Annotated in this window: 106 protein-coding genes, 2 tRNA genes and 2 pseudogenes (1 of these 110 only partly in view); 60 read left to right on the top strand and 50 right to left on the bottom strand. The window is 60.0% G+C overall.

What is annotated here, in order from left to right:
- The 5 genes from fkpB to murJ form a co-directional block, all read right to left on the bottom strand.
- Positions 1–112 carry the start of an FKBP-type peptidyl-prolyl cis-trans isomerase gene (fkpB, locus tag ACP7EW_RS08980; RefSeq protein WP_173390393.1) on the bottom strand. The gene continues 326 nt to the left of window position 1, outside the view, so the window shows 112 of its 438 coding nt (coding positions 1–112); its start codon is at positions 110–112; the stop codon falls past the left edge of the window.
- Between the two features lie 7 nt (positions 113–119).
- The gene (lspA, locus tag ACP7EW_RS08975; RefSeq protein ID WP_016976310.1) at positions 120–629 is read right to left on the bottom strand and encodes a signal peptidase II; all 510 of its coding nucleotides are present in this window, start codon (positions 627–629) and stop codon (positions 120–122) included.
- Positions 622–3453 carry an isoleucine--tRNA ligase gene (gene ileS, locus ACP7EW_RS08970; RefSeq protein ID WP_426216574.1) on the bottom strand — a complete coding sequence of 944 codons (2832 nt, stop codon included), beginning with the start codon at positions 3451–3453 and terminating at the stop codon, positions 622–624. The genes lspA and ileS overlap by 8 nt, the downstream gene beginning before the upstream one ends.
- A gap of 14 nt (positions 3454–3467) precedes the next feature.
- Positions 3468–4406, bottom strand: a complete 939-nt coding sequence (gene ribF / locus ACP7EW_RS08965) for a bifunctional riboflavin kinase/FAD synthetase (protein WP_010213269.1) — start codon at positions 4404–4406, stop codon at positions 3468–3470.
- A gap of 119 nt (positions 4407–4525) precedes the next feature.
- The gene (gene murJ, locus ACP7EW_RS08960; RefSeq protein WP_033896988.1) at positions 4526–6064 is read right to left on the bottom strand and encodes a murein biosynthesis integral membrane protein MurJ; all 1539 of its coding nucleotides are present in this window, start codon (positions 6062–6064) and stop codon (positions 4526–4528) included.
- 253 nt (positions 6065–6317) lie between these two features.
- Between murJ and rpsT the strand changes: the two genes are divergently transcribed.
- Positions 6318–6596, top strand: a complete 279-nt coding sequence (rpsT, locus tag ACP7EW_RS08955) for a 30S ribosomal protein S20 (protein ID WP_003188401.1) — start codon at positions 6318–6320, stop codon at positions 6594–6596.
- Positions 6597–6782: 186 nt separating this feature from the next.
- Here the strand turns inward: rpsT and ACP7EW_RS08950 are convergent, their stop codons facing one another.
- Entirely contained in the window at positions 6783–7268 is a 486-nt protein-coding gene (locus ACP7EW_RS08950) for an FKBP-type peptidyl-prolyl cis-trans isomerase (RefSeq protein WP_016976314.1), read from the bottom strand.
- Between ACP7EW_RS08950 and ACP7EW_RS08945 the strand changes: the two genes are divergently transcribed.
- The 3 genes from ACP7EW_RS08945 (at position 7267) to ACP7EW_RS08935 (ending at position 10630) form a co-directional block, all read left to right on the top strand.
- Complete coding sequence (locus ACP7EW_RS08945) at positions 7267–7557, top strand: DUF3565 domain-containing protein (protein ID WP_033896987.1); 291 nt, start codon at positions 7267–7269, stop codon at positions 7555–7557. The two genes, ACP7EW_RS08950 and ACP7EW_RS08945, sit on opposite strands and share 2 nt — an antisense overlap.
- A gap of 79 nt (positions 7558–7636) precedes the next feature.
- The gene (gene pta, locus ACP7EW_RS08940; protein WP_033896986.1) at positions 7637–9736 is read left to right on the top strand and encodes a phosphate acetyltransferase; all 2100 of its coding nucleotides are present in this window, start codon (positions 7637–7639) and stop codon (positions 9734–9736) included.
- Complete coding sequence (locus ACP7EW_RS08935) at positions 9737–10630, top strand: acyltransferase (protein ID WP_061435268.1); 894 nt, start codon at positions 9737–9739, stop codon at positions 10628–10630. It begins immediately after the preceding gene.
- A 58-nt stretch (positions 10631–10688) separates the two neighbouring features.
- On the opposite strand, the gene cysN is transcribed toward ACP7EW_RS08935, so the two are convergent.
- The 3 genes from cysN to ACP7EW_RS08920 all read right to left on the bottom strand — a co-directional run bounded on the left by cysN (position 10689) and on the right by ACP7EW_RS08920 (position 14409).
- Positions 10689–12587 carry a sulfate adenylyltransferase subunit CysN gene (gene cysN, locus ACP7EW_RS08930; protein ID WP_426216570.1) on the bottom strand — a complete coding sequence of 633 codons (1899 nt, stop codon included), beginning with the start codon at positions 12585–12587 and terminating at the stop codon, positions 10689–10691.
- A gap of 9 nt (positions 12588–12596) precedes the next feature.
- The gene (gene cysD, locus ACP7EW_RS08925; RefSeq protein ID WP_005784641.1) at positions 12597–13514 is read right to left on the bottom strand and encodes a sulfate adenylyltransferase subunit CysD; all 918 of its coding nucleotides are present in this window, start codon (positions 13512–13514) and stop codon (positions 12597–12599) included.
- Positions 13515–13650: 136 nt separating this feature from the next.
- Positions 13651–14409: a Nif3-like dinuclear metal center hexameric protein gene (locus ACP7EW_RS08920; protein WP_426216569.1), complete on the bottom strand. Its 759-nt coding sequence runs from the start codon at positions 14407–14409 to the stop codon at positions 13651–13653.
- 100 nt (positions 14410–14509) lie between these two features.
- Here ACP7EW_RS08920 and algW point away from each other — a divergent pair, with 100 nt between their 5' ends.
- Together algW and ACP7EW_RS08910 are read left to right on the top strand one after the other, a co-directional pair.
- The gene (algW, locus tag ACP7EW_RS08915; protein WP_028618771.1) at positions 14510–15664 is read left to right on the top strand and encodes a Do family serine endopeptidase AlgW; all 1155 of its coding nucleotides are present in this window, start codon (positions 14510–14512) and stop codon (positions 15662–15664) included.
- A 112-nt stretch (positions 15665–15776) separates the two neighbouring features.
- The gene (locus tag ACP7EW_RS08910; protein ID WP_426216566.1) at positions 15777–17873 is read left to right on the top strand and encodes a TonB-dependent siderophore receptor; all 2097 of its coding nucleotides are present in this window, start codon (positions 15777–15779) and stop codon (positions 17871–17873) included.
- A gap of 60 nt (positions 17874–17933) precedes the next feature.
- Here ACP7EW_RS08910 and hemH read toward each other — a convergent pair whose 3' ends face one another.
- Together hemH and ACP7EW_RS08900 are read right to left on the bottom strand one after the other, a co-directional pair.
- Positions 17934–18959, bottom strand: coding sequence for a ferrochelatase (hemH, locus tag ACP7EW_RS08905; protein ID WP_426216564.1), 1026 nt, complete (start codon positions 18957–18959; stop codon positions 17934–17936).
- A gap of 14 nt (positions 18960–18973) precedes the next feature.
- Positions 18974–19873, bottom strand: coding sequence for a TIGR01777 family oxidoreductase (locus ACP7EW_RS08900; protein WP_426216562.1), 900 nt, complete (start codon positions 19871–19873; stop codon positions 18974–18976).
- A 197-nt stretch (positions 19874–20070) separates the two neighbouring features.
- Between ACP7EW_RS08900 and ACP7EW_RS08895 the strand changes: the two genes are divergently transcribed.
- The 12 genes from ACP7EW_RS08895 (at position 20071) to ACP7EW_RS08840 (ending at position 30055) form a co-directional block, all read left to right on the top strand.
- Positions 20071–21057, top strand: coding sequence for an NAD(P)/FAD-dependent oxidoreductase (locus ACP7EW_RS08895; protein ID WP_426216560.1), 987 nt, complete (start codon positions 20071–20073; stop codon positions 21055–21057).
- A complete protein-coding gene (locus ACP7EW_RS08890) occupies positions 21054–21269 on the top strand; it encodes a TIGR02450 family Trp-rich protein (RefSeq protein WP_033896978.1) in 216 nt (71 codons plus the stop codon). Before ACP7EW_RS08895 ends, ACP7EW_RS08890 begins: the two co-directional genes overlap by 4 nt.
- Before the next feature lie 113 nt (positions 21270–21382).
- The gene (locus tag ACP7EW_RS08885; protein WP_426216558.1) at positions 21383–22342 is read left to right on the top strand and encodes a YbgA family protein; all 960 of its coding nucleotides are present in this window, start codon (positions 21383–21385) and stop codon (positions 22340–22342) included.
- Between the two features lie 3 nt (positions 22343–22345).
- On the top strand, positions 22346–23275 hold the full coding sequence (locus ACP7EW_RS08880) for a MerR family transcriptional regulator (RefSeq protein WP_426216556.1): 930 nt from the start codon (positions 22346–22348) through the stop codon (positions 23273–23275).
- Positions 23276–24721: a deoxyribodipyrimidine photo-lyase gene (gene phrB, locus ACP7EW_RS08875; RefSeq protein WP_426216554.1), complete on the top strand. Its 1446-nt coding sequence runs from the start codon at positions 23276–23278 to the stop codon at positions 24719–24721.
- A complete protein-coding gene (locus ACP7EW_RS08870) occupies positions 24714–25136 on the top strand; it encodes a nuclear transport factor 2 family protein (RefSeq protein ID WP_038845752.1) in 423 nt (140 codons plus the stop codon). Before phrB ends, ACP7EW_RS08870 begins: the two co-directional genes overlap by 8 nt.
- Positions 25133–25915: an SDR family NAD(P)-dependent oxidoreductase gene (locus ACP7EW_RS08865; protein WP_426216551.1), complete on the top strand. Its 783-nt coding sequence runs from the start codon at positions 25133–25135 to the stop codon at positions 25913–25915. The genes ACP7EW_RS08870 and ACP7EW_RS08865 overlap by 4 nt, the downstream gene beginning before the upstream one ends.
- Positions 25912–27159: an NAD(P)/FAD-dependent oxidoreductase gene (locus ACP7EW_RS08860; protein ID WP_426216549.1), complete on the top strand. Its 1248-nt coding sequence runs from the start codon at positions 25912–25914 to the stop codon at positions 27157–27159. Before ACP7EW_RS08865 ends, ACP7EW_RS08860 begins: the two co-directional genes overlap by 4 nt.
- The gene (locus ACP7EW_RS08855; RefSeq protein ID WP_426216547.1) at positions 27156–27965 is read left to right on the top strand and encodes a DUF1365 domain-containing protein; all 810 of its coding nucleotides are present in this window, start codon (positions 27156–27158) and stop codon (positions 27963–27965) included. The genes ACP7EW_RS08860 and ACP7EW_RS08855 overlap by 4 nt, the downstream gene beginning before the upstream one ends.
- Positions 27952–29223, top strand: coding sequence for a class I SAM-dependent methyltransferase (locus ACP7EW_RS08850; RefSeq protein ID WP_426216545.1), 1272 nt, complete (start codon positions 27952–27954; stop codon positions 29221–29223). Before ACP7EW_RS08855 ends, ACP7EW_RS08850 begins: the two co-directional genes overlap by 14 nt.
- Positions 29216–29695, top strand: a complete 480-nt coding sequence (locus tag ACP7EW_RS08845) for a DUF2878 domain-containing protein (RefSeq protein ID WP_426216543.1) — start codon at positions 29216–29218, stop codon at positions 29693–29695. Before ACP7EW_RS08850 ends, ACP7EW_RS08845 begins: the two co-directional genes overlap by 8 nt.
- A 54-nt stretch (positions 29696–29749) precedes the next feature.
- Positions 29750–30055, top strand: coding sequence for a YkgJ family cysteine cluster protein (locus ACP7EW_RS08840; protein ID WP_016977069.1), 306 nt, complete (start codon positions 29750–29752; stop codon positions 30053–30055).
- A 71-nt stretch (positions 30056–30126) separates the two neighbouring features.
- Here the strand turns inward: ACP7EW_RS08840 and ACP7EW_RS08835 are convergent, their stop codons facing one another.
- From ACP7EW_RS08835 to hemA, 6 genes are all read right to left on the bottom strand, one after another.
- The gene (locus ACP7EW_RS08835; RefSeq protein ID WP_426216541.1) at positions 30127–30645 is read right to left on the bottom strand and encodes an acyloxyacyl hydrolase; all 519 of its coding nucleotides are present in this window, start codon (positions 30643–30645) and stop codon (positions 30127–30129) included.
- A 112-nt stretch (positions 30646–30757) separates the two neighbouring features.
- A complete protein-coding gene (gene murI / locus ACP7EW_RS08830) occupies positions 30758–31552 on the bottom strand; it encodes a glutamate racemase (protein ID WP_426216540.1) in 795 nt (264 codons plus the stop codon).
- Entirely contained in the window at positions 31545–32300 is a 756-nt protein-coding gene (locus tag ACP7EW_RS08825; protein ID WP_426216538.1) for a molybdopterin-synthase adenylyltransferase MoeB, read from the bottom strand. Before ACP7EW_RS08825 ends, murI begins: the two co-directional genes overlap by 8 nt.
- Positions 32294–33124, bottom strand: coding sequence for a peptide chain release factor N(5)-glutamine methyltransferase (gene prmC / locus ACP7EW_RS08820; RefSeq protein WP_426216537.1), 831 nt, complete (start codon positions 33122–33124; stop codon positions 32294–32296). Before prmC ends, ACP7EW_RS08825 begins: the two co-directional genes overlap by 7 nt.
- On the bottom strand, positions 33125–34207 hold the full coding sequence (gene prfA / locus ACP7EW_RS08815; protein WP_033896958.1) for a peptide chain release factor 1: 1083 nt from the start codon (positions 34205–34207) through the stop codon (positions 33125–33127).
- Positions 34204–35493: a glutamyl-tRNA reductase gene (gene hemA / locus ACP7EW_RS08810; RefSeq protein ID WP_033896957.1), complete on the bottom strand. Its 1290-nt coding sequence runs from the start codon at positions 35491–35493 to the stop codon at positions 34204–34206. Before hemA ends, prfA begins: the two co-directional genes overlap by 4 nt.
- A 182-nt stretch (positions 35494–35675) precedes the next feature.
- Here hemA and ACP7EW_RS08805 point away from each other — a divergent pair, with 182 nt between their 5' ends.
- From ACP7EW_RS08805 to ACP7EW_RS08720, 18 genes are all read left to right on the top strand, one after another.
- Positions 35676–37400 carry a tetratricopeptide repeat protein gene (locus ACP7EW_RS08805; RefSeq protein ID WP_426216534.1) on the top strand — a complete coding sequence of 575 codons (1725 nt, stop codon included), beginning with the start codon at positions 35676–35678 and terminating at the stop codon, positions 37398–37400.
- A gap of 4 nt (positions 37401–37404) precedes the next feature.
- Complete coding sequence (gene lolB, locus ACP7EW_RS08800; protein ID WP_426216532.1) at positions 37405–38022, top strand: lipoprotein insertase outer membrane protein LolB; 618 nt, start codon at positions 37405–37407, stop codon at positions 38020–38022.
- Between the two features lie 49 nt (positions 38023–38071).
- Positions 38072–38875, top strand: coding sequence for a 4-(cytidine 5'-diphospho)-2-C-methyl-D-erythritol kinase (gene ispE, locus ACP7EW_RS08795; RefSeq protein ID WP_426218034.1), 804 nt, complete (start codon positions 38072–38074; stop codon positions 38873–38875).
- Between the two features lie 36 nt (positions 38876–38911).
- Positions 38912–38986: transfer RNA gene (locus ACP7EW_RS08790), tRNA-Gln, on the top strand.
- A gap of 45 nt (positions 38987–39031) precedes the next feature.
- Positions 39032–39973, top strand: coding sequence for a ribose-phosphate pyrophosphokinase (locus ACP7EW_RS08785; RefSeq protein WP_003171603.1), 942 nt, complete (start codon positions 39032–39034; stop codon positions 39971–39973).
- Positions 39974–40110: 137 nt separating this feature from the next.
- Positions 40111–40710 (top strand): 50S ribosomal protein L25/general stress protein Ctc, encoded by a 600-nt coding sequence (locus ACP7EW_RS08780; protein WP_034102008.1) that lies wholly within the window; start codon positions 40111–40113, stop codon positions 40708–40710.
- 168 nt (positions 40711–40878) lie between these two features.
- On the top strand, positions 40879–41463 hold the full coding sequence (gene pth / locus ACP7EW_RS08775) for an aminoacyl-tRNA hydrolase (protein ID WP_010213318.1): 585 nt from the start codon (positions 40879–40881) through the stop codon (positions 41461–41463).
- A gap of 21 nt (positions 41464–41484) precedes the next feature.
- A complete protein-coding gene (gene ychF, locus ACP7EW_RS08770; protein WP_426216530.1) occupies positions 41485–42585 on the top strand; it encodes a redox-regulated ATPase YchF in 1101 nt (366 codons plus the stop codon).
- Between the two features lie 301 nt (positions 42586–42886).
- Positions 42887–43807 carry a sigma 54-interacting transcriptional regulator gene (locus tag ACP7EW_RS08765; RefSeq protein WP_426216528.1) on the top strand — a complete coding sequence of 307 codons (921 nt, stop codon included), beginning with the start codon at positions 42887–42889 and terminating at the stop codon, positions 43805–43807.
- A gap of 266 nt (positions 43808–44073) precedes the next feature.
- Positions 44074–44283, top strand: coding sequence for a hypothetical protein (locus ACP7EW_RS08760; protein ID WP_426216526.1), 210 nt, complete (start codon positions 44074–44076; stop codon positions 44281–44283).
- Between the two features lie 490 nt (positions 44284–44773).
- Positions 44774–45574, top strand: a complete 801-nt coding sequence (gene sctJ, locus ACP7EW_RS08755; protein ID WP_426216524.1) for a type III secretion system inner membrane ring lipoprotein SctJ — start codon at positions 44774–44776, stop codon at positions 45572–45574.
- Between the two features lie 13 nt (positions 45575–45587).
- Entirely contained in the window at positions 45588–46136 is a 549-nt protein-coding gene (locus ACP7EW_RS08750) for a type III secretion protein (protein ID WP_426216522.1), read from the top strand.
- A gap of 10 nt (positions 46137–46146) precedes the next feature.
- Positions 46147–46737: a type III secretion system stator protein SctL gene (sctL, locus tag ACP7EW_RS08745; RefSeq protein ID WP_426216520.1), complete on the top strand. Its 591-nt coding sequence runs from the start codon at positions 46147–46149 to the stop codon at positions 46735–46737.
- Between the two features lie 87 nt (positions 46738–46824).
- Positions 46825–47043, top strand: coding sequence for a hypothetical protein (locus ACP7EW_RS08740; RefSeq protein WP_426216518.1), 219 nt, complete (start codon positions 46825–46827; stop codon positions 47041–47043).
- Between the two features lies 1 nt (position 47044).
- Complete coding sequence (locus ACP7EW_RS08735) at positions 47045–47437, top strand: type III secretion protein (RefSeq protein ID WP_426216516.1); 393 nt, start codon at positions 47045–47047, stop codon at positions 47435–47437.
- Between the two features lie 13 nt (positions 47438–47450).
- Positions 47451–49592: a type III secretion system outer membrane ring subunit SctC gene (gene sctC, locus ACP7EW_RS08730; protein ID WP_426216514.1), complete on the top strand. Its 2142-nt coding sequence runs from the start codon at positions 47451–47453 to the stop codon at positions 49590–49592.
- Complete coding sequence (gene hrpT, locus ACP7EW_RS08725) at positions 49589–49792, top strand: HrpT family type III secretion system protein (RefSeq protein ID WP_033896942.1); 204 nt, start codon at positions 49589–49591, stop codon at positions 49790–49792. The genes sctC and hrpT overlap by 4 nt, the downstream gene beginning before the upstream one ends.
- Before the next feature lie 11 nt (positions 49793–49803).
- Positions 49804–50142: a transcriptional regulator gene (locus tag ACP7EW_RS08720; RefSeq protein WP_178952440.1), complete on the top strand. Its 339-nt coding sequence runs from the start codon at positions 49804–49806 to the stop codon at positions 50140–50142.
- Here ACP7EW_RS08720 and sctU read toward each other — a convergent pair whose 3' ends face one another.
- The 11 genes from sctU to sctW are packed head-to-tail and all read right to left on the bottom strand — an operon-like array spanning position 50143 to position 60280.
- Positions 50143–51240, bottom strand: a complete 1098-nt coding sequence (gene sctU / locus ACP7EW_RS08715; protein WP_426216512.1) for a type III secretion system export apparatus subunit SctU — start codon at positions 51238–51240, stop codon at positions 50143–50145. It abuts the gene before it with no gap.
- The gene (sctT, locus tag ACP7EW_RS08710; protein WP_426216510.1) at positions 51237–52025 is read right to left on the bottom strand and encodes a type III secretion system export apparatus subunit SctT; all 789 of its coding nucleotides are present in this window, start codon (positions 52023–52025) and stop codon (positions 51237–51239) included. Before sctT ends, sctU begins: the two co-directional genes overlap by 4 nt.
- Before the next feature lie 10 nt (positions 52026–52035).
- Complete coding sequence (gene sctS / locus ACP7EW_RS08705) at positions 52036–52299, bottom strand: type III secretion system export apparatus subunit SctS (protein ID WP_033896937.1); 264 nt, start codon at positions 52297–52299, stop codon at positions 52036–52038.
- 7 nt (positions 52300–52306) lie between these two features.
- Positions 52307–52960 (bottom strand): type III secretion system export apparatus subunit SctR, encoded by a 654-nt coding sequence (gene sctR, locus ACP7EW_RS08700; RefSeq protein ID WP_426216508.1) that lies wholly within the window; start codon positions 52958–52960, stop codon positions 52307–52309.
- The gene (locus ACP7EW_RS08695) at positions 52957–53970 is read right to left on the bottom strand and encodes a FliM/FliN family flagellar motor switch protein (protein ID WP_426216506.1); all 1014 of its coding nucleotides are present in this window, start codon (positions 53968–53970) and stop codon (positions 52957–52959) included. The genes sctR and ACP7EW_RS08695 overlap by 4 nt, the downstream gene beginning before the upstream one ends.
- The gene (locus ACP7EW_RS08690) at positions 53967–54425 is read right to left on the bottom strand and encodes a type III secretion system HrpP C-terminal domain-containing protein (protein WP_426216504.1); all 459 of its coding nucleotides are present in this window, start codon (positions 54423–54425) and stop codon (positions 53967–53969) included. Before ACP7EW_RS08690 ends, ACP7EW_RS08695 begins: the two co-directional genes overlap by 4 nt.
- Entirely contained in the window at positions 54422–54850 is a 429-nt protein-coding gene (sctO, locus tag ACP7EW_RS08685; protein ID WP_426216502.1) for a type III secretion system stalk subunit SctO, read from the bottom strand. Before sctO ends, ACP7EW_RS08690 begins: the two co-directional genes overlap by 4 nt.
- Positions 54837–56195, bottom strand: a complete 1359-nt coding sequence (locus ACP7EW_RS08680; RefSeq protein ID WP_033896933.1) for a FliI/YscN family ATPase — start codon at positions 56193–56195, stop codon at positions 54837–54839. Before ACP7EW_RS08680 ends, sctO begins: the two co-directional genes overlap by 14 nt.
- Positions 56192–57091 carry an FHA domain-containing protein gene (locus ACP7EW_RS08675; RefSeq protein ID WP_426216499.1) on the bottom strand — a complete coding sequence of 300 codons (900 nt, stop codon included), beginning with the start codon at positions 57089–57091 and terminating at the stop codon, positions 56192–56194. The genes ACP7EW_RS08680 and ACP7EW_RS08675 overlap by 4 nt, the downstream gene beginning before the upstream one ends.
- A gap of 34 nt (positions 57092–57125) precedes the next feature.
- Positions 57126–59219, bottom strand: coding sequence for a type III secretion system export apparatus subunit SctV (sctV, locus tag ACP7EW_RS08670; RefSeq protein ID WP_426216497.1), 2094 nt, complete (start codon positions 59217–59219; stop codon positions 57126–57128).
- Entirely contained in the window at positions 59216–60280 is a 1065-nt protein-coding gene (sctW, locus tag ACP7EW_RS08665; RefSeq protein WP_426216495.1) for a type III secretion system gatekeeper subunit SctW, read from the bottom strand. The genes sctV and sctW overlap by 4 nt, the downstream gene beginning before the upstream one ends.
- Before the next feature lie 262 nt (positions 60281–60542).
- Between sctW and ACP7EW_RS08660 the strand changes: the two genes are divergently transcribed.
- From ACP7EW_RS08660 to idi, 5 genes are all read left to right on the top strand, one after another.
- Entirely contained in the window at positions 60543–61094 is a 552-nt protein-coding gene (locus tag ACP7EW_RS08660; RefSeq protein WP_426216492.1) for an RNA polymerase sigma factor, read from the top strand.
- A 191-nt stretch (positions 61095–61285) separates the two neighbouring features.
- Positions 61286–61362 (top strand) — tRNA-Met (locus ACP7EW_RS08655).
- A gap of 327 nt (positions 61363–61689) precedes the next feature.
- Positions 61690–63858 (top strand): cytochrome P450, encoded by a 2169-nt coding sequence (locus ACP7EW_RS08650; protein ID WP_426216490.1) that lies wholly within the window; start codon positions 61690–61692, stop codon positions 63856–63858.
- Positions 63855–64661, top strand: a complete 807-nt coding sequence (locus ACP7EW_RS08645) for a class I SAM-dependent methyltransferase (protein WP_426216488.1) — start codon at positions 63855–63857, stop codon at positions 64659–64661. The genes ACP7EW_RS08650 and ACP7EW_RS08645 overlap by 4 nt, the downstream gene beginning before the upstream one ends.
- Before the next feature lie 31 nt (positions 64662–64692).
- Entirely contained in the window at positions 64693–65235 is a 543-nt protein-coding gene (gene idi / locus ACP7EW_RS08640) for an isopentenyl-diphosphate Delta-isomerase (RefSeq protein ID WP_426216486.1), read from the top strand.
- Positions 65236–65237: 2 nt separating this feature from the next.
- Here the strand turns inward: idi and ACP7EW_RS08635 are convergent, their stop codons facing one another.
- On the bottom strand, positions 65238–69530 hold the full coding sequence (locus ACP7EW_RS08635; RefSeq protein ID WP_426216484.1) for an AvrE-family type 3 secretion system effector: 4293 nt from the start codon (positions 69528–69530) through the stop codon (positions 65238–65240).
- 179 nt (positions 69531–69709) lie between these two features.
- Here ACP7EW_RS08635 and ACP7EW_RS08630 point away from each other — a divergent pair, with 179 nt between their 5' ends.
- From ACP7EW_RS08630 to ACP7EW_RS08615, 4 genes are all read left to right on the top strand, one after another.
- Positions 69710–70489 (top strand): PhzF family phenazine biosynthesis protein, encoded by a 780-nt coding sequence (locus ACP7EW_RS08630; RefSeq protein WP_426216482.1) that lies wholly within the window; start codon positions 69710–69712, stop codon positions 70487–70489.
- Positions 70490–70525: 36 nt separating this feature from the next.
- Positions 70526–72355 carry a gamma-glutamyltransferase gene (ggt, locus tag ACP7EW_RS08625; RefSeq protein ID WP_426216480.1) on the top strand — a complete coding sequence of 610 codons (1830 nt, stop codon included), beginning with the start codon at positions 70526–70528 and terminating at the stop codon, positions 72353–72355.
- Between the two features lie 26 nt (positions 72356–72381).
- Positions 72382–73134: a peptidoglycan editing factor PgeF gene (gene pgeF, locus ACP7EW_RS08620; RefSeq protein WP_426216478.1), complete on the top strand. Its 753-nt coding sequence runs from the start codon at positions 72382–72384 to the stop codon at positions 73132–73134.
- Between the two features lie 444 nt (positions 73135–73578).
- The gene (locus ACP7EW_RS08615) at positions 73579–73893 is read left to right on the top strand and encodes a helix-turn-helix domain-containing protein (protein WP_061435214.1); all 315 of its coding nucleotides are present in this window, start codon (positions 73579–73581) and stop codon (positions 73891–73893) included.
- 26 nt (positions 73894–73919) lie between these two features.
- On the opposite strand, the gene ddlA is transcribed toward ACP7EW_RS08615, so the two are convergent.
- From ddlA to ACP7EW_RS08595, 4 genes are read right to left on the bottom strand one after another with little or no spacing between them, the layout of a single operon-like run.
- Positions 73920–75014, bottom strand: coding sequence for a D-alanine--D-alanine ligase (ddlA, locus tag ACP7EW_RS08610; RefSeq protein ID WP_061435213.1), 1095 nt, complete (start codon positions 75012–75014; stop codon positions 73920–73922).
- Positions 75015–75058: 44 nt separating this feature from the next.
- On the bottom strand, positions 75059–75697 hold the full coding sequence (locus ACP7EW_RS08605; protein ID WP_038842764.1) for a LysE family transporter: 639 nt from the start codon (positions 75695–75697) through the stop codon (positions 75059–75061).
- A 33-nt stretch (positions 75698–75730) separates the two neighbouring features.
- Entirely contained in the window at positions 75731–75952 is a 222-nt protein-coding gene (locus tag ACP7EW_RS08600; protein ID WP_033898429.1) for a helix-turn-helix domain-containing protein, read from the bottom strand.
- Between the two features lie 7 nt (positions 75953–75959).
- Entirely contained in the window at positions 75960–76523 is a 564-nt protein-coding gene (locus ACP7EW_RS08595; RefSeq protein ID WP_033898428.1) for a DUF2975 domain-containing protein, read from the bottom strand.
- Positions 76524–76721: 198 nt separating this feature from the next.
- On the opposite strand from ACP7EW_RS08595, the gene ACP7EW_RS08590 reads away from it, so the two are divergent.
- Positions 76722–77543 carry an AraC family transcriptional regulator gene (locus ACP7EW_RS08590; protein WP_033898427.1) on the top strand — a complete coding sequence of 274 codons (822 nt, stop codon included), beginning with the start codon at positions 76722–76724 and terminating at the stop codon, positions 77541–77543.
- On the opposite strand, the gene ACP7EW_RS08585 is transcribed toward ACP7EW_RS08590, so the two are convergent.
- A complete protein-coding gene (locus tag ACP7EW_RS08585) occupies positions 77520–78857 on the bottom strand; it encodes an MFS transporter (RefSeq protein WP_426218032.1) in 1338 nt (445 codons plus the stop codon). The genes ACP7EW_RS08590 and ACP7EW_RS08585 overlap by 24 nt on opposite strands.
- 122 nt (positions 78858–78979) lie before the next feature.
- Between ACP7EW_RS08585 and ACP7EW_RS08580 the strand changes: the two genes are divergently transcribed.
- Positions 78980–79864, top strand: coding sequence for a LysR family transcriptional regulator (locus ACP7EW_RS08580; protein ID WP_426216473.1), 885 nt, complete (start codon positions 78980–78982; stop codon positions 79862–79864).
- A 3-nt stretch (positions 79865–79867) separates the two neighbouring features.
- Here ACP7EW_RS08580 and ACP7EW_RS08575 read toward each other — a convergent pair whose 3' ends face one another.
- The 4 genes and pseudogenes from ACP7EW_RS08575 to ACP7EW_RS08560 form a co-directional block, all read right to left on the bottom strand.
- Positions 79868–80443, bottom strand: coding sequence for a flavin reductase family protein (locus ACP7EW_RS08575; RefSeq protein WP_426216471.1), 576 nt, complete (start codon positions 80441–80443; stop codon positions 79868–79870).
- 53 nt (positions 80444–80496) lie between these two features.
- Positions 80497–80928: pseudogene (locus tag ACP7EW_RS08570) on the bottom strand (methyl-accepting chemotaxis protein); the annotation flags it as partial.
- Positions 80929–81036: 108 nt separating this feature from the next.
- Positions 81037–81723: pseudogene (locus tag ACP7EW_RS08565) on the bottom strand (PAS domain-containing protein); the annotation flags it as partial.
- Positions 81724–81918: 195 nt separating this feature from the next.
- On the bottom strand, positions 81919–82251 hold the full coding sequence (locus tag ACP7EW_RS08560) for a DUF2790 domain-containing protein (RefSeq protein ID WP_033898422.1): 333 nt from the start codon (positions 82249–82251) through the stop codon (positions 81919–81921).
- 226 nt (positions 82252–82477) lie between these two features.
- Between ACP7EW_RS08560 and ACP7EW_RS08555 the strand changes: the two genes are divergently transcribed.
- The 3 genes from ACP7EW_RS08555 (at position 82478) to ACP7EW_RS08545 (ending at position 86249) form a co-directional block, all read left to right on the top strand.
- The gene (locus ACP7EW_RS08555) at positions 82478–83797 is read left to right on the top strand and encodes an OprD family porin (RefSeq protein ID WP_426216469.1); all 1320 of its coding nucleotides are present in this window, start codon (positions 82478–82480) and stop codon (positions 83795–83797) included.
- 344 nt (positions 83798–84141) lie between these two features.
- The gene (locus ACP7EW_RS08550; protein WP_033898419.1) at positions 84142–84816 is read left to right on the top strand and encodes a heavy metal response regulator transcription factor; all 675 of its coding nucleotides are present in this window, start codon (positions 84142–84144) and stop codon (positions 84814–84816) included.
- Positions 84813–86249: a heavy metal sensor histidine kinase gene (locus ACP7EW_RS08545; protein ID WP_426216466.1), complete on the top strand. Its 1437-nt coding sequence runs from the start codon at positions 84813–84815 to the stop codon at positions 86247–86249. The genes ACP7EW_RS08550 and ACP7EW_RS08545 overlap by 4 nt, the downstream gene beginning before the upstream one ends.
- Here the strand turns inward: ACP7EW_RS08545 and ACP7EW_RS08540 are convergent.
- The 3 genes from ACP7EW_RS08540 to ACP7EW_RS08530 are packed head-to-tail and all read right to left on the bottom strand — an operon-like array spanning position 86173 to position 91674.
- Entirely contained in the window at positions 86173–89310 is a 3138-nt protein-coding gene (locus ACP7EW_RS08540) for a CusA/CzcA family heavy metal efflux RND transporter (protein WP_426216464.1), read from the bottom strand. The genes ACP7EW_RS08545 and ACP7EW_RS08540 overlap by 77 nt on opposite strands.
- A gap of 18 nt (positions 89311–89328) precedes the next feature.
- A complete protein-coding gene (locus ACP7EW_RS08535) occupies positions 89329–90435 on the bottom strand; it encodes an efflux RND transporter periplasmic adaptor subunit (protein ID WP_426216462.1) in 1107 nt (368 codons plus the stop codon).
- An 18-nt stretch (positions 90436–90453) separates the two neighbouring features.
- A complete protein-coding gene (locus tag ACP7EW_RS08530) occupies positions 90454–91674 on the bottom strand; it encodes a TolC family protein (protein ID WP_426216460.1) in 1221 nt (406 codons plus the stop codon).
- 242 nt (positions 91675–91916) lie between these two features.
- Between ACP7EW_RS08530 and ACP7EW_RS08525 the strand changes: the two genes are divergently transcribed.
- Positions 91917–93287, top strand: coding sequence for a gluconate:H+ symporter (locus tag ACP7EW_RS08525; RefSeq protein ID WP_033898410.1), 1371 nt, complete (start codon positions 91917–91919; stop codon positions 93285–93287).
- A 40-nt stretch (positions 93288–93327) separates the two neighbouring features.
- Here ACP7EW_RS08525 and ACP7EW_RS08520 read toward each other — a convergent pair whose 3' ends face one another.
- The 3 genes from ACP7EW_RS08520 to ACP7EW_RS08510 form a co-directional block, all read right to left on the bottom strand.
- The gene (locus ACP7EW_RS08520; RefSeq protein WP_426216458.1) at positions 93328–93825 is read right to left on the bottom strand and encodes a DUF4411 family protein; all 498 of its coding nucleotides are present in this window, start codon (positions 93823–93825) and stop codon (positions 93328–93330) included.
- Positions 93822–94958, bottom strand: coding sequence for an ImmA/IrrE family metallo-endopeptidase (locus tag ACP7EW_RS08515; RefSeq protein ID WP_426216456.1), 1137 nt, complete (start codon positions 94956–94958; stop codon positions 93822–93824). Before ACP7EW_RS08515 ends, ACP7EW_RS08520 begins: the two co-directional genes overlap by 4 nt.
- Positions 94959–95028: 70 nt before the next feature.
- Positions 95029–96333 carry an MFS transporter gene (locus ACP7EW_RS08510; RefSeq protein WP_033898404.1) on the bottom strand — a complete coding sequence of 435 codons (1305 nt, stop codon included), beginning with the start codon at positions 96331–96333 and terminating at the stop codon, positions 95029–95031.
- Positions 96334–96517: 184 nt separating this feature from the next.
- Between ACP7EW_RS08510 and ACP7EW_RS08505 the strand changes: the two genes are divergently transcribed.
- The 5 genes from ACP7EW_RS08505 to ACP7EW_RS08485 all read left to right on the top strand — a co-directional run bounded on the left by ACP7EW_RS08505 (position 96518) and on the right by ACP7EW_RS08485 (position 102130).
- A complete protein-coding gene (locus ACP7EW_RS08505) occupies positions 96518–97936 on the top strand; it encodes a short-chain fatty acid transporter (RefSeq protein WP_426216454.1) in 1419 nt (472 codons plus the stop codon).
- A 126-nt stretch (positions 97937–98062) separates the two neighbouring features.
- A complete protein-coding gene (locus tag ACP7EW_RS08500; protein WP_426216452.1) occupies positions 98063–98383 on the top strand; it encodes a hypothetical protein in 321 nt (106 codons plus the stop codon).
- A gap of 82 nt (positions 98384–98465) precedes the next feature.
- The gene (gene acpA / locus ACP7EW_RS08495) at positions 98466–100166 is read left to right on the top strand and encodes an acid phosphatase (RefSeq protein WP_426216450.1); all 1701 of its coding nucleotides are present in this window, start codon (positions 98466–98468) and stop codon (positions 100164–100166) included.
- Positions 100167–100288: 122 nt separating this feature from the next.
- On the top strand, positions 100289–101458 hold the full coding sequence (locus ACP7EW_RS08490; RefSeq protein ID WP_426216448.1) for a hypothetical protein: 1170 nt from the start codon (positions 100289–100291) through the stop codon (positions 101456–101458).
- Positions 101459–101605: 147 nt separating this feature from the next.
- Positions 101606–102130 carry an SET domain-containing protein-lysine N-methyltransferase gene (locus ACP7EW_RS08485; RefSeq protein WP_426216446.1) on the top strand — a complete coding sequence of 175 codons (525 nt, stop codon included), beginning with the start codon at positions 101606–101608 and terminating at the stop codon, positions 102128–102130.
- Here the strand turns inward: ACP7EW_RS08485 and can are convergent.
- On the bottom strand, positions 102127–102771 hold the full coding sequence (can, locus tag ACP7EW_RS08480; protein WP_003188288.1) for a carbonate dehydratase: 645 nt from the start codon (positions 102769–102771) through the stop codon (positions 102127–102129). The two genes, ACP7EW_RS08485 and can, sit on opposite strands and share 4 nt — an antisense overlap.
- Positions 102772–102910: 139 nt before the next feature.
- On the opposite strand from can, the gene ACP7EW_RS08475 reads away from it, so the two are divergent.
- A complete protein-coding gene (locus ACP7EW_RS08475) occupies positions 102911–103213 on the top strand; it encodes a hypothetical protein (RefSeq protein ID WP_033898397.1) in 303 nt (100 codons plus the stop codon).
- Positions 103214–103224: 11 nt separating this feature from the next.
- On the opposite strand, the gene rimI is transcribed toward ACP7EW_RS08475, so the two are convergent.
- On the bottom strand, positions 103225–103677 hold the full coding sequence (gene rimI, locus ACP7EW_RS08470) for a ribosomal protein S18-alanine N-acetyltransferase (RefSeq protein WP_095014576.1): 453 nt from the start codon (positions 103675–103677) through the stop codon (positions 103225–103227).
- The gene (locus ACP7EW_RS08465; protein ID WP_426218031.1) at positions 103670–104416 is read right to left on the bottom strand and encodes an energy transducer TonB; all 747 of its coding nucleotides are present in this window, start codon (positions 104414–104416) and stop codon (positions 103670–103672) included. Before ACP7EW_RS08465 ends, rimI begins: the two co-directional genes overlap by 8 nt.
- A gap of 187 nt (positions 104417–104603) precedes the next feature.
- Here ACP7EW_RS08465 and mksB point away from each other — a divergent pair, with 187 nt between their 5' ends.
- The 3 genes from mksB to mksF are packed head-to-tail and all read left to right on the top strand — an operon-like array spanning position 104604 to position 109415.
- Positions 104604–105881 carry an Mks condensin complex protein MksB gene (gene mksB / locus ACP7EW_RS08460; protein ID WP_177077887.1) on the top strand — a complete coding sequence of 426 codons (1278 nt, stop codon included), beginning with the start codon at positions 104604–104606 and terminating at the stop codon, positions 105879–105881.
- Positions 105871–106578: an Mks condensin complex protein MksE gene (gene mksE, locus ACP7EW_RS08455; RefSeq protein WP_012722059.1), complete on the top strand. Its 708-nt coding sequence runs from the start codon at positions 105871–105873 to the stop codon at positions 106576–106578. Before mksB ends, mksE begins: the two co-directional genes overlap by 11 nt.
- Positions 106575–109415, top strand: a complete 2841-nt coding sequence (mksF, locus tag ACP7EW_RS08450; RefSeq protein WP_426216443.1) for an Mks condensin complex protein MksF — start codon at positions 106575–106577, stop codon at positions 109413–109415. Before mksE ends, mksF begins: the two co-directional genes overlap by 4 nt.
- Positions 109416–109476: 61 nt before the next feature.
- Here mksF and ACP7EW_RS08445 read toward each other — a convergent pair whose 3' ends face one another.
- From ACP7EW_RS08445 to ACP7EW_RS08435, 3 genes are read right to left on the bottom strand one after another with little or no spacing between them, the layout of a single operon-like run.
- Positions 109477–111780: an MlaD family protein gene (locus ACP7EW_RS08445; RefSeq protein ID WP_426216441.1), complete on the bottom strand. Its 2304-nt coding sequence runs from the start codon at positions 111778–111780 to the stop codon at positions 109477–109479.
- Positions 111773–112396: a paraquat-inducible protein A gene (locus ACP7EW_RS08440; RefSeq protein WP_426216439.1), complete on the bottom strand. Its 624-nt coding sequence runs from the start codon at positions 112394–112396 to the stop codon at positions 111773–111775. Before ACP7EW_RS08440 ends, ACP7EW_RS08445 begins: the two co-directional genes overlap by 8 nt.
- A complete protein-coding gene (locus tag ACP7EW_RS08435) occupies positions 112383–113042 on the bottom strand; it encodes a paraquat-inducible protein A (RefSeq protein WP_033898387.1) in 660 nt (219 codons plus the stop codon). The genes ACP7EW_RS08440 and ACP7EW_RS08435 overlap by 14 nt, the downstream gene beginning before the upstream one ends.
- Between the last annotated feature and the right edge of the window lie 217 nt (positions 113043–113259).

Genomic DNA, 113259 nt, shown 5'->3' with positions numbered 1-113259 from the left:
TGAAGGTGGCCGGGGCTTTGTCGAACGTGCTGTCGACCGTGTCGCCATTCTCCAGGCGCAGTGCGAAATGCAAAGTGACTTCCGTGTTCTGGCCGATGCGTTGCTCAGCCAATACCTGATCAGTCATTGACGGTCTCTCCGGTTTTCTTACTTTTGAACATGTCCAACGCCAGCATGATTGCACCGACGGTGATGGCGCTGTCGGCAAAGTTGAACGCCGGGAAGTACCAGCGGTTCTGCCAATGCACCAGGATAAAGTCGATCACATGGCCAAGGGCGATGCGGTCGTACAGGTTGCCCAGCGCGCCGCCCAACACCAGGGCCAAGGCGACAGCCAGCCAGGTGTCATCGCGACCAAGACGCTTGAGCCACACCACCAGCACCGCACTGACCACCACGGCGATCAGGGCGAACAGCCAGCGCTGCCAGCCACCGCCATCAGCCAAAAAGCTGAAAGCGGCACCGGTGTTGTAGGCCAGGGTCCAGCTGAAGTAATCCGGGATCACCACAATCTGCTGGAACATCTGCAGGGAGCCTTCGAAATGAGCCTTGCTGACCTGGTCAATGACCAGAACCAGCAGACTCAGTACGAGCCAGCCCAGACGTCCGAAACGGCTGGCATCAGGCATAGTGGCGAACCTCACCGGCACCCGAGATGTTGTCGACGCAGCGACCACAGATTTCCGGATGCTCAGGGTTCACGCCGACGTCTTCACGGCAGTGCCAGCAACGGGCGCACTTAGGGAAGGCCGACTTGACCACTTTGAGCTTGAGGCCTGGCACTTCGGTGGCGACCGCGTCCGCCGGGGCCTGGGCGAATGGCGCCAGGCTCGCGGTGGAGGTGATCAGCACGAAGCGCAGTTCATTGCTCAGCTTGGCCAGGTCGGCGGTCAGGCCTTCTTCGGCGAACAGGGTGACTTCGGCTTGCAGGTTGCCACCGACGGCCTTGGCCGCACGCTGCACTTCCAGCTCCTTGTTCACCGCAACCTTCACGGCCATCACGCCTTCCCAGTACTCGCGACCCAGTTCGAAGTCGGCCGGCAATTCGGTCAGGCCTTCGTACCAGGTGTTGAACATCACGGACTCGTTACGCTCGCCCGGCAGGTATTCCCACAGTTCGTCGGCGGTGAAGGCCAGGATCGGTGCGATCCAGCGCACCAGCGCTTCGGAGATGTGATACAGCGCGGTCTGCGCCGAGCGGCGAGCCTTGCTGTTGGCGCCGGTGGTGTACTGGCGGTCCTTGATGATGTCGAGGTAGAAACCACCCAGCTCCTGCACGCAGAAGTTGTGAATCTTCGAGTACACGTTCCAGAAGCGGTATTCGCCGTAGTTTTCCTGCAACTCGCGTTGCAGCAACAAGGTACGGTCCACGGCCCAACGGTCGAGGGCAAGCATGTCCTCGGCCGGCAGGATGTCGGTGGCCGGGTTGAAACCGGTCAGGTTCGACAGCAGGAAGCGTGCGGTATTACGGATGCGGCGGTAGGCATCGGCGCTGCGGGCCAGGATCTGGTCCGATACGGCGATTTCGCCCGAATAGTCGGTCGACGCAACCCACAGGCGCATGATGTCGGCGCCCAGGGTGTCGTTGATCTTTTTCGGCTCGATCACGTTCTTCAGCGACTTGGACATCTTGCGGCCCGTCTCGTCGACGGTGAAGCCGTGGGTCAGCAGTTCGCGGTACGGCGCGTGGTTGTCGATGGCGCAACCGGTCAGCAACGACGAGTGGAACCAGCCACGGTGTTGGTCGGAGCCTTCCAGGTACAGGTCGGCACGCGGGCCGGTCTCGTGACCCATCGGGTGCGAACCACGCAGCACGTGCCAGTGGGTAGTACCCGAGTCGAACCACACGTCGAGGGTGTCGCTGATCTTGTCGTACTGCGGCGCTTCGTCACCCAGCAGTTCGGCGGCGTCCAGCTTGAACCAGGCTTCGATGCCTTCCTGTTCAACGCGCTGGGCCACTTGTTCCATCAGTTCGACGGTACGTGGGTGCAGCTCGCCGCTTTCCTTGTTCAGGAAGAACGGGATCGGCACGCCCCAGTTACGCTGACGGGAGATGCACCAGTCCGGACGGTTGGCGATCATCGAGTGCAGGCGCGCCTGGCCCCAGGCCGGGACGAACTTAGTGTCCTCGATGGCTTTGAGCGAGCGCACACGCAGGGTGTCGCCGCTGGTGGGCTCTTTGTCCATGCCGATGAACCACTGCGCGGTGGCGCGGTAGATCAGCGGGGTCTTGTGGCGCCAGCAGTGCATGTAGCTGTGCTGGATGGTGGCGGTTTGCATCAGCGCACCGACTTCACGCAGCTTTTCGATGATCGGCTGATCGGCCTTGAAGATGAACTGGCCGCCGAAGAACTCCAGCGACGGTACATACACGCCATTGCTTTGCACCGGGTTGAGGATGTCATCGTTGACCATGCCGTAGGCTTTGCAGGTCACGAAGTCGTCCACGCCATAGGCAGGGGCGGAGTGAACCACGCCTGTACCCGAACCCAGCTCAACGTAGTCAGCCAGGTACACCGGCGACAGACGGTCATAGAACGGGTGGCGGAAGTTGATCAGCTCCAGCGCGGAGCCGGTGGTGGTCGCGATGACCGAACCTTGCAGCTCGTAGCGGGCCAGGCAGGACTCGACCATTTCTTCAGCGAGTACCAGCAGGCGGTCACCAACGTCCACCAGGGCGTAGGTGAACTCCGGGTGCACGTTCAGCGCCTGGTTGGCCGGGATGGTCCACGGGGTGGTGGTCCAGATCACGATGGCGGCCGGCTTGGCCAGCGAAGAGAGGCCAAAGGCCTCGGCCAGCTTGGCGTCGTCGGCGATCGGGAAGGCCACGTCGATGGTCGAGGACTTCTTGTCTTCGTACTCGACTTCGGCTTCAGCCAAGGCCGAACCGCAGTCGAAGCACCAGTTCACGGGCTTGAGGCCCTTGAACACGAAACCGCCCTTGACGATCTCGGCCAAGGCACGGATTTCCCCGGCCTCGTTCTTGAAGTTCATGGTCTTGTAGGGGTTGTCCCACTCGCCCAGCACGCCCAGGCGGATGAATTCGGACTTCTGCCCTTCGATCTGCTCGGTGGCGTAGGCACGGCACAGTTCGCGGGTTTTATCCGCGCCCAGGTTCTTGCCGTAGGTCACTTCGACTTTGTGTTCGATCGGCAGGCCGTGGCAGTCCCAACCCGGTACGTACGGCGCGTCGAAGCCCGACAGGGTTTTCGAGCGCAGGATCATGTCCTTGAGAATCTTGTTCAGCGCATGACCGATGTGAATCGTGCCGTTGGCATAAGGAGGGCCGTCGTGCAGGACGAATTTCGGACGATCCTTGCCAATTTCGCGCAACTTTCCGTACAGGCCAATACTGTCCCAGCGCTGCAGGATCTGCGGTTCGCGCTGTGGCAGGCCGGCCTTCATTGGGAAGGCGGTGTCCGGAAGGTTTAGCGTGGCTTTATAGTCGGTCATTTAAGGCTCTTCGGTTAGCGATGGGCGCTAGGTGCGGCTAGTGCACGGGCGGCGGCGACATCCGCATTGATCGCCGTTTTCAACGCCTCAAGGGAGGCGAAACGCTGCTCTTCACGCAGCTTCTGGTGGAAAACCACCGTCAAACGCCGGTCATACAGATCACCGGCAAAATCCAGCAGGTGTACTTCCAGGTGGGCCTTGCCATCACCTGCAACCGTGGGCCTGACGCCTATGTTGGCGACTCCGGGCCACGATTGGCCGTCGATGTCGACACTCACCAGGTAGACCCCGGTCAGCGGCACACGACGGCGCTTGAGTTGCACGTTGGCGGTTGGCGTGCCCAATTGGCGCGCCAGCTTCTGGCCGTGCAGGACCCGCCCGGCAATGCGGAACGGGCGACCGAGCAAACGCTCGGCCAAGGCGAAGTCGGCAGCAGCCAGGGCGTTACGCACCTGGGTACTGCTCACGCGCAGGCCGTCCAGTTCGACGGTTTGCGCGGCTTCGACGGTAAAACCCTGGTTGACGCCCGCGTGTTGCAGGAAATCGAAATCCCCGACACGGTCGCAACCGAAGCGGAAATCGTCACCGACCTCCAAATGCTGCACGCCCAGGCCATCGACCAGGATACGGTCGACGAACTCGGCAGCGCTCAGGCTTTGCAAACGCTGGTTGAAGGCCAGGCAGAGGACACGGTCCACGCCCTCTTCAGCCAGCAATTGCAGCTTGTCCCGCAGGCGGGCCAGGCGGGCTGGCGCGGTTTCGGGGGTGAAGTATTCCCGCGGCTGTGGCTCGAAAATCACCACGCAGCTGGGCACGCCCAACTCGACCGCGCGTTCGCGCAGCCGAGCCAGGATAGCCTGGTGGCCACGGTGAACACCGTCAAAGTTGCCAATAGTGGCGACGCAGCCCCGATGCTCGGGGCGCAGGTTGTGGAGACCTCGAACCAGCTGCATAACGCGCTTCTTGCTCATAAAGTGGTCGATTATAACCACACCCGGCCCCGGACGACAGGCAACAGCACAGGCCAAATGGATCGAATCGATAAAACAACGGTTTTATCGCGGCAAACTCTCTAACCCAGGGACTTGCGATTGAAATCCCGCAGGCGGAAGCCCTGCAGCAGCAACATCCCGAAGTACACCACCACGCCCGCGACGACCAACACGCCAAGACGCATGAAGCGCTCCAGCATTTGGCCTTCATCCCACGCTGGCATGAAGTGCATCAGACCCAGCAGCACGGCCGACATCATCGCCACAGCCACCAGCAACTTGAGGGCAAACAGGCCCCAGCCTGGCTGCGGCTGGAACATCTGCTGCTTACGCAATTGGTAAAACAACAGCCCGGCGTTGATGCACGCACCCGCACTGATCGCCAGGGCCAGGCCGGCGTGGGCCAGCGGGCCGATAAACACCAGGTTGAGCAGTTGCGTGACGATCAGCGTGAATATCGCGATTTTCACCGGCGTACGGATGTTCTGCTGGGCATAGAAGCCGGGAGCCAGCACTTTGATCACGATAATGCCAAGCAGGCCGACGGAATAGGCGACCAGCGCGTGCTGGGTCATCAAGGCGTCATGGGCATCGAACTGGCCGTATTGAAACAGCGACACGGTCAACGGCTCGGCCAGGATCCCCAGCGCCAGGGCACATGGCAGTACCAATACAAAGCACAGGCGCAGGCCCCAGTCCAGAATGCGTGAATACTCCTGGCGATCCTTGCTGGCGTAGGTGCGCGCCAGGGTCGGCAGCAGAATCGTGCCCAACGCCACGCCCAGCACGCCAGACGGTAACTCCATCAGACGGTCGGCGTAGTACATCCACGACACCGAGCCGGACACCAGCAGCGAGGCGAACGCCGTATTGATGATCAGGGAAATCTGGCTGACCGACACGCCGAGGATCGCCGGCAGCATATTGCGCATCACGCGCCATACGCCGGTGTCCTTGAGGTTCAGGCGCGGCAGCACAAGCATGCCGATCTTTTTCAGGTGCGGCAGTTGGTAGAGCAATTGCGCCAGGCCGCCGGCCAGTACGGCCCAGCCCAGGGCCATCACCGGTGGATCGAAGTAAGGCGTGAGGAATAGCGCGAAGATGATCATGCTGACGTTTAGCAGGGTCGGCACGAAGGCCGGCACCGAGAAACGGTTCCAGGTGTTGAGGATCGCACCGGCCAAGGAAGACAGGGAGATCAGCAATATATAAGGAAAGGTCACCCGCAGCAGGTCGGTGGTCAGCGCAAATTTTTCCGGTGTATTGGCAAAACCGGGCGCCGTGGCCCAGATCACCCAGGGCGCGGCGAGCATGCCGAGGACGGTCACCAGCATCAAAACAAGGGTCAACAGGCCTGAGACGTAGGCAATAAAGGTGCGGGTGGCTTCTTCGCCCTGCTGGGTCTTGTATTCGGCCAGGATCGGCACGAAGGCCTGGGAAAACGCGCCTTCGGCAAAGATCCGCCGTAGCAGGTTGGGCAGTTTAAAGGCAATAAAGAAGGCATCCGTGGCCATGCTGGCGCCGAAAATACGCGCCAGCAGCGTGTCGCGCACAAACCCCAGAACCCGGGAGATCATCGTGATAGAGCTGACGGCGGCCAACGATTTGAGCAGATTCATTGAAAGAGTTTGCGCCTTTAGATAAAGAGCAGGCGAACAAAGCGCCTACTTATGCGATACTGCGCGCCTGCAACAGCACAGAGCCAAAGCTCGCGAGTTTACAGGTCAAGCGCCGGAAATAAATCACCCGCCTCTTCAGATCGACCACTCAGCAGTTCGCATCAGCCGCCCTTGACAACCCATCAAGTCATCGGCATGATTCGCGGCCTATTTTGTTTGCTATTTCCTAAAAAGTCTTTCGAGGAGCTCGACGGTGGCCAACACACCTTCCGCCAAAAAACGTGCAAAACAGGCTGAGAAGCGTCGCAGCCACAACGCCAGCCTGCGTTCCATGGTTCGTACCTACATCAAGAATGTAGTTAAAGCCATCGACACCAAAGACGCTGAAAAAGCTCAAGCAGCTTACGTTCTGGCTGTGCCAGTTATCGACCGCATGGCCGATAAAGGCATCATCCACAAGAACAAGGCCGCTCGTCATAAGAGCCGCCTGAATGGCCACATCAAGGCTTTGAGCGTTCCTGCTGCTGCCTAAGTGGTAACAACTGCAACGCGACCCAGGTCGCGAAACAGTTAAGAAATGCCCCGTACCGAAAGGTCCGGGGCATTTTTGTTTGTGTGGGCTTGCTCGCACACATTTGGACTGCGTACATTCTTTGGGCACAAAAAAACGCCCCGAACCAGTCGGGGCGTTTTTGCTAGCAACTGATCACTACATCAATCAGTGCTGGTGACCGCCTTCACCGTGGACGTGGCCGTGGGCCACTTCTTCCTGGGAAGCGTCGCGGATGGCAACGATCTTCACTTGGAAGTTCAGGCGCTGGCCAGCCAGTGGGTGGTTGCCGTCGACGGTCACGTCGTCGCCGTCCAGATCACGGATAGTCACGATCTGCATTTGGCCGTCCGGCGCGGAAGCGTGGAACTGCATGCCCACTTCCAACTCGTCAACGCCTTCGAACATGCTGCGGCTCAGGGTGCTGACCAGTTCGGCCGAGTACTCGCCATAGGCATCTTCAGGTTCTACGGCAACGGTCAGTTCATCACCGACGTTCTTGCCTTCCAGTGCCTTTTCCAGGCCTGGGATGATGTTACCTGCGCCTTGCAGGTAGACCAGCGGCGCGCCGCCGGCGGAGCTGTCGATGACCTCACCAGCGTCGTTGGTCAGGGTATAGTCGATGGAGACAGCCTTGTTAGCGGCGATCGTCATGGGGCGAGACCTTTTGCATAAGAATGAAGAACGGACAAGTCTAAACAAGGATTTGCCCGAAAGCGAACAGAACCCGGACAGACGGGACCGATCAACGGCATCCTTCATCATCGGGTTCCATCAGGATGACGACCAGCACTGGGTTGCGGAGCTGTCCTGTGGCCACACCCAGCACCTGCGTCACCAGCCACCCTGGCAGTCCCGCGCCTGGGTACTCGACCCCGCGCAACGCCTTGAAAAAATAGGCCAGCCCTTTGCCTGCGGCTGGTGTGCGCAAGCACACGAATAACGATAACCTTGGCGCCTGATTCCCGGTAGACGTTCAACCATAGAGCCTCACCGAAGCCATGCACCTTCAGAGAATTCGCATGCAGACTTTTTTTATCGCGCCCACCGATTTTGGTGTGGGTCTGACCTCCATCAGCCTGGGGCTGGTGCGTACCCTTGAGCGGGCCGGGCTGAAAGTCGGGTTCTTCAAGCCGATTGCCCAACCACACCCCGGCGATACCGGCCCCGAGCGTTCCACCGAACTGGTGGCGCGCACCCATGGCCTCAAGCCGCCACAGCCCCTGGGCCTGGCCCACGTGGAGCGCATGCTCGGCGACGGCCAGCTCGACGAACTGCTCGAAGAAATCATCACGCTGTACCAACAAGCCGCCGTGGGCAAGGACGTACTGATCGTCGAAGGCATGGTGCCGACCCGCAGCGCCAGCTATGCGGCGCGGGTCAACCTGCACCTGGCCAAGAGCCTGGATGCGGAAGTGATCCTGGTCTCGGCCCCGGAAAACGAAGTGCTCACCGAACTCTCCGGGCGCGTGGAATTGCAGGCCCAACTGTTCGGCGGGCCGAAAGACCCGAAAGTGCTCGGCGTGATCCTCAACAAGGTGCGCACCGACGAAAGCATGGAAGCCTTCGCGGCGCGCCTCAAAGAGCATTCGCCCCTGTTGCGCAGCGGCGATTTCCGCCTGCTCGGCTGCATTCCCTACCAGCCCGAACTCAACGCCCCGCGCACCCGTGACGTGGCCGACCTGATGGGCGCGCAGATCCTCAACGCCGGCGACTACGAAACCCGGCGCATGACCAAGATCATCATCTGCGCCCGTACCATGCGCAACACCGTGGAGCTGCTCAAGCCCGGCGTACTGGTGGTGACCCCCGGCGACCGCGACGACATCATCCTCGCCGTCAGCCTCGCCGCGATCAACGGCGTGCCCCTGGCCGGCCTGTTGCTGACCAGCGACACCCTACCCGACCCGCGCATCATGGAGTTATGCCGTGGCGCGTTCCAAGCCGGGCTGCCGGTGTTGTCGGTGAGCACCGGTTCCTACGACACGGCGAACCAGCTCAACAGCCTCAACAAGGAAATCCCGATTGATGACCGCGAACGTGCGGAGATCATCACCGATTTCGTCGCCAGCCATCTGGATGCGCGCTGGTTGCATCAGCGTTGCGGCACGCCACGGGAGATGCGCCTGTCGCCGGCGGTGTTCCGCTATCAGTTGATCCAGCGCGCCCAGGCCGCCAACAAACGCATTGTATTGCCCGAAGGCAGCGAGCCGCTGACCGTGCAAGCCGCCGCGATCTGTCAGGCGCGGGGCATTGCGCGCTGCGTGCTGCTGGCCAAACCGGCGGACGTGGAAGCGGTCGCCCGCGCCCAGGGCATCGAATTGCCCGAAGGCCTGGAGATTCTCGACCCGGACCTGATCCGCCAGCGCTACGTCGAGCCGATGGTCGCGCTGCGCAAGAGCAAGAGCCTCAACGCGCCGATGGCCGAGCAGCAGCTGGAAGACACCGTGGTGATCGCCACCATGATGCTCGCGCTGGACGAAGTGGACGGCCTGGTCTCCGGCGTTATCCACTCCACCGCCAATACCATCCGCCCTGCCCTGCAGCTGATTAAAACGGCGCCGGGCTGCACGCTGGTGTCGTCGGTGTTCTTCATGCTGTTCCCCGAGCAGGTGCTGGTGTACGGCGACTGCGTGATGAACCCGCACCCAAGCGCCGCCGAATTGGCGGAGATCGCGTTGCAAAGTGCCGACTCGGCGGCGGCATTCGGCATCACGCCACGCGTGGCAATGATCAGCTATTCCAGCGGCGACTCGGCCAGCGGCGAGGAAGTGGAGAAAGTCCGCGAAGCCACCCTGCTCGCCCACGAACAGCAAAGCTCGTTGCTGATCGACGGGCCGCTGCAATACGACGCCGCCGCCAACGAAAACGTCGCGCGGCAACTGGCGCCCAACAGCCAGGTCGCCGGCAAGGCCACGGTGTTCGTGTTCCCCGACCTCAACACCGGCAACACCACGCACAAAGCCGTGCAGCGCAGCGCCGATTGCGTGAGCCTGGGGCCAATGCTCCAAGGCCTGCGCAAACCGGTCAACGACCTGCCGCGCGGCGCCCAGGTAGACGACATCGTGTACACCATCGCGCTCACCGCGATCCAAGCCGCCAACCGACCTATGGATATCTAAATGCTGGATTTTCTACCTGCCGCCGTGCGCGGGGTGATCGCTTCGTTGTTGTTGGCACTGAACACGATCCTGTTGTGCTCGTTCCTGTTTATCGTGGCGCTGTTCAAGGCGTTGCCGTTTGCCAAGCGCTTCAGCGAATGGCTGATGAACCACACCCATGAAGCCTGGGTGACCAACAACAAGGGCTGGATGAACCTGGTGCGGCGCACGCGCTGGCACCTCACCGGCCTGGAGGGGCTGGACTATCAGCACTCGTACCTGGTGACCAGCAACCACCAGAGCTGGGTCGACATCATGGTGCTGCAATACGTGCTGAACCGGCGGGTTCGTCCGCTGAAGTTCTTCCTGAAACAGGAGCTGATATGGGTGCCGGTGATTGGCCTGGCATGGTGGGCTCTGGGCTTTCCGTTCATGAAGCGCTACACCAAGGCCTACCTGGAAAAACACCCGGAAAAGAAAGGCAAGGACCTGGAAACCACCCGCAAGACCTGTGCGAAGTTTCGCGACAACCCGGTGGGCATTTTCAACTTTGCCGAAGGCACGCGGTTTACCCCGGGCAAGCATGCACAGCAAAAGTCGCCGTTCCGTTATCTGCTCAAGCCTAAAGCCGGTGGCATTGCGTTTGTGCTGGATGCGATGGGTGAGCAGTTGAAGTCATTGGTCAATGTGACCATTCACTACCCCGCCGGTCGCCCTGGGTATTGGGATTTGCTGTGCGGGAATGTGCAGGACGTTGTGGTGCAGTTTGAAGAAGTGCAGATCCCGGCCGCGTTCATTGGCAAGAATTATGAGCAGGATGGGGAGTACCGGACGGCGTTCCAGGGTTGGATCAACCGGTTGTGGGAAGACAAGGATGCATTACTGGAAAAGCTGCATACCCAGTACCCTCGATAATTCATGAAAAAGCCCGCCATCGATCACTCGATGGCGGGCTTTTTTGTGGCTGCGATCTTTAGATCGCGCCGCGCTGACGCAACAGCTCTAGCACTTGCTTGACGCTTTCTTCCAACGACAAGGCCTGGGTGTCGATCACCAGGTCGGCATTCAACGGCACGTCGTACGGGAAGGATTCGCCAGGGATGTTATCCCCACCCGCCGCGTACAGGCCCTGCGGATCACGCTCGGCGCACACCAACGGCGACGCTTGCACGTAGACGGTCAGCAAACGATCACTGCCAATCAGCGCCTTGGCCTGTTCACGGCCTTCGGCATCCGGCGCCACAAACGCGGCCAGGGTCAGCAGGCCCGCTTCGTTGAACTGACGCGCCACGTGAGCGGCACGACGCCAGTTCTCGGTACGCCCAGCCCGGTCCTGCGGCAAGCCTTTGTTAAGGTCGTGACGCAGGTTCTGGCCATCGAGCACGAACACCGCACGGCCCATGTCGAACAGCTTGCGCTCAACCGCGTAGGCCAAGGTGCTCTTGCCCGCGCCCGACAGGCCACTGAACAACACGGTGGCCGGTTGCTGGCCAAAGCGCAGCGCGCGTTCTTCGGTGGCGACGTGAGCCAGCTTGCCGTGTTGCGCCGAGCTGCCGTGGGTGACCGGCGGCGCGATGATCATGCCCGCTGCCACGGTGCCGTTGGTCAAACGGTCGATAACAATGAACGCGCCAGTGGTGCGGTTGCTGTCGTAACCGTCCAGGGCGATGGCGGCGTCGAGGCTGACCTTGACCCGGCCAATTTCGTTCAGTTGCAGCGAACTCGCCGGACCTTCGGCCAGGGTGTTCACATCCATGCGGTGCACGATGCTGGTGATGGAACCCGGCACGTAGCTGGTGGCGCGCTTGATGTCGTATTTCTTGCCCGGCAGCATCGGCTCTTCGGCCATCCACACCAGCATGGCGTCGAAGGCGTCGGTCACTTGCGGCACGTTGTCGGCGTGTACCAGCAGGTCGCCACGGGAGATATCGATCTCATCTTCCATGGTCAGGGTCACGGCTTGGCCTGGGCCGGCGTGTTCCAACTCACCTTCAAAGGTGACGATGGATTTGACGCGGCTGCTCTTGCCCGACGGCAGCACCACGACTTCGTCGCCCTTGTGCACGATGCCGCTGGCCAGGGTGCCGGCGAAACCACGGAAGTTCAGGTTCGGACGGTTCACGTACTGCACCGGGAACCGCAGGTCGGTGTAGTTGCGGTCGTTGGCGATCTCGACGGTTTCGAGGATCTCCATCAGCGACTGCCCGGTGTACCAAGGCGAACGCTCGCTCTTGTTCACCACATTGTCGCCCTTGAGCGCCGACATTGGCACAAACGCCAGGGTGCTCGGTTTGAACGCGATACCGTCGGCGAACTTCAGGTAATCGGCCTTGATCTGCTCGAAGACGCTCTGATCGAAGCCGTTGATGTCCATCTTGTTGACGGCCACCACGATGTGCTTGATGCCCAGCAACGAGGCGATAAAGCTGTGGCGACGGGTCTGGGTCTGCACGCCGTAGCGCGCATCGATCAGGATGATCGCTAGGTCACAGGTGGAGGCACCGGTGGCCATGTTGCGGGTGTACTGCTCATGGCCGGGGGTGTCGGCGATGATGAATTTGCGCTTGGCGGTGGAGAAGTAGCGGTAGGCCACGTCGATGGTGATGCCTTGCTCACGCTCGGCCTGCAGGCCGTCAACCAGCAGCGCCAGGTCGATATCATCGCCGGTGGTGCCGGACTTCTTCGAATCGCGGGTGATGGCTTCCAGGTGATCTTCGTAGATCATCTTGGAGTCGTGCAGCAGGCGCCCAATCAGGGTGCTCTTGCCGTCGTCGACGTTGCCGCAGGTCAGGAAGCGCAACATTTCCTTGCGCTCGTGCTGGCCCAGGTAGGCGAGGATGTCCTCGCTGATCAAATCAGATTGATGCGACATGACAGCCCCTTAGAAATAGCCTTGACGTTTTTTATCTTCCATCGAGCCTGCACCATCGTGGTCGATGACACGGCCCTGGCGCTCGGAAGTTCGCGTCAGGAGCATTTCCTGAATGATGTCCGTCAGCGTCTCGGCTTCGGACTCCACCGCGCCCGTCAACGGGTAGCAGCCAAGGGTACGGAAACGTACTTTCTTTTTGACGATTCGGGCTTTGTCTTCGTCGGACAGGTGCTCGAGGATGCGGTCGTCGTCGATCATGATCAACGTGCCGTTCTTCTCGATCACTTCACGCTCGGCGGCGAAGTACAGCGGCACGATCGGGATGCCTTCAAGGTAGATGTACTGCCAGATGTCCAGCTCAGTCCAGTTGGACAGCGGGAACACACGGATCGACTCGCCCTTGTTGACGTTGCCGTTGTAGACGTTCCACAGCTCGGGACGCTGGTTTTTCGGGTCCCAGCGGTGTTTGCTGTCGCGGAACGAATACACGCGCTCTTTGGCGCGGGATTTCTCTTCATCGCGACGGGCACCGCCGAAAGCGGCGTCGAAACCATGTTTGTCCAACGCCTGCTTGAGGCCTTCGGTCTTCATGATGTCGGTGTGCTTGGCACTGCCGTGGGTGAAGGGATTGATGCCCTGCGCCACGCCGTCCGGGTTCACGTGGGTGATCAAGTCCAGGCCCAGCTCCTCGACCATCTTGTCGCGGAACTTGTACATCTCCTGGAATTTCCAGCGGGTGTCGACGTGCATCACCGGGAACGGCAGTTTGCCCGGGAAGAAGGCCTTGCGTGCCAGGTGCAGCATCACGGCGGAGTCTTTACCGATCGAGTAGAGCATCACCGGGTTGTCGAACTCGGCGGCGACCTCGCGGATGATGTGGATGCTTTCCGCCTCCAGCTGTTTCAGATGCGTCAGTTTGTCGACCATGGTTACTCACGGAAAAACGATCTTATGGACGGCCAGCGGGCCGTGTTCGAGCGGGGCATGCTAGCACAGCACCTGCTTCTATTCAGGGAGCCATCTAGATCGAAACGGTATATGAATATGCCCCCAGGTTTGGCCCTCAAATCGGGTTGGGGCAGTCGATGAACAGATGCTCCAGGGCAAAGCGCCGCGCCAGGTAATCGCCCAGGGCCTGTACGCCGTAGCGCTCGGTGGCGTGGTGGCCGGCGGCGATGAAGCTGATGTCGTTTTCGCGGGCGCTGTGGAAGGTCTGCTCGGAGGCTTCGCCGCTCAGGTACAGGTCGACGCCAGCGGCAATCGCCTGGTCGATGTAGCCCTGGCCACCGCCGGTGCACCAGCCGACGCGGCGGATCATGTCGCTGCCTTCGATCAGCAGCGGTTCGCGGCCCATGACTTCCTGCACGCGGCGCGCGAAATCACGGGGCGACAAGGGCTCGGCGAGGGAGCCGACCAGGCCGACGATCTTGGGGTTGCTCGGGTCCAACGGGCCTTCGACGGTGATGTCGAGTTGACGGGCAAGTTGCACGTTGTTGCCGACGTCGGGGTGCAGGTCCAGCGGCAGGTGGTAGGCCAACAGGCTGATGTCGTGCTTGAGCAGGGTCTTGAGGCGACGCTGCTTCATGCCGGTGATGCAGGGGTTTTCGCCTTTCCAGAAATAGCCGTGGTGTACCAGGATCAGATCGGCCTGGGCTTCGACGGCCGCGTCCAGCAGGGCTTGGCTTGCGGTCACGCCACTGACGATGCGCATCACTTGCGGGCGGCCCTCGACTTGCAGGCCATTGGGGCAATAATCGACAATTTTGGCGCTGCCGAGGTAGCGGTCCGCTTCCTCGACGAGGGTGGTAAGGGGGACGGCCATAAAAGACTCCTAAATATCCCGTTCGCAGGCGTCACAGCCTCGTATAATGCGCGACATTATGGGCGCTCTCCCGCCCCCTGCAACCTGTCAGGACTTATTGATGCTCAAGGCGCTGCGTTTTTTTGGATGGCCATTGTTGGCTGGCGTGCTGATCGCGATGCTGATTATTCAGCGTTACCCCGAGCTGGTGGGCCTGCCAAGCCTGGATGTGAACCTGCAACAGGCGCCGCAGACCAGCGCGGTGGTGCAAGGCCCGGTGACTTATGCCGACGCGGTCACCATCGCCGCCCCGGCGGTGGTCAACCTGTACACGACCAAGGTCATCAATAAACCGGCGCATCCACTGTTTGAAGACCCGCAGTTCCGCCGCTACTTCGGCGACAACGGGCCGAAGCAGCGGCGCATGGAATCCAGCCTGGGTTCGGGCGTGATCATGAGCCCTGAAGGCTACATCCTCACCAACAACCACGTGACCACCGGCGCCGACCAGATCGTAGTGGCCCTGCGTGACGGTCGCGAAACCCTGGCCCGCGTGGTGGGCAGCGACCCGGAAACCGACCTCGCGGTACTCAAGATCGACCTGAAAAGCCTGCCGTCCATCACCCTCGGCCGTTCCGATGGTTTGCGCGTCGGTGATGTGGCATTGGCCATCGGCAACCCGTTCGGTGTGGGCCAGACCGTGACCATGGGCATTATCAGCGCCACCGGGCGTAATCAGTTGGGCCTCAACAGCTACGAAGACTTCATCCAGACCGACGCAGCGATCAACCCGGGCAACTCCGGCGGTGCGCTGGTGGATGCCAATGGCAACCTGACCGGTATCAACACAGCGATTTTCTCCAAGTCCGGCGGCTCACAGGGCATTGGTTTTGCGATCCCGGTGAAGCTGGCGATGGAAGTGATGAAGTCGATCATCGAGCACGGCCAGGTGATCCGTGGCTGGCTGGGGATTGAAGTACAGCCGTTGACCAAGGAACTGGCCGAGTCGTTTGGCTTGACCGGACGCCCAGGCATCGTGGTCGCCGGGATCTTCCGCGACGGCCCGGCGCAGAAAGCCGGCCTGCAACTAGGGGATGTGATCCTCAGCATCAATGGTGAACCGGCAGGTGATGGCCGCAAGTCGATGAACCAGGTGGCGCGGATCAAGCCGACCGACAAGGTGGCGATCCAGGTGATGCGCAATGGTAAGGAGATCAAGTTACTGGCGGAAATCGGTTTGCGTCCACCGCCGGCGCCGGTCAAAGAAGAGGAATAAAGCGCCTCGTCCAGGTGCCCGTTCGCGGGCATCTGTAAGTTGATGTTTCAAAGTAATCCATTCTCATTGGTCATGTTATATTGTTTCAATATCGCTATTGGAACGCTCTATCATGCCGTCTCGAAGAATCGCCCCCTTGGCTGGCCTGGCCTTGGGTTTGCTGCTCGACCCCGCCTACGCCGAAGACAACACCCTGGAACTCGACGCCATCAGCGTCACCACCGACGCTTATGAGTCCGCCACCGGCCCCGTCAAAGGCTACCGCGCCACCCGTTCCGCCAGCGCGACAAAAACCGACACCGCGATTCGTGACATCCCCCAATCCATCAGCGTAATTCCTGCCACAGTGCTCAAAGACCTGGGCAGCAACAACGTGGAACGCGCCCTGGAATTTGCCGGCGGCGTGTCCAAGCAGAACAACTTCGGTGGCCTGACCCTCTACGAATACAGCGTGCGCGGCTTCACCACGTCAGAGTTCTATCAGGATGGTTTCAGCGCCAACCGTGGCTACCCCAGCACACCGGACGCGGCGAACATCGAACGCATCGAAGTGCTCAAGGGCCCCGCCGCCAGTTTGTACGGCCGCGGTGATCCCGGCGGCACCGTGAACATCGTCACCAAGAAGCCCCAGCCTGAAGCGTTCACCACCCTGCAAACCAGCGCCGGCAGTTGGGACCGTTATCGCACTGCCTTGGACGTCAACACCCCGCTGGACAGCGAAGGCAAGGTACTGACGCGGGTCAACCTGGCGGTGGAAGACAACCACAGCTTCCGCGACCACGTGCAGAGCAAGCGGGTATTCGTCGCGCCTTCGTTCAGTTGGCAATTGGACCCGGACACCAGCCTGCTGGTGGAAAGCGAATTCGTGCGCCACAGCTCCACCTTCGACCGTGGCATCGTCGACGCCCCCGGTATATCCCGCTCCACCTTCCTCGGCGAACCGAACGACGGCGACATCGACAACCACAACAACCGCATTCAGGCGACCCTCGAACATCACCTCAACGACGCCTGGAAACTGCGCCTGGCCAGCCACTACAAGCAAGGCAGCCTGTGGGGCGACGCCTCGGAAAACCGCGCACTGAACGCCGACGGCCACACCGTCAACCGCCGCTACCGCGAACGCTCGACGGGTTGGCACGACAGCATTACCCAGCTGGAACTGCGCGGCCTGTTCGACATTGGCAGTTGGCAGCACGAATTGCTGGTCGGCACTGAATACGAGGATTACCGCAAGAAAGAACGCGTGACCGCCATCGCCGGCAGCCCGTACGCCATCGATATCTACCGCCCGGTCTACGGCCAGCCCAAACCCAACGGCGCGCGCTCGGGTACCGACTTCTTCGAACAGACCAAAAGCCACGCGCTGAACCTGCAAGACCAGATCATCTTCACTGACCGCCTGCGCGGCATGGTCGGTGCGCGCTTCGAGCATTTCGAGCAGAGCATCGACGACTTCACCCGCAACCACGCCAAGAGCAAGCAGACCCACGACGCCTTTACCCAACGCGCCGGCCTGCTGTATCAGCTCACGCCGCAAGTCGGGGTGTTTGCCAATGCCTCCACCTCGTTCAAGCCTAACAGTGGCCTGGATGCCAACAACAAATCCTTCAAGCCGGAAGAAGGCGTGGGCTATGAAGTTGGGATCAAGAGCGAGCTGTTCGACGACCGCCTCAGCGCCACCCTCGCCGCGTTCCATATCGAAAAGGAAAACGTGCTGACCCTGGACCCGGCCACTAACCTCAACCGCGCCGTGGGCAAGGCGCGCAGCCAGGGTTTTGACTTGCAACTGACCGGGCAAGTGACCGATGCCGTACGGGTGATTGGCGCGTTTGCCTACATCGACGCTGAAGTGACTAAAGGCGAAAAAGCCATTCCGGCCGGCAGCCGCATCCTTGGCGTGGCCAAGCGCAGCGGCAGTCTTTTGGGCGTGTATGAGTTTCAGGATGGCGCGTTGCGCGGCTCGGACCTGGGCGCAGCGTTCACCTATGTGGGCGATCGTTCCGGTGAGGCCGGCACGCAGTTTGAGCTACCGGCCTATCACACCGTTGATCTGCTGGCCCATTACAAGGCTACGGAGACTGTCACGGTAGGCCTGAACCTCAACAACCTGTTTGATGAGAAGTACTACGAGCGGTCCTACAGCAACTATTGGATCAACCCCGGTGAGCCGCGCAATCTCAGCGTCAGCCTGACCCTTAACCTGTAAACCTGACAAAATGTGGGAGCAAGCTTGCTCGCTCCCACATTTAGACCGCGTCAGGTTCAATTACAGTGCAACCGGCGCCCGTTCGCACAAGGTATTGAGCGCCTGCGCCCACTGCGGGTCATCATTCAGGCACGGCACCAGCACCAACTCCTCCCCCCCGGCCTCGCGGAACTGCTCCAACCCGCGATCGCCGATTTCCTCCAGGGTCTCGATGCAGTCGGCGACAAACGCCGGGCACATCACCAGCAGCTTTTTCACACCTTGCTGGGCCAACGCCTCGAGCCGGGCTTCAGTGTAGGGTTCGATCCACTTCGCCCGACCTAGCCGAGATTGGAACGCCACCGACCACTTGCCCTCAGGCAAGCCCAGGCGCTCGGCAAAATCGCGAGCGACGCTGAAGCATTGCGCGCGGTAGCAGGTTTTCAACACCTCCGGCGAGGCGTTCTTGCAGCAGTCGGCATCCTTGAAGCAGTGCTGGCCTGTCGGGTCGAGTTTGGTCAGATGACGCTCAGGCAGGCCGTGGAAGCTCAGCAGCAGGTGATCATAATCCTGCTCCACATAGGAGCGGACACTCGCCGCGAGGGCGTCGAGGTATTCCGGCTGGTCATAGAACGGCTGCAAGATCGAGAACTGCACGCTCAGCTTCTTATCACGTACAACCCGCTTGGCCTCTTCAATCACCGTGGTCACGGTGCTGTCGGCAAACTGCGGGTACAACGGCGCCAAGGTCACTTTGCGAATGCCCTGGGCGGCGAGGCGGGTCAGCACGCTTTCAATGGACGGTTCGCCATAGCGCATCGCCAACTCCACCGGGCCTTGGGTCCACTGCGAAGTCATCTGCTGCTGCAAACGACGACTGAGTACCACCAACGGCGAACCTTCATCCCACCAGATGGATGCGTAGGCGTGGGCCGACTGCTCGGGGCGCTTGATCAGGATCAGCGACACCAGCAAGCGCCGCACCGGCCACGGCAGGTCGATCACATAAGGGTCCATCAGGAACTGATTGAGGTAACTGCGCACATCGGCCACCGAAGTGGACTTTGGCGAGCCCAGGTTGACCAGTAACAACGCGTGATCCGTCATGCAACATCCTATCTCTAGAGGCGGCTGGACAAGTCGTCCAAGGCCGCGCGCAACTCAGTGAACTGGAAAGTGAAACCGGCGGCCAGCAAGCGCTCGGGCACCGCCTTCTGCCCACCCAGCAACAGTCCAGACAACTCGCCCAGGCCCACCTTCAATGCAAAGGCCGGCATCGGCATGAACGCTGGACGGTGCAGCACCTGGCCCAGGGTTTTCGCAAATTCGCGATTGCGTACTGGGTGTGGCGCGCAGGCATTATAAGGACCACGGGCATCCGGCTTGTGCAGAAGAAAATCAATCAGGGCGATTTGATCCTGGATATGCACCCACGGCATCCACTGCCGACCATTGCCAATCGGCCCGCCCAGCGCCAGTTTGAAGGGCAGCAACAGCCGCGACAAAAAGCCGCCCTCGGCCGACAGCACCAGGCCGGTACGCACCAACACGACACGAATGCCCAAGGCTTCGGCGCGCTGGGCGGTTTCTTCCCAGGCGATACACAACTGGCTGGGGAAATCGTCCTGCACCGGGCCGCTGGCTTCGGTTAATTCCCGCTCGCCGCCGTCGCCGTACCAGCCGACCGCTGAACCGGAAATCAACACCGCTGGTTTTTGCTCCAGACCTTCAAGCCATGCCAGCAAGGTTTCAGTCAGACTGATGCGGCTGCTCCACAACAACGCCTTGCGCTTGTGGGTCCAGGGGCGATCAGCAATGGGCGCGCCGGCCAGATTAATGACCGCATCCACCGGGCCGATCACCTGTTGCAGGTGTTCGACGCCTGCGACTTGAGCGCCGCATCGCTTGGCAACCTGTTCCGGCTGACGACTCCACACCGTCAGCCGATGCCCCTGCGCAAGCCAGTGTTGGCAGAGTTGGCGGCCGATCAGGCCAGTACCGCCGGTCAGCAAAATGTGCATGGGATCTTCCTCATGTAACGTTCGCCGCCCCTCACTGGTCTATTTTATAAGCAGCGGGCGTAACGTTGAATTAAGCCTCTGCTTTAACAATAGGTCACGCCGTAAGAACAGGTAAGCCAAAACTTATACCAAAAAACAATATTGTACAGCTATTGGTGTCGGCGTAGTCTGTACCCAACGGTAAAACGAGGCCTCCCATGACTGTTCCCATCGCGATCATCGGCACCGGCATCGCCGGTCTCTCCGCCGCCCGAGCGTTACGAGACGCGGGGCACGTTGTACAACTCTTCGATAAAAGCCGCGGCAGTGGTGGCCGCATGTCCAGCAAGCGCAGCGATGCCGGCTCACTGGACATGGGCGCGCAATATTTCACCGCGCGCGACCGGCGCTTCGTCAACGAAGTACAACGCTGGCAAAGCAACGGCTGGGCCGAGCAATGGGAACCCCAGCTGTACAACTTCAAATCCGGCCAACTCACCCCCTCGCCCGATGAACAGATCCGTTGGGTCGGCACGCCGCGCATGAGCGCGATCACCCGCGCCCTGCTCGACGACCTGCCGGTGGAATTCGGTTGCCGTATCACCGAGGTGTTCCAGGGTAAACAGCACTGGAATCTGTTGGATGCCGACGGCGAAAATCACGGCCCGTTCAGCCACGTGATCATCGCCACCCCAGCGCCCCAGGCTACCGCCCTGCTGGCTGCCGCACCTAAGTTGGCCAGTGCCGCCGCCGGCGTGAAGATGGACCCGACCTGGGCCATCGCCCTGGCCTTCGATAAGCCCCTGGATACACCGATGGAAGGCTGTTTCGTCCAAGACAGTCCCCTCGATTGGCTGGCACGCAACCGCAGCAAGCCGGGACGCGACACCCTCCTCGACACCTGGATACTGCATGCCACCAGTGCGTGGAGTCGGGACCATCTGGACCTGTCCAAAGAGGCGGTGATAGAACACCTGCACGGCGCCTTCGCCGAATTGCTGCACAGCGCCATGCCAGCGCCGTCTTTCAGCCTGGCGCACCGCTGGCTCTATGCACGACCGTCCAGCAGCCACGAATTCGGCGTGCTGGCCGACGCTGATCTGGGCCTCTACGTATGTGGCGACTGGTGCCTGTCAGGCCGGGTCGAAGGGGCGTGGCTCAGTGGCCAGGAAGCCGCGCGTCGCTTGATCGAACACCTGCAATGAACCGCATCAATCCGGCTAAATTGCTGCTGTCGAAATGGACAGCAGCTCATCCTCGCAACAAAGAAAAACACTTTTTGGTCACCGAACTGTTTCGGGATGAAGAAGGTGTCGTGCTGGAAATCGAACTGCAAGCCGTCATGACCCGACGCGCCGAACGCTTCGCCTGGCAGACCCTGCAAAACGCCGACGCTTGGAAAATCGGCTGGAAATAAGGGTCCTGCAAAAAACTTGTACAAACAATTTGACTTGTACAGCATCGAATCTATGATGGGATTTAGTTGTACAAGATTTCAGCCTTGTACAGGAATCTTGCAGAGGTTCGTTTATGTCCAGCACCACCAAACCAAAGATCGCCATCAGCGCCTGCCTCCTGGGCGAGAACGTGCGCTTCAACGGCGGCCATAAACAATCCCTGCTGTGCAGCCAGACCCTCGCCGACTATTTCGACTTCGTGCCGTTGTGCCCCGAGGTTGCCATCGGCCTGGGCATTCCCCGCGAACCGATCCGCCTGGTGGGTGACCCGGCCCACCCGCAAGCCGTCGGCACGGTGCACCGCGAACTGAACGTCACCCAGCCGCTGGACGATTACGGCCAGCAGATGGCGTCGGAACACACCGACCTTTGCGGTTACATTTTCATGCAAAAGTCACCCTCGTGCGGCCTGGAGCGGGTCAAGGTCTACCGCGACAACGGCACCCCAGTCGACGGTGGCGGGCGCGGCATCTACGCCCAAGCCTTTTGCGCGCGTCACCCCAATCTGCCGGTGGAAGAAGACGGTCGATTGAATGACCCGGTGCTTCGGGAAAACTTCCTGACCCGCGTCTTCGTTTACGCCGATTGGCAAAAGCAGCTGGCTGAAGGCCTGACCCGCCATCGCCTGCTGGCCTTCCATTCACGCTACAAATACCTGTTGATGGCCCACAGCCCGGCGCACTACAAAAGTCTCGGCCACCTGCTGGGCAGCATGACCAAAGAGACCCACCTTGATGAATTGGCCGCCTGTTACTTCAGCGACCTGATGACCGGCCTGAGCCAATGCGCCACCCGCGGCACCCACACCAATGTGCTGCAACACATCAGCGGTTACCTCAAACAAGTCATCAGTGCCGACGACAAGCAGGAAATGCAGACCGTCATCGGTCAGTACCGCCAAGGCATCGTGCCGCTGGTGGTGCCACTGACCCTGCTCAAGCACCACTTTCGCCAACACCCGGACCGCTACATCGCGCAGCAGGCCTACCTGCAACCGCACCCGGAAAACCTCAGCCTGCGAAATGCGATCTAGCCCATGAAAGCTGCCCTGCAAGACGAACCCGGCGAAGACATCGCCCAAGCCCTCGAAGACGGCTGGCTGCCGATCCGCGAGGTGGCGCGCCAGACCGGCGTCAACGCCGTGACCCTGCGCGCCTGGGAACGCCGCTATGGCCTGATCGTGCCCCAGCGCACGCCCAAGGGCCATCGGTTGTTCAGCGCCGAACATGTACAACGCATCCACACCATCCTCACCTGGCTTAATCGCGGCGTGCCAGTGAGTCAGGTCAAAAGCCTGATCGACTCAGCACTCAGCGTTCCCGATGCCGTGGAAAACGAATGGCACACCCTGCGCCAGAGCCTTGTGCAAGCCATCAGCGAATTGGCCGAACGCCGGGTGGATGACGCCTTCAACCAAGCCATGGCGCTATACCCGCCGCGCACACTGTGCGAGCAACTGCTGCTGCCATTGCTGCAGGAGTTGGAACAACGCTGGCAAGGCCAGTTCGGCGCACAGATGGAGCGGGTGTTTTTCCTGTCCTGGCTGCGTAGCAAGTTTGGTGCGCGCATCTATCACAACAATCGCCAGCTGCATGGCGCGCCGCTGCTGCTGGTGAATCAATCCGACCTGCCCTTGGAGCCGCACCTGTGGCTCAGCGCCTGGCTCGCCAGCAGCGCCGATTGCCCGGTGGAAGTGTTCGACTGGCCGCTGCCTGCCGGTGAGCTGGCCCTTGCGGTGGAACACCTGCAACCGCGCGCGGTGCTGCTGTATTCGAGCAAGGCGCTCCACCTGTCAGTGTTCGCAAAACTTTTGAGTGGCGTCAGTTGCCCAAAATTGATGGTCGGACCAACGGTATGCATCCACCAGGCCGAGTTGACCGTATTAACCCAGGACATCCCTGATTTGTTCGTCGCCGAAGAGCTGTTGTCGGCCCACCAGCTATTGATCCAGCGTGGACTCGTTTAAATGCATTTGATCTGGCTGCGCACCGACCTGCGCCTACACGACAACACCGCCCTGGCCACCGCGAGCCAGCGAGGACCGATTGCCGCCGTGTACCTGATCACGCCGCAGCAATGGCTCGCCCACGACGATGCGCCGTGCAAAGTCGACTTTTGGCTACGTAACCTGCAAGACCTGAGCAAGACGCTGGGCTCGCGGAACATCCCCCTGCTGATTCGCACTGCGGCCACCTGGGATAAGGCGCCCGACGTATTGAGCAAACTGTGCCGTGAACTGTCGGTTGAGTCGGTCCACGTCAACGAGGAATACGGCATCCACGAAAGTCGTCGGGATGCGGCTGTGTCCAAGGCCCTGGAAGCCGATGGCGTGACATTCCACAGCTACCTTGATCAACTGTTCTTCCAACCCGGCAGCGTGTTGACCAAGACGGGCACGTATTTCCAGGTGTTCAGCCAGTTCCGCAAGGTTTGCTACACCCGCCTGCACAGCGCCCTGCCACGTATCGTCGCAGCGCCAAAGGCCCAGGCACCGATCAAGTTGAAAAGCGACCCAGTCCCCAATACGGTCGAAGGTTTCGAACCACCCAGCGATAGCATGCGCGCCCTCTGGCCTGCCGGTGAAGACGAAGCCCGACGTCGCCTCGACGCCTTCGCCGACCAGCAAATCAGCTACTACAAGGACGAGCGCGACTTCCCCGCCAAGCCCGGCACCAGCCAGCTCTCCGCCTACCTCGCGGCGGGTGTGGTTTCGCCGCGCCAGTGCCTGCATGCCGCGCTGCAAACCAACGGCGGCGAGTTCGAAAGTGGCGACATGGGCGCCATCACCTGGATCAACGAACTGCTCTGGCGAGAGTTCTACAAGCACATCCTGGTGGGTTACCCACGGGTTTCCCGTCACCGTGCGTTTCGCCCAGAAACCGAAGCCGTGGCCTGGCGCAACGCGCCCAAGGACCTGGCCGCCTGGCAGGAAGCGCGTACCGGCCTGCCGATCATCGACGCCGCCATGCGCCAACTGCTCGAAACCGGCTGGATGCACAACCGCCTGCGCATGGTGGTGGCGATGTTCCTGACCAAGAACCTGCTGATCGACTGGCGCGAAGGCGAGCGTTTCTTCATGCGCCACTTGATCGATGGCGACCTCGCTGCCAACAACGGCGGCTGGCAGTGGAGCTCGTCCACCGGCACTGATTCGGCACCGTACTTCCGGATATTCAGCCCGTTGAGTCAGTCGGAGAAATTCGACAGCGAAGGCATTTTCATCAAGTACTGGCTGCCGGAGTTGGCCGCGCTGAATAAAAAAGAAGTGCACAACCCCGAAACCGTCGGCGGCTTGTTCGGCGTGGCCGACTACCCGCGTTCGATTGTCGACCTGAAGAAATCCCGCGAACGCGCCCTGGCCGCCTTCCGCAGCCTGCCTTCGCGCCAAGCTGTCGGGGGCGAACATGAGTGATTTCCTGCGCCGCTTCGCCCAGGCGTTCGCCACGCTGGACAAGCACAACCTGCATTTGCTCGACAACCTGTACAGCCAGGACATCGCCTTTGCCGACCCGCTGCACGAAGTGCATGGCCTGCCAGCCCTGCACCGCTACTTCGCAGAGCTGTACAGCAACGTCAGCCAACTGCGCTTCGACTTCCACGGCTTCGACCAGGTGGCCGAAGGCGAAGGTTACCTGCGCTGGAAAATGAGTTTCTGCCACCCGCGCCTGGCGGGCGGCAAGGTCATCCGCGTGGAAGGCTGCTCGCACTTGATGTGGCGTGACAAGGTATACCGCCATCGAGATTACTTCGATGCCGGCGCCCTGCTGTACGAACACTTGCCCGTACTGGGCAGCGTCATCAGTTGGCTGAAAAGGAGAATGGGATGAGCAGCACAGTGCCCCGTCGTTATTGGCTGACCGGCGCCAGCAGTGGCATCGGGGCCGCGCTGGCCGTGGAGTTGCTCAACAGCGGCGCCCATGTAGCGCTGAGTTCGCGCACCAAAGGGCCTTTGGAAGCGCTCGCGCAGCGTTACCCCGGCCAAGTGCTGGTAGTCGCGGGCGATCTGACCAACAGCCAGACCGTGCGCGAGATCGGTGAACATATTGGCGTGGTCTGGGGTTCGCTGGACACCGTAATCCTCAATGCAGGCACCTGTGAGTACGTAGACGCGCGGCAGTTTGATTCATCGATTATCGAACACGTGGTGCGCACCAACCTGCTGGCCAGCAGTTATTGCATCGAAGCCGCGCTGCCACTGTTGCGCGCAGGGCACACGCCACATCTGGTGGGAGTCGCCAGCGCCGTGACCTACCTGCCGATGCCCCGCGCCGAAGCCTACGGCGCGTCGAAGGCCGGCCTGCGCTACCTGTTCGAATCCTTGCGCATCAGCCTGGCGTCGGAAAATATCGACGTCACCGTGATCAGCCCGGGTTTTGTCGACACGCCGCTGACCGAACGCAATGACTTCCCCATGCCACTCAGTTGGCCGGCGGACAAGGCTGCGAAACATATCTTCAACAAGCTGGAAAAGCGTCCGCTGGAGATTGCGTTTCCCGCGCTGTTTATCGCCACCCTCTGGCCGCTGTCGAAACTGCCGAACCGCGCACAATTAGCCATCGGCAAGCGCATGCTGCGCAGCCCACCGCCGAAAAAGGACGACCTGTGAAGATCGCCATCATCGGCAGCGGCATCGCGGGGCTGACCAGTGCCTACCTGCTCAGCCGCCAGCATGAGATCACGCTGTTCGAAGCGGGCGACCGCATCGGCGGGCATACCCACACGGTCAACGTGACCGTCGAGGGTAAAAGCTATGCGGTGGATACGGGCTTCATCGTATTCAACGACTGGACCTACCCCAACTTCATCCGCCTGTTGGGGCAGATCGGGGTGACGTTCAAACCTACCGAGATGAGCTTCTCGGTGTGCGAGGAGAACACTCGGTTCGAATACAACGGTAATAACCTCAACAGCTTGTTTGCCCAGCGTCGCAATATTTTGTCGCCGGGGTTCTGGGGCATGCTGCGTGACATCTTGCGCTTCAATCGCCAGGCGCCGCTCGACCTGCAGGAACAGCGCATCAGCGCTGAGATGACCCTGGGCGACTACCTCGACGCCAACGGTTATGGCGAGCGGTTTATCCGCCATTACATCGTACCGATGGGCGCGGCGATCTGGTCGATGTCCCTGGCCGACATGCTGGGTTTCCCCTTGCAGTTCTTCGTGCGTTTCTTCAAGAACCACGGTTTGCTGTCAGTGAACAACCGCCCGCAATGGTGCGTGATCGAGGGGGGCTCCAGCCGTTACATCGAACCGCTGACCCGCAGCTTTCGTGAACAGATCCGCCTCAATTGCCCTGTGCATAACGTCGAGCGCAGCGACGACGGCGTGGTTATCCACAGCCTGGCCGGCAGTGAGGCATTCGATCGCGTGGTCTTCGCCTGTCACAGCGACCAAGCCCTGGCGTTATTGGCCGACCCGAGCCAGGCCGAACAAGACATCCTCGGCGCCCTGCCCTATGCCGACAACGATGTGGTGCTGCACACCGACACCCGCCTGCTGCCCGACCGCAAACTGGCCTGGGCCAGTTGGAACTACCGGCTGAGCGGCACGGCGCAGAAGCAGGCGGCCGTGACCTATGACATGAACATCCTGCAAGGCATCGACAGCGCCACCACCTTTTGCGTCAGCCTCAACCAGACGCCGATGATCAACCCGCTGAAGGTGCTCGCCCGCTACACCTACGCCCACCCGCAATACAGTCTGGCGGCGGTGGCCGCCCAAGAGCGTCGGGAAGAAATTTCGGGCGTGCGCAATACCTTTTATTGCGGCGCCTATTGGGCCAACGGTTTTCACGAAGACGGCGTGGTCAGCGCGCTGCACGTGGCCCAAGCCTTTGGGGAAACCCTGTGAACAGCGCCCTGTACAGCGGCTGGATTGCCCATCGCCGGTTTGCGCCCAAGGCCCATGCCTTTCGCTACCGCATTGGCTTGCTGTACCTGGATCTGAGCGAAGAACACGAAGTGCTTGGCCTTTCGCCCCTGGCCGGGCGTAGCCGCCTGGCGCCCTTCGGTTTTCGCCAGCAGGACTACCTGCGTGAATTGACGCGCACCGGCATCAGCTTGAGCGATGCGGTGCGCCAGGAAGTCGGCAAGGCACTGGGGCACACACCCCAGGGCGTTATCTGCCTACTGACCCAGGCCCGCAGTTGGGGCCTGGCTTTTAATCCCGTGAGTTTCTTCTACTGCTTCGAGACCGACGGACGTCTGGCCGCGATCCTGTGTGAAGTGACCAACACCCCGTGGCGCGAGCGTTATCACTACGTGCTGCCGGCCCAGGCCCTGGCTGCGGAGGAGCACCAACACTTCGCCGTGGCCAAGGCCTTCCATGTGTCGCCATTCTTGCCGCGCGACCTGGAATACCGCATGAGCTTCAGCCCGCCCGCCGCCAGACTCGGCGTGCATATGGCCGATTGGCAGGGCGAACTGAAAGTCTTCGATGCGACCTTGAGCCTGCAAAAAGAAACGCTCAACCGCGCTAGCCTGCACCGCTACCTATGGCGTTTTCCGTGGATGACCGCCAAGACCTGCCTCACGATCTATTGGCAGGCCCTGCGCCTGTTGCTCAAACGCACACCGATTTTTTCCCACCGGGCCGCCGATGGCGCCTCTCGCACTGCAGTCGGGTACACCAAGGATCGCCGCCATGAAATCCCCTAGCTTATCGGTCAAGACCCATCGCCTGAACGTCAACGGCATGACTGCCGCGCTGCTGCGCAAGGGCGTGCTGCGTCAACTCAGCCAATTGCGCCATGGCCAGTTGGTGGTGATCGAGGACGGCGAGCGGCAAGTCTTCGGCGCACGCGAAGCGCACCTGCTGGGCGAAATCCAGATCCTTGATTCGGCCGTGTGGGGCCTGGTGGCGGCCAACGGTTCCATCGGCGCCGGTGAGGCATTTATCCACGGTTACTGGAGCAGCCCGGACCTGACGGCAGTGGTTCGCGTGATGGTCAGCAACCTCGACGTGCTTGACGCGATGGAAGGCGGCCTCGCTCGCCTGGCCCGTCCGTTCACCCAGGGCCTGCACTGGCTCAACCGCAATACACGCAAGGGATCGCAGAAAAATATCGCCGCCCACTACGACCTGGGCAATGACCTGTTCGAAGAATTCCTCGACCCGACCATGATGTACTCGGCGGCGCAATTCCTGACCGCCGACGACACTTTGGAGCAGGCGCAACTGAACAAGCTGGAGCGCATCTGCCAGAAGCTGGCGCTCAAGCCGAGCGACCACTTGCTGGAGATCGGCACGGGCTGGGGCAGCATGGCGCTGTATGCCGCGCAGCATTATGGCTGCAAGGTCACCACCACGACCTTGTCCAAGGAGCAGTTTGCCTACACCGAAAAACGCATCGCGGCCTTGGGCTTGCAGGACCAGGTCACGCTGCTGTTGCAGGATTACCGCGACCTTACTGGCCAGTACGACAAGCTGGTGTCCATCGAGATGATCGAGGCGGTGGGCCATCGCTTTCTGCCGACTTACTTCAAACAGTGCGCGCACCTGCTCAAGAGCGATGGCCTGATGCTGCTGCAAGCCATCACCATTCGTGACCAACGCTACGAGCAAGCCAAAACCAACGTCGACTTTATCCAGCGCTACATCTTTCCGGGCGGCGCCCTGCCTTGCGTGCAAAAGATGCTGCAGATCGTCAGCCGCGACACCGATATGAACTTGCTGCACATGGAAGATTTTGGCCTGCACTACGCGCGAACCTTGCGCCTGTGGCATGAGAACTTTCGCCGCGCCCACGGCCGCCTTGCAGAATTGGGCTACGACGAATACTTCCTGCGGCTGTGGGAGTTCTACCTGTGCTACTGCGAAGGTGGCTTTATGGAGCGCACCATCGGCACCGCGCAATTGCTGCTGGCCAAGCCGTCCGCGATCAACCCGCCGCTGCTCGGGCGCTTCAGTGCTTAAGACGCTGGCCAACGCCGTGCTGTTTCAGTGCGGTTGGTTTGCGTGTGTGCTCGGCGGTGACAGCGTGTGGCTGCTGGTAGGGCTGGCCGTACTCGCCATTCATCTGCTGTGGATAAGTTCTTGGGCTGAAGACGGCAGGCTGATCCTCAGCGTAACGGTAGTGGGCACCCTGCTGGATACGGCGTTGCGCACGCTGGGCGTGTTTCATTTCACTGAACCGGGCCCGATGATTCCCTTCTGGCTGATCCTGTTATGGGCGTTGCTGGCGACCACGTTGCGCCATTGTTTGGCCTGGAGCGCTCGCCCCTGGTGGCGTGCGGCTGTACTCGGCGCAGTGGGCGGCCCGCTCTCTTACTATGCCGGTAGCCAGTTGGCCGGCGTACAGTTCGGTTTCGGCCTCACCCCCACGATGGCCTTACTGGCGCTGCTGTGGGCGGCGGTGTTTGTAGGCCTGCACCGACTGGCGCGCTGACGCCTGTCAGTCGTTTCACACCTGCATCACCCGCTTGCCTTACACTGCGCGCCTATGACCAACATCCCCCACACCCAAATCACCGAACCCGCCGTCACCTGCTCGACATGCGCGGCCTGCTGCTGCCAGCTGGAAGTCATGCTGATCACCGACACCGGTGTACCGGAACGCTATATCGATACCGATGACTGGGGCGGAGAAGTGATGCTGCGCCTGGACGACGGCTGGTGCGCGGCGCTGGATCGGGACACGATGATGTGCACGATCTACGAGCGACGGCCGCTGATCTGCCGGGAGTTCGAGATGGGGGCGCCGGAGTGCCTGACCGAGCGCGAAGGGATCGCAACGGCCTACCGCTGATCCCTTGGCTTTTGTAGTGAGCGGGCTTGCCCCGCGCGAGGCAAGCTCGCTCACCACAGTTCTTTGTGGGGTTACAGCGGTAGGGTGTAGTGCACCGAGTAACTTTCTACCCCATCGTTGTTGCTGCTGATGCCCGCGTTGGAATAATGCGTGGCACGAATGCCCACTTCATGTCCGCCCGCAAAGCGCAGGCCGAAGCCCAAGCGGTCTTCGAACTGGAAAGCCTGGCCGATGTTGTTGTCTTCCACTTTGGTGCGCGAGAACAACGCCACGCCAATCCCCGCTTCGATGTACGGTTTGACCCTCTCCCCGGCAAACTCATACACAAACACCGGCGAGAACGACAGGCTGCTGACGCTGGCGCGCTTGTCACCGTCCCAATAGGTGTAGGCGCCGCTCCAGTAGCCGGTCAGTCGACCGGTATCGCTCTGCCACCAGCTTTTGTCCCAGTCCGATGTCAGCCCCAGCCGATAGGTCATGGTCGAATCGCTGGTGCTCCCCACACCGAACTCCAGGCCAGCGGCCTGCGCCGAAACAGAGTGCCCCACTACAGCGGCCGCAATCGCAGCCAAACAGAACAAGCGCTTCATAAGAAACATCCTTTCCAAACGAAGTTATAGGGTTTTGTACAGGCTAACTCGCTATAGAAGCTGGCGAATAGACGGAAGTTCCGGCTAATAACGTCGGCATTTCACGAATTTTTCACGAAGCGAAGCTTCGCACATCGCCCGGATATTTCCATAGTGTCGGTAGGATATTTCTTAGGTGATACACATCGCCGCTGGTCCAGAACTGCGCGGGTTCAGGATTGCCGTCGGCCAGCAGGTCGCGCTCGCCCAGCAGACGCTTGAGCTGGCGGGCCACGGCGGCGCCGGTGTCGATGAGGATGATGCTGGGAGGCAGCATCTGCGCCAGGAGTGGCTTGAGGAAGGGATAGTGGGTGCAACCAAGAATGATAGTGTCGCAGCCGGCGCTGAGCAGCGGTTCGATGTAACCCTGCAACATCTGGCGCAGGGCTGGGCTGTTCAGGTCACCGCTTTCAATCAGCTCGACCAGGCCCGGGCACGGCTGGGTCACGACCTTCACATCGGTGGCGAAGCGGTCGAGCAAGGCGGCGAACTTGGCGCTTTGCAGCGTGCCGGTGGTGGCAAGCACGCCGACGACGCCACTGCGGGTAGCGGCAGCTGCGGGCTTGACGGCGGGCTCCATGCCGACCAACGGCCAATCGGGAAAATCCAGACGCAAGTCGGCAACGGCGGCGACCGTGGCGGTATTACAGGCAATCACGAACGCCTTGGCGCCCTGCTCCCGGAAAAACGCCGCCACCCGCCGCGAACGCTCAAGGATAAATGCCGGGCTTTTCTCACCGTAGGGGATGTGCCCACAATCGGCCACATACAGCAGTGATTCGTGGGGCAGCAGTTGCTGGATTTCGTCCAGCACGGTCAACCCGCCGATACCGGAATCGAACACACCGATTGGCGCGCCCTTAACCATGTTGCTTCCCGCACACGCTGCAACCGGGGTCACGCTTGACGCGCAACTCGCGAAAACGCGTGGTCAGGGCATCGATCAGCAACAAACGGCCCACCAGGGGCTCACCGAAACCGGCCAGCAGTTTCAAGGCTTCCAACGCTTGCAGGCTACCGACCAGCCCCACCAGCGGGCCGACCACGCCGGCTTCGCTGCAGGTGAGTTCGGTATCGCTACCGTGCCCATATAAACAGTGGTAGCACGGGCTCTCGGCGCGGCGCGGATCGAACACCGACAGTTGCCCTTCAAGGCGAATGGCGGCACCGCTGATCAAAGGTTTGCCGGCCGCGACGCAAGCCGCGTTGACCGCTTCGCGGGTGGAGAAGTTGTCACTGCAATCAAGCACCACGTCCACCGCTTCGACCGCTGCTGCCAGTGAATCGGCATCCAGCGCGGCGCGGTGGGCAATCAACGTGATTTCGGGGTTGATGGCCGTCAGGCGGCGCAGGGCCGAATCGACTTTGGTCTGCCCGACGCTGTCGGTGTCATGGATGATCTGGCGTTGCAGGTTGGTCAGGTCGACGGTGTCGAAGTCCGCCAGATGCAATTCGCCCACGCCCGCCGCCGCCAGGTACAGCGCAACGGGCGCGCCCAGGCCACCGAGGCCGACGATCAAGGCTCGGCCATTTTTCAGGCGTATTTGGCCGTCGATGTCGACATGCTGCAACAGAATCTGTCGGCTATAGCGCAACAGCTCCTGATCGGTCAGCACGGCCGGCGTCCCAGGGTGATGCGCTCGTGGCCGCCGAGGTCGATGCGGCTGTGCACGTCTTCGAAACCTTCACTCAACAGCAGGTCGCGCACAGCCGGGGCCTGATCGTAACCATGCTCCAACAGTAGGCGGCCGCCCGCATTCAGATGAGCGGGGGCCTGTTTGATGATCAGGCGCAGGTCGTCCAAGCCATCATGGCCAGCCACCAATGCACTGGCCGGCTCAAAGCGCACATCGCCCGCCACCAGGTGCGGATCGTTGGCCGCGATGTACGGCGGGTTGCTGATGATCAGGTCATAGGCCTGACCTTGCAGCGCACTGAACCAATGGCTGTTCAACACAGTGGCGTTATTGAGGTGCAACCGCTGACGGTTGCGCTCGGCCAGGGCCACGGCTTCCAGCACACGGTCGACGGCGGTGACTTGCCAGGCCGGGCGTTCGCTGGCCAAGGCCAAGGCGATGGCGCCACTGCCAGTGCCCAGGTCAAGGACCTTGGCGGGCGTGGCCGGTAACAATTCCAGGGCGGCTTCCACCAGCAATTCAGTGTCCGGGCGCGGGATCAGCGTGTGGGGCGCGACCTCCAGGTCCAGCTTCCAGAAACCTTGCTGGCCGAGGATATACGCCACTGGCTCGCCGCCGCGACGGCGTTGCAGGTAGCCGGCAAACGCCAGCGCGTGTTCGCTGCTGACGATTTTCTCGGGCCAGGTGTGCAGGTAGCTGCGGGACTTACCCAGGGCCGCCGCCAGCAACAACTCGGCATCCAGACGCGCAGTGGGCGAATCCGGCAGATCAGCGGCGCGCAGCAGGCTGGCGATGATGGTCATTTATTCACCTATCGCCGCTAATTGGTCGGCCTGGTATTCGGCAAGCAACGGCTCGATCACGGCGTCCACGCCACCGGCGAGAATCTCGTCCAGGGAGTACAGCGTGAGGTTGACCCGGTGGTCGGTGACCCGGCCCTGGGCAAAGTTGTAGGTACGGATGCGCTCGGAGCGGTCGCCCGAGCCCACCAACAGCTTGCGTTCGCTGGCAATCGCGTTGGCGGCGGCGCTGGTCTGCTGGTCGTTGAGCTTGGCCGACAGCCAGGACATGGCCCGTGCACGGTTCTTGTGCTGGGAGCGTTCTTCCTGGCATTCCACCACGATGCCCGACGGCAAGTGAGTGATGCGGATGGCGGAGTCGGTCTTGTTGACGTGCTGACCGCCAGCGCCCGACGAGCGGTAGGTGTCGACGCGCAAGTCGGCCGGGTTGATCTCGATGGCTTCCTGCTCATCCGGCTCGGGCAGCACGGCTACGGTGCACGCCGAAGTGTGGATACGGCCCTGGGACTCGGTCGCCGGAACGCGCTGTACGCGGTGCGCACCCGACTCGAACTTGAGCTTGCCGTAGACGTTGTCGCCTTCAACCCGCGCGATGACTTCTTTATAGCCGCCGTGCTCGCCTTCGTTCTCGGAGAGGATTTCTACCCGCCAACCGCGACGCTCGGCATACCGCGAATACATGCGGAACAGGTCGCCGGAGAAAATCGCCGCCTCGTCACCGCCGGTGCCGGCACGGATTTCAAGGAATACGTTGCGCCCGTCATTCGGGTCTTTGGGCAACAGCATGCGTTGCAGGTCGCCCTCCAACGCGATCAGCTTGTCCTTGGCTTCGCGGACTTCTTCCACGGCCATTTCGCGCATGTCCGGGTCGCTATCCTTGAGCAGCGCCTGGGCGCCTTCGAGGTCGGCCTGAGTTTTAAGCCACTGCCCATAGGTGGTCACAATTGGCTCAACTTCCGCGTACTCCTTGGAATACGTACGGAATTTGGCCTGATCAGAGATGACTTCGCCATCACCAAGCAAGGCGGTCAGTTCTTCGAAACGGTCCTGGAGCACGTCCAGTTTATTGAGCAGTGACGCTTTCATTGCGGTTTTTTATCCGAAGAGCTATCTGACGCGCCCTCACCGAGGGCAAAGAGTTCCTGGGCCATGGCCAGCGCATCGAGGCGGCCTTCGGCGGTAAGCTTTTTTAATTGTACGCTGGGCGCGTGGAGCAATTTGTTGGTGAGCCCGCGCGCCAGTTGCATCAGCACTTCTTCGGCGCTGCTGCCGTTGGCCAGCAAACGCTGGGCCTTGATCAGCTCCTCGTCGCGCAGGCGTTCGCCCTGCTGACGATACGCCTTGAGCACATCCACCGCCGCCAATTCGCGCAGCCGCACCATGAAGTCTTCGGCGCCAGTGCTGACCATCTCTTCGGCCGCCTGGGCAGCGCCCTGGCGGCTCTTGAGGTTTTCGGCGACCACTTCGTGCAGATCGTCGACGCTATAGAGGTAAACGTCGTCCAACTCGCCGACTTCGGGTTCGATATCCCGCGGAACAGCAATATCCACCATGAAGATGGGCTTGTGCTTGCGCAGCTTCAAGGCGCTCTCGACCGCGCCCTTGCCCAGGATCGGCAACTGGCTGGCGGTGGAGCTGATGACGATATCGCTGCGCACCAGCTCGGCCGGGATATCCGCCAGCAACACGGCATGCGCACCGAACTGCTCGGCGAGGATGCTCGCCCGTTCCAGGGTACGGTTGGCGACCACAATGCGCTTCACGCCCAGGTCATGCAGGTGGCGGGCGACCAGGGTGATGGTCTCGCCGGCGCCGATCAGCAGGGCCTGGCTGCGCTGCAAGTCACTGAAAATCTGTTTGGCCAGGCTGACGGCAGCAAACGCCACCGATACAGGGTTTTCACCGATGGCGGTGTCGGTGCGTACCTGCTTGGCGGAATTGAAGGTGGCCTGGAACAAACGGCCCAATAACGGGCCAACAGTGCCGGCCTCGCGCGCCACGGCATAGGCGGACTTCATCTGGCCAAGAATCTGCGGTTCGCCCAACACCAGCGAATCGAGACCGGACGCCACACGCATCATGTGACGAACTGCCGCATCCTCTTCGTGCACGTAAGCGCTCGCGCGCAGGTCGTCGAGGTCCAAATGGTGGTAATCGGCGAGCCAGCGCAGTACGACATCCGCTGAAAGATGTTCCTGCTCTATATAAAGCTCGCTGCGATTGCAGGTCGAAAGGATCGCAGCTTCGCGACTGTCGGTGAGCCGGCAGAGCTGCTGCAGGGCCTCAACCAACTGCTCTGGCGTAAACGCCACGCGCTCGCGCACGTCTACAGAGGCAGTCTTGTGGTTAATACCGAGTGCGAGGAAGGCCATTCAATATCGCTGATGATGTCGGGAAGCCGACAATTGTCCTACTTCGAAAGATTCAGAACAACCACCGTAAGCTATTGTCCTAATGCCTTGTGTCTATAAAGGCACCCATTGAGACTCGGTTATGTTTGGCCGAAGGCTTGTGTCATGATGATCCGACCGCAGGTTAGTCGTCCTTTTCCTATATGAATAGATCTTCCGCGTTGCTCCTTGCTTTTGTCTTCCTCAGCGGCTGCCAGGCCATGGCACCCGTGTCGCCGGACGGTACGCCGCCGGTGGAAGACAGCACCCCCGCCCCTGAAAAGCCCAAGGTTTATTCCTCGTTCACTGAAGAAACGGTGTTCAGCCTGCTGAGCGCGGAACTCGCCGGCCAGCGCAATCGTTTCGATATTGCGCTGGATAACTACGTGACCCAGGCCATCAACACCCAGGATCCGGGAATTTCCGAGCGCGCGTTCCGCATCGCCGAGTACCTGGGCGCCGACCAGGCTGCGCTGGACACGTCGCTGATCTGGGCCCAAAACGCACCGGACGACCTGGAAGCCCAACGCGCGGCGGCCGTTCAACTGGCACGCGCCGGGCGCTATGACGACTCCATGGTCTATATGGAGAAGGTCCTGCAGGGCAAGGGCGACACCCATTTCGACTTTCTCGCGCTGTCGGCGGCCGACACGGACCAGGACACGCGCAACGGTTTGATGAAGAGCTTCGACCGCCTGCTGCAAAAACACCCGAAGAACAGCCAACTGATTTTCGGCAAGGCCTTGCTGCTGCAACAGGATGACGAAGCCGACGCGGCACTGAAGTTGCTGGAGCAGAATCCGCCGGAAGAAGGCGAAATCGCCCCGATCCTGTTGCGTGCGCGCCTGCTGCAGAACCTCAATCGTGGCAAGGAAGCGATTCCGCTGCTGGAAAAAAGCATCAAGAAGTATCCGGAAGACAAGCGCCTGCGCCTGACCTACGCGCGCATGCTGGTGGAGCAGGACCGCATGGAGGACGCCAAAGTGCAGTTCGCCAGCTTGGTCCAGCAATACCCGGACGATGACGAATTGCGCTATTCCCTGGCACTGGTGTGCCTGGAAGCCAAGGCCTGGGACGAGGCCAAGGGTTACCTGGAAGAGCTGATCCAGCGCGAAAGCCATGTGGACTCGGCGCACTTGAACCTTGGCCGTATCGCGGAAGAGCGCAACGATCCACAGGCCGCCCTGCTCGAATACGCCCAAGTCGGCCCCGGCAATGATTACCTGCCTGCCCAATTACGCCAGGCTGATATCCTGATGAGCAACGGCCGCACCGACGAGGCGGAAAAACGCCTGGCTGCGGCCCGCGATGCCGAGCCGGACTATGCGATCCAGCTGTACCTGATCCAGGCCGAGACCTTGTCGGCCAACAATCAGGGCGAGCGTGCCTGGAAACTGCTGCAACAAGCCTTGTTGCAATTCCCCGACGATTTGAACCTGCTGTATACCCGCGCCATGCAGGCGGAAAAACGCAATGACCTGGCCCAGATGGAAAAAGACCTGCGCCTGATCATCAAGCGCGACCCGGACAACGCCATGGCCCTCAACGCCTTGGGTTACACGCTGTCCGACCGCACCACGCGTTACGCCGAAGCCAAGGTGTTGATCGAACAAGCCCACAAGCTCAACCCGGAAGACCCGGCCGTACTCGACAGCCTGGGCTGGGTGAATTACCGCCTGGGCAACCTCGACGAAGCCGAACGCTTGCTGCGCCAGGCGCTGGAGCGCTTCCCCGACCAGGAAGTCGCCGCCCACCTGGGCGAAGTGCTGTGGGCCAATGGCAAACAGCGCGAAGCACGCCAGATCTGGGAAAAATTCCTCAAGGAACAACCCGAAAGCCCCATCCTGCGCGGCACCATCAAGCGCCTGACCGGATCCGAGACCCTTTAAGCTTATGTTCTTGCGCCACATTGTCGTTTTCAGCTTCATCGCCCTGCTCGCCGGTTGCGCGGGTTTCGGCGCCCGTGAATCCGTTGAAGGCCAGGGCAACCCGGCGCAATGGAAGCAGCATAAAGATCAGCTCAGCAGCATCGACGGCTGGCAGATCGAAGGCAAAGTCGGGGTTCGCGCGCCGAAAGATTCCGGCAGCGGCACCTTGTTCTGGCTGCAACGCCAGGATTACTACGATATTCGCCTGTCCGGCCCCCTGGGGCGTGGCGCAGCGCGCCTGACCGGTCGACCGGGGCAAGTCAGCCTCGAAGTGGCCAATCAGGGGCGCTATGAAGCGACTTCGCCGGAAACGCTGCTGGAAGAACAGATTGGCTGGAAGTTGCCCGTATCTCACCTGGTCTGGTGGGTACGCGGCCTGCCCGCGCCTGACAGCAAGAGCCGCCTGAGCCTCAATGGTGACAGCCGCCTGGCCACGCTGGAGCAGGATGGCTGGCAGGTAGAGTATTTGAGCTACGTAGAGCAAAGCGGTTATTGGCTGCCCGAGCGCATCAAACTGCATGGCCCCGACCTTGACGTCACGCTGGTGATCAAGGACTGGCAACCGCGCAAGCTGGGGCAATAACGTGACTGTACAAACCTTGACCCTGCCCTCCCCGGCAAAACTCAATCTGATGCTGCACATCCTCGGTCGCCGTGAAGACGGTTACCACGAACTGCAGACGCTGTTTCAATTCCTCGACTACGGCGATGAGCTGACCTTCGCCGTGCGCGACGACGGCATGATCAAGCTGCATACCGAATTCGAAGGCGTGCCTCACGACAGCAACCTGATCGTGAAGGCGGCGAAAAAACTTCAGGAGCAATCCGGTTGCCAGCTCGGCATCGATATCTGGATCGATAAAATTTTGCCCATGGGTGGCGGAATCGGCGGCGGCAGCTCGAATGCCGCAACCACATTGCTGGGCCTGAATCACTTGTGGCAACTGGGTTGGGACGATGATCGCCTGGCCGCGCTGGGCCTGACACTGGGCGCCGACGTCCCGGTTTTCGTGCGTGGGCACGCGGCTTTCGCCGAGGGCGTGGGGGAGAAACTCACCCCGGAATACCCCGAAGAGCCATGGTATGTCGTGCTTGTGCCGCAAGTATCTGTAAGTACAGCAGAAATTTTTTCAGATCCGTTGTTGACACGTAACTCTTCTCCCATTAAAGTGCGCCCCGTTCCCAAGGGAAACAGTCGAAATGACTGCTTACCGGTTGTAGCAAGGCGTTATCCAGAGGTACGTAACGCTTTGAATTTGTTAGGTAAATTTACCGAAGCAAAATTAACCGGAACTGGAAGTTGTGTGTTTGGGGGCTTCCCAAGCAAAGCTGAAGCTGATAAAGTCTCGGCCCTTCTTACAGAGACCCTTACAGGGTTTGTAGCAAAGGGAAGCAACGTTTCGATGTTGCATCGCAAGCTGCAAAGTCTGCTCTAAAGGAACCGAGTGTTAGGCACTCGTTGCAACAGATACAGGGGCGTCGCCAAGCGGTAAGGCAGCAGGTTTTGATCCTGCCATGCGTTGGTTCGAATCCAGCCGCCCCTGCCATTTTCTATACTCATCCAGGTTACCCTCAGCCTCTAGGTACTGCGCGTGTCCAAGATGATGGTCTTTACGGGGAATGCTAACCCCGATCTGGCTCGGCGTGTCGTACGTCAGCTGCATATCCCTCTCGGTGACATCTCTGTCGGTAAGTTTTCCGACGGTGAAATTACAGCCGAGATCAATGAAAACGTCCGCGGTAAAGACGTCTTCATTATTCAGCCGACTTGCGCTCCGACCAACGATAACCTGATGGAACTCGTCGTGATGGCTGATGCCTTCCGCCGCTCCTCAGCGACTCGAATCACAGCTGTAATCCCTTACTTTGGTTATGCCCGTCAGGATCGCCGTCCGCGTTCCGCACGTGTGGCTATCAGCGCGAAAGTCGTCGCTGACATGCTGACCGTGGTAGGTATCGACCGTGTTCTCACGGTTGACCTGCACGCTGACCAAATCCAGGGGTTCTTCGATATTCCGGTAGATAACATCTACGGCTCCCCCGTATTGGTGGATGACATCGAAGACCAGCGCTTTGAAAACCTGATGATCGTGTCCCCGGACATTGGTGGCGTCGTGCGTGCACGGGCTGTTGCCAAATCCCTGGGCGTGGACCTCGGGATCATCGACAAACGCCGTGAGAAAGCCAATCACTCTGAAGTGATGCATATCATCGGTGATGTCGAAGGGCGTACCTGTATTCTGGTTGATGACATGGTCGACACCGCCGGCACCCTGTGCCACGCGGCGAAAGCCTTGAAAGAGCACGGTGCGGCTAAAGTCTTCGCCTACTGCACACACCCTGTGCTGTCGGGCCGAGCGATCGAGAACATCGAGAATTCCGTGTTGGACGAACTGGTGGTGACTAACACCATCCCGTTGTCCGCCGCTGCTCAAGCCTGTGCGCGTATCCGTCAACTGGATATCGCACCGGTCGTTGCCGAGGCGGTCCGCCGCATCAGCAATGAAGAATCGATCAGCGCGATGTTCCGCTAAGGGTCAAACCTTCGGCACATCCCACTGACGAAAAGCGCCCCGCCCCGACATTCTGTTGGGGCGGGGCTTTTTTGCCCATGTCGAGTACGGCGCTGGTCGCAAACGCCGCTCGATGATGGCTATTTTGGAGATACAACATGAACGACTTTACTCTGAACGCTCAAGCGCGTACTGACCTGGGGAAAGGTGCGAGCCGCCGCCTGCGTCACGCCGCCAACATCCCAGCCGTTGTATACGGTGGTAACAAGCCTGCTGAATCCGTGACCATCCTGGCCAAGGAAATCGCCAAGCTGTTCGAAAACGAAGCTGCCTACAGCCACGTTATCGAGCTGAACGTCGACGGTGCCAAGCAGAACGTCATCGTTAAAGCGATGCAGCGTCACCCGTCCAAGCAGTTCATCATGCACGCTGACTTCGTTCGCGTTGTAGCTGGCCAGAAACTGACCGCCATCGTGCCTGTGCACTTTGTTGGTGAAGAAGCTCCGGTCAAGAAAGGCGGCGAGATCTCGCACGTCCTGAACGAAATCGAAGTGACCTGCTTGCCGAAAGACCTGCCTGAGTTCATCGAAGTCGACCTGTCGGCTCTGGAAATCGGCGCTATCGTTCACCTGTCCGACCTCAAAGCCCCTAAAGGCGTTGAGTTTGTTGCACTGGCTCACGGTGATGACAAAGCTGTTGCCAACGTTCACGCTCCACGCGTTGCTCCAGAAGCTGAAGAAGAAGGCGCTGCAGAGTAATTCACTCTGTATTGCCGGAGCTTGAGGAAACATCGCGGACCGGAACGTAGCGAGAAAGCGGGCGATAACGCGGCGTTTACTCTTGAGTAAATAGCTTCTGTCGTCCACTTTCGCCGCACACTTGGTTGCGGTGATGTTATCCACAACTCCAAAGGAAGGGCCCCTGTCGTGACTGCCATTAAACTGATCGTTGGCCTGGGAAATCCAGGCGCCGAATACGAACAGACCCGGCATAACGCGGGGGCCCTTTTTGTTGAGCGTATCGCCCACGCGCAAGGTGTGAACCTGGTGGCCGATCGCAAATATTTTGGCCTGACCGGGCGCTTCTCGCATCAGGGTCAGGATGTTCGTCTGCTGATTCCCACCACCTACATGAACCGCAGCGGCCAGGCTGTCGCGGCGCTTGCGGGTTTCTTCCGGATCAAACCCGAGGAAATCCTGGTGGCCCATGACGAACTGGACCTGCCACCCGGTGTTGCCAAGCTCAAGCTGGGCGGCGGGCATGGCGGGCACAATGGCCTGCGCGACATCATCGCGCAGCTGGGTAATCAGAATAATTTCTACCGTCTGCGGCTCGGCATTGGCCACCCAGGCGTTGCCAGTATGGTTTCAAATTTCGTCCTGGGTCGTGCGCCACGCGCCGAACAGGAAAAACTCGATGCCAGCATCGACTTTGCCCTCGGCGTGCTGCCGGATATCTTCGCCGGTGAATGGAACCGCGCGATGAAAAACCTGCACAGCCAGAAGGCCTGACTCTTACCGAGGGGAAACACCATGGGATTCAATTGCGGCATCGTCGGCCTGCCCAACGTCGGCAAATCCACCCTGTTCAACGCTCTGACCAAGTCCGGTATTGCAGCGGAGAACTTCCCCTTCTGCACCATCGAGCCCAACAGCGGTATCGTGCCGATGCCGGATCCACGCCTGGACGCCCTGGCGGCCATCGTCAATCCAAAACGCATCTTGCCGACCACCATGGAATTCGTCGACATTGCGGGCCTGGTGGCTGGCGCGTCGAAAGGTGAAGGCCTGGGCAACAAGTTTCTGGCCAACATCCGCGAAACCGATGCCATCGCCCACGTGGTCCGCTGCTTTGAAGATGAGAACGTAATTCACGTCTCCAACAGCGTCGACCCCAAGCGCGACATTGAGATCATCGACCTGGAACTGATCTTCGCCGACCTCGACAGCTGCGAGAAGCAACTGCAGAAAGTCGCGCGCAACGCCAAGGGTGGCGACAAGGATGCCGTTGTCCAGAAAGGCCTGCTGGAGCAGTTGATCGCTCACTTCACCGAAGGCAAGCCTGCGCGCAGCTTGATGAAGAACATGAGCACCGACGAAAAAGCGGTGATCAAGGGCTTCCACCTGCTCACTACCAAGCCTGTCATGTACATCGCCAACGTTGCCGAAGACGGGTTCGAAAACAACCCGCTGCTCGACGTGGTCAAGGCCATCGCCGACGAAGAAGGCGCGATCGTGGTGCCCGTGTGCAACAAGATCGAAGCAGAAATTGCCGAGCTGGATGACGGCGAAGAAAAAGACATGTTCCTCGAGGCCCTGGGCCTGGAAGAGCCTGGCCTGAACCGCGTGATCCGCGCGGGCTACGAAATGCTCAACCTGCAGACCTACTTCACCGCTGGTGTCGAAGAAGTCCGCGCCTGGACCGTCAAGGTCGGTGCTACCGCACCACAGGCCGCTGGCGTGATCCACACCGACTTCGAAAAAGGCTTTATCCGCGCCGAAGTGATCGCCTACAACGACTTCATCCAATTCAAGGGTGAAGCCGGTGCCAAGGAAGCGGGTAAGTGGCGCTTGGAAGGTAAGGAATACATTGTTAAAGATGGCGATGTGATGCACTTCCGTTTTAACGTGTAAGCGTTACCTGCGGTTTATACCGCGAATAAAAAGCCGATGCATTGCATCGGCTTTTTTGTGGGCGTTGTTTATCGGGGCTCAATAATACGCACACCAAACATCGAACAACTTCAGACTTCTCCTACTTACACCGACGCGCCTCATTACAAAAACATAAATCCCAGTCAAAACCAAACTTATCCTACACAATGTTGGCAATTCGCAGGTTCAACAACAAGTGACAACACTTATAAAATTCTATCTACTGAATCGAGTCTACATATCAATAGTGAAGCAATAACGATTATGGAGTAATCATTCAATGTCGGCCTCTGACACTATGGACAATGAAGCGGATGATTCACTGCTTGAAGGTCCCGATATTGAAGAAATACTGAGCAGCACTGCCCCGCTCAATATTGATATTTTGCTGCTGGGAGAAACGGGAACCGGCAAGGACACCTTAGCGCAGCGAATCCATCGATTATCCGGGCGACGGGGGAGCTTCATCGCGGTGAATTGCGCAGCGATTCCGGAAAGCCTCGCGGAAAGCCAGCTGTTCGGCGTCAACAGCGGCGCCTTCACGGGAGCCATGCAATCACGGGCGGGATTCGTCGAGGCGGCTCATTTAGGCACGTTGTACTTGGATGAAGTCGACAGCATGCCATTGAACCTGCAGGCGAAGCTCCTACGTGTGCTGGAGTCGCGTGGTGTTGAGCGCCTGGGCTCGACTCGCTTCATCGCGGTAGACATGCGCGTCATCGCGTCGGCACAGCACTCGTTGCACCTGATGGTCGAGAACGGCACCTTCAGGCGCGATCTTTACTTTCGCCTGAGTGTCGTGAACATCCAACTTCCGGCACTCCGAAACCGGCGTGAACATATCATTCCCCTGTTCCTGAAAATGATTCGCGAGGAGGCCGATCAGTTCAAATGTAGTGCTCCGCCCCCGCCTGGCGAACTGTTGCAACAACTGCTGTGCCACGCGTGGCTGGGCAATGTACGCGAGTTGCGCTCCACCGCCAAACGGTTCGTATTGGGGTTGCCACCGCTTTTGATCCCCATGATTGACCAGGCTGATACACAGACGAACCTGAAAACACGCCTGCAGCAAATTGAAAAAACATTGATTGAAGAGTCACTACGCCGACATCGGCACTGTGTAGATGATGTGGCTATGGAATTAGGGGTTCCCAAGCGCACGTTGTATTACAGAATGAAACAACTTGAGATTTTGCTTTAATCAAGAAACTTGCATCCCCCCGCAATAGACTTACGACGCTCGCACACTATGTACCTCTACGCCTTAATGGCTTTCAGCAATCAAACCTAAAACCTTCCACCGTAAAAATCTTGAAACATTTAATTAACGACATCATGGAACCGCTCCCCTTTGTGTACCACACATCTGATGCGGAGATTAGTTTGTAAGAAAACCTGATAGGGTCATTGCATTTTAATCAACGCCTAATGCATCACTTTTTGAAAATCACTTTTGGAGTACTCCCTATGTCCAGCATCAACGGATATCCATCGCCAAACCAGTTTGGTAGCCCATACGCCGCTTCTGCGTATAACCAAGCCGCAACCGGTACTGGCGCAGGCACTGCAGAGGACAACTTCGAGCAAGGAGAGAAAATCAACGACTATACGACTAAAAAGCAGCTTGAAGCGAAATTGATCTCTGGTATCAACCAGGCTGCCAAAGGTTTCCAATAAAAGCTATTTACCTCTCAGGCTCATCAGCCCGAGAGGTAACCACTCAACTCACGCGGATACACGTACGCATCTGCCTCATCAAAACCATCTGCAGACGTCCATTCAATAGGCACTCTATGCGAATTCAAGAATATTCTTCTTCCGACAGAAATGCAGATCTTCGCTCCGACGGCCTGGAAGGAGATCAATCGGACTGCAGTAAAGATTCCTGTTTTTTTGCATCTTTGCTTGAACGCTCGCCCGAGGTGGGTGGATCCCGTAACGCATCGTATATACCCGGGGCACTCACAGACGCTATTGCACCTTTAACCACCTCAAAGACCAGCATGGCAAAATTGCTAAAGTCGACACGTAAAGAAATTGATATAGATCAGTTCAGGAAGTTTCCAAGCCTACTTTCCAATATCCAACTCATGTCTCAGCTTTCAGTAAAGTGTCTTGCCAAGACAACTCAAGGCCTTGACAAAATATGCAACCTGCAATAGTAATCATGACTAAATACCTGTCAATTACTTTACTTTTGTCTGCCACGCTACTATTGACTGCTTGCAGTGACCGAGTTGAACTTCACCGCCAACTTTCTGAGCAAGAGGCTAACGAAGTCATCGCAGAGCTGGCAGATAAACATATTCGTGCGCAAAAAATCCCTGCCAAAGATGGTGTTGTCGTGGCGGTCAACGCAAATGACATCGGACGCGCTGTACGAACGTTGGAAGCCGCTGGCCTACCCCGCGTGGCGAGAACCACGCTGGGCGACACATTCCGCAAGGAAGGCGTTATCTCTACGCCATTGGAAGAGCGTGCACGCTATATCTATGCGTTGTCCCAAGAGCTTGAGTCCACGCTATCTAATATTGATGGCGTTATCGTGGCCCGAGTTCACGTGGTACTACCCGAACGCATTGCACCCGGTGAGCCGGTTCAACCCGCGTCCGCCTCAGTGTTCATAAAACATGACCCTCGAGTGGATCCCGATAATATCCGCTCGCGCGTGCGCAGGCTGGTGGCAAGTAGTATCCCAGGCATGGCCACGGCAGTGGATAACCCGCAAAAACTCAGTGTGATATTCGTGCCTGCAATCACTTATCGCGAACAGCAACGCCTAGTGTATTTCGGCCCTTTCCTGATACCTGATGAAGACCTCGTTTTTTGGCGGAGCAGCGTATTTATCTCTCTGCTTTCTCTAGTGACCGCTGTACTCACCACGTTGTTTCTGCACCGCAGACGCCAGCGACTCATGCAAGCTGCTTCTACCATCAACGAATCTATCAGTCCTGAACATGATGCCTGACGCCGAGTACTCATTGAGTGAAAAGCTGGCCTGGGCGCAATGGTGGGCTTGCGCCTGGAAAAGTGCGCATGAAGACTGGAAGGGTGACCAACCTGCAAGTATTGACGCGCTTTATCAGAACAGAGGGTCGTTACCTGACGGATTCATGGGTGTGGACGACTGCTTACCTCCCGTCCCCCATCCCACCGTGCTGCGCCTGGCCCTCGCCTCAAGTGAGCAACTTGAGCTCGCGCTGAAACTGGTTAACGACACCTTGAGTCCTCAGGCTGCCGCCGGACTGGATGACAGTCACCACCAGTGGTGCATCCGCCTGTCCAAGGCGTTGCCCCCTACGGTGCTGGCTTCCTATACCGATCCGTTGCAACTGCTGCACAGCTGGCTCGAGCCAAATGCATGGCAGCGACTTAGATTGCGTTTTCCCAGAGAGCGGGCGTGCAGGATTGAGCAGATACCTGCGTGCCTTGAGCGCGCAAGTAGTCGATTGAACACTCTATGGCAGGCGGTGGTCTGGCGGGTCACGTCCCAGACAGAAGACTCCATAACCCCTGAATCGCACGTGTAGGGGATCAGCGATGTTATGCAGATATGCCATTGATTTGCTCAAGGACAAACCTGGATTGCCCCGCAGTTTGATCCCACGGGAGGAACTTGCCAATTGGAAGCAGGCAGAACAGCTGTTGTCGCATGCCCACGACCAAGCGAATGAGCTCCTGAGGTTGACGGAAAAAAAATGTGAAGCGTTGCAGGAAAAGGCGTCATTGGAACTCTGGCGACGCGCAGACGCCCACCTCAAACGCTGGGAGCATGACCGTCAAGTCATGTGCGACAAGCTCGAACACTATGCGACTTCAATCACACATGAGGCGATTCGTTGCCTCTTGGATGAAACGATAGCTCCCACCAGGCTGGCGGCGCTTATCAAGCACTTGTTGCGCAATCAGGTCCACGAGATCAGCGCGACTCTGCTTTGTCACCCGCACGATGTCGACGAGATTAAACGAGGCCTTCTTCATGAAAGTACTGTTTGGAAACTTCAAGCCGATGAGGCAATTGCGCCTCAAACTTTGGTATTGAAAACAGATGAAGGTGACTTTCGTATCAGTTGGAGTGCCATGCTCGCCAGTTTTTTCAAACACGACAACGCGTACAGGATCGACATCTAATTCGGCAACCTGCGTGCAGCAGGCCCAGAACGCCGCGAACTTGATTCCTCTATAGAAACACCAAAAACAACATTCAAAGGAAAGACCATGAACACGCCTAAGACGCTCTCGCTCCAGGCATTAAAATTGGCTGAGGCTGCCTATAAAAAATATGACTCATTCCCGCTGGGGGAAATGAATGACGAGCAGGACGCTGAATTTTTCTTTAACTTAACCAAGAAAATGACTGTTTCCAACGCACTCTTTACCGACAACCTTCGGATTGAGCATCAGTCGCTGAAAACAACCATTGAAAGCTTCCAATAATATGAACGCTCTCATCCGTAGTTGGTTAAACAGTCACGAGGAACAACTCACCTTATTTGAAGATAATGACGTGGTGTCTTTGAAACGTCAGGAAACCTTCATTCTGTTTGGGGCTCAGCTCACCTCGACGGCCTCCGATACTACAACGTTGCAGCGCTGGCTGCGTCTAGGCGCGGCCAGCCTGAACTTCTTCCAGGGCACTCTGGTTCGAAACACCGAGAGTGGCGAGCTTTGGCTGATGCAAACCTTGCGCGACCGTCCGAGCGAGGCAGAGGTAGTCGCCTGCCTTGAAACCCTCCTCAACCAACGCGACACCTGGCGCGCCACGTTCACTCGCCTTGCTCGCACACCCCAGCACCTCAAGCCCACCTCACTACGTTCACTGTCGTACTAACCAGAGAACTTCTATGAAAAATAAGACCCACAAGCGGCGCAGTTTGCGCCCCACTTCGCCTGATGCTTCGTCCCGACGAACACTTGGGTACAGTATCGCCCTGCTTTCCTGGCTGCTGGTCCCAATGGAACATACAGTGGCGGCCATCCCCAGCGAGTGGAAAAACACCGCCTACGCCTACGAGGCCGACCATAAACCGCTACGGGACGTACTCGACGACTTCGCCCAGACCTTTGGCACGCAACTGCAAATCGAAGGCCTGCTGGAGGGGGACGTCAACGGCAAGATCCGCGCGAATACCCCACAGTCCATGCTGGATAGACTCGGCGTTGAGCACCGTTTTCAATGGTATCTCTACAACAACACCCTGTTCATCAGCACGTTGGACCAGCAGGAATCCGCGCGCCTGGAAGTCTCCTCGGAAACTATTTCCGACCTCAAGCAAGCGCTGACTGATATCGGCCTGCTTGATAGCCGTTTCGGCTGGGGCGAATTGCCTGAAGACGGTGTCGTACTGGTCTCCGGCCCCAAAACCTACATCGAACAGATCAAGCAGTTCAGCAGCAAACGCCGCTCGGCGGACGAAAAGCAGAGCGTGCTCAGCTTCCCGCTGAAATTTGCCAACGCGGCAGACCGCACCGTGGATTACCGAGGTGTAAAACTCGTCGTTCCCGGCGTCGCGAGCATTTTGCGGGGACTCTTGGAACCCCGTTCGGCCTCAACGCTTTCGGGGATGAGCCAACCCGCCTCATCCCAGCCATCCCCTCTAACACCCAACGTGCCTCGGCTGGGCAACCCGTTGCTGGGCCAAATGCTCGGTGCAAATGGCAACGCGGGGCAGTTGGACGCCGGCCCCACCATGACCACGCGGGCACCGACATCCAACAGCCGCATCCGCGTCGAAGCCGATGTGCGCAATAACACCGTGCTGATCTATGACCTGCCGGAGCGCCAGGCCATGTACCGCGAGTTGATCACCCAACTTGACGTCGCCCGCAAGTTGATCGAAATCGATGCGATCATTCTCGATATCGAACGCACGCAATTACGTGAATTCGGCGTGAACTGGGGTTTCCAGAACAGTCGCTTCCGCGGCGGCGTCAACATGGCGCCTGGCACCTCGTCGCAGGTGTCGATTGAAAACCGCGATCGTTTCTACGCCGATATCCGCGCGCTGGAGGCCAAGGGGCTGGCAACCATGGTCTCCAACCCTTCGGTGCTCACTCTGGAGAACCAACCCGCGGTGATCGACTTCAACCGCACCCAATACATCTCCCCCGGTAGAGATTACGCCACCATTTTGCCCGTCACGGTGGGCACCAGCCTCCAAGTGGTTCCCCGGGTAACGACAGGGCGCGGCGTTCATCAGATCCATCTGGCCATCGATATCGAAGACGGTAATTTCGACGAAACCAACCCCGAGCGAGACCCCAATCACCCCGATGTTCGCCGGGGCAAGGTCAGTACGCAGGCCGTGATGCAGGAGAAGCGTTCTCTGGTAGTGGGTGGCTTCCATGTCACCGACAGTTCCGACCAGCAAAAGAAGATCCCGTTGCTGGGGGATATTCCGTTGCTGGGCAAGGCGCTGTTTTCCTCGACGGAACGCCACAACAATCGTCGTGAACGCTTGTTTATCCTGACACCCCGCGTCATCGGGGACCAGGACGACCCTTCGCGCTACTTGCCACAGGACGACCAGGCCGAGTTGCAAGCGGCCCTCACACCGCTGGCCAGGCGCTACTCACCGCATCAGCCGGTGATCAAACGCAGTGACATCATCACCACGCTGGCACGTTTGGTCAGTGAAGAAGTCCCTAAGGCTTTCAGCGCGGCACCGATGCCTTTGTCGCTGAATACGTTGTGCAGCACCCGTGATTTGTTGGCGCTGAATTCCGAACGCAGCCAGTGGTACGCCGGCCCGGAATACAACGTGGCGGTCGTGGTGTTGCGCAACCAGTTCAAACGTAATGTGCGTATCGATGAAAAGGAATGCAGCAACTCGCAGACCCTGGCGGTCACTGTCTGGCCGCGCGCCTGGCTCAAGCCGGGTGAAGAAGCCGAGGTATTTATCGCCATGCGCCCGGTGGTGAAGGATGAACACCTCAGCGTGCCCCGCCCCTCCTTGATCACTCCAGCTCAGAAGGCCACACCATGATGAACCGATTGTTGTGCGTCACCTTGATCGGCGCCGCGATGCTCTTCACCGGCTGTACGCCGACGTGCAAAGGTGATTCATGCTCACGTCCGCAATCGAGCCAAGACAAAATGGTGATCTGGTGGCCGCCGCAGATGCGCGTCGAGCCCGCCCCCTCCGGTGAGCGGGCAGATTACCAAACGGTATCACTGGAACGATGAGGCACCCGGATATGCCCGACGACCCAAGGCAGGCATTTTTCGACAACCTGGTGAGTGGCGCACCCGCTCACCTGCCCCTGGCGCCCGGCATCAAGGTCTGCGCACAACGAGCAGGCCAGCGACCAGGGTTGGCCTTGTGCATCGCGCGCGAGGCTTTGCAGGCCGGGCAATTGCAACGGGTGCTAGAGCGACGCTTTGAGCAGGCAGTCGCGTTCGATGGCTGCTTTATCTACCTCGACCCTCAGCATGCCCTGGTGATCTGGCATGCACTGCCGGCAAGCACCAGCACGCTCGACAGGATCCTCAGCCGGATGCTGTCGCTGGCCACCCTGCAAGCCTTGGACACGTGATCAGCGTCGCTCAAGCTCGGGAAGTTCCAGGGTTTCGCGCTTGGCCTCATCATCGAGCTCACGCAGGGTTCGGTAAATCAGCGCCACGGCCTGCAAGGTTTCGCGTGGGATACCAGCGCCCAGTTTTTTCGTGTAGAGCGTGCGCGCCAGCCAGACACACTGGATCACCGGCACGTCGGCCGCCTTGGCGCGGCGGATCAATGTGCGGGCTTCATCATCCGTACCTTTGCTCACCAACATCGGCAGTGGTGTCTTACCCGGACGGTAATACAGCGCGACGGCATAGTGCGTCGGGTTGACCACCAGCATGTCGGACTCCTCCAGCTTGGGCAGCTTGACCTTTGGTTCTTCCTGAGCCAACTGGTACGCCAACGAACGGCGTTGCCCTTTCACATGGGGGTCGCCCTCCATGTCCTTGTACTCTTTGACGACTTCCACTTGGGTCATGCGCATGCGCTTGGCAAAAAAGTGCTTGGACAGGATCATATCGACAAGCGCCAGCACCAGCAGCATGCCCAGGCACACGTGCAGCAGATGACGGAACAGCGCGATCAACGCCACGATGTAGCTTTGCAGGTCACTGGTGGCCAGGTTGATCAGCGTGCCCACTGCGGGCCAGATCACCACATACAGAATCAAACTGATAAGGAAGGCTTTTGCCACGCTCATCAGCAGGTTCATCAACTGCTGGGCAGAGAACATCTGTTTGACCTGGCTGACGGGGTTGAGGCGATTGAAATCCATCTTCAGGGCCTCCGGCGCAAACAGCAGCCCGAACTGCATCCAACTGCTGATCAGCTTGGTGGTAATCGCGACCCCGGCCATCAACAGGGCAAATGAAAAGAACACCCCCAGCCCATCGAACAGCACCTCTTCCAGCGCACGCGCGAAGGGCTGGTTCAGCCGTGACATCGGCAACAGCATCAATTGCTGGAAGCGTTGCAGGCTGGTCTCGGCGGTGGCCAAGGCAATTTCACTGATCGCTGTCAGCGCCAGCAGCTTTGCGACATCCTGGCTCTGGGCGACCTGGCCTTTCTTGCGTTGGTCACGCAGTTTCTTGGCGGACGCCGGGTGCTTTTTTTCGCCTGAGTCACTCATGGCACTGCGACCTTGAGCAAAACGGCCAATGAGTGTTTAAGGTCGCCCAGCAGGCTTATACGCCCGACGATCAGATCCTGCAGCAGCGCAAAGTACAACAACAGGATGCCAATGCCCGCCAGGCTCTTGACCGGTGGCGCCAGGGTACTCACCTGTAACTGCTGGCTGTAGACCCCCAACAGTGCGATGCCGAACTCCAGCAACAGCAACACCGCAATAAAGGGGGCGGCATAGAGCATCATGTGGGTGAACGTATCCCCCAGCAGGCCGATAAACACAGCAAAGCCATTCACCGCAGGCAGCGGAAACCACAGGGTGGGCGGCCAGATCAGGTAACTGTCCCAGATCACCTGGGTCAGCGTGCCCAAGCCGAGACTGGTCATCAGCAGGAAAATCGCCAGTTGCTTGAACATATGCCCGATCGGCGTTGCATCAGGACCCAGCGAAGGGTTGAGTTGCCCACCCGCCAAGGCACCCCGCTGGTTGTCCAGCAGCGCCCCCACTGACTCGAACATCCAGAACGGCATCGCCAGAAGCACCCCCAGTAAAATCCCCAGGGCCACCTCCTTGAGTACCAGCGCAGCCAGCATGATTGCGGAGTAATCCTGGCCGGCCAATGCAGCATGAATACCCGGTGCGGGCATCAACGCCATGACCATCACCAGGGTGTGCCGCGGCATGCCTCGGATGTGTTGAAAACAGAACGCCGCCACCAGGATGCCGCACGGGTAGATACGCGCCATGCCGATCACCAGACTGGGCAGGTATTCGAGATAGAGCAGCATGGGCGATGCCTCAGTTCAGGGCCGAACGGCCGATCATTTCGAACGTCAGATTGATCAACTGGATCAACTCCACGCCAATCCAGCGGCCAGTCATGATCAGCGTGATACCCACGGCCACCAACTTGATACCGAAGGGCAATGTCTGGTCCTGTACCTGCATCAATGCCTGCACGAGAGACGTCAACACCCCCACCACCACCGCCACGATCAACGGCGGCGCCGACAGCACCACCACCAGCAACATGCCCTGCTTGAACAGCACGATAGGTTCCATAGGGCACTCAGAGGTAGGAGAGGAACAGACTGTCGAGCAACCGGGACCAGCCGGACACCATCACGAACAACAGCAATTTGAGTGGCAGGGAAATGGTCATCGGCGAGACCATTTGCATGCCCAGCGACAGCAGCAGGTTGGAGACAATCAGGTCGATCACGATGAAGGGGATATAGATCAGAAAGCCGATCTCGAACCCGGCCTGCAGCTGCGACAACACGAAGGCCGGAATCACCAGGATCAAGTCTTCGCGCTGCACCTCCTCGGCCATCTGCGCAGGCCACAAGCGCTTGGAATTCTCCAACAGGTGCGTCAGCACATCCGGGTCGATGTTGCGCAGCATGAAGGCACGTAGCGGTTTGATCGCCTCACTGCCTGTCTGCAGAAGCATTTGCACGTTGCTCAAGTCCAGAGGCGAGGCTTTGACGTGCTCGGCGATTTCATACCCCACCGGGGCCATGATGAATAGCGTGGCCGCCAGTGCGATGCCATTGATGGCCATGCTGGGCGGCACCTGCTGCACACCGATGGCGTTGCGGGTGATCATCAGCACAATCACCATTTTCAGGAACGCGGTACAGACGATCAACAGCATCGGCATCAATGACAATGCCGCCAGGAAGACCGCGAGAACTAAGGGGTCCAGCCCTTGAAGGATCATCCGCCGAACATCACGCGGGACAACTGCAAGCCCAGGCGCCCGTCGACTTCCACCAACTGCCCCAGGCCGATCGGCCGGTCACCGTAATAGAGACCGGCCATGCCGGGCGCATAACCGGCGACACCCAGTACGGCACCGGGGGCGAGACTGCGCAACTCGCCCAGGGTGAGGTTCAGTGTTCCGCAGCGTATGTTCAACGCCATGCTCAACTCGTCGAAGGGTTCATGGCCGAATACGTCCACAACGGGTTCATCTTCGTCATACCCCGAGTAGTGGGGAGCGATAAATTCTTCATCCATGGAGGTGCCCTCAATCGAAGTCAGTGTCAGACACAACGCGCCTGCGTCATCGTCAATACGCCCATGCAGCCGCTGCCTGCCAACCTGTACGTGGCCAGCGCCCTGGGCCTGGAAAAAATTCTGTTCCGGTATCAGCACATCCCCAGCCCGCAGGCCACGTACCTGTGCAATCGGTAATTGCAGGCGTCCAAGGGTCACGGCAATTGCCAGTTGAAATGACGCTGGCAACGGCGCGGCGTTGCTGCGCCACGACCCGGCATCACACAACGCGAGGAAGCTCTCGGCCGTCAGCCACAGATAGCCCATTGCCCGGGAGGCCCCCAGCGTCACGCTGAGTCGGCAACCAAACCCCTTGGGGCGCTCGACATCCAGCAGTCGCACATGGCCCATCAGTGTTTGCACCTGCGGGCTCAGGTGGTGTTGGAACAACGCCCAGAACCAGGAGTCCGGATCGTTGCCCGTCTTGGCCAAGGTCACCGGGCATTCGCCCAGCAGACTGAGCAAGGGGCCAGCCTCGGCCAGCGCTAGCACCCCGCGTGCCGTTTCGAAGCACAATGACTGGCCCGCAGTGGGCGCACGACCCGGTTCGAGCCATAACTCACCACGCTGCCCCGCGACGTCGAAGGGCAAGCGCAAGCCGCGCCCGAGACGACGGCGTGCGGCAACTATGTCGCCACTGACCCGAGGCAGCGGCACTGCCGGAATCATCATGCAGCCCCGACAGAGGGAAGCAACAGGCTGACCGTTTGCCCCAACGATTGTCTAAAGCGGTCCTCAAGCTGTTGCCGCACGCCATTCAGCCAGCGCGCCGTCGCATCATCTTGTGCGTCCAGGTCGATACTCCAGGCGTTCTGTTCACGGCGCACACTGGCGTTGATCCGCCCCAGGCGGGGCAAGTACAACACCGCCTGCAGCGGCCACTGCGACGCGGCCTGCAGGCGAGGTACCAGTTGCTCGGCCAGCGCCTCGATCATCGCCGCAGCGCCCGACGCCTTGGTTCCCGATAGCTGAGGCCCTGCCCCAGAGCCCTCCCCCTCATCCGCCCACAACTGGGAAAACAATCGCGTCAGCTCTGCAGGCAGGACGCCCGCCATTGCGGGCTCTCGCTCCTCTCGTCTGTCACGCGGGCGTGGACGCTCGGCGGGTTTATCTGAAACCTGGGTCATGTCGGCTCCTGCGCCAGTAAAAGAGATAACTCCTGAAGTTTTTCCACCTGTCGCAGGCAGGCGGTGACCTGCTTTTGGGCTCTGCCGACGCAGGTCTGTCGTTCTTCCTGCTGGCCCTGCAAGGCTTCCAATTGCCCCATGCCCCGCCGGGTATTGGCCGATAAGGAACGTTCCTGCGCGCCCCAGGACTTCAGCGCCTGCAGGTTCAATACCTGGCCCTGGTGTTCACTGAGCAATTGGGCGCTTCGTTGAGCCTCATCACGCCGGATCTGCTCAAGTGCAGCCTCGGCCTGGCGGATATTGGCAAGCAGGGCCTGCTGGGCCCGCTTCGCCTCACGCAAGGCACGCTCAGCCCGGTCTGCCCGGTGCCGGCGCAGGCGTCGCAGTGTCTCGACTTCGCCGAGCAGCCCATCAGAATGGGACATAGGCCGTCAGCTCCTTGAGTTGCTCAAGCGTCGTCGCCATCGGCGCAGGCTCGCGCAAGTCCTGACGCAGGAAATTGTCCACCGCCTGGCGACTGTCCACCGCCAGGTCAGTCAAGGCATCGCTGCCGGGCTGGTATTCCCCCAGCTTGAGCATCAGTTCGATCTGCTGATAGGCCGACAACAAGCGTCGCAATGCCGTGCCCGCCTGGATATCCACAGGCTCGGCGACGTTGCTCAGTATCCGCGAGAGGCTCGCCAGCACATCCACGGCGGGATAGTGCCCACGCTCCGCCAACTTGCGAGACAACACGATGTGGCCGTCGAGCAACGAGCGCACTTCATCGGCCACTGGATCGTTCATGGAGTCCTGCTCGATCAACACGGTGTAGATTGCCGTGATCACCCCCTCACGGGTCAACCCGGCGCGCTCTACAAGGCGCGGCAGCAGGCTGTACACAGAAGGCGGCAGGCCACCGCGTCCGAGGGGTTCGCCGGCAGCCAGGCCGATCTCGCGTTGGGCCCTGGCGAATCGGGTGAGGGAGTCGATCAGTAGCAGCACCCTCTTGCCCTCGCGCCGAAAACCCTCAGCCAATGCCGTGGCCGTAAAGGCTGCACGGGCTCGCTCCATGCTGGAACGGTCGGACGTGGCGCACACCAGTACGGCCTTGGAACGCAGTTGCTCATCGAGTTCATGATCGAGGAATTCACGCAGTTCCCGACCCCGCTCGCCGATCAGGCCGAACACGATGACATCGCACTCCACGTTACGAGCGATCTCGGCCAACAGGGTGGTCTTGCCGCAACCGGCCCCGGCGAACAGGCCCACGCGCTGGCCTTCACCCAGCGTCAACAAGCCATCGATCGAACGCACGCCGGTGGCCAAGGCGCGGTTGATGCGCGGTCGATCAGTCGGCAACGGCGCCTCACACAACACCGCGCTGGAGTCCGGCGAGTCAGCCTCGACAAACGCACTCGGGCCTTCTCCCGTGATCGGTCGCCCGAAGCCGTCCAGCACCTGGCCCAGCAAAGCCTCGCTGACCTGTACGCGATGCGAGACCCCAAGACGCTCCACGCCCGCGCCCACCTGCACACCTTCCAGATTGCCCAGGGCACTGAGCACTGCGTCCTGCTGATCGAAACCGATGATCTCGGCCAGCATGTAGTCGCCCTGCTTTTTCTCGACCCGACACAGATCACCGATACGCGCTTGAGGCAGCCGACACTGCAACAACATGCCATTGACGCGCTGGATGCGCCCCCGCATGGTCACCGGTGCGAAGGTGGCCAGCGATTGGACCTGGCGTTGCTGCCAGGCTTCCAGGCGTGCTTGCAGTTCCGCACTCACCAGCGCACCTCATAGCGCTGTACGCCATCGAACACCACCTTGCTGTTGTCGATCAGCACCAGGCGCAGGCCGTCGACTTCATCCCCGACAAACAGGCGGCTACCCTCTTCCAGAACCACGTGACCATTGGGCCCGCCCACGATCTGCACAATCTTGAACGGCAACGTCCCATCGCGTGCGCGCACACGGCTGATCACCGGCACGGCGCTGTCGAACTGCTCGCCAAAACGGCTGAGCATGCGTGCGACCAGCTCAACATCGTCCTGTGAGACGTCCCCACTGAGCGCGACCTGCCCATTGATCACTTGCAAACTGACGCGCTGGTTCAATTCACGTTCGCCGAGCATCTTCAACAACTGCTGGCGCACCTCAAACGGTGAGGCCAGTTCGTGCTTTTGCACCACAGGCGGCATCAGCGAGGCCTGGGCCTCAGGCTTTCCGGTGGACGCCATGCCCACCACAATGAAGATCACCGTCACCACCAGCACCAGCGTAATCAGACGCTTCTGCTGAGCGTGCGAAATGGCCGACAACTTAAGCACCGGCACCGGCTCACTGACCCGTGGCGACACCTCCGGTGCAGAGGCTGCAGCCTGGGGCCAGGGCTCATCGGCCAACGTGACGCACAACCGTACGTTGCCCACCAGAAACGTGGCGTTCAGCGCCAGATGCGCAATCTGCGCCAGCACCTGCCCCTCTGCACCCTGCAACAACCCGGCCTCAGCCTGCACCGACCAGTTCGAGTCGATGAGTCGCAGCCGGGCATGCTGCTCGGCGACGCCTGGATCGCTTAGCACCAGGTCAGCATCGACGTGGGCACCGATGCTCCACTGCTCCCCGAACAAGGGCAGCGCAGCCCCCTGATGCCGCCCATCAAGCACTCGCAATTCGAACATCAGCGAGCCCCCCAGGCCTGACATAGCCAAGTCTTCATGCCACCGCACCGCGCATCAACTCATCCTGGCCCAGGTCGAAGCGCCCTAGCACCTTGACTTTGGAAGAGCTGCCCAGCTCAGCGAAAGACAGTACCGGCACGTGGTTGAACTCCTCCAGCAACAGCGTGCGCAACGGGCTACGCAAGTCCTGTGCGACCAGCATCACGCTCTTGAGTTTGGGGCGAACGGGAAAGGCTTGATTGAGCAGGCTGACCAACGCCGCGCTGTGTTCGTCATCGAGGGCGAAGAACACCCCGGTCTGGGTCTGGCGCAGCGCCTCACGCAGGATGTTTTCAGTGTGCGGCGACAGCAACCAGGCATGCAGGCCGTCAGCTTCGCTGTACTGGTGGTAGATCTGTGCCTTGAGCGCAATGCGCGCGTAGTCGGCCAGCGCGTCCGGCTCGCGTTCATGCTGGCCGTACTCGATCAGCGACTCGACGATCAGCCGTACGGCGCGCAACGGCACACCCTCGCTGGCCAGGCGTTGCAGTACGGCCGAAAACCGCGACAGTGGCATGATCCGTTGCAGTTCCTGAACCAGTTCCGGTTGGTTGTGCTCCAGCCAACTGAGGATCGACTTGCTCTCCTGGATCCCCAGGAACTGCGGCCCGCTGAGCATCATCGCCTGCTTCATGCGCTCGACGATCAGGCTCGCCGAGGTGAAGCGCTCCAACTGCGGATCATCGAGCAGCGGATCATCCGGCGCCAACCAGAGCCAATCCTGTTCATCGCGCTCCACCAACCCTGGAATGGCATGTGCTGGCTCCACCGCCAGCGCTTTACGCTCCACCGCCACATGGCTGACCACAGATGCCTTGACCATGGGCACTTCGTGGACACAGAAGCGCATTTCGTCGTCGTCCAGTGAGTCGTCGAGTTCCACCTCGAACGGTGGCAGCGTCAAGCCGATATTGGCGACCAGTGCATTTCGGGCCTGGCGGATCGAGTGAACAAGATCCGTCACCTCAGGCGTCCCCCGTAGCACCGGGGAGAATTGCAGCAAGTAAGGCCTCGACGGATCAAACCCTCGCAAGTCCTCACGGCCGTTCTCTTCAGGACGCACCGCTTCGGCAGTTTCAGCAGCAGGTTGCTCCTGCCGTTGACGCTGGCGCATCAGGTAATACCCCAGGCTGCCAGTGACCAGCGCGATGAGGATAAACACTCCAGTGGGCATGCCGGGTACCGCGGCAAAGGCGAGCATACCCACCGAGGCGATCATCCAACTCTTGGGCTCGCTGGTCATTTGCCGGGCAATTTCGGCGCCCATGTTGCTGGCGCCCTTGCGTCCGTCCGGCGCCACACGGGTGATGATCATGCCGGCGGTGAGGGAAATAAGCAGCGCCGGGATCTGGGCGATCAGGCCGTCGCCGATGGTCAATACCGAGTACAGCGTAATGGACTCGGAAGCACTCAAGCCGTGCTGAAACATGCCGGTGGAAAAACCACCCAGCAAGTTCACCACAACGATGATCAGGCCCGCGATGGCGTCGCCTTTGACGAACTTCATGGCGCCGTCCATGGCGCCGAACAATTGGCTCTCACGGGACAACTGCTCCCGTTTGTCTCGCGCTTGCATGCCGTCGATCAAACCGGCGCGCAAGTCGCTGTCGATGGACATCTGCTTGCCGGGCATCGCGTCCAGGCTGAAACGCGCCGCCACTTCGGCCACCCGTTCCGAGCCCTTGGTGATCACCAGGAAGTTGACCAGGGTCAGGATCAGGAAGATCACCATCCCCACGGCGAGGTTGCCGCCCACTACAAAGTTGCCGAAGGCCTCGACGATGTCTCCGGCGTCCTGCTCCAGCAGGATCAGGCGTGTCGTGGCAATCGACAGAGACAGGCGAAACATGGTGGTCAACAGCAGGATCGACGGGAACGAAGAGAACGCCAGGGGGCCTGGCAGGTACAACGCCAACACGATCAACAGGCATGAGATGCAGATGTTGAGCGCGATCAGGATGTCCACCAGCCAAGTGGGCAGCGGTACGATAAAAATGAACACGATGGCCATCACCACCACGGCGCCCAGCACTTCTGCGCGTTGCGCGACCTTGAGCAGAAAACCGTTGATGGCCGAAAGCGCTGTCACGCCATGACTCCCAGCTCACCCGGAAAACGCGCGGGGCCACGCGTCACGCGGTCCAGCTCACCGATCACCGCCAGAAAGCCACGCAAGGTCTCTTCGCGTACCCGACCGTCGAGCCATATCGCCAAAGGCAGTTGCTGGACCACGGGATAAAGCGCATTGAGGGCCAGCAATTGCTGGGCATTCGAACTCCCTGACAGGTCGCTTCCAAGCCGCAGGATTTCAGCAGCCGCGATACCTGAGCCCGCGTAACCCAGCAGGCGTTGCAGCAGGCTCACGGCATCATGATCAATACCCAGGCGTTGCATCAGGGCATTGCAACCGGCCAACACGCCGCTCAACTGCCCACAGCTTTGCAGCCCCAGTAACAGGGTACGCAACAGCGGCGTTGGCAGTGACGACACCTTGGCCGCGATGTCGTCCGCCAAAGCCTTGCGCATCATCTTGAGCCCGTCGGCAAACCGTTCTTCGCCATAAACTCCCAGCAGCGCCTGCATCATCGTCGACAACGATTGACGCGCGACCACACTGGCGTAGTAGAGCGTACGCAGCGCCTGGCGCTCCTGCGGATCGGTACTCGCCGCTTGCAGCGCCAAGGCAATGTTCAGGCCAGCCTGGATCTCCCCTTTGAAGCGGACCTCCAGCTTGGCAATTGCATCACGGGCCAACGCTGCTTCCGATGGGCGCACTTCAACGTCGGCCTGGGTTGCCACATATTTGAGTACCACGAACGCACGTGCGGGGTCTCCACCCGCCAGTTCCAGCAATTTGTCGACATGGGGATGCTGCAGCAACTGCCAGCGGACGCGGCGCGAAAGGCTCGCGAGGGTCGCCTGGGCAGGGTGACCCAACTGATCATAAATTTGCGCGAGCTGCTCGGCCGGCGGCACGCGCACGCTCATCTTGCGTTGACTCAACGGTTGAGTGTTGTTTTGCACTTCCAGGTTGAACAGGTGGGCGAGCTCATCCATGCCAGAAGCCGGCGCCGGCGTGGAGGCCGGGCTGACGGCAGGTTGATCCTGCGGCTGGACCGTTTGCACATCCGGGGAGGATTCGACTTTCATGGAGAGACCTGAACAGGAAGAGTGTTTCCCTGTGTGGCAAGGCCAGCGCAAATGGTTCCAAAAAGTCAGATCACACGAAAAGTTTGAAAAGACTTGCACAGACCTTCAAGGCTCTATGCAAAGGGTTGCACGAAAAAATACATTTCAAAAAAAATTATCGATATAAATCAGAAAGTTATGAAAATTATTTTCTTGGCATAGCCAGTGCAAAAGGGGTTCCCGTCGACACCTTTTCGACTGCGTCTACACCAAGGAAACAATCATGAATATCCCTATTGAAGCTTTAGCGCACCTCGTTGGCAGCTCGCCTCAATTCATGCTTCACCTGACAGACGACCAGCAAAAAAAACTGCGGCGCTTCATTCATAAGCGCGTACTCAACCCGGAAGATGCGGATGATCTTCTGCAATTGACTTACCTGGAAGCCTGGCGCAACCGAGAGCGTTTCAGCGGCAATGCCACGCTCAGTACGTGGATGTGCGGTATCGCGCAAAACCTCATCCGCAACCACTTCAGGCGCTTGTACGCCAAGCCCGTGCATTGCGAGTTTGATGAGTCGCTCTGGCACGGCCAGGAGGACAACCACAATCTGGATTGGGAGTTTGAGGTCAACCGTCGCCTGGAAAAAACCCTGAGTGCCATCGACCATCTGCCGATGGAAATGCGCAAGACGCTGTACGCCTCACTGGAAACCGACGGCAGCTATCAGGACACCGCCGACGCGCTGGACATTCCTATCGGCACCGTGCGCTCACGCCTGTCACGGGCCCGCGAGCAGCTCAAACGCGCCACGCACAGTCCGAAACTCCCTTAGCATCAGTGCACGCGTTGAGCGGCAGGGATATCTGCTCAACGCGATCACATTTTGCGGGGCCTCGGCAGGGCGAATACTGATCCACTCGTCGCCAGATCCGCTGATTTCGCTTAAACAGTTGAAAGCGTAGATAAAAATTCAAAATAAATACTTGACGCATTCCCGTTCTACGCGAATAATGCGCGCCACTTGGCTACATAGCTCAGTTGGTTAGAGCATAGCATTCATAATGCTGGGGTCCGGGGTTCAAGTCCCTGTGTAGCCACCAAGTACCGATCCATAGATGTCTACAGCAGTCTATGAATCACCTCAAGAAGCCCGCCTCGTGCGGGCTTTCTTGTTTCTGGCGTTTCAAAACACCACAGCCTCACAGCGCCTTCTCCTGAACGCCCTCCTTCCTGAAACCCCATTTCGCCTTCAGTTTTGCGGGGTTTCCCGTGCCACCCTCGGAAACACCTGACATCCAAACCCATTTACTTCCGAGCATGCTCCACAGGGTTTGAACACAGCCACCTTGCCCTGAACCTCCCACCTGTGGAGGTTGCTTGGATATGAAACAAGGATGTCATATGACAAATAATTCAGAGGGGGCTTCATGCCGACAGCACCACTGATCATTCCCGAGATACAGCTTCCGTTTCCCTGCCCGCCACCACGTTCTGACAGCCATCAGTTGCGGGAACATGCCCTGGCATGGGCGCAACGATACGGCTTGATCGGCCGTCGGGGTGCGCACCGGCTAAGCACCACTGCGCTGCTCGACCTGGGAATAGCGCTGTGCGGACAAGCCCCGACGCACCAGGCCGAAACCCTGGTGTGCTGGTATCTTTGGGCGCTCACACTCGATGACCGGATCGATGACGGCCCCTGGGCAGAAAACGGCGTGCTGGAACGTTTCGTCGCAGCGGTGCAGTCCATAACCGAGAGCGACGGTGTCGACTCACTCGATGAAATCGGCCGACTTGATGACCCAATGCTCAGTGTCCTGATCGATGATCTGTGGCCACGGACACGGAGCTGGGGTGACGGGCGCTGGCGGCATCGGCTTGTACGCAATTTACTCGGGCATCTGCGTGCGCAGGCGACCCTGGTGAGAATGCGCGAAACCGGCACGGCGCTCACGCTGGCCGAATACCTGCCGTTACGACGGGATTCGTTCGGTGCACTGTTCTTCTTTGATCTCATCGACGCGGCCGAAGCGCTCGATCCCTACGAGCATTCAGAAAACATCGTCTGGTGGAACACACTCCGCGAGCACGCGGCCGATATCATCACCTGGACGAACGATATCCACTCGATTGCCAAAGATGTGGTGTGTGGCGAGCGCTTCAACCTGGTCTCCATTCTAGCGGACACCCATGGCACCGACTGGCCTGAGTCGATCGAAGCGGCCCTGCACATGCTGAATACAGCCGTCGAGGCATTCACCCTGGCCTCAGCTCGGCCCCACCGAGCGTCCGCCGCTACCGACCCGGAGCGGCTGCGCCAGGTTGCCCGAGCGGCGGGCGATTGGCACAAGAACGTTTCCCGGTATCACCTGCAGGCCACCGACGCCACGGGCCAGGTCAACCGGCAGGTGGACCTGGCGTGCATCCCCCCTACCCTGAAATCCCGGCAATTCGAAATCGACCCCTACCCCCTTTATGAGCGTTTGCGTACCACGCTGCCCATTGTCTACGACGAGCCTACGGACGTGTGGCTGGTCAGCCGTTATGCGGATGTCAAAGCCGCATTGACCCACCCCGGAACGAGCAGCAACAACTACAGCTGGCAAATCGGACCGTTGCTGGGGCACACCATTGTGGCCATGGACGGTTGTGAACACGCCCAGCATCGAGCGTTGCTGAGCCCGTCGTTCCGCAGCAAGGCCCTCACAGTCCTTGAAGCATCGGTCACCTCGGTGAGCATGGACCTGCTGGCGCAGATGCGTGGCCGCCGCCAGGTGGACCTCGTTGCCGATTTCACCTCAGTGCTGCCCGTACGGGTGATGGCTCGCGCGCTGGGGCTCCCGGCTGAAACCCCGGAGGAAGTCGCTCGGCTGAAGAACTGGTGTGCCATCGGCTTCGCCTACATGGGCAACTATCGACAGGATCCGACCCTGTTGACCGGTGGATTATCCAACCGTGACAGTTTCTACGACTTCATCCAGCCCCACATCGACGCCCGTCGCGCGGCACCCACCGACGATTTGATCTCACATCTTGTGGCCGCACGGATTGACGACCAGCCCTTGTCCGAAGCGTTCGTGCGGGCCTATTGCGCGATCTTGATGACGGCCGGCAGTGAGACCAGTCACGGTGCCTTGGCAAACCTCATCGTCAACCTGCTGAACGAGCCCGGCGTGAAAGAAGCAGTGATGGCTGATCCGGACTTGATGGAGAATGCGCTCGCTGAAACCTTGCGACGCAACCCTCCTTTGCAACTCATTCTCCGGGAGGCCCGTGAATCGCTGGAGCTGCCGTCCGGAACCATTCCTTGTGGCGCGACCCTGGCGTGCCTGATCGGCTCGGCCAACCGTGATCCGCACCAGTTCACCGATCCGGACATCTTCACTCTGTCGCGCCCCCATCAGGAGACGAATCACTTTGCGTTCGGCGCAGGGCGTCATTTCTGCCTGGGATCCATGCTTGCACGGATGGAAATCACCCTCGGCGCTCGCCTATTACTACAGACCTTTCCAGACGTGCGCTGGGCTCCAGGGTTCCAGCCCGCCGAACACGGTTTTCTTAACCGCTGCCCTCTTCGACTGGAGGTCGTACTGTGAGCACCACTGACCCAGCCGAGGAGCCCGGCTACACCAACAGCTATCTCGGTGATCAGCATGCCGGCCAGTTGGCGCGGATGCGCACCCTGGAGCGTGCCTTTGACCCGCTGAGCCAAACAGTGTTTGGCCAACTGCCTCTTCCGGACAAACTGACCCTTCTTGACCTCGGCGCCGGTGCCGGATCATTCGCTGGCTGGCTGAGCAAGCGCCATCCCGACGCGACGGTCATTGCCACCGACATTGACACCCGGTTTCTCAACGACATACCCGGCATTCAAGTGGTCACGCATAATGCCGCGACCGATGATTTCCCCGCCGCCTATTTTGACCTGGTGCACGTCAGGGCCTTGTTGTGCCACCTGCCCGAGCGTGAAGACATACTGACCAGAGCAACCACCTGGGTCCGTCCGGGCGGCTGGCTGGTGATCGAAGATTTGAGCTTGCGACCCAGCTTGAGAACGGCGAACCCACTGTTCCGGAAAATCGCCCAGGCCGGTTTCACGCTCCTGGAGCAGTCCATTGGCTCCGACATGCTCTGGGCCGATACGCTCCCCGACCGGCTAGGTGAACGGGGACTGTGCAATATCGGGTATCGCACCCTGGAAGGCCGCATCGGCGACAACAGCCCGGCCGACGCATTCTGGGCGGCAACGACAGCACAAGCCGGACCGACGTTACTGAAGCTCGGGCTGCTCACTCAGGATGACCTTGATGCCATGGCCAGGCTGCGCGCCTCTGCGACCTTCACCGAGGCAGCGTTGACGTTCATCAGCGCCTGGGGGCAAGTGCCCGAGCGCGACTAGACAGCCGTGACTGAACAAAAGAGGACACCGAATGACAGACTCCGTGATTTTGGTCGACGCACACGATCGTCAGATTGGTGTGTGTGATAAACGCGACGCACACCTGGGGGAGGGCCAGCTTCATCGCGCATTTTCGGTTCACCTGATCGACAGTGTCGGGCGTCACCTGATTCAACGTCGTGCCGCAGGCAAAATGCTTTGGCCTGGATTCTGGTCGAATGCCTGCTGCAGCCATCCGGCACCTGGCGAGACTGTTCTGGACGCAGCGTGTCGTCGCCTGCGCGAAGAGCTGGGGGTCTGCGCCTCCTGCCGCTTCCTGTACAGTTTTGAATACCATGCGCGCTTTGGGGTGATCGGTGCGGAACATGAGTTATGCCATGTACTGGTTGCTCAATCTGACACGGTGGTCTCCCCGGCCGTCGAAGAGGTCAGCGAGGTCCAGTGGCTGAGCCGTGCTGAAGTCTCAGCCCAACTCTCAGATCCGGCAGCACACTTCACGCCCTGGTTTCGAATGCAGTGGCGCCACCTGCTAGCGCAGCACCCTACATTCGACACACCCACCTTTCAGGAATGAGTTCAGCTCGCTGACAGACCTTGCGTCCTCACGCGCAGGTCTCCCAGGTCAATCGTCAGATCAGGGCGCGGCAGACTACCCAGCGTGTCGTTCAGGTTCATTCGCAATGGCTTGTCGGAGTCCTGTCCGTATTCAAGGTCTGCATTGACGCGCGCCTGGGAATGACTCAAGCCGGCACTGCTGGAAAAACTGAGATTCGTCAGAGCGGGTATCGACATGCCATGGGACTGGGTGGCGGTGTAGCTCAGGCTCATGTGCTTGACCCGCAGATTGTTGCGATCACTCAATGCGCGCTTGACCAGCGGCTCGGTACTTTCTCCGGCAAGGTGACTGCGCTCTATCGCTCGCAGGACCTCTGGCTTGAGCTCCATGCCAAGCGTGACTGAAGTGCCTTCGCCACGCTGCAACTGATCGAGCACCTGGGCAAACTGCGGATCATCCTTCATCCATTGTTCAATCGCTGCTTTGTTGGCCGGCGCCACATCATCCAGCCAGGCATGGCGCCCATCGTCCCGCAAGCCGACACGGGTGACCGATGACTCAACCGACGCCAGTTGGCGCAACCCATTCCTTGCCAGGTTTTGCTGGTTCATCAGCTTGTCGAGTGATTGGCTGATCGCGTGATAGGCGTCCGGTTTTGTTGCAAGGGACGGATGAGTCGCGAGGAACTGCTGCAGAGTGGCCAACTGTTGATCCACTGTGCCCTCCGACAGCTCGGTCGATGCCAGCTCCCGCCTGAACGTCGGCGAGTAGAGCGACACGCTGCGTTTGAGCTCATCAACCTGCGACTGGCTCACCGGTTGCGGATGTTTGAAGGCAAAATTGAAGGCCCGGGATACCCCGCGATCAAACCGCACCATGACCGATAACTCCGGCAGCGCGAACGCAATCGCGCTGGGGCCACCACTGCCAGCATTGCCCAACACCAACGCGCCGAGCGGCACGCTATTGGCCCCTACTCCGCCCTGTCGCAGAAGCTGCGCGCCAGCGGCGCTACCGTGGCGGGTACCTTCTGCGGTACGCGTGCTTGATTGGCTCTTGTCCGCATGCGCGAGATTGAGATTGCCCACCCCACCAATGCCCGCGCGGATCACTGAGTCGAGGGCGGCGATGTCCTCCTGAGGGCTGTACATCAAACGCAATTGCGCAAGTGCGTCCAGGTTAACGTCGCCACTGAGTTTCGAGCTTGTACCTGCCGAGTGCCCCTCGCCCAGCGCCAGCAAGTCGTAGACGGTCCCGGTCTCGCCGGTCAGGATCGCCATCATCTTGCCAAAGTCTGACTCTTTCACATCAAAGCCAATGCTGGATCCCGTGTTTTTCGCCACCATTGCGCTCAATTCCGCAGCCACCCTCAAGCCTGGCCTCACCGCACCTGCCCCACCTCCCAGCGTCACACCCGAAGCCACCGAACCCACCAACCGTCGCGTGTTGTCCGTGCTGATTTCAACGCGGGCACCTTTGTCGGTACGACTGATACTCACACCATGAGTGTGGGACGCGGATGCCTCCAGAAAAAACTCCACAGGGGCTACCGGTTTTATCCCCGTCACGATCAACCCCAGGGTTTTACCTTGGGTTCGGCTCGGAGAAAGGGTCTGGCCACTGCCCAGGTTCTGTATCTGCTGCGTCATCGCCTCTTTGATCGGCGCATCCTTGGGCAACCCCAACAGGCCCGAAAGATGCCAATGAAGCGCAGAGCCAGGCGTTCCAAGGTCCTTGGCCAACAGTTTGAAATTGCCATACAACGATTCCGCCTGCTCGTAACTGGCGATGCCTTGGCTGGCCAACGTATGCACAGGGCTATCCTGGAACGCTCGCATGACATCGCGCAGAGACGTTTCTATACGCGTCAAGGCACTAGGGCTATGGCCCGACGTAGCGTCGAGCGCCTGTACCAGGTCCGCCAACTGCTTGAGCGTACTCGCATGATGGATCAGGTCGCCCTCGATCAGCGCCGAGGGGTGGTCAAGGTTTCGCTTGCGCTCGGGCATGGACTTGGGCAGCGACAAGCCCTGCCCTTCGAAGTTGGTCAGCAACACGGCGGTCGACTTTTCCGGCGAAGGAGAGACTCTCTTGAACGCTTCATACAGCGAGTGCAGCGTCGAATCTGGCGGAATGGTCGCCCGGTTCAATGTGGGCTGAGGGTCAAACGCAACACCGTGTGCATCACCCAAGCGGCGCGCACTTGACTGGCTGCTCTGCTCTACCTGCGTCAACGCCTGGCGGATCTGTTCGGCCAGTGCCTGTCGCGGCCCAGGTTCGCTCAGGGCAGCGAGCCGATGATTGAGATCAGCAGAAACCGGTCGGCTCTGAGCGAGTGCATTGAGTTGCTGGTGCAATCGCTGATCGTCAGCGTAGACGTCCTCCAATCCCTTGCGGCCATTGAAGTGTTGCGCAACGCCTTTAGCCTTTTGGCCGAGGGCTTCCAGGGGGTGAAAGTGTGCACCGATGCCTTGGAAAAATGAACGCTTGAGCGGTATCCCTTCACGGGTTTGTCCCAAGACATTACTGCTGACCGTCAGTGCCCCTCCGGAGAACTGCGCGCGCATTGGTGTGCTCGCCAACGTGTCGGCCAGCGACGGCGCCTGGGACGCCAATGGCAGCGGGCCCCACTCCATTGCGCTGCTGGAAACATTGTCCAGTTGGAAAAACTGCTGATCCCACCCTCCGATCAGGTGATGGTCAGCCCCCGTGCGCAAGGACTCCAACGGTTGGCGACCCGGTAATTCAACCCTGCTCCAACGTTGCGCGCTCGCGGTATTGCCCTGCCAGGCCTGACGATCCAACCTGAATAGCTCACCGCGCCGTGTGTGCGCATAAAGATTACCCACGTGATCCAAGGCCAGTGTTTTTATATCAATCGAAGGCGACGCGTGAAGCGGCCTCGCATCCCCGTCGTGATGAACCTGAAGCTGGTGATCCTGATCGACGGTGACAAAATTGCGCCCGTCGACGACCGCGAATCCGGTAATGCGTCGCTGATCATTGCCTGCAAGCACTTCGTCAACAGACACCTGCGGGCGCGGAATGGGAAGCGCGGCCAAATCATGACTGGCCCCCTCAATCAGCGGGTCGCGCACTCTACCGATGGCCACGGCCTTCAGTTGCCCGTCTTGCAGCACATAGGCACGGCTATCCAACCCGCGCTCCAGATGTTCGACGCCAGGTTGAGCAGTGTCTTGCCAACGTTGCGCCGCCGCGTCCCAGGTCAGCAGGCTGCCTGCATCCAACGCCACCTTGCCCCGCTGTCCAAGGTCGACCGCCGCCGCCAGTGCCTGTTGACTGGGCAGAGGCAGGCCTTTCTCAATGCCCTTGACCAGCACGTCGCTGAGGTTCCATTGCGGGCGTAGCGCGTCTGCGTCACTTAAAGGCACGCTGTGCAATTGCTCACGCGCGTCACGCACCTGAGCATTGAGTTGCCCCGCATCATCATGAAAGAAGCCTTCGACACGGACGGCCCCCTTCAGCGCTCGCTCCAGCGAGTCGACTGGTTGCCCGACCATCGGCAGCTGCTGATCTAGTGCCATACGCAGGTCTGCTTGGACCAGCTCGCCGTCCGTTGTCGCACCATACAGCGTGTTTCCAGACAACCCGATACGTGCGAGCTGCACAGGCACTCCTGCCTCATCCACCGGCTGCAACGCCTGTACACTCCCGCCCTGGACCTGCACAAAAGAAGCATCCAGGGTCTGGCTCAACTGCACCGTCGTACGGCCATGCGCACTGCTGTCTGCAAAGCCTTTGGGGGTCTTCAGCAACTGCCCTTCGTTCGTCAGGCCAATGCGGCTGAGTGCACGGCTATCTGCGTCGGGCACCCAGGAAAGCGTGAGGGGTTCAAAACGAAACAGGCGCTGGCCCTCCAGACGAAACTGCTGGCCATCCACCGTCGTCTGAACAGCGCTGACACTCCCCACATGCGCGCGCCCCAGGCTCTCGCCAGCGCCGCCGGTTGTATCCGCAAGACTGCTTTTGAACACCGCAGCAACAGCCGGCGTGGATTGGATGTGAAACACGTACTGGCGCTCATCCTTCATCCGCAACGTACCTGCTGCAGAAGGACCATCAGCCACATAGTGCTTATCGGGCTGGTTGAGGTGGCGGGCAATCTCACGCCCGGTGAGTGTCGTATCAGCCTGCACCTTGCCATCGCGCAGGGACGCATCGAACTGCATCGAAGTCGGTTGTAACGATTGATAGTGCAACAACACGGGCGGAGGCGGTTCCTGGGCCGGCCTCTTCAAGCGTTCCACCAGGTCATGCTGCAGCTTAAAGAGAGCTTTCAATTCTGTGCGCATGGCAATACTCCCAAACAAAATTCATCACAGCTGTCTAGTGGGTATCCGCCCTGTTTGGTTCCAGGCAGGCTTTTCCATAACGGTGACTGCATGCGCAGGAAAAAACCGCTCATCTGTATTTTGACGCTTGCCTGACCCACTGTTAGTGTCCGGCTCCACCCTTACACGGAGTGCTCTCGATGAAACTGGATATCTATCAAGTCGACGCTTTCAGCCAGTCCGTCTTCGGCGGCAACCCGGCCGCTGTCTGCCCGCTGACCGAGTGGCTCAGCGATGAGCAGCTGCAAAACATCGCGGCAGAAAACAACCTCTCTGAAACCGCCTACTTCGTGCCCCGTGACGGGTTCTACGAGTTGCGCTGGTTTACGCCGGAAGTCGAAGTGGACCTGTGCGGCCACGCCACACTTGCGGCGGCGTGTGTGTTGATTCACCAACTGCTGGATGCGCCTGAAGTGTTGTGCTTTGCGACACGCAGCGGCGAACTGCGGGTGACCCGCAACGGCAATGAACTGGCGATGGACTTCCCGGCCAAGCAACCCCAACCCTGCGAACCACCCGACGGAATGTTGAGCGCGCTGGGCATTGAACAGGCCGACGTGTTCAGCACCGATGACTACATCGTGTTGCTGGAAGACGAAGCGCACGTCGCCGCACTGAAGCCGGATTTCGCCCGCCTCAAAGGCTTGCCGAAACGCGGAATTGCAGTGACCGCCAAAAGCGCGCGATTTGATTTTGTTTCGCGCTGGTTCGGTCCCAACGTGGGTGTGAATGAAGACCCGGTCACGGGCTCAGCCCACACTTCACTGGCGCCGTTCTGGGCCGAACGCTTGGGCAAGTCGCAACTGACAGCGGAACAAGGCGGAACGCGCCGCGGCCAACTGAGTTGCGAACTCAAAGGTGACCGCGTGATCATTTCCGGCCATGCCGTGCTCTACCTGCAAGGCACGATTTACCTGTAAAACGCAGTACCCCAAGGACAACAGATCATTCTCAAAATGAACGGAGTTCAGCGCGTGTTTTCGATTTCCCGCCGTCAACTGTCGGTGATTGCCGCAGCCCTCGCCCTGGCTGCATGCAATACCTCTGTCAACGAACAGCCACCGGCTCCCGAACTGGGTTCAGGCTATCGCACCGACCTCACCACCCAACACGCCGAGCGCCATATGGCCGCCGCCGCCAACCCCCTGGCGGCCGAGGCTGGACGCGAAATGCTGCGCAAAGGCGGTTCGGCGATTGATGCGGCGATTGCGATGCAGGCGGTGTTGACCCTGGTGGAGCCGCAGTCATCCGGCATCGGCGGTGGTGCGTTCATCATGCTGTGGGACGGAAAAACCGTGCACGCCTATGACGGCCGCGAAACCGCGCCGGCCGGGGCGACGGAGCGGTTGTTCCTGAAGGCCGATGGAAAGCCGATGGCATTCCCAGAGGCGCAGATTGGTGGGCGTTCGGTCGGCACGCCTGGGGTATTGCGAGCACTGGAGATGGCTCACAAGAAGACCGGTCACCTGCAATGGGCCGAGCTGTTCGAGCCGGCAATCCGTTTGGCGGAACAGGGCTTCGCGATTTCTCCACGCCTGCACAGCCTGATCGCAGCCGACCGCTCTATCGCACAATCGCCAGACATGGCGGCGTACTTCCTGAACGCCGATGGCACGCCGAAAGCCACCGGTACCCTGTTGAAAAACCCGGCACTGGCCAATGTATTCAAACGCATCGCCAAGGAAGGCCCGGATGCGCTGTATCAAGGGCCGATTGCTGATGAAATCGTGCGCAAGGTGCAGGGCCATCGTAACGCGGGCAGCCTGTCCCAGGCGGATCTCAGGGGCTATACCGCCAAGGAGCGTACGCCGCTGTGCCATGACTACAAACAATGGAAAGTCTGCGGTATGCCGCCGCCGTCATCCGGTGGAGTCGCCATCGCGCAAATCCTCGGCACCTTGCAGGCGCTGGAGGCCCGCAATCCCGCCCTGGCCATCGCCCCCATGCTCCCAGTGAAAAGCACGTCGCCTGCCGGCCTTGAGCCCACACCGGAAGCCGTGCACCTGCTGGCCGAAGCTGGGCGCCTGGCGTTTGCCGATCGCGCGCTCTATGTCGCCGACGCGGACTTCGTTCCGGTGCCGGTGGCAGGCCTTGTCGCACCGGATTACCTGGCCAAGCGTGCGGCCTTGATTGGCGAGCGCAGCATGGGCATCGCCAAGCCGGGTGTACCGGCAGGCATCCAGGTGGCCTATGCGCCGGACCGCTCGCCGCTGCGCATTTCCACCTCGCAAGTGGTCGCTGTGGATGACCTGGGCGGCGCCGTGTCGATGACCACCACGGTGGAAGCGGCATTCGGCTCCCATGTGATGGTGCAGGGCTTCTTGCTCAATAACCAGATGACCGACTTCTCGTTTATCCCTGAAGAAAATGGCCAGCCTGTCGCCAACCGCGTCGAGCCCGGCAAACGCCCGCGTTCGGCCATGGCGCCAACCCTGGTGTTCGATCGCAACAGCGGCGAGTTACTGGCCACGGTCGGCTCGCCCGGCGGCTCGCAAATCATCGAGTACGTGAGCAAGTCCCTGGTGGCGATGCTCGACTGGAAACTCGACCCGCAAACCGCCATCAGCCTGCCTAACTTCGGCAGCCGCAATGGCGCGACCGAACTGGAAACCGGTCTGTTCAGCCCCGCGCTGAAACAGGCCCTCAAGGAAAAGGGCCATGCGCTGAGCGAGATCGATATGACCAGCGGAATCCAGGCCATCGTCCGCACGCGGGATGCCCAGGGCAAAGTGTCGCTGAGCGGCGGCGCCGACCCTCGGCGCGAAGGCGAAGCGGTTGGCGACTGACGATTCAATCAACGGAGAATGCGCTCTTGCAACAGGCAGATAATCTCGGCGCCATTCCTGGCGTCGACCACGGTTTTTGTTCGATCAATGATCCACTGCGCCCGCAAGAAGTGTTTATCTGCAAGCAGGTACACAGCGCGTCAGTGATTGAATGGCAAGCGGACCAGGTGCCCAATACGGTAGAGGCAGATGGCGTGTGCACCGGCGAGCATCAGCCCATCGCGGTAATCACCGCCGATTGCCTGCCCATTCTTATTGCCTCGAAAAATGGCGAGAAAATCGCCGCAGTGCATGGCGGATGGAAGGGATTACACGCAGGGATTATTGCTAACACCGTGCAGCGCTTCGCGGATGAAGGCGTTGCCGCCGACCAGTTGCGGGTGGCGATAGGGCCGTCGATCAAGCCGTGCTGTTATGAGGTGAGCGAGGCGTTTATCACGCAGTTCCAGGCGGATCAGGGGCACTTGTGGTTAAGCGGGCGAGCGCCGTGGAGCGTGGTGCAACCCGCGCCATTGCTACCACCTGAAATCGCACCACCCCATCCCCGGCAAGCCGCAAGTGCGTGGTTTGATTTGAGTGGTTATGGCGTGATGTTGCTGCAAGCGGCCGGGCTGCGGCGGGATCAGATCGAGGTGAGTGAGGTGTGCACTTACTGCACGTCACCCACCTTTGCCAGCTACCGCCGAAGGACGCACCACCCGGAGGAGGTGAAGACGCTGATTTACTCGTGGATTGCTCGCACGGGGCCGCGAGAGAAAACCTACAAACCACTTTCTTAGGCCCTACTCATACCTTCATTGCGTAACGTGGGTGTCACGTTTTGCGATAAAAGGCCCCTTGAGTCTCTCCTTTTCTCCTGCGATTTTCTGGCTCGCCCTTTCTTGCCAGAGGCTACGTCAAGGACGTAGAATTTCGCGTGTTGACGATCATAGAATCTCCGTTGTTCAGCAGGCTGTGGCCTGACTATTGGACCGAAGAGGAAAGAGGCATTTTCATGGCTTTTCTAGCCAGCCATCCTGAAGCAGGTAGCGTTGTACCAGGCTCAGGTGGATGCCGGAAAGTGCGCTGGAGCCTGGATGGCCGAGGTAAAAGTGGCTCAGTTAGGATCATCTACACCACACAGCTGGCTTGTGGAGCCCTGGTTGCACTACTGATTTATGGCAAGAATGCAACCGAAAGCATTCCAGCGCACACCCTGTACAAAATCGCGAAGGAAATGAACCATGCCACTCACTGAGAAACAGCTGAAGGAACGTGACGCCAAGCGCAATATCGGCGAAGAATTACTGGCGGCTGTTCAGGATGTCAAAGCGGGGCGATACGGTGCAGTACACCAGGTAGAGGTCACTCAAGCGGCCGAAGCAAGAAGTAAGACAGGGTTGTCGCAACCCAAGTTTGCTGAGCTTTTGGGGGTTTCGGTAAGAACCCTCCAAGAGTGGGAGCAAGGCCGCCGATCGCCTTCTGGCGCAGCTCGATCGCTGCTGCATATTGCAGCGATCAGACCGGACGTGTTTCGGGAAGTCCTCAGTAACGCCTGATAGCGTTACCCAGTCCTGGGCAGTGACTACCGGCTGATCTTGAGCGCCTTACGCCCCGCATGCCGCTCCAACGCCAGCTCGATCAACCGGCTCACCAGCTCGCTGTAGCTCATCCCCGCCGCCTGCCAAAGCTTGGGGTACATGCTGATACGGGTGAAGCCGGGCAGTGAGTTGATTTCATTGATCAGCACTTCACCCTCGTCTGTGAGGAACACGTCGACCCGTGCCAGACCGGAACAGCCCAGCACCTCGAAGGCCTCGATGGCCAACCCGCGAATGCGCTCGCTGGCTTCCAGGCTGATGTCGGCGGGCACCACTACCTGGGCCGCCTGGTCGTCGATGTATTTGCTGTCGTAGGAATAGAAACCGCTGCTCACCACGATCTCGCCACAACCGCTGGCGATGGGGTTTTCGTTGCCGAGCACGGCGCATTCGATTTCACGGCCTTTTACGGCGGATTCAACCAACACCTTTTCATCAAAACCAAGGGCCAGTTCGACGGCGGCGAAGTACTCGGCTTCGTCGCCTACTTTACTCACACCTACCGAAGAACCCTGGTTCGCGGGTTTGACGAACATCGGCAGGCCGAGCTTGTTCACCGCCGCCTCGAACGAAGTGCGCGCCGCGTTGCTGCGGGTCAGGGTGATGAACGGGGTGACGGCAATGCCGGCATCGCGCAGCAGGCGCTTGCTGATGTCCTTGTCCATGCACACCGCCGAGCCGAGTACGTCGGAGCCGACAAAAGGCAGGTCCGCCATGCGCAGCAAGCCCTGCAGGCAACCGTCTTCGCCAAGGGTGCCGTGGACGATGGGAAAAATCACATCCACATGTTCCAGCAGGCCCGAACCCGAAGTCTCCACCAGTTGCTGGCTGGCCTTGCCGGGCACCACCGCCAGCTCGCGGTTGGACTGGTTGAGGGCGATCAGGGCCGGGTTTTCCTGGTTGAGCAGGAAGTTCGACGTATCGTTGAGGTGCCAATGGCCGGCCTTGTCGATACCGATCAACACCGGCTCGAAACGGGAGCGGTCCAGCGCGTCAACAATGTTGCGCGCCGATTGCAACGAGACTTCGTGCTCGGCCGACCGGCCACCAAAAATAATACCTACCCGCACCTTGCTCATGACCCGGCCTCACTGTTGAAAGTAAGGCTTCTTACCACGGGCGGTCAGCGATTCGCTACCAGATGTGCACCGAACAGCAGGTAGCAGCCACCGGCAAAGCGGTCGAGCCACTTGCGCGAGCGGCTGTAAAGGTCGGCCATGCGCTCACTGGAAAACACCAGGGCCACGCAGGAATACCAGCTGAACGACAAGGTGGCCATGGTCATGACCGCCAGGGTCAGCAGCATCGGCGAGGGAGACGGTGGCATGGTGGACGCGAAGATGGTCGCCACAAACAGAGCCGCCTTGGGGTTGGACAAGTTGCCCAGCAACCCCAGGCGCCAGGCGGAGAACAATGAGCGACGCGCCTCGTCCGGCAGCACACTCTGGCTCATGGCGGGTGCCGAGCGTTTGAACAGTTTCAGGCCGAGATAAATCAGGTAGCAACCGCCGATGATCTTGAACGCCATGTACAGCATGGGCGCGGCGGTAAACAGCGACTTGATGCCCAAGCCGCCCGCGAGCCCCCACATGACAGTTCCGGTGGCCACTCCGGCCGATGCCACCACGCCATGGCGACGTGAGCAACTGGCCGCCAGTTGTGCGGTGTTGAAAAAGTTGGGGCCCGGTGTCACCACCGCGACCGTCCAGAGCAGGGCCAATGACAACAACGGCGCAGCGTATGGCAGGTTGGAAAGCAGCATCGAATGATCCTTCTTCGCAGTGTTGATAAGGCCCTACTGGTCGGCAACCGGCTCTGGCGTATGAACCAGCAAGTCACCGGGCTGACAATCCAGGTAAGTACAGATGGCATCCAGCGTCCCGAGCCTGATGCCTTTGACCTTGCCCTGCTTGAGCAAGGAAAGGTTCTGTTCAGTAATCCCGATGGCCGCCGCCAGGTCCTTGGACTTGACCTTGCGCCGGGCAAGCATGACATCCAACTCAATCACAATGGGCATGTCGATCTCAAACAAAAGTACGGTTTTCAGAATCCACTTCACTGGCCTGCAACAGGATACGCGCGATTACCGCAATACAGGCAGCCAGAAACAGGGCAACAAAGCTGGGCGCCGTCACGCTCAGGCTGATCATCCGCTGGCCGACCGGCTCGTTCATGGTCACCCAGACGCTCAATAGTGGCTCACATAAGAAATCCAGCAACACCCAGATCGCCACTGCTTTGCCAACCTTACCCAGATGCAACGCTGCCGCACTGGAGAAATACTCGCCTCGCGCATAATTTTTGAACAGCTTGCGCAGGTGATTCAGACCGGACGCCAGTGCCATCAAGGGAACACTGGACAACACGATCCCGCCCAGGATCTGCCAGAAGGGAAACAACGCCACCTGCTCGGCACGCCCTTGAATCTGGCGATCGCTCAGCGCGAAGCCAAACCCAAGCCCGTCGGCCGAAGAACTCAATACCGGAAACAGCCAGACAGCCGCGTTGAGCACCAACATGCTGATGATCAGCAGCAGGGTGATCATCGACATACGCTGGCTGAGTTGAGCAAGACGTTGGGTATTCATGAAAGGCCTCTCTGAAGGAATGTCGAGGCAAGATAATCAAAAAATTATCGTAAAACAATAATAATTCATTATAAAACAATACAAAAATAACCCTTTAACGCTCATAAACAGAAACCCGCACGATCATTCAAGACTCGGCAGACAACCTGCGCCAGACTGGGTTAACGTACTTCCCTCTCTTTTTTGTGACACACCACCATGGGCAAACCCACCGCCACCCTCGACTGGCTGCACCGCGCCCCGCATGCCAGTGGCCTGGACCGTATCGAGGCGTACTTTGCCGGCTTTGCCTTCGACCCGCATCGCCATGACACCTACGCCATCGGGCGTACATTGACCGGCGTGCAAAGCTTTCACTATCGTGGAGACATGGTCCACAGCCTGCCCGGCACCACCATGGTGCTGCACCCCGATGAGACCCACGACGGTCACGCAGGCAGTGATGAGGGCTTCAAGTACCGGATGATTTATGTCGAGCCGTCGCTGATCCAACAGATCCTCGGCGGCAAGCCACTGCCGTTTATCCCCAATGGTTTGTCCACCGACCTACGGCTGTTTCGCGCCAGCGAAGTGTTGCTGCAGAACCTGGATAACCCCATCGACCCGTTGCAGGAACAGGACGCCCTGTTCGACCTGGCCCACGCCTTGAGCAACGTCTCGGGCGGGATCATCAGCCGCAAGACGTTCGACTACGTGGCCGCCGAGCGTGCCCGGGAATTTATCCACGGCGCCCTGGGCCGCAGCATCACCCTGGATGAGATGGCCGACCATGCCGGTCGCGACCGCTGGGCCTTGTCGCGGGACTTTCGCCTGCTGTTCGGCACCAGCCCCTACCGCTACCTGACCATGCGTCGGTTGGACTTGGTGCGCAGCCTATTGGCCCAAGGCCAATCGCTGGTCGATGCGGCAATGACCGCCGGTTTCACCGACCAGAGTCACATGACCCGGCAATTTCGCAGCACCTACGGCATGCCACCGTCGCGCTGGGTAAAAATGTCAGACCGTTTCCAGAACAGATAACCCGGCCGGTTGCCTGAGACACAGTGCCAACACCGCGCCTGCCAGGGCGATCGCCGCGCTCCACCACAACGCCTGCTCGATGCCACCGGCGCTCGCTACCGACACCAGCACCGCCAACCCCAACGCCCCGCCGATCTGCTGGCTGGTGGACGCCATCCCCGCCGCCACGCCCTGCTCCCCTGGCCGGATACCCAGGCCCGCCGCCACCCACATCGCGGTCCAGGTCATGCCTTGCCCGACACTCAGGATGAAAATCCCCGGCAGTAACGACCAGAACCCCACGCCGGTCGGCAGCGCCCATACCACCAGCGCAATGCCCACCGCCCCCGCCAGTTGCCCGCAGACCAAGGTGTTGCGCAAACCCAGCCGAACCAGCGAGCGCTCTGCCAACCAGATGCCGAACGTACACACCAACGTCGCCGGCAAGAACGCCAGCCCCGCCTGCAATACGCTGTAGCCGTAGACCTGCTGGTAGTACAACGCGAGGAAGTAGTACTGCACGCCAAAACTGCTCATGAACACCGCCGTCAGCACCATGGCCATGCGCAGTTCGCGGTAAGCAAGCAGGCGCAGCGGCATCAGCGGGTCGCGGCCTCGATGCTCGATCCAGGCGAACAGCCCGAGCAGTGCCAATGCCAAGACCAGGCAGCCGAGGGTGGACGGTGCCGTCCAGCCCCATTCCGGGCCTTGTACCAACGAGAACACCAGCAAGGTACCGCCGACGGTCACAGTCAACGCGCCGCTGATATCAAAGTTGCGTCCACCCGCACGCTCACCATCAGCGGGGATCCAGTACCGCGCCGCCCACGCACAGCCGCCCGCCAGAGGCACGTTCACCAGAAATACCGCTTCCCAGCCCCACACCTGGGTCAGCACGCCGCCCAGCAACGCGCCCAACGCCAGCCCGGCCGCCGACGCCGCACTCCACACGGCAAACGCACGGTTGCGCGCCGGCCCTTCGGCGTAGTGGGTGTTGATCAGCGCGAGCGTGGCCGGGAACAGCATCGCGCCGCCCACACCCTGCACCGCCCGCGCCAGTACCAGCAATATCGCGCTGCCGCCCAGCACAGCCGCCAGGGAAGCCAGGGCGTAGAGCGACTGCCCCACCCGGTACAAACGTCGTTTGCCGAGCAAATCGGTGGCCCTGCCACCCAACAGCAAGAACCCGCCAAATGCCACGCTGTAGGCGCTGACCACCCACTGCAGTTGTTGGGCGGAAAAATCCAGGTGCATGCCGATCTGCGGCAGGGCAACAAACACGATGGTGGCGTCCAGCGCGATGATCAATTGCGCGGTGGCCAGCAACGTCAGCATCCAGCCTGAGGGTCGAGAAGGAGACATCACAGCGTCCTGTCCGAAAATAAGAGCGCATCAGTTTCTTTCATGCCTGATCGATGATAAATACCTCTATCACCCTTTCAGTAATGACTTTAATCATGGATCTGAACGCTGTTCGCCTGCTGGTCCGCGTGGCCGAAACCCGCAGTTTCACCCGCGCTGCCGGTGACCTGCGGCTGACCCAGTCCGGTCTGTCCCGCGCCATTTCGCGCCTGGAAAGCGAGCTGGGGGTTCGCCTGCTGCAACGCAACACGCGCAGCGTCAGCCTCACCCCCGACGGGCAGATGTTGTACGAGCGCAGTGCACCGTTGCTGGCGGAACTGGCCGAAGCCGAAAAACTGATGCTCGACCGACGCAGCAACCCGTCCGGCCTGTTGAAGATCAGCACGCCGTCGCTGTTCGGACGCAAAGTGGTGATGCCGGTGATCGGCGAATTGACCCTGCGTTACCCCGAGCTGCGCATCGAGGCAGTGATGACCGATCGCCTGGTGGATATCGTCGATGAAGGTTTCGATGCCTTGCTGCGTACCGGCGAGATCCAGGACCAGCGCCTGATCGCCCGCGCCCTGCCGCCACTGCGTTGGGTCACGGTCGCCGCACCCGCTTATCTCGCACGTTTCGGCACTCCGCACTGCGTCGATGACCTCAAGCACCACAACTGCCTCACCGTACGCAATCTACGCAGCGGCCGCCTGGTGGATTGGCAGTTCATGATCGACGGCAGGGTGCAGGATGTCAGTGTCGAAGGGCGGCTGATCTTCGATATCGGCGATGCGCTGGTGGACGGCGCCGTGGGTGGTTTTGGCGTTGCCCAGGTAATGGACTTTGCCGTGCGCGACGACCTCGCGGCCGGGCGCCTGGTTCCGGTGCTGGAAGACGTCGCCGGGCGCAGTCGAGCGATCTCGCTGGTCTATCCGCCGTCCCGGCAGTATTCACCGAAGTTGATGGCGTTTGCCGAAGCACTGGCAAACGCACGCTGGTAAGGCTTAGAGCTGACGCCCATCAATCGGCTGGCCGATGGTAAGGAAATGCCCGCCCGCCACATGGTGCAAGGTGCGCAGTTCATCATGGCCTTCAAAATGCCAGCGGCCGTCGCTGAATACGCGCGCGTCGGCATAGGCCGCCACCACTTCACCGAGGAACAGATCGTAGGTCTGCTGATTGTGGGGCTCGGGCAGCAGACGGCACTCCAGCCAGGCAACGCAACCTTCCAGCAACGGCGCTTCGGTGTGTTCACCCGTGAACGTCTGCAAGCCGTAGGCGGCAAATTTGTCAGTGTCGGCGCCGGTGGTGTTACCCACGGTTTGCACAAGGTCCGCCTGGGCCGCACAAGGCACCTGGAGCACAAAGGTGCCAGCGCTTTCGAGCAGTTGGCGGGTCCAGGTAGCCTTGTCCAGCACCACGGCGACTTTCGGCGGTTCGAAATCCAGCGGCATGGCCCAGGCAGCCGCCATGATATTGCGTTGGCCATTGTGCGCAGCGCTCACCAGCACGGTCGGACCGTGGTTGAGCAAACGATAGGCCTTGGACAGCGGAACGGGGCGACGGTGGGTAGGGCTCATGGACAGTCGGCTCTTCATGCAAGAAAGCGCCTACGATACCCGAAGCCCCCGGCTCAACTCGAGAGTTGGTTGGCGAACTGTCCTACCGCACTGACCACCTTTTGCGCGCCGTCCTGGATCTCCACGATCACCGTGCCCGCCTCGGCCGCCAGGGCCAGGCCTTGCTCGGCTTGCAGGCGACCCTCAGTCATCAGGCTCACAGCATCGCGCGCCATGTCCTGGTTCTGACGCACCACGCCGACAATCTCCTCGGTCGCCTTGCTGGTACGCGAGGCCAGTTGCCGCACTTCATCGGCCACTACCGCAAAACCACGCCCCTGCTCGCCTGCTCGCGCCGCTTCAATGGCCGCGTTGAGCGCCAGCAAGTTGGTCTGCTCGGCAATGCCGCTGATGGTCTTGACGATGGTCCCGATCACCTGGGATTGAGCGTTCAGCGCCTCGATGCCCTCGCCAGCCTGTTGCATGTGCTTGGCCAGGTCGCGCATCACATCCACCGCCTGGGTCACCACGGTAGTGCCGCGTTGGGCGCTGTTATCGGTTTGCAGCGAAGTGCTGTAGGCAATGTTCGCGGCCTCGGCCACCGCCTGTTCCTGATTGACCTGATCGGTGATCACCGTGGCGAACTTGACCACTTTGTACAGCCGGTCGGTGGCGTCCAGCACCGGGTTGTACGTCGCCTCCAGCCACACCACACGACCATGACTGTCGACACGCTTGAAGCGCGCCGCGACAAACTCACCGGCGTTCAGGCGCTTCCAGAAGTCCTGGTACTCGGTGCTGTTGTATTCCTCCGGTTCGCAGAACATGCGGTGATGTTTGCCCTGGATCTGCGCCAGGCTGTAACCCATGCCGCCCAGGAAACGCTCGTTCGCGGTCAGCACATGGCCACCGAGGTCGAACTCGATCACGGCGGTGGAACGCACCAGCGCAGTAATCAGGTTTTCGTGCTCGCGAGAAGCCTCGATGGTGCGGGTGAGGTCGCTGGAGTAAATCGAAAAATGCTTGATGCGCCCATCGGAGCTGCGCACCGGCTGCACAATCGAACGCAGCCAGGCTTCCTGGCCGTTGCCACGCATCAGGCGCACGGTACCGGCGAAGTGCTCGCCACGTACCAGGGCGTTCTTGAAGCGCTGCTGGAATTCATCCCGACGCACATGGACCGGCTCCAGATCTTCGATCTTTCGCCCCAGCAGTTGGCCGCTCTGATAGGCCAACTCTTGCAGGAAGTTGGCATTGGCCCACTCCACCCGGCCTTCGGCGTCCAGCGTCAGGCACAGCATTTCGCTTTCCAGGCTCTCCTTGACCTGATTCAAGCTGGACAATTCTTCGCGAAGAGCCGACAGCTCCTGCTTCAAACGGGTGTTGAACATGGGGCACCGATGGTCAAATGGGGAGAGTGATCTGACCTGCATCGGCGCTGTCGGGGTTTTCTGAAGAGGGCTTTAGCCCCAGGCCCAACTATATTTTTGGATCCATCAACTGCCATTGTTTCGGCATACCCCCATCACTTGGTACTCAAGGGTATTGAGCTTGCCGCTGGAGTCTTCGTAGGTCATACGCGACGGCACCGGGTTGCACGAACGGATCGGCGGCGTGACGTTGACCACCTTGGCGATGTCCAGCTTCATGCCATAGCGGTACGCCTGCACCTCGGGCGCCGGCTTGCCCTTTTTGGCGGCGTAGTCGGCCATGGCTTTCTGATTGCGCTCCATCATCAGCGCGAACGTACGATCGCCCCCGCCTTCAGCCAATGCGCCGAACGATAAAACTGCCGTTAACACGCCCAGCGCGATTTTATAAAAGTTCATGGTTAGTTCCTCAGTTGAAAAGTTCAGTGCCGAGACTAACCAACTGACCCTGACGCAATCTTCACCAGAACATTACTTATTTGTTAGAGAACGGTGAGTTTCCAGAATTGTAATCTTCACGCCACTTCTTCGTTATCCACGGTTTGCAACTATCAGCCCGGGCCAGATCAATAAGAACGCCCACTCCCATAAGAAGCTGAAAACTGCCATTACTTAGGAGCGAACCATGCGTATCCGTCACTACAGCCTTCCCCTTTCACTGTGCGCCGCCTTGCCCTTGGCCGCCGTGGCAGCGCAAGAGAAACCCGAGGGGTTTATCGAAGGCAGCAGCTTCAACGTGCTGGCGCGTAACTTTTACTTCAACCGCGATGATCGCAAGGGCCAGTCCAGCCCCACCGGCAACGGCTACTCAGAAGCCTGGGCGCAGGGATTGATTGGGCGCTTCGAATCCGGTTTTACCCAGGGCACCGTGGGGTTTGGCCTGGACGCATTCGCCATGGTCGGCGTGAAGCTGGATTCGGGCACCGGCCGCAGCGGTGGCAAAGGCTCGTTCGGCGTATTGCCGGTGGACAGCGATAACCGCCCGGAAGACAGCTACAGCAAATTCGGCGGCGCGGCGAAACTGCGCGTGCTGGATACCGTGATCAAGGCCGGCGATGTATTCCCGCTGACCCCGGTCGTGGCTTACGGAGATTCACGTGTTTTGCCGGAAAGCTTTCGCGGCGTCACCGCGCAAAACACCAGCCTTGAGGGCCTGAGTTTGCAGGGTGGGCGCTTGAGCGGCATGAGCCAGCCGACGCAAAGCGGCATGGACAAGGGCTTTGCCACCTTCTACGCAGGCCCGGTCGATTCGCCCTGGATCGGCTATTTCGGCGGCGACTACACCGTCAACAAAAACCTCAGTGTCAGCCTCTACAGCAGCCGCTTGAAAGACGCCTGGGACCAATACTACTTCGGCACCGCCGGCAACTATCCACTGGGCGAAGACATCTCGCTGTTCGGCGACTTCAACTACTACAAGGCCGTGGACGAAGGTAAAAAGCTGCTGGGCGAATTCGACAACAACATCTGGAGCGCCAGGCTCGGGGTCAAGGTCGGCGCCCACAGCCTAGCCGTCTCGCACCAACGCAACAATGGTGATGACGACTTCGATTACCTGCGCCAGTCCGACTCGATCTTCCTCAACAACTCGATCCAGTACAGCGACTTCAACTCGCCCAAGGAACGCTCGTGGATGCTGCGCTACGACCTGGACATGCAGGCGTTCGGCATTCCTGGTTTGTCGTTCATGACCCGCTACGGCAAAGGCACCGGCGCTGACTACAGCAACGCCAACGCGGTGTACATGCGCCGTGACGCGGCCGGCAACCCGCTCACCGATCAACGCCGCTGGGAGCGGGACATCGAGGCCAAATATGTGGTGCAAGGTGGCCGCTTGAAGGACTTATCGCTGCGACTGCGCCAGGCGACAGTGCGCTCAAGTGCATTTGAATCGGACCTGGAAGAAGTTCGCTTGATTGTCGAGTATCCCATTGCCGTGCTTTAAGGGACGCCAATTACATTCACTTGCCGATGCGCTACATCTGTTCACAAGTTGAAGTCTGTCAGAACTGTAATATTGGCCTCACCTTCCCGTTAAGTTGCACTTTTTACACTGCACATCGAACACAACTCATCTCTGCGGCTTTTGTGTAGCTCCTTTGGAACAGAGATGAACTTTTTGCGCCCCGATTGGGGCGTTTTTTTTGTGTGCTGGGTCAGTGGCGAATCGTCGCACCCGCCTGACGCGGCTTGACCCTAAAGCTACTTCACGCTTCAGAGTTTTCCTACAGCCTACTCAGCCTCGCCATGAGGCCATGCCCCTTTTCGTTTTCTTTGAAGGTAACCCCCATGCGTATCCTTGTGGTTGAGGACGAACAAAAAACCGCCGACTACCTGCAGCAAGGCCTGACCGAAAGCGGTTATGTGGTCGATTGCGCCGCCAGCGGCGTTGATGGCCTGCACCTGGCCAGGCAACACAGTTATGAATTGGTGATCCTCGATGTCAACTTGCCCAACACCGACGGTTGGGAAGTGCTGGAGCAACTGCGCCGCGACGGCAACCAGCGCGTAATGATGCTCACCGCGCGCGGCCGGCTGGCCGACAAGATCAAGGGCCTGGACATGGGCGCCGATGATTACCTGGTCAAGCCCTTCGAATTTCCCGAGTTGCTCGCCCGTGTGCGCACTTTGTTGCGGCGCAGCGAGCACATCCCGCTACCAGACGTGCTGCGCGTCTCGGACCTGGAACTGGACCCCCGCCGACACCGCGCCTATCGCGGCAACCGTCGGATTGACCTGACCACCAAGGAATTCGCCCTGCTGCACGTACTGATGCGCCAGGCCGGCGAAGTGATGACCCGCACGCAGATCATCTCGCTGGTGTGGGACATGAACTTCGATTGCGACACCAATGTGGTGGAAGTCTCCATCAGCCGTCTGCGCGGCAAGGTCGATGACCAGAGCGAGGTGAAGTTGATCCATACCATTCGCGGTGTGGGTTATGTGCTGGAGGCGCGCCCATGAAGACCAGCAGCCTGTCGATGCGCCTGGGGCTAACGGTCAGCCTGATGGGCGCCGGGTTGGTGGTGCTGCTGGCGAGCCTGGCATACCTGGCCCTGACGCACGAACTGGACAAGCTCGCGCGCAAGGGCCTGGAAAACAAAATGGAGCAACTGGCCCATACCCTCAACCAGGGCCTCGATGAACACCGCATCACCAACCGTCCTCATTCACTGCTGGACCTGGTGATGGGCCACGACAACATCTACCTGACCATCCTCGGCGCACGGCCCGATGCACCGGTACTGCTCAGCGTCGGCGCCAAGCCCCAGCAACCGCTGCTGCTCGACGTGCCCACCGGCAAAAACCTCGCCTATTTGAACTGGGTCGATGGCCAGGGCAATCGCATCCTCAGTGCGACGCGCCTGATGCCCTTGCAAGGGGGCGAGTATGTCCGCGTGCTGCTATCGCTGGACCGCTCCGATGATGAAGCGCTGCTCAGTGCCTACCTGCGCTCCACGGTGATCGCCCTGCCGATGCTGTTGATCCTGATCGGCATGGGCGCCTGGTGGCTGGTGCAGCGCGGGCTCGCGCCGCTGCAACAGTTCAGCCGTGTCGCGGCCAAGGTCACGACCCAGGACCTGACCCATCGCCTGTCCCTGGACAACCTGCCCAAGGAGCTGGGCGAGTTGGCCGAGGGCATCAACGTTATGCTGCATCGCCTCGACGCTGGGGTGCAGCAACTGTCGCAGTTCTCCGACGACCTGGCCCACGAACTGCGCGCGCCCTTGACCAACCTGATGGGCAAGGCCCAGGTGACCTTGTCCCGCGAGCGGCCTTCGCAGGAATACAAAGCCGGCTTGGAGTCCTGCACCGAGGAAATGGAGCGCCTGTCGCGGATTGTCTCGGACATGCTGTTCCTCGCCCAGGTCAGCCACCCCGCCGCGCGCGCCGGTTTTGCCCCGGTGTCGCTGGCACAGGAAGCACAGCGGGTGATGGAGCTGTTCGCCCTCAGCGCCGAAGACAAGCACATCACCCTGAGCCTGCGCGGCGATGCCTGGGTGATGGGGGATCGCCTGATGATCCAGCGCGCCATCTCCAACCTGCTGTCCAATGCCATTCGCCACACCCCCGAGGCTTCCAGTGTGTTGCTGCTGGTGGAAAGCTACGACCAGAACGTGTCGCTGTCGGTGGGCAACCCAGGGCGCGGTATCGAAGCCCATCACCTGCCGCACCTGTTCGAACGTTTCTACCGCGCCGACAACAGCCGCGCCCGTGCCGAAGGCGGCACCGGCCTTGGGCTGGCGATTGTGCAGTCGATCATGCACCTGCATCAGGGGCACGCCGACGTCAGCAGCCAACCGGGCCGGTTTACACGGTTCAGCCTGGTGTTTCCTCTTCTTTGCGATGGGCCCATTGATACAGCGCCGGCAACACCAGCAGGGTCAGCAACGTAGAGGAAATGATCCCGCCGATCACCACCGTCGCCAGCGGCCGCTGCACCTCAGCGCCGGTGCCGGTGGCGAGCGCCATGGGGATAAATCCAAGGGACGCCACCAACGCGGTCATCAACACCGGACGCAGCCGGGTCAGCGCGCCTTCGTTGATCGCCATCGACAACGAGCGCCCTTCCTCGCGCAGGTTGCGGATGAACGCAATCATCACCAGGCCGTTCAACACCGCCACGCCGGACAAGGCAATAAAGCCCACCCCCGCCGAGATCGACAGCGGAATATCCCGCAGCCACAACGCCATGATCCCACCGGTCAAGGCGAACGGAATGCCGGTAAACACCAGCAGGCCATCCTTGAGGTTGTTGAACATCATGAACAGCAAACCAAACACCAGCAGCAGCGCCACCGGCACCACGATGCGCAAGCGCTCGGACGCTTCCTTCAGCTGTTCGAACTGGCCGCCCCAGTTGGTCCAGTAGCCCGCTGGCACTTTCACCTGAGCGAGGATGGCCGCCTCGGCTTCCTCGACGAACGAACCGATATCCCGTCCCCGCACGTTGGCGCTAACGATCACCAGGCGCTTGCCATTCTCGCGGCTGATCTGGTTCGGGCCGAGCACCAGGTCCAGGCTCGCCACTTGGGACAACGCAATGAAACCCAACTGGCCAGACGCATTACCCGGCACCGGAATCAACAGCCGCGACAGCCCGTCGATATCGGTGCGCAACGCGTCGGACAAACGCACGACCATGTCGAAACGCCGGTCGCCTTCGTACAACGTACCGGCCTGACGCCCTCCGACAGCGACGGCGATGGTGTCCTGCACATCCCCCACGTTCAGGCCAAAACGCGCGGCCTTGTCGCGGTCGATATTGATGGTCAGTACCGGCAGGCCGGAGGTTTGTTCTACCTTGACTTCCGATGCGCCACTGAGCTTTTGCAGGGTCTCGGCGATTACCCCGGCGGTCTTGTTGAGCACCGTCATGTCATCGCCGAACACCTTCACCGCCACATCGCTGCGCACGCCGGAAATCAGCTCGTTGAAACGCAGTTGGATCGGCTGCGACAACTCGTACGCACTGCCCGGCACAATCGCACTGGCACGCTGGATATCAGCGATCAGGGTTTCGCGGGACTTCTTGGGATCCGGCCATTGGTCCTTGGGTTTAAGCATCACGTAGCTGTCGGAAATGTTCGGCGGCATCGGGTCAGAAGCAATTTCCGCAGTGCCAGTGCGCGCGAAGACCCGCTCGATTTCCGGCACCTGGGCCATCAAGGTTTTTTCCAGTTGCTGCTGCATCTGCACCGACTGCGTCAGGCTGGTGCCGGGCACGCGCAGGGCCTGCTGGGCAAAATCGCCTTCGCTGAGGCTGGGGATAAATTCGCTGCCCATGCGGCTGGCGACAACGCCTGACGCAACGATGGTCAACACGGCCAGGCCGAACACCAGCGGACGGCGCGCCATCACCCAGTCGAGCACCGGTGCATAGACCCGACGCGCGCTGCGCATGACGATATTTTCTTCTTCCTTGATCTTGCCGGTGACGAACAGCGCAATCGCCGCCGGGACAAAGGTCACCGACAGAATCATCGCGCCCAGCAGGGCAATCACCACGGTAAACGCCATGGGATGAAACATCTTCCCGGCCACCCCGGTGAGGGCGAAGATCGGCAGGTACACCACCATGATGATCAGTTGGCCAAAGATCAGCGCCCGCCGTGCTTCCTTGGCGGCGGCGAATACTTCGTGCAAGCGCTCGTTGCGGGTCAGCAGTCGTCCATGGCGCTGCTGGGCATGAGCCAAGCGGCGGATAGCGTTCTCGACGATCACCACCGCGCCATCGACGATGATGCCGAAGTCCAGCGCGCCGAGACTCATCAAATTGGCACTGACCTTGTTGGTGAACATCCCGGTAAAGGTGAACAGCATCGCCAGGGGAATCACCATCGCGGTGATCAGCGCGGCGCGGATATTACCGAGGAACAGGAACAGCACCGCGACCACCAGCAGCGCACCTTCGAAGAGGTTTTTCTTCACGGTGGCGATGGCTTTTTCGACGAGGTTGGTGCGGTCGTAGACGGTGACGGCGACCACGCCTTCAGGCAGCGAACGGTTGATCTCTTCAAGTTTTTTCGCCACGGCCTGGGACACGCTGCGGCTGTTTTCGCCGATCAACATGAACACCGTGCCCAGCACCACTTCGCGGCCATTTTCGGTGGCGGCGCCGGTACGCAACTCACGGCCGATCTCGACCTGGGCCACATTGCGCACGCGAATCGGCGTGCCATCCGAACTGGTGATGACGATATTGGCGATGTCGTCGATGGACGCCAATTGCCCCGGCGCACGGATCAACAGTTGCTCGCCGCTGCGCTCGATATAGCCGGCGCCGACGTTGGCGTTATTGCGTTCCAGCGCCGTGACCAGGTCATTCAAGGTCAGGTTGTAGGCGGCCAGGCGCTTGGGGTCGGGTGCAATCTGGTATTCCTTGGCGAAGCCGCCGATGGTGTTGATCTCGGCCACGCCCGGCACATTGCGCAGTTGCGGCTTGATGATCCAGTCCTGGATAACCCGCAGGTCGGTCGGTGTGTAGGGCGTGCCGTCGTCCTTGAGCGCGCCGTCCTTGGCCTCGACGGTCCATAGGAAAATTTCCCCCAGCCCGGTGGAAATCGGCCCCATCGCCGTCTCGATGCCCAGGGGCAATTGCTCACGGGCAACTTGCAGGCGCTCATTGACCAATTGGCGAGCGAAGAACAGGTCAGTGCCGTCCTTGAAGATCACCGTGACCTGGGACAAACCGGAACGCGACAGCGAACGCGTCTGCTGCAAACCCGGCAAGCCGGCCATGGCGGTTTCGATGGGAAAGGTGATGCGCTGCTCGGTCTCCAACGGTGAATACCCGGCCGCGGCCGAGTTGATCTGCACCTGCACGTTGGTGATGTCGGGCACCGCGTCGATGGGCAACTTCTGATAGCTGGCGATGCCGACACCGGCCATCAACAGCACCGCCAGCAGCACGATGATGCGCTGCTCGATGGCAAATTGGATAAGGCGCTCAAACATGGGGAATCACTCGCGGGATCAATGGGCGTGTTCGGCCGAGCCTTTGCCCAGTTCGGACTTGAGGATGAAGCTGCCAACGGTGGCCACCTGTGCGCCGGCGTCGAGACCTTGGCGTACTTCGACGTAGCCGTTTTCGCTCGCGCCAAGCTCCAGGTGACGGGTGACAAACCCGTGCTCGGTGCGCATGAACACCGAAGGTTTGTCCTCGACGGTCTGGATCGCCTCCTGGGGGACGGTGACCTTGGCCTGGAACGTGTCGGTGGCCAGTTGCACGCTGACAAACAAACCAGGACGCCAAGCATCGTCAGGGTTGGGCACGCTCACGCGCACGGTGGCCGTACGGGTTTGTTCACCCAGCAGGCTGCCGACATAGGCCACAGTGCCCTGCACTTCGGTGCCCATTTCCGTAGAGCTGACCTTGACCGGCTTGCCGACTCGCACCTTGTTCAAATCCTTGGGAAACACGCCGAACGTCACCCACACCTGGGACAAGTCCGAAAGAGTGAAGGCGTTGGTGGTCTCACTCACGACCTCGCCGACACCCAAGTGTTTTTCCACCACCACGCCAGCGAACGGCGCACGCAGCTCATAGCGATTGCCGCCCCCCCATACGGCGCTGCCACTGAGAGCCGTCATCTTCTGGCGGGCATTGTTCAGGGCGATTTCGGCTTCCTGCAGCGCCTGGCGCGCCAGCAGGTAATCCTGCTCGGCGGAGATTTTGTCTTGCCACAATTGGCGTTCGCGCTGGAAGGTGGTGCGTGCCAGTTCGACCCGTCTCTCGCTGGCCGCCAATTCGCTGCGCTGGTCGGAAATCTGCTGGCTGGCGATCACCGCCAACAGCTCACCTTTCTTCACCGATTGGCCGAGGTTGACCTTTACCGACTCCACCACGCCCGCCGTACGCGGGAGGATGTGGGAGGTTCGATCTTCGTCAAAGCGCACTTCTCCCGGCAGCACCAGCAACGTGCTGATCGAACGCGGTTGAGCCTGGGCGACCTGAATGCCAGCGGCCTGAATCTGCTGCTCGGTGAGTTCAAGCTCGCCTTCTTCTTCGTCGGCCCTTGCAAAGCTGGACAGCATCAGGCTCAAGGCGACGGCAAGCGCCACGCCATGTTTGTTGTTCATAAAGGACTCCAGGAAAAATCAAAACCGGGCGAGGTCGCCGTAAATCCGTTCGATACGCACCCAGGCATCGGTGGCCTGGGCGGTGGCGTTGAGGTATTGGGTGCGGGCCGCGATCAGCGTGCGCTGGGCGTCCAGCACGTCGAGGAAGCTGAACTTGCCCATTTCGAAACCACGGGTGGCGCTGTCCACCGCGCTTTGGGCGGCGGGCAGGATCTGCTGGTTGAACGCGCGCACCTCGGTATTCGCGGACTGCCACAGGTCCAAGGCCTGGCGGGTTTCGGTGCGCAGGCGCAGTTCGGTGGCGTTGCGCAGGTCGCGGGCCTGATCGGCGCGGCGGGTAGCGGCGAGAACGTTGCCCTGGTTGCGGTTGAACAATGGGATCGGCATCGACACGCCCACCAGGTTCACCCGCTCGCGCACGCTGGCGTCGTACTGGCTGCCGATGGACACGTCGAGGTCGGGAATGCGCTGGGCTTTTTCCAGGCCAACGCTGGCTTCGTTTTGCAGGATGCTCAGTTCAGCCAGGCGCAGCTCGGTGGTCTGCTCAAGGCGCGCCAGCAACTGGGTGGCCGACGGCACGGTCGGTGTTGAAGGGTTTTGTGTGGCGACGGCCTGGAAGTTCGGCGCGGCGCTGCCAGTACTGGCGGCCAGGCGACGATAGGCATCGGTAAGGCCAATCTGCGCGCGGTCGAGTTCCAGACGAATCTCCGATAACTGCACTTGGGCCCGTGTGGCCTCCACCGGTGAGGCCTTGCCTGCTGTCACCCGACCGTTGGCGACAACCAGCCCGCGCTCGGCCACAGTCATGGAACGCTGCGCCAAGTCGAGGCGTTCCTGGGCAAGCAAAGCGCCGTAGTAGTTGTCGATGACTTCGGCGCGCAGGGTGTTGCGGCGCTGCTCCAACGTCAGCGCGGCGGCGTCCTGGGCGCGGGACGCCACGTCGATTCGCGCCCCCCGCTTGCCACCCAGTTCCAGGGCCTGGCTGATCTTGATGCTGGTGGTGCGGGAGTCACGACGGGTGTCCTCCACATCCCAGGAGGCCACCGGATTGGGGATCAACCCGGCCTGCTGGCGACCACCCTGGGCAATGTCGATGTCCCATTGTGCTGCCGCCAGTTCCGGGTTGTTGGCGAAGGCGGTTTGCAGGGCCGAGTCGAGGGTGAGGGTTTGTGCCTGGCTCGCGCTGGCAACCACCCACAACACGCCCGCCCCCAGAAGTTTTCTAACGGAAATTGCCATAACGAGAGTTCCACGCCCATGAAGTACAAGCGGGGGCAATGTAGCTGTCACGACTTATCAGGGCGGTGGAGCAAAGATTACAAATCCGACAGCAATGGCTCTGCGGCGGGCCTCACGGCGCCTTACCGCTGATCGCACCAAAACGGCACATAAGCACTTGGCCATCGCGGGATCAGGTATGCTTTTCGGGCAGGAAACAAAAAGAAACAATTTCCCAAACCTGTTCGATAAGGAGTCCCGTTTTGGAGTTATCGACTGCCGCGTGGATGGTTCACGACACCCGCCTTATGTTCTGTGTACTGCTGGCCATCGCCAGCATCATCGTGCTGATCAGTGCGACCAAATTGCCGCCGTTCCTGTCGATCCTGATCGGCACGTTCATCGCCGGGGTCGGCGCGGGCCTGCCGCCTGAAGAAGTGGCCAAGGCGTTCAGTAAAGGTGCCGGCGCGATCCTCGGTGAAGCCGGGATCATCATCGCCCTGGGCTCGATGCTCGGCGCGCTGATGGCGGAATCCGGTGCAGCCGACCGCATCGCCACGACCTTGCTCGGGTTGGGCAAGGGCAAGTCACTGCCCTGGGTGATGGCGCTGGTGGCCATGGTGATCGGCCTGCCACTGTTTTTCGAAGTGGGCCTGGTCATGATGGTGCCGATCATCTTTGTGATGGCTAAGCGCTCAAACCAGCCGCTGCTGAAAATCGCCATCCCGGCACTGGCGGGCATGACCACCCTGCACGCCCTGATGCCACCCCATCCAGGGCCACTGATTGCGGTAGGCGCGCTGCACGCCGACCTTGGCCTGACCATGTTGCTGGGTTTCTGCATCGCGGTACCGGCGGTGATCCTGGCGGGCCCGATCTACGGCAACTGGCTGTCCAAGCGCCTGCATGTGGATGAGCCTGCGGATATCGGCGCGCTGTTCAGCGCACCGCCCAAGGCACCGCGCCAGCCAAGTTTTGCAGTGTCGTTGTTGATTATTCTGTTGCCGGTGATTCTGATGTTGGGCAGCACCTTGGCCAAGGTCGCACTGCCGGCTGAAAGCACCCTCGGCCTGACCCTGAAATTCCTTGGCGAACCGCTCATCGCCCTCGGCCTGGCCGTGATCGCCGCCGTGATCTGCCTGGGCTGGGCCGCCGGCATGCCGCGCACCGAGGTCGGCAACACCCTGCGCAAGGCGCTGGCGCCCATCGCCGTGTTACTGCTGACCATCGGCGCCGGTGGCGGCCTCAAGCAAACGCTGCTGGATGCCGGCGTGAGCCAGACCATCAGCAAGGTCGCCGAAGGCGCGCACATGCCCTACCTGCTACTCGCGTGGTTGATTGCAGTTGCGCTGCGCCAGGCCACCGGCTCGGCCACCGTTGCTACGACGACCACCGCCGGTATTCTCGCGCCGATGATGGCAGGCCTCGCGGCGACGCAGAGTTCGTTGGTAGCCTTGGCGATTGGCGCCGGCTCGGTGTTCTTCTGCCACGTCAACGACGCCGGGTTCTGGATGGTGCGTGAATACTTTGGCTTGCAGTTGAAGCAGACGATCTGGGTGTGGTCGGTGTTGCAGACTATTGTTTCGGTGGTTGGCTTGATCGGTACGCTGCTGTTCTGGCACTTCCTGACTTGAAATTGCCACGTCGAGGGGAAGTATCCTTCCCCTCACTCAATCAGTGATGCAGAACAAAACGAGCATCGAGCTTACCGAGCAATTCAAATGTGTTCATGTTAGGCACGCCAAACAGAGAACACACATTGGGAATCGTGAACTTACGCTTGATGTCAGGGTTGTAGACCTCATGCGTGACGACCACTGCGCCGGTGGTCATTGCCTTGGCAATCAACCAGGGATCTGCGCCCTCGAGAAACTCTTCAAACGCTCCGGCTTTCATTGCAGGCATCTGCTGCGCAATCTTTGCGACGATATGCCCAAACGCGGTTTGAGTTGGCTCATCGCTGGAGTCCTCGAACAGGTGCGCGTTGCCTTTAACCCACTGGGTCAAATCATCATTGCCTCTGGCAAATTCATCCCTTACCGGCACGATACTGGCAATTTCCAGAGCCTGATGCTGTTGAAGAATCCACGCCCAATATCCTGGGCAAATCGACATTCCGTAATAGCGATTTTTGGCCTCAATCAGCGTATTCGAATCCAGTAGATGCTTCATGCCGATAGCTTCATCCCATAAGTCTTCAACTTGGCAGGCTGCACACCCAGCAGTTTTCCTGCGTCTCGTAGCAGAATTCGACCGCTCTGCGCTTCTGCCAGGACGGCCTTGCTCAACCGGGTACTGTTTCGAATAGCTGCGATGCGGTAGTAATCTCCTCCATTACCGCCCTTATCTCGATATTCCTGCAAGATCCGACGGTAATAAGCGCCGTATTGATCACTGCTGATATAGCCGAGATCACGGGCACGACGTGCAATCACCAACATGCTGACCCGAAAGCGCCCAGCCAGCGGCGCAAGGTTTTGCTCCCCGTGCACGTTCGAATCCCATTGCGCTCGAAAGACGAGCTCCGGTGCCAGAAACTCCCCCGCTACCGAATTGCAAAAAGCTTCTTCCTGACGCGCGCTGTGACTGCTGCCATCAGATACCCCCGTGCTACCAATCCAGATATGCGCCAGCTCATGCAGCAAGGTAAAAAGGCGTGCCGTGGGTGCGTCCGCACTGTTGATGAAAACCACGGGGGCTAGAGCGTTGCTGATCGCAAATCCTCGAAATTCGCTGACATCCAGTTTGCGGTGGGTATTTCCCAAGGCAACACCGCTGCGCATGACAAGAATGCCGGCCTCCTCAGCGCCACTCACCAAAGCCCTGAAATAGTCTTCATAAGTCATACGCGCAAAGTCATCCGCCACGCAGAGTACGCGACGAATATCTGTTACCACTTCCTTGATAGGCAAACGGCTGTTGAAACTTCCCACGAAGGGCAGCGCAGAGCGATCGTGATCCTGTAGGTATTCCAGGTACCAGTCTTGTTTACGCAGCACGTCTCGCACTGTGTCCAGCAGATTCAAACTGGGTTTGTTTGGAAGAACGCTACCCACAGTACGCAGGTCAGGAAGAGGAAGGTGCTCCTGCGGCGGAGCCTTGAGAAAGAGGAAGCCAAAGGGTACTTGTGCGATAAGGGCCCATTTTTGCGCTTGGTTGAACGTGGGAAGGTTCTGACCCTTCTCCCACGCTTTCACTTTTTCGACGCTGACTGTAAGGCCTCTGGCAATTTGCGCCTCAGACAACCCCGCCCGCTGGCGAGACCAGGACAGGATGGCGAAGTTGATAAAGGCGGTCTGAGTCATAGGGTTCTACATGCCAACCAGAAGTTGAAGCGACTATAGAAATGGCATCAACCCCCGTCAATTGATGGCCCTAGGTGCCATTTGTAACAGCGTCTACCGTGTGGCGCTTACCAAACAGCGCCACACTCACCACCCCCACCGCCCCCATCACCACGCAATACCCCACGCAAATCCACGGGCTGGTTGGCATCAGCGCAATCAGCAACAACGGCGTGGTACTCGCCCACAGCGCGTAGGCAATGTTGTAGGTAAAGGAAATCCCCGACACCCGTACCTGCGCCGGAAACAGGCCGACCATCACCGACGGCACCGCGCCCACCACGCCGCAACTCAAGCCCGCCACGGCGTACGCCGCACCCAGCCAGATACCGCCACTGATCAGGCTGGCATAGAGCACAGCAATCCCCACCGGCAGCAACAGGCTGTAAACCAGCACCGCGCGCCAGGCGCCGATGCGGTCGACCAGTAAGCCCGCCAGCACACACCCGATATTGAGGAACACGATGCCCAAGGCGCTCAAGGCGAACGTGTGGCTGGGGCTCATGCCGAAGGTTTTCTGCATCATGGTCGGGGTGATGACCACCAACACCACCACGGCGGAGGTGAGCACGCAGGTGAGGATCATCGCCGGCAGCAGTACGGCGCGGTGGTCACGCAACACGGTGCGCAGGGGGAGTTCGGCGGCGGCCTGGCGGCGGGCCTGCATTTCGAGGAACACCGGGGTTTCGCTGAGCCAGCGGCGCAGCCACACGCCAATCACGCCAAACACACCGCCGAGCAGGAAGGGAAAGCGCCAGGCGTAGTCGAGGATTTCGGCCGGTGTGAAGACTTGCGCCAGCAGGGTCGCCGTCAGCGCACCGAGCAGGTAGCCGAAGGTCAGGCCGGCTTGCAGGAAGCCCAGGGCGTAACCGCGATGGTGGGGCGGCGCGTGTTCGGCGACGAAGGTCCAGGCACTCGGCACTTCACCGCCCACCGCCGCGCCTTGCAGCACGCGCAACGCCAGCAGGATCAGCGGTGCGAAATAACCGATTTGCGCGTAGGTTGGCATGATCCCGATCAGCAGGCAGGGCAGCGCCATCATCAGGATGCTCAGGCTGAACACGCGCTTGCGCCCCAGATGATCGGCAAAGTGGGCCATCAGGATGCCGCCCAGTGGGCGCGCCAGGTAGCCGGTGACGAAAATGCCAAAGCTTTGCAGCAGGCGCAGCCACTCGGGCATTTCCGGCGGGAAGAACAGCTGGCTCAAGGTCAGCGCGAAAAACACGAAGATGATGAAGTCGTAGATTTCCAGGGCACCGCCCAGGGCGGCCAGGCCCAGGGTTTTGTAGTCGGAGCGGGAAAAACGCTGCGCCTGTGCAGGAAAGGTGGCTGTCATGTGGAGGCTCGGCAGACAAACAAAATGGCGTGCAGGTTATGAGCTGAGCCCATTGATGGCAATCACGACAGATATATTTGTTTTCCTCATGGATCGATGAAGATAACTGCATTCCCATATCAATGGCCGTAGCGGAACATGCCGGAAAATTGCCTGCACCTAATAACTATAAGAGGAAAGACTTGTGGCCGACGCTATCGAAGAAAGCCGCTATGCCCGCTTTGCCCTGCGTTGCTCCAACTTCGCCGAACGCTGGTTCCCAGACTCCTGGGTGTTTGCGGCACTTGCCGTGATCATCGTCGCCGTGGCGACCCTGGGCATGGGCGCCGCGCCGACCGAGGCCGCCAAAGCGTTCGGCGACGGGTTCTGGAGCCTGATCCCCTTCACCATGCAGATGGCCTTTGTGGTGATCGGCGGTTATGTGGTGGCCAGTTCGCCGCCCGCGGTGAAACTGATCGACCGCCTGGCGCGTATCCCGAAGAACGGCCGCTCGGCCGTGGCCTGGGTGGCGTTGATCTCGATGGTCGCTTCCTTGCTGAACTGGGGCCTGTCCCTGGTATTCGGCGGTTTGCTGGTGCGGGCGCTGGCGCGTCGTGCGGATTTGAAGATGGATTACCGCGCGGCCGGTGCGGCGGCGTATCTGGGGCTGGGCGCCGTATGGGCGCTGGGGTTGTCGTCGTCCGCGGCGCAGTTGCAGGCCAACCCGGCCAGCCTGCCGCCGTCGATTCTGTCGATCACGGGGGTGATCCCGTTCACTGACACCATCTTCCTGTGGCAATCCGGCGTGTTGCTGCTGGCGTTGATCGTGGTCTCGCTGATCATCGCCTACGCTACCGCGCCCGGCCCGAACAGCGCGCGTGATGCCAAGGCCTGTGGCGTCGACCCGGCGTTCAACCTGCCAAAGATTCAAGCACCGACGCGACCCGGTGAATGGCTGGAACACAGCCCATTGCTGACCATCCTGCTGGCACTGCTGGCAGCCGGTTGGCTGTTCCACGAGTTTTCGACCAAGCCGGCGATCAGCGCAATTTCGGGGCTGAACACCTACAATTTCCTGTTCATCATGGTCGGCGCCCTGCTGCACTGGCGCCCGCGCAGCTTCCTCGATGCGGTGGCCCGTGCGGTGCCCACCACCACCGGCGTGCTGATCCAGTTCCCGCTGTACGGCTCGATTGCCGCGCTGATGACGGTGGTGAAAGGCGGTGACGGCCAGACCCTGGCCCACCACATTTCGACCTTCTTCACGTCCATCGCCTCCCACGACACCTACGCGCTGCTGATGGGCGTGTACTCGGCGGTACTCGGTTTCTTCATTCCGTCGGGCGGCGGCAAGTGGATTATCGAAGCGCCCTACGTGATGCAAGTCGCCAATGACCTGCAATACCACCTGGGCTGGGCGGTGCAGATCTACAACGCCGCCGAGGCGCTGCCGAACCTGATCAACCCGTTCTATATGTTGCCGTTGCTGGGCGTGTTGGGGTTGAAGGCGCGGGATTTGATTGGGTTTTCGTTCGTGCAGTTGCTGGTGCACACGCCGCTGGTGTTGTTCTTGCTGTGGGCGTTGGGGACGACGTTGAAGTATTTACCTCCCGTCATGCCTTGACCGCATCTTCCGATTAATCGCGTGGGGTTGTCCTACTCCAGACAACGGCAACCCCTGACTCCTCCCATCAACGCCTTTGATTAACCTGTCTCGGATTCCTCCTCACCTGAAACCAAGGAAAATCCGATGACGCCCCTCTCCAAATCACTGGAAGACCTGATCACTGACATCTACCAGGACGACAACGTTTCGGTCACTGAATACCGAACCTTGCGCGACGACGCCGACCGCCGCATGGCCGCCGTGATCAAGGAGTTCGGCCTGCATAACAACATCACCGCGTTTCAGAAATCGATCGACGTGGCGATGCAACTGTTGCAGACCAGTGTCATCGATGCAAAGAAGGCCAAGCTGACCGACACCGGCGAGGCCATCGTCAAGGATGCGGTGACGGCCCAGGTCGAGTACTTGCGCGCGGGCAGCCAGCTGGCACTGCGCCTGCTGTGAAATCAGTGTCTTCGTTCCGTCACATTGCATTGCTACCGTCCTGCGAAATATCTTGCAACATCTCGCCAAGGACTCCCCCGCAATGAGTGACGAGCACGAAGACCGCCCTTCTCCTGATTCCGCCGCCCAACCACCGGTCGACACCAGCCGCCGGCGCTTCCTGGGAGGCGCGGCGGTGTTGGGGGTCGGCGCGACGTTAAGTGCCTGCGGCAACACCAGCGAAGCGCCGGGCAAACCGGTGGCACGTCCACTCACGTCGCAAGAGTTGGACAAGGCACTGCACGATCAGGTGAAAACCGTGGTGGTGATCTATGCCGAGAACCGCAGCTTCAATAACCTGTTTGCGGATTTCCCTGGCGTGGAGAAGCCGTTGTCGGCGCTGTCCGCCGCCGATACCCAACAACGCGACCGCGACGGTAGCCTGCTGACTACCCTGCCACCGGCCTGGGGTGGCGTGCTGCAAGTCGGGCCGCAATCGGTGGACGGGGTGACCTATCCCAGCGAAGTGCAATTCCAGGAGAACCTGCCCAATGCGCCCTTCGCTCTCAAGGGCCCGAACGCAGAAGACCTGCCCCTGAGCCTGGTCACCCGCGACTTGTGGCACGTGTTCTACCAGAACCAGATGCAGATCAACGGCGGTAAAAACGACAGCTTCGTCGCCTGGGCCGACTCGGGTGGCCTGGTGATGGGTCACTACGCCCAGAGCCGTTACTCCCTGCGCCTGTGGGACGTGGCCAAGGAGTTCGTGCTCTGCGACAACTTCTTCCAGGGTGCGTTTGGTGGCTCGTTCCTCAACCACCAGTACCTGATCAGCGCCACCGCGCCGTTTTACCCGAATGCCGCGCAATCGGTGGCCAAGGCGCAGATCGCCACGCTGCAAAGCGATGACCCCACCGACCCACGCCTCAAGCCGCTGGACAAGTCGCCAGCCAGCGCCATGACCGGCCCACCGCAGTTTGGTCCCAGCGCGTTGACCCCAGACGGTTACGGCGTGAATACCCTGGCCCCGCCCTACTGGCCGACCTGGATCCGCGATCCGGAAAACCCGGATTACTCTAAACCCGACCTGCCCAATGTGCTGGTGCCGCAAACCCACGAACATATTGGTGACAAGCTGTCGAAAAAGAATGTCGACTGGGCCTGGTATGCCGGTGCGTGGCAAGCCACCCTGGATCAGTTCAAGGATTCGGGCGGTATCCCGAAGATCCCTAACTTCCAGTATCACCACCAGCCATTCAACTACTTCAAGCAGCAGGGTCCGGAGAATCGCGTCGAGCGTGACAAGCGGCTGCGCGATGGCGGCCTGGGTGACGAGTCCAGCACCAACAAGTTCTTTGCTGACGCGCAGGCCGGCAAGCTGCCTGCCGTGACCTTCTACAAGCCCCAAGGCAACCTGAACATGCACGCGGGTTACGCCGACGTGGCCTCGGGCGACCGCCATATCGCCCGCGCCCTGAAGGTGCTGCAAGAGAGCCCGCAGTGGAAAAACATGGTGGTCGTGGTGACCGTCGATGAAAACGGCGGCTGGTGGGACCCTGTGGCACCGCCCAAGGGCGACCGTTGGGGCCCTGGCACGCGGATCCCGGCCATTGTGGTGTCACCGTTCGCACGCAAGGGCACCGTTGACCATACGGTGTATGACACGGCGTCGATCCTGCGCTTGATCACCCGTGTATTCCAGCTGGAGACCTTGGACGGCCTCAAGCAACGCGATGACGCGATGACCGCCCGTGGCCAGAAGCCCATGGGCGACTTGAGCAACGCATTGCAGTTCAGCCTGTAGGTTTTCTTATCCAATAGCGACACACCTGGCGATTTAGCACGCGGTTTTCCTGGTCAACCGCTACTGTGTGGAGGTGGGCTTTCACCCCGCGCAGACGGGCTTTCGCTGACAAGGAAACAACAATGTTTAAACCGACCAGGTTGTCCTTCTCCCTGGCCGCACTGATGGCGAGTGCGGTCGTACAGGCCGACATCGAGGTGCCATTGGGGAGTACGCAACGCGTGACCCAACTGTTCGCCTTCCCCAACAATTGCAATGTGATCTGCTTTCGGCCATGGACGCTGGAACAGACTGCCGAGCATTACTTGAACCAGAGCCTGCAACGGGATGGCTACAGCCGCGCAAAAGTCAGCGTCAAGACCCATGACGGGCAGGTGTCAGCGACCTTCAGCGGTGTGCCTGACAATTACGGCCAACCCCTGACCACGCTGCTCAATACCGCCGACCTGGCCTATCAAGGCGCCAGCAAGCTCAACACTGACGGCAAGTGGGCCTACAACTGGTACTTGTTCCTGCCGTTGGGCATGGCCCTGGAAAACCGCAAAAGCATCGAACTGCTGCACTTCCCGCCGGATTATTCGCTGACCCAGGCCCAGGATTACCTGGAATCGGCCACCACCGACCGCTGGGCCACGTTGCTCACGGATAACGGCATCCCGGCCACAGAAACGCCGGCTTACCAGACCATCATCGATATTGCGCCTATCGCCGCGCCTTCCAACGCGGGCAAGGACCTGGAAACCGTCTACAGCTACTTCACCGATTACCAGACGCGCATGGTCCAGGAACTGAGCCTGTCCGCCAAAGGCGCGTTGCCGATGGTGGCATTTGGCGCACCGGTACGCAGCTGGATCAAGCAGCAGTATGGGCAGACCGTGAACGTGCTGAGCCTGGCACAGATCAGCCCGACGCCGGGCAAAAGCGTGTCAGTGCTGGGCGCCAATCACCCGAGTTATATCTGGTATGCCGCAAGCCCCGACACCTACGATGGCAACGAGCAGAAAGCCGACGAGGCCGGCTTGAAGGTGATGGGTCAGGATTTGAGCGCCGCCTGCTGGCAGGCCGGAATGGGCCAGAAACCCGCGAGTGATCCGAACGTGTTGCTCAAGGCGTGCATGAATACCTGGCAGGTCACGCGCAAGGAGCAGACCTGTGAGTTGTTCTACACCTCGGTGCGGAATATGACCTCGGTGGAGGCCAACGCAAAATGCGCTACACCCGCCATCAAGGGCCAGTTGAAACAGCTGAAAAACGCCGCCCCAGCCCCCGCCATCACAGCGCCTGCGCTGTAAATCGCACAAAAAACGACCGATTTCTACTGTCAACATTGACAGTAGAAATCGGATTCACGTTCAGCGAGTCTTGAACCGCGCCCATCCGCTGCAAGACTGGTAGTCAGACACCACCCGCAGGTCGATGCAGCCTAGCCAAGGAGAGTTATGAAAACTCAAGCCATGGACAAGGCTAAAACCGCTGTGATTGACTGTTTTTATCCTTTCGCGAGCCAATCCTTTGCACGCGGTTACCCCTCGAACCGTGATTTTCAAGTGGTTCGCAACCGAGAAGGTGAGTCCATAGGCGTCAAGGCGCGCGTCAACTTTGAAAGCCGAACGTGTATTGCCAAGTTATCCGGCTATGCGTTGAGTGAACTGGGTCAACATGCGTTTCAAATTTCTTCGCGCATTTATCTGTATGACCGATGGTTCATGGGCCTGATCCATCACTCTTGCGCTCCAAACACTTGCGCCGACACTGACTACTTAGAGCTTTGGACGGTAGTGGCGATCACAGCCGGCAGCTGGATCACACTCGACTTCGCCTTGACCTTCGACTGCCTGCACCGCCAATTTGCCTGCCAATGCGGCGCGGCCAATTGCAGGGGGTGGATCAAAGGCAGGAAGGAACAGATCAACACAGAGGGGCTGCGCTTCCTGGAACAGAAGTGCAGCCCCGGCGGCGCTTAGGCTTCACCCAACGGACGCAGGCGGTACTGCGGCGGCAATTGCTCGAAGCCACTGATGGTGGTGTTCAAGCTCTTCCAGCGCCCATCCTTGATGCCGTAGATGCAGCCATGGATCGACAGGCTCTGCCCACGGTGCCAGGCGTTTTGCACAATGCTGGTGTGGCCGACGTTGGCCACTTGCTGGATCACGTTCAACTCGCACATACGGTCGACGCGCTCTTCTTCGGTCGGCAACTGGGCCAGCACGTCACGGTTTTCGTAATAGAGGTCACGAATGGTGCGCAGCCAGCCATCGATCAGTCCGAATTGACGGTCCTGCATCGAAGCGCGCACGCCGCCGCAGCCATAGTGGCCGGTCACCAGGATGTGTTTGACCTTGAGCACGTCCACTGCGTACTGGATCACCGACAGGCAATTGAGGTCGGTGTGCAGCACCACGTTGGCCACGTTGCGGTGCACGAACAGATCCCCCGGCAGCATGCCGACGATCTCGTTGGCCGGCACACGGGCGTCGGAACAGCCGATCCACAGATATTCCGGGGTTTGCTGGCGGGCGAGCTTGGCGAAGAATTCGGGATCTTCCTGTTTGATCGCGTCCGCCCAGCGTTCATTGTTATCAAGCAGGTCTTGTAGTTCGTTCATCAGGGAAAGCCTCAGGAATGATGCGCAGTTTTGTGACTGACAACCCCACGTCCAGGTCACGCCGCGCGTGAATTAGCTTGAATCTTTGGGCCGCGCAGCCTGTCCACACACTATAAGCCCCACAGTATGAGGATAGGCCATGACTGAATCACGACGTCCCTACGGCGCTACGCAGCCCGAACCCATTGATGACAACGAAGACCGCATGGGTTCGATGCGCGAGCTGGATTTTGACCAAGATGAACCCTCGGCGCAGACCGGTGATGATTTAACCCCGGAAACCTTGATCCCTGAGGATGGCGCGCGGGATGCCAGGGAGGAAGGCGAAGATAATCCGGCGGATTACGACCTGAGTATCGTGGACGAGGACGAGATTGGCGGCGGCAATGGCCTGGATGAGGCGGAATTGGCGAAGCGGGATCCGCTGGACGGAAACCGCTAGGTCAGGCGCGGTCAGTCGACCAGGGTACAGGCCATGACGACCGCGTCTTCGCGGCCCCCCACGGCGGGGTAATAATCCCGCCGACGGCCGATTTCGTTGAAGCCATAACGCTCATACAGGCGGAACGCGCCGGTGTTGCTGTCGCGCACTTCCAGGAAGCACTCACGCGCACTGGCAGCGTAGGCGCGGGTCATCAGGTGCTCCAGCAGCGCCAGGCCAAGGCCGCGTCCCTGGTTTTCCGGTTTGACGGTAATGTTCAGCAGGTGGGCCTCGTCGAGGATGATCTGTACCACACCATGCCCTACCTGCTGCTCACCTTCGAACATCAACCAGATCTGGTACTTGCCCAGCCCGTCGAGAAAGATCCCACGGGTCCAGGGGTGGCTGAATGCCGCGTATTCGATTTTCAGCACGGCGTCGAGGTCGGCCTCGGTCATCGGGCGAAAGGATAAAGCTTCACTCATCGGTTGTTTTCCAGCGCGCCATCAGCTGGCGCATGGCTTGCCAGACATCAGCCTTACGCTGTGGCTCTTCCATTAATAATTCCAGGCCCGGCAGGGCCCATACCGAACCCAGGCCTTCGACCTGCAGTTCGCGGTACCAGGCTTCGGCATTGGCTTCGCCTGCAAAGCGCACAGCGGGCAGGCCAATTAGCCACAGGCACACGCAGGGTTCGTCTTCCAGGCGCGCAGACACAAAACCTTGCACAAAATCCCGGGCCGCTTCCGGACCCTGGTCCATGTTGCCGCGTACCAACAGCGGCCAGCGCACCGGGTCGCCGACGATTTGCGGGCTGTCGGGCAGGCCGGCGGCGCGCAGCATGTCCTTGAGCAGCATGTAGGCGGGGTCGCGGGTCTGGAAGCGTTCGCCGGTCGGCAACTCGACCAGCAGCAGGCAGCGCCCGGCCCGCAGCAATTGCAGGGCGAAACGCGGCGGTGGCACCACTGGGGCCTTGACCACCGGTGCGGCCTCTTCGACCACCTTGGCCGCCTTGGTCATTGGCGATGGGCGTGGCACTTCGATCTTCGCCCGCTCGACGACCGGGCGCGCTTCAGGCACGGGCTTGACCACCGCCACCGGCGCGGCCGCTTCTTCGCCCGACGACTCGAACGCCTCATAGGGCTCAAGCGCCTGCAACAGCTCGGGCCGCGACGGCGCGGCAAACGGCAGTTCGGTGCGGGGCAGCCAGTTGACCACCTGCATGGCGGTCAAGTAGGCGCGACGTCGGGACTCGATAAGCACAGCTCGGCCACTTGTGGATAACTAAAGAGCGGGGATTCTACCGCTGTTCGGCAACAATCGCCCACTGCGCACTGACCGGCTGTGGATAAATCCCGCGTCCGATGCAGTACAATCGCGACTTTTAATCGCCAACCAGCCGGCCATTCCGATGATCGAACCCAAGCGCGTCTTGCGCGCCCTCGCCGAACACTGGGCCCTGCTTGAGCCACTGTGCGAACACTTCGACCAAGGCACCTTGAGCCTTGGCGAGTTGCGCGCGCAATTGGCGGCCCAACAACTGGACAGCACGCCGCAGGACATTACCAGCCTGTTGGACGTGTGGATTCGCCTGGATATCCTGGTGCCTGTCGCCAAAAGCCCGAACCGTTTCGAGCTCAACGCGCAGATCCACGACTTCCTGGCCTATCTTCGCAAGGAGCACCGGCTTGGCCTGTGCCTGGAAATCGAAGCTTACCTGCGCCATCTCGAGCGCCTGGCGGGTTATATCCAGGACGCCTTCGACATCCGTGATGGCCACGACCTCGCCCGCCAACTGCGCTTGCTCGACATGCGCGTGCGGGACGTGCTGAAAAAACTCGCCAACGACGAACAAGCCCTCGCCGCCGTGGCCGACCGGGCCAAGACCAGCGACCGGCAGATTCCGTTGCGCCAGCGGTATGCCGAGGTCCTGGCGACCTGGGACGAATACGTCGAACCGATGATCCAACTGGTGAACGCCGACGGCGCCTTCGAACAAGGCGTGCGCAAGGTGGAAAATGTGCTGCTGCGCATGCTCACCGAGCAACAGCGCCTCGGCCATTTGGTTGACGATGACATGCTGCTGCGCACCCATGCGCGCATCCTCGAAATGCAGACCAGCGCCCAGCTGACCTTGCGTCATGCCCGCGAACTGCTGCTGCCGCTGCGTGAAGAAGCGCGCCGGCACAACGCCGTGACCCGTGGTGCGGCGCTGGCCCTGTCGGCCATCCGCCGTAAAGGGCTGGACGCGGTGCCACAGGCCGCGATGCCGATGTTTACCCGCCCGCAAAGCACCTTCCTCGGCAGTGCCAGCCAAGTGGAAGCCTATGTCTACGCCCTGGCGAATTTCGAGCCGAAACCGGCAAAATTCCCCAAGGCGCACAAATCCTACAAAGGCGACGCCCAGCGCGCACCGCGCACGGTCAAGGAGATGCTCGAGCGCTGCGAAGACGCGCTGCCGATGCCGGACCTGATGACCTGGCTGCTGGAGCAGGAACCGGACGGCGCCACCGACGAATTGCTGTACTGGTTCTCGCGCCTGTCCCGCGAAAAACGCTTCAAGCGCGAACGCCTGGAACGCCGCGAGTACCACACCACCGAGCACCAGGTCAGCCTGCGCTCCTTCGCCCTGCTCCCGGTCGGTTCCGACGCCGCCGAGCACTCTGCGAGTACACCCCATGCATCTTGATCTATCCGAACTGTCCCAGCTGGCGCCGATCTTTCGCGAGCTGTTCAAGGGTTACCACGTCAGCCGCCGCGACCCGGAGCTGTACGCGCAACTGTCGAACTTCCAGGACCAGTACCGCACGCTGTTCAAGGCCCTGGGCTTTGAACTGGTGTGCGATACGCGGGGTTTCTACTACTTCGTGCCGGACTCCGCCATCGCCAGTGCGCAGGTGAACAAGACCGCCCAACGCCTGGCGTTGTTCACCTTCATCATCGTCGAGCATTTGGCCGACCAGGGCCGCGACCCGATTGCCGTGCTCGATGGTGGCAGCCTGGGCCGTGATGAACTGCCGTCGCTGCTGGAGAAGTACCGCGACCTGTTTATCCAGGCCGAAGTGCAGACCCAGGAAGAACTCGAAGAAAAAATCATGCGCCGCATGACACAGCTGGGTTTTGCCAGCGAAGACAACGGCATCTATCGCTTCCTGCCGCCGATGCACCGCTTCCTTGATGTGTGCCTGTCGGTGCAGCAAGACCGTGACCTGGCGGCCAGCGTCCACAGCGTGTTGCCACTGCCGGCACCGGTGATCATTGATGAAGACAGCGATGAGAAATTGCTGAAAACCGATGACCCACTGGACTTGAGTGACTTTGCCGACGAAAGCGAAGAAGACGCCCTGGCCCGCGCCATTGCCGAAGAACAGGAGACCGACGCATGAGTAAGGAACGCTACGGCATCCGCCGCTTCGCCCTATTGAATACCGCCGGTTACAGTTTGGGCTTGTTCCCGCTGGAAGAACCCCTGTCGGTGTATGGCGCGAACAACCTGGGTAAATCCGCGTCGATCAACGCCTTGCAGTTCCCGATCCTGGCGCGTATGTCGGACATGAGTTTCGGCAAGTACACCCTGGAACAATCGCGGCGCTTCTACTTTGCCACCGACACCAGCTACATCCTGGTGGAAGTTTCGCTGCCCCACGGCCCGCACGTGATCGGCGTGGTTGGGCGCGGCCCGGGCGGTGGTTTCGGTCACCAGTTCTTTGCCTATGCGGGCAAGCTGGACCTGGCCCACTACCAGAAGAACGACACCTGCCTGCGTCAGAAAGAACTGTTCACCAACCTTGAGCGCGAAGGCCTGAAAGCCTACGAACTCAAGCCGGATGAACTACGCCGTTTGTTGGTGGGCGGCCACACGTCGATCCCGCTGGACCTGACGTTGATTCCGCTGCGCTCCACCAGCGAGCAGAGCCTGAAGACCTTCCGCGCACTGTTTATCAACCTGCTGCACATGCGCGAAATCACCGCGGCCAAGCTCAAACAGCTGTTCCTGGATGCCTTCGAACATAGCTTGCGTTCCGGCAGCGTGGATTACATTGCGGCGTGCGAAGAAGCCTTCCGCGATGTACGACGCATGGAACAGGACTACAACTCGCTGGTCGCCGCCGGCCCGTTGGTTGAAGCCCTGGCCAATGGCGTTCGCCAGCGCGACGTGTTGCGCGGCAAGCTGCATCGCCTGTCGCCGCTGTTGGATTCGTTGCTGGGCACTTGGTCGGATTACGCCAGTGCGCGCAAGGAAGAACTGACCATCCAGGCCGAGCATTACCGCAACGAGCAAGACGCGCTGCAGAACGACCAACGCGGCGGCACCCAGGAGTTGATGCGCCTGGAGCGGGAAATCAGTGGAATTCAGCGTTGGTTGGGCGAGCTTTCGGTACTCAAGCACCGTTTTGCGTTGGTGGATGACGTGAAGGTGCTGGAGCAACAGCTGTTGGCAGCCAAGGATGCTCACGATGAACTGGCGGGCGCATTGGCGCAGTCGCGACAGTTCAGCGCCGAGGATTTGGACGAGCGTCTGCGCGATTTGGAAAAGCGCTTGAAGTCGGTCAAGCAGCAACTCGACCACGCCGACAACAACAGCTACGCGAAACTGCGGGAAGAATTCTCACAGCCGGATGTCGAGCGTCTGATGCGCCTGTTCAACAGTTCGTTGTTCAGCCTGCCATTGGGCGCGCATGGCATCACGCTGGACGAGGATGGCCTGTGGGTTAAATCCCTGGAGCAGATCCTCGATGGCTTCAAGGGCGAGCGTTTTGAGGTACCGGGGCTGTCCATCGACATCTCCCACATCGAACCGCCTGCGTTGCAAGCCTTGGCAGACCGCGCGGCGTTGCGCGACCAGAAAGAACGCCTGGAGAAAGAACTCAAGCAGCTGAAAACCCAGCAGGCTGTCGCGTCTGATCGCGCTGCGAGCAAGACCCAGACCGAAGCGTTGTACCAGCAGGTGCTGGATGCGCAAAAAGCCCTGGAAGACTTCCGCCGTGCGCAAACCCTGAGCGCAGAAGAAGGCGAAAAGCTGGAAAACCTGGCGCAGATGGAAGCAGCGCAGGACGAGTTGAAGCGCTCCAGCGATGCGTTCACCGAGCGCGTTCAGCAACTCTCGGCCAAGCTGCAACTGGTGGGCCGTCAGATTGGCGATATGGAAGCCAAGCAACGCACACTGGATGACGCGCTGCGCCGTCGCCAGTTGCTGCCGGCAGACTTGCCGTTCGGCACGCCGTTCATGGACCCGGTCGACGACTCCATGGACAACCTGCTGCCACTGCTCAATGACTATCAGGACAGTTGGCAAGGCCTGTTGCGCGCTGATGGCCAGATCGAGGCGCTGTATGCCCAGGTACGTCTCAAGGGCGTGGCCAAGTTCGACAGCGAGGATGACGTTGAGCGTCGCCTGCAGTTGCTGATCAACGCCTATGCACACCGTACTGATGAAGCCCTGACGTTGGGCAAGGCACGCCGTGCGGCGGTCACCGACATTGCGCGGACCCTGCGCAATATCCGCAGCGATTACGACAGCCTTGAGCACCAGTTGGCGTTGTTCAACCGCGAGATCAACAAACGCCAGGTCTCCAACCTGCAAAGCTTCCGCATCGTGCTGGCGCCGAACAAGGAAGCGCTCAAGCATATCGACCAGATCATCCACAGTGCCGGCCAGTATGAAGAAGGCGAGACGCTGTCGGTGTTCGACCTGAGCCAAAGCGCCGAGCAGGACAACAAGAACGAAGAAGCCAAGGAATACCTGGCGCGCCTGGTGGCCGCCAACCATAACCAGTTGGGCCTCAAGGACTTGTTCGAGTTGGCGTTCGAGATCACCAAGGTACACGGCCAGCCGGTGATTCACACCGACATCGATGGCGCGGCGTCCAACGGCACCACCATGACCATCAAGGCGTTGACCAACATGTACTTGTTGCTGCACTTGATGGACCGCGACCAGGCCGGGCGCGTGCGTCTACCGTACTACCTCGACGAGGCGGCGGACATCGACGAGAAAAACCAGGCGGCGCTGCTGGAAACCAGCTTGCAGCTGGGCTTCGTGCCGATTCTGGCCAGTGTAAAGCCGCAGGTGTCGGCGCAGGTGGCAATCGACCTGGAAGGCGGCAGCGGGCCGAACGGGATCTATATCGATGAGGCGGACTGGAAGTACATCCGTCGCCATGATGTGGTGAAGGCGACGATGAATGTACAGGCGGACGAGCCGGAGCTGGATGAAGTCTGATTTGATTCGCTGAAATGCAAAAGGCCGCGATCTTCTGGATCGCGGCCTTTTTTATGAGCGCTTATTTGCCGAGTGGAATTTTAGGCGCCCAGGTCAGCCATTCATCTTCGAACTTGTCGAACAGCGGGAAGGTTTGTTGTGGGCGGGCGGCGTTGCCCATGCGTTCGCCGTCGGGTGTGGCGAAGGCGATACCGCCGGCGACCAGGGTTTCCAGGGACTCCGTGCGTACGGTGGCACCTTTGAACAGACCGAAGTCGAGGCCAAAGCCGCTGGTGTTCCAGAAGCGGCTGCCGCCACGTACCAGGGGCGCGTACTTGGGTTCGATCAGGATATGGATCAGTACGCGGTCTGCGGTCTGGCCCAACTCGTAGCCGGTGACCTTGCCCACGGTGACTTCACGGTAAGTGACCGGTACACCTTCCTTCAGCGAACCACGGCGTGCGGCGCTGAGGGTCAGGCTCAGGCCAGCTTCCTGATGCACAGCTTCAGGCGGCTGGTCCAACGCGACAAAGCTCTTTTGCGGGCCGGTGTTTTTCGCAGCCGGTTGCACTTCGATGTATTGCCCGGTGACCAGGGTTTCCAGGTTGGACGTTTTCATCAGGCCCAGCTCAGGCTTGACCACCCAGAACTGGCTGCCGACGCGTGCAATGCGGTCCGCCACTTGGTTGATACGTGCGCTGAGCAGTACCGACTGCATGTCGGCGCTGAGATCGACACTTTCAATCTTGCCCACGTCCAGGCCTTTGAAACGCACTGGCGTGCCAGGGCGCATGCCGTCGGCACGGTCGACCTTGATGGTCACCAAGGTGCCGTGTTGGTTGGCGGCCTCGCGGTCGGCAAATAGACGGAAACGCGGAATGCGCTTTTTCAATGGGACATTCGGTTCCGGGGTTTCGAAGGCGATCCCGCCGGCCATCAGGCTGGCCAGCGACTCACTCTTGACCTGAATACCTCCGGTGAGGCCTCCGGTCAGGGTGACGCCGCTGGCATTCCAGAAGCGCGTCGAGCCGTTGACCAGGTTCTCGTATTCCTTCTCGATGTGGACGCCAATCACCAGTTGCTTGTTCTTGCGGGAAAACTGGTAGCTCTGCACCGACCCGACCTTGACCTGCTTGTAGAGGATCGGGCTGCCAACATCCAGGGAGCCGAGGTTGTCAGTGAACAACACCATGTGCAGGCCAGGGGAACGCAGATCCAGCGGCGGCGCCTTGGCACGAGCGACATACTCCCTTTGTGGAGGGGTGCCTTTGTCACCTGGGCGAATGGCGATGTAGTTGCCCTTGACCAAGGCTTCAAGCCCGGTGATACCGGCCAGGGAGATAGACGGTTTGACGACCCAGAATTGAGTGTCCTGTACCAAATAGTCTTCGGCCAAAGGATCGAGCGTCAGTTCTGCGTTGGCACTGGAAAGGTCAGGGTTGATCTTCAGGGTTTTCAGGCTGCCGACTTGAATGCCTTTGTACATGACTGGCGTACGCCCCGCCTGCAGGCCTTCGAAATCGGTGAGCTTGACCTTGACCCTGATGCCGGCCGCGGCCGCATCGAAATCTTCGTACAGGCGGAAGGGCAGGCTCGGATCAGTCGGCGGACTGTCCTTGCGGTTCTCCGGCGTGGCAAAAGCGATGCCGCCAGCGACGATGCTGGAGAGTGATTCACTGCGGACTTTCACACCGGAAAGATTGGCGTCGATGCTGATGCCGCTGGCGTTCCAGAAACGCGTGTGTTTGCGCACCAGGCTGGCGTAGGTCGGTTCGATATAGACCTTGATCTCGACAGTACTCTGGTCCTCGGAGAGCAGGTAGCTTTTGACCTGACCGACCTGGATCTGCTTGTAGAACACCGGACTGCCACGGTTGAGCGAGCCGAGGCGGTCGGCCTTGACGGTCAGGTGCAGGCCGGGCTTGGCATCGGACAAAGGCGGCTCTTCAGAGAGCGCTTTGAATTTGCGTGTGGGTTCGCCGTCACCCGGGCTGGCCGCGATGTAGTTACCTGATACCAAGGTTTCCAGGCCGGTGATACCGGCGAGGGTGACGCTCGGTTTGACCAGCCAGAAGCGCGTATTGGTCTTGAGGTACTGGTCGACGTCCTTGTTCATCTCGATGGTGGCGATCACCCCGCGATTGTTGCCCTCGTCGTCCAAGGCCAGAGCCTTGACCTTACCTACCGGCATGCCTTTGTAGACCACTTCGGTCTTGTTGACCTGGATGCCTTCACCGCTTTCAAAGCGCACCTGGATATCGATGCCCTGTTGGGAATAGGCACGCCATCCCAACCATCCACCGATGATCAGGGCAATCAGGGGCAGCACCCAAATAGCCGACCAGTTGGAGGCTGGGCGGGTTTTAGCTTTAGGCAAATCACTCATGGTCGTCGTCCGACTCCGTGTTATCCCAAATCAGTCGGGGATCGAAAGTTACTGCGGCAAGCATCGTCAAGATCACCACACTGGCGAACGCTGCAGCACCGAGATTGGCCTCGACACTGGCAAGTCGCCCAAAGTTTACAACCGCCACCAGGATGGCGATCACGAAGATATCCAGCATGGACCAGCGGCCAATGAATTCGATAAAGCGGTACATCACGATGCGTTGTTGCGCGGACAGTGGTTGACGACGCTGCACCGAGAACAGTAGCAGACCTATGCCGACCAGCTTGAACGTGGGCACCAGGATACTGGCAATGAACACCACAGCGGCGATGGGGAACATGCCGTGCTGCACCAGTTGGATCACGCCCGCCATGATGGTACTGGGATCGCCCTGACCAAGAGAGTTGATAGTCATGATCGGCAACAGGTTGGCGGGAATGTACAAGATGGCCGCCGTGATCAGCAGCGCCCATGTGCGGACAAGGCTGTTGGGGCGACGAGCATGGATCAGCGCACCACAACGCGTGCAAATTTGCTCGTCGCTGTCGGCGTCTTGTTTATTCAACTCATGGCATTCGGTACAAATCAGAATGCCTGCATCAATCGCCCGCATGTTCATCCTCTCCTGACAACGCTTGCCAGATCTGGTGGGGCGACATCACCACCTCAAGCAGCACTTGAACCATTAACAAGCTGACAAAGCAGACAAGACCGAGGCCTACCGTGATGGCGGCCATGTCGGCGAGTTTAACGATCGCCACCAAGACGCCCATCAGATAGACCTCCAACATCCCCCAGTCTTTCATGTGATGGTAGATGCGGTATAACAGCAGTCCATAACTGCGGCCAATGTTCCAGCGAATACTGAGCAACACTGCCAACTGGCAAAGCAGCTTGAGCAAGGGAATCCCCATGCTGCACAGGAAGACAACAGCAGCGACGCCTTGCATGCCGGTATCGAACAGGGCGACGACGCCGCTCCACACGGTGTCTTCAGAGGACTGCCCAAGTAGATTGAGCTGCATGATCGGCAGAAAGTTCGCGGGGATGTACAGCAGCAACGCGGCCAGCACCAGGGCGAGGCTTCGCTCAACGACGTTGTGGCGGTGAGCGTACAGCTCGTAACCGCAACGCGGGCATTGGGCTTTTTCGCCGAGGGCGAGCACTGGTTTGCGCATCAGCAAGTCGCACTCATGGCATGCCACCAGGTCGTCCAGTGGTAAATCCGATACCTCTAGGGCATCAACCGGATCGGGCATAAGTAGGGCTCGGACTCTAAAAAAGGTTAGGTGCCTATTCTAGTAGTCTGGTTCAGAAATAACTGTGCAAATTTGTCGGGAGATTCGCGGCGCTGAAGTTTTCGACCGCCCAAAACAAAACCCCATCTGCTTTCGCAAATGGGGTTTCGGAATTTAATCTTGACGATGACCTACTCTCACATGGGGAAACCCCACACTACCATCGGCGATGCATCGT

It is taken from the genome of Pseudomonas sp. DWRC2-2 (assembly GCF_049897885.1).
In the GTDB taxonomy this organism is placed as follows: domain Bacteria; phylum Pseudomonadota; class Gammaproteobacteria; order Pseudomonadales; family Pseudomonadaceae; genus Aquipseudomonas; species Aquipseudomonas azotoformans_A.
Note: the sequence above shows the minus strand (reverse complement) of the source record. Positions and strands in the feature narration are given on the sequence as shown.

What these genes read in the sequence shown, in the direction of transcription:
- ACP7EW_RS08650 (WP_426216490.1), top strand. Translation starts at nt 61,690, where the DNA reads ATGCCGACAGCACCACTGATCATTCCCGAGATACAGCTTCCGTTTCCC.
- ACP7EW_RS08540 (WP_426216464.1), bottom strand. Translation starts at nt 89,310, where the DNA reads ATGTTTGAGCGCCTTATCCAATTTGCCATCGAGCAGCGCATCATCGTG.
- ACP7EW_RS08935 (WP_061435268.1), top strand. Translation starts at nt 9,737, where the DNA reads ATGCTGGATTTTCTACCTGCCGCCGTGCGCGGGGTGATCGCTTCGTTG.
- phrB (WP_426216554.1), top strand. Translation starts at nt 23,276, where the DNA reads ATGCATTTGATCTGGCTGCGCACCGACCTGCGCCTACACGACAACACC.
- ACP7EW_RS08490 (WP_426216448.1), top strand. Translation starts at nt 100,289, where the DNA reads ATGTTTAAACCGACCAGGTTGTCCTTCTCCCTGGCCGCACTGATGGCG.
- algW (WP_028618771.1), top strand. Translation starts at nt 14,510, where the DNA reads ATGCTCAAGGCGCTGCGTTTTTTTGGATGGCCATTGTTGGCTGGCGTG.
- mksB (WP_177077887.1), top strand. Translation starts at nt 104,604, where the DNA reads ATGATCGAACCCAAGCGCGTCTTGCGCGCCCTCGCCGAACACTGGGCC.
- ACP7EW_RS08465 (WP_426218031.1), bottom strand. Translation starts at nt 104,416, where the DNA reads ATGCAGGTGGTCAACTGGCTGCCCCGCACCGAACTGCCGTTTGCCGCG.
- hemH (WP_426216564.1), bottom strand. Translation starts at nt 18,959, where the DNA reads ATGACGGATCACGCGTTGTTACTGGTCAACCTGGGCTCGCCAAAGTCC.
- ACP7EW_RS08835 (WP_426216541.1), bottom strand. Translation starts at nt 30,645, where the DNA reads ATGAAGCGCTTGTTCTGTTTGGCTGCGATTGCGGCCGCTGTAGTGGGG.
- ychF (WP_426216530.1), top strand. Translation starts at nt 41,485, where the DNA reads ATGGGATTCAATTGCGGCATCGTCGGCCTGCCCAACGTCGGCAAATCC.
- prmC (WP_426216537.1), bottom strand. Translation starts at nt 33,124, where the DNA reads ATGACCATCATCGCCAGCCTGCTGCGCGCCGCTGATCTGCCGGATTCG.
- ACP7EW_RS08575 (WP_426216471.1), bottom strand. Translation starts at nt 80,443, where the DNA reads ATGAGCCCTACCCACCGTCGCCCCGTTCCGCTGTCCAAGGCCTATCGT.
- rimI (WP_095014576.1), bottom strand. Translation starts at nt 103,677, where the DNA reads ATGAGTGAAGCTTTATCCTTTCGCCCGATGACCGAGGCCGACCTCGAC.
- prfA (WP_033896958.1), bottom strand. Translation starts at nt 34,207, where the DNA reads ATGAAAGCGTCACTGCTCAATAAACTGGACGTGCTCCAGGACCGTTTC.
- sctL (WP_426216520.1), top strand. Translation starts at nt 46,147, where the DNA reads ATGTTATGCAGATATGCCATTGATTTGCTCAAGGACAAACCTGGATTG.
- ACP7EW_RS08690 (WP_426216504.1), bottom strand. Translation starts at nt 54,425, where the DNA reads ATGACCCAGGTTTCAGATAAACCCGCCGAGCGTCCACGCCCGCGTGAC.
- ACP7EW_RS08880 (WP_426216556.1), top strand. Translation starts at nt 22,346, where the DNA reads ATGAAAGCTGCCCTGCAAGACGAACCCGGCGAAGACATCGCCCAAGCC.
- can (WP_003188288.1), bottom strand. Translation starts at nt 102,771, where the DNA reads ATGAACGAACTACAAGACCTGCTTGATAACAATGAACGCTGGGCGGAC.
- ACP7EW_RS08605 (WP_038842764.1), bottom strand. Translation starts at nt 75,697, where the DNA reads ATGCTGCTTTCCAACCTGCCATACGCTGCGCCGTTGTTGTCATTGGCC.
- ACP7EW_RS08885 (WP_426216558.1), top strand. Translation starts at nt 21,383, where the DNA reads ATGTCCAGCACCACCAAACCAAAGATCGCCATCAGCGCCTGCCTCCTG.
- ACP7EW_RS08630 (WP_426216482.1), top strand. Translation starts at nt 69,710, where the DNA reads ATGAAACTGGATATCTATCAAGTCGACGCTTTCAGCCAGTCCGTCTTC.
- ribF (WP_010213269.1), bottom strand. Translation starts at nt 4,406, where the DNA reads ATGCAGCTGGTTCGAGGTCTCCACAACCTGCGCCCCGAGCATCGGGGC.
- sctU (WP_426216512.1), bottom strand. Translation starts at nt 51,240, where the DNA reads ATGAGTGACTCAGGCGAAAAAAAGCACCCGGCGTCCGCCAAGAAACTG.
- ACP7EW_RS08760 (WP_426216526.1), top strand. Translation starts at nt 44,074, where the DNA reads ATGTCCAGCATCAACGGATATCCATCGCCAAACCAGTTTGGTAGCCCA.
- ACP7EW_RS08900 (WP_426216562.1), bottom strand. Translation starts at nt 19,873, where the DNA reads ATGCACATTTTGCTGACCGGCGGTACTGGCCTGATCGGCCGCCAACTC.
- ACP7EW_RS08435 (WP_033898387.1), bottom strand. Translation starts at nt 113,042, where the DNA reads ATGCCCGATCCGGTTGATGCCCTAGAGGTATCGGATTTACCACTGGAC.
- ACP7EW_RS08485 (WP_426216446.1), top strand. Translation starts at nt 101,606, where the DNA reads ATGAAAACTCAAGCCATGGACAAGGCTAAAACCGCTGTGATTGACTGT.
- ACP7EW_RS08545 (WP_426216466.1), top strand. Translation starts at nt 84,813, where the DNA reads ATGAAGACCAGCAGCCTGTCGATGCGCCTGGGGCTAACGGTCAGCCTG.
- ACP7EW_RS08590 (WP_033898427.1), top strand. Translation starts at nt 76,722, where the DNA reads ATGGGCAAACCCACCGCCACCCTCGACTGGCTGCACCGCGCCCCGCAT.
- ACP7EW_RS08585 (WP_426218032.1), bottom strand. Translation starts at nt 78,857, where the DNA reads ATGCTGACGTTGCTGGCCACCGCGCAATTGATCATCGCGCTGGACGCC.
- sctC (WP_426216514.1), top strand. Translation starts at nt 47,451, where the DNA reads ATGAAAAATAAGACCCACAAGCGGCGCAGTTTGCGCCCCACTTCGCCT.
- ileS (WP_426216574.1), bottom strand. Translation starts at nt 3,453, where the DNA reads ATGACCGACTATAAAGCCACGCTAAACCTTCCGGACACCGCCTTCCCA.
- idi (WP_426216486.1), top strand. Translation starts at nt 64,693, where the DNA reads ATGACAGACTCCGTGATTTTGGTCGACGCACACGATCGTCAGATTGGT.
- ACP7EW_RS08515 (WP_426216456.1), bottom strand. Translation starts at nt 94,958, where the DNA reads ATGACTCAGACCGCCTTTATCAACTTCGCCATCCTGTCCTGGTCTCGC.
- ACP7EW_RS08615 (WP_061435214.1), top strand. Translation starts at nt 73,579, where the DNA reads ATGCCACTCACTGAGAAACAGCTGAAGGAACGTGACGCCAAGCGCAAT.
- ACP7EW_RS08780 (WP_034102008.1), top strand. Translation starts at nt 40,111, where the DNA reads ATGAACGACTTTACTCTGAACGCTCAAGCGCGTACTGACCTGGGGAAA.
- ACP7EW_RS08950 (WP_016976314.1), bottom strand. Translation starts at nt 7,268, where the DNA reads ATGACGATCGCCGCTAACAAGGCTGTCTCCATCGACTATACCCTGACC.
- ACP7EW_RS08720 (WP_178952440.1), top strand. Translation starts at nt 49,804, where the DNA reads ATGCCCGACGACCCAAGGCAGGCATTTTTCGACAACCTGGTGAGTGGC.
- sctR (WP_426216508.1), bottom strand. Translation starts at nt 52,960, where the DNA reads ATGATCCTTCAAGGGCTGGACCCCTTAGTTCTCGCGGTCTTCCTGGCG.
- ACP7EW_RS08735 (WP_426216516.1), top strand. Translation starts at nt 47,045, where the DNA reads ATGAACGCTCTCATCCGTAGTTGGTTAAACAGTCACGAGGAACAACTC.
- lspA (WP_016976310.1), bottom strand. Translation starts at nt 629, where the DNA reads ATGCCTGATGCCAGCCGTTTCGGACGTCTGGGCTGGCTCGTACTGAGT.
- ACP7EW_RS08635 (WP_426216484.1), bottom strand. Translation starts at nt 69,530, where the DNA reads ATGCGCACAGAATTGAAAGCTCTCTTTAAGCTGCAGCATGACCTGGTG.
- acpA (WP_426216450.1), top strand. Translation starts at nt 98,466, where the DNA reads ATGAGTGACGAGCACGAAGACCGCCCTTCTCCTGATTCCGCCGCCCAA.
- ACP7EW_RS08530 (WP_426216460.1), bottom strand. Translation starts at nt 91,674, where the DNA reads ATGGCAATTTCCGTTAGAAAACTTCTGGGGGCGGGCGTGTTGTGGGTG.
- ACP7EW_RS08675 (WP_426216499.1), bottom strand. Translation starts at nt 57,091, where the DNA reads ATGTTCGAATTGCGAGTGCTTGATGGGCGGCATCAGGGGGCTGCGCTG.
- hrpT (WP_033896942.1), top strand. Translation starts at nt 49,589, where the DNA reads ATGATGAACCGATTGTTGTGCGTCACCTTGATCGGCGCCGCGATGCTC.
- murI (WP_426216540.1), bottom strand. Translation starts at nt 31,552, where the DNA reads ATGGTTAAGGGCGCGCCAATCGGTGTGTTCGATTCCGGTATCGGCGGG.
- ACP7EW_RS08695 (WP_426216506.1), bottom strand. Translation starts at nt 53,970, where the DNA reads ATGATGATTCCGGCAGTGCCGCTGCCTCGGGTCAGTGGCGACATAGTT.
- ACP7EW_RS08600 (WP_033898429.1), bottom strand. Translation starts at nt 75,952, where the DNA reads ATGCCCATTGTGATTGAGTTGGATGTCATGCTTGCCCGGCGCAAGGTC.
- cysN (WP_426216570.1), bottom strand. Translation starts at nt 12,587, where the DNA reads ATGTCGCATCAATCTGATTTGATCAGCGAGGACATCCTCGCCTACCTG.
- cysD (WP_005784641.1), bottom strand. Translation starts at nt 13,514, where the DNA reads ATGGTCGACAAACTGACGCATCTGAAACAGCTGGAGGCGGAAAGCATC.
- ACP7EW_RS08555 (WP_426216469.1), top strand. Translation starts at nt 82,478, where the DNA reads ATGCGTATCCGTCACTACAGCCTTCCCCTTTCACTGTGCGCCGCCTTG.
- sctW (WP_426216495.1), bottom strand. Translation starts at nt 60,280, where the DNA reads ATGAAAGTCGAATCCTCCCCGGATGTGCAAACGGTCCAGCCGCAGGAT.
- ACP7EW_RS08445 (WP_426216441.1), bottom strand. Translation starts at nt 111,780, where the DNA reads ATGAGTGATTTGCCTAAAGCTAAAACCCGCCCAGCCTCCAACTGGTCG.
- sctT (WP_426216510.1), bottom strand. Translation starts at nt 52,025, where the DNA reads ATGCTGCTCTATCTCGAATACCTGCCCAGTCTGGTGATCGGCATGGCG.
- mksF (WP_426216443.1), top strand. Translation starts at nt 106,575, where the DNA reads ATGAGTAAGGAACGCTACGGCATCCGCCGCTTCGCCCTATTGAATACC.
- ACP7EW_RS08920 (WP_426216569.1), bottom strand. Translation starts at nt 14,409, where the DNA reads ATGGCCGTCCCCCTTACCACCCTCGTCGAGGAAGCGGACCGCTACCTC.
- ACP7EW_RS08890 (WP_033896978.1), top strand. Translation starts at nt 21,054, where the DNA reads ATGAACCGCATCAATCCGGCTAAATTGCTGCTGTCGAAATGGACAGCA.
- ddlA (WP_061435213.1), bottom strand. Translation starts at nt 75,014, where the DNA reads ATGAGCAAGGTGCGGGTAGGTATTATTTTTGGTGGCCGGTCGGCCGAG.
- ACP7EW_RS08895 (WP_426216560.1), top strand. Translation starts at nt 20,071, where the DNA reads ATGACTGTTCCCATCGCGATCATCGGCACCGGCATCGCCGGTCTCTCC.
- ispE (WP_426218034.1), top strand. Translation starts at nt 38,072, where the DNA reads ATGCTGCACATCCTCGGTCGCCGTGAAGACGGTTACCACGAACTGCAG.
- ACP7EW_RS08580 (WP_426216473.1), top strand. Translation starts at nt 78,980, where the DNA reads ATGGATCTGAACGCTGTTCGCCTGCTGGTCCGCGTGGCCGAAACCCGC.
- ACP7EW_RS08850 (WP_426216545.1), top strand. Translation starts at nt 27,952, where the DNA reads ATGAAATCCCCTAGCTTATCGGTCAAGACCCATCGCCTGAACGTCAAC.
- ACP7EW_RS08740 (WP_426216518.1), top strand. Translation starts at nt 46,825, where the DNA reads ATGAACACGCCTAAGACGCTCTCGCTCCAGGCATTAAAATTGGCTGAG.
- ACP7EW_RS08510 (WP_033898404.1), bottom strand. Translation starts at nt 96,333, where the DNA reads ATGACAGCCACCTTTCCTGCACAGGCGCAGCGTTTTTCCCGCTCCGAC.
- murJ (WP_033896988.1), bottom strand. Translation starts at nt 6,064, where the DNA reads ATGAATCTGCTCAAATCGTTGGCCGCCGTCAGCTCTATCACGATGATC.
- ACP7EW_RS08805 (WP_426216534.1), top strand. Translation starts at nt 35,676, where the DNA reads ATGAATAGATCTTCCGCGTTGCTCCTTGCTTTTGTCTTCCTCAGCGGC.
- mksE (WP_012722059.1), top strand. Translation starts at nt 105,871, where the DNA reads ATGCATCTTGATCTATCCGAACTGTCCCAGCTGGCGCCGATCTTTCGC.
- ACP7EW_RS08520 (WP_426216458.1), bottom strand. Translation starts at nt 93,825, where the DNA reads ATGAAGCATCTACTGGATTCGAATACGCTGATTGAGGCCAAAAATCGC.
- ACP7EW_RS08945 (WP_033896987.1), top strand. Translation starts at nt 7,267, where the DNA reads ATGGGGCGAGACCTTTTGCATAAGAATGAAGAACGGACAAGTCTAAAC.
- ACP7EW_RS08550 (WP_033898419.1), top strand. Translation starts at nt 84,142, where the DNA reads ATGCGTATCCTTGTGGTTGAGGACGAACAAAAAACCGCCGACTACCTG.
- ACP7EW_RS08440 (WP_426216439.1), bottom strand. Translation starts at nt 112,396, where the DNA reads ATGCGGGCGATTGATGCAGGCATTCTGATTTGTACCGAATGCCATGAG.
- ACP7EW_RS08595 (WP_033898428.1), bottom strand. Translation starts at nt 76,523, where the DNA reads ATGAATACCCAACGTCTTGCTCAACTCAGCCAGCGTATGTCGATGATC.
- ACP7EW_RS08535 (WP_426216462.1), bottom strand. Translation starts at nt 90,435, where the DNA reads ATGAACAACAAACATGGCGTGGCGCTTGCCGTCGCCTTGAGCCTGATG.
- ggt (WP_426216480.1), top strand. Translation starts at nt 70,526, where the DNA reads ATGAACGGAGTTCAGCGCGTGTTTTCGATTTCCCGCCGTCAACTGTCG.
- ACP7EW_RS08865 (WP_426216551.1), top strand. Translation starts at nt 25,133, where the DNA reads ATGAGCAGCACAGTGCCCCGTCGTTATTGGCTGACCGGCGCCAGCAGT.
- ACP7EW_RS08475 (WP_033898397.1), top strand. Translation starts at nt 102,911, where the DNA reads ATGACTGAATCACGACGTCCCTACGGCGCTACGCAGCCCGAACCCATT.
- sctO (WP_426216502.1), bottom strand. Translation starts at nt 54,850, where the DNA reads ATGTCCCATTCTGATGGGCTGCTCGGCGAAGTCGAGACACTGCGACGC.
- pta (WP_033896986.1), top strand. Translation starts at nt 7,637, where the DNA reads ATGCAGACTTTTTTTATCGCGCCCACCGATTTTGGTGTGGGTCTGACC.
- sctJ (WP_426216524.1), top strand. Translation starts at nt 44,774, where the DNA reads ATGACTAAATACCTGTCAATTACTTTACTTTTGTCTGCCACGCTACTA.
- ACP7EW_RS08765 (WP_426216528.1), top strand. Translation starts at nt 42,887, where the DNA reads ATGTCGGCCTCTGACACTATGGACAATGAAGCGGATGATTCACTGCTT.
- lolB (WP_426216532.1), top strand. Translation starts at nt 37,405, where the DNA reads ATGTTCTTGCGCCACATTGTCGTTTTCAGCTTCATCGCCCTGCTCGCC.
- hemA (WP_033896957.1), bottom strand. Translation starts at nt 35,493, where the DNA reads ATGGCCTTCCTCGCACTCGGTATTAACCACAAGACTGCCTCTGTAGAC.
- sctS (WP_033896937.1), bottom strand. Translation starts at nt 52,299, where the DNA reads ATGGAACCTATCGTGCTGTTCAAGCAGGGCATGTTGCTGGTGGTGGTG.
- ACP7EW_RS08500 (WP_426216452.1), top strand. Translation starts at nt 98,063, where the DNA reads ATGACGCCCCTCTCCAAATCACTGGAAGACCTGATCACTGACATCTAC.
- ACP7EW_RS08560 (WP_033898422.1), bottom strand. Translation starts at nt 82,251, where the DNA reads ATGAACTTTTATAAAATCGCGCTGGGCGTGTTAACGGCAGTTTTATCG.
- ACP7EW_RS08870 (WP_038845752.1), top strand. Translation starts at nt 24,714, where the DNA reads ATGAGTGATTTCCTGCGCCGCTTCGCCCAGGCGTTCGCCACGCTGGAC.
- ACP7EW_RS08840 (WP_016977069.1), top strand. Translation starts at nt 29,750, where the DNA reads ATGACCAACATCCCCCACACCCAAATCACCGAACCCGCCGTCACCTGC.
- ACP7EW_RS08910 (WP_426216566.1), top strand. Translation starts at nt 15,777, where the DNA reads ATGCCGTCTCGAAGAATCGCCCCCTTGGCTGGCCTGGCCTTGGGTTTG.
- ACP7EW_RS08660 (WP_426216492.1), top strand. Translation starts at nt 60,543, where the DNA reads ATGAATATCCCTATTGAAGCTTTAGCGCACCTCGTTGGCAGCTCGCCT.